62 protein-coding genes (1 of these 62 cut by a window edge) are annotated in these 81,464 nt (G+C 48.7%); 31 read left to right on the forward strand and 31 right to left on the reverse strand.

Annotated elements, in window-relative coordinates:
• The 3 genes from AWU77_RS10450 to AWU77_RS10460 form a co-directional block, all read right to left on the reverse strand.
• A protein-coding gene (locus AWU77_RS10450; RefSeq protein ID WP_062062954.1) for a hypothetical protein crosses the window boundary here: on the reverse strand, positions 1 to 2,319 show its 5' portion. The gene continues 6 nt to the left of window position 1, outside the view; only the first 2,319 of its 2,325 coding nucleotides appear in the window; its start codon is at positions 2,317 to 2,319; its stop codon lies beyond the left edge, outside the window.
• An 83-nt stretch (positions 2,320 to 2,402) separates the two neighbouring features.
• The gene (locus AWU77_RS10455) at positions 2,403 to 3,887 is read right to left on the reverse strand and encodes a right-handed parallel beta-helix repeat-containing protein (RefSeq protein ID WP_062062957.1); all 1,485 of its coding nucleotides are present in this window, start codon (positions 3,885 to 3,887) and stop codon (positions 2,403 to 2,405) included.
• 304 nt (positions 3,888 to 4,191) lie between these two features.
• A complete protein-coding gene (locus AWU77_RS10460; protein ID WP_062062961.1) occupies positions 4,192 to 4,887 on the reverse strand; it encodes a FadR/GntR family transcriptional regulator in 696 nt (231 codons plus the stop codon).
• 247 nt (positions 4,888 to 5,134) lie between these two features.
• Between AWU77_RS10460 and AWU77_RS10465 the strand changes: the two genes are divergently transcribed.
• Entirely contained in the window at positions 5,135 to 6,001 is an 867-nt protein-coding gene (locus AWU77_RS10465) for a hypothetical protein (RefSeq protein ID WP_062062970.1), read from the forward strand.
• A 21-nt stretch (positions 6,002 to 6,022) separates the two neighbouring features.
• Here the strand turns inward: AWU77_RS10465 and AWU77_RS10470 are convergent, their stop codons facing one another.
• Complete coding sequence (locus AWU77_RS10470; RefSeq protein ID WP_062062974.1) at positions 6,023 to 7,144, reverse strand: pectinesterase family protein; 1,122 nt, start codon at positions 7,142 to 7,144, stop codon at positions 6,023 to 6,025.
• 105 nt (positions 7,145 to 7,249) lie between these two features.
• Entirely contained in the window at positions 7,250 to 8,737 is a 1,488-nt protein-coding gene (locus tag AWU77_RS10475; RefSeq protein ID WP_084618270.1) for a mannitol dehydrogenase family protein, read from the reverse strand.
• A 246-nt stretch (positions 8,738 to 8,983) separates the two neighbouring features.
• Between AWU77_RS10475 and AWU77_RS10480 the strand changes: the two genes are divergently transcribed.
• Positions 8,984 to 9,925 carry a sugar kinase gene (locus AWU77_RS10480; RefSeq protein ID WP_084618272.1) on the forward strand — a complete coding sequence of 314 codons (942 nt, stop codon included), beginning with the start codon at positions 8,984 to 8,986 and terminating at the stop codon, positions 9,923 to 9,925.
• A gap of 44 nt (positions 9,926 to 9,969) precedes the next feature.
• Here AWU77_RS10480 and AWU77_RS10485 read toward each other — a convergent pair whose 3' ends face one another.
• The 5 genes from AWU77_RS10485 to AWU77_RS10505 form a co-directional block, all read right to left on the reverse strand.
• Positions 9,970 to 10,365 (reverse strand): VOC family protein, encoded by a 396-nt coding sequence (locus AWU77_RS10485; protein WP_062062978.1) that lies wholly within the window; start codon positions 10,363 to 10,365, stop codon positions 9,970 to 9,972.
• A 122-nt stretch (positions 10,366 to 10,487) separates the two neighbouring features.
• Entirely contained in the window at positions 10,488 to 11,894 is a 1,407-nt protein-coding gene (locus AWU77_RS10490; RefSeq protein WP_062062987.1) for an NAD(P)(+) transhydrogenase (Re/Si-specific) subunit beta, read from the reverse strand.
• A 2-nt stretch (positions 11,895 to 11,896) separates the two neighbouring features.
• A complete protein-coding gene (locus tag AWU77_RS10495; RefSeq protein WP_062062993.1) occupies positions 11,897 to 12,196 on the reverse strand; it encodes an NAD(P) transhydrogenase subunit alpha in 300 nt (99 codons plus the stop codon).
• A 12-nt stretch (positions 12,197 to 12,208) separates the two neighbouring features.
• A complete protein-coding gene (locus tag AWU77_RS10500) occupies positions 12,209 to 13,366 on the reverse strand; it encodes a Re/Si-specific NAD(P)(+) transhydrogenase subunit alpha (RefSeq protein WP_062062996.1) in 1,158 nt (385 codons plus the stop codon).
• A gap of 227 nt (positions 13,367 to 13,593) precedes the next feature.
• The gene (locus AWU77_RS10505) at positions 13,594 to 15,114 is read right to left on the reverse strand and encodes a UxaA family hydrolase (RefSeq protein WP_062062998.1); all 1,521 of its coding nucleotides are present in this window, start codon (positions 15,112 to 15,114) and stop codon (positions 13,594 to 13,596) included.
• 776 nt (positions 15,115 to 15,890) lie between these two features.
• On the opposite strand from AWU77_RS10505, the gene AWU77_RS10510 reads away from it, so the two are divergent.
• The 8 genes from AWU77_RS10510 (at position 15,891) to gshA (ending at position 29,628) form a co-directional block, all read left to right on the forward strand.
• On the forward strand, positions 15,891 to 17,282 hold the full coding sequence (locus AWU77_RS10510; protein ID WP_062063002.1) for a glycoside hydrolase family 28 protein: 1,392 nt from the start codon (positions 15,891 to 15,893) through the stop codon (positions 17,280 to 17,282).
• 302 nt (positions 17,283 to 17,584) lie between these two features.
• Positions 17,585 to 20,422 (forward strand): TonB-dependent receptor, encoded by a 2,838-nt coding sequence (locus tag AWU77_RS10515; protein WP_062063010.1) that lies wholly within the window; start codon positions 17,585 to 17,587, stop codon positions 20,420 to 20,422.
• Positions 20,423 to 20,539: 117 nt separating this feature from the next.
• Positions 20,540 to 23,041 (forward strand): glycoside hydrolase family 88 protein, encoded by a 2,502-nt coding sequence (locus AWU77_RS10520; RefSeq protein ID WP_062063014.1) that lies wholly within the window; start codon positions 20,540 to 20,542, stop codon positions 23,039 to 23,041.
• A 138-nt stretch (positions 23,042 to 23,179) separates the two neighbouring features.
• Positions 23,180 to 24,019 (forward strand): 5-dehydro-4-deoxy-D-glucuronate isomerase, encoded by an 840-nt coding sequence (gene kduI, locus AWU77_RS10525; protein WP_062063020.1) that lies wholly within the window; start codon positions 23,180 to 23,182, stop codon positions 24,017 to 24,019.
• Between the two features lie 102 nt (positions 24,020 to 24,121).
• Entirely contained in the window at positions 24,122 to 24,916 is a 795-nt protein-coding gene (locus tag AWU77_RS10530; RefSeq protein ID WP_062063028.1) for a gluconate 5-dehydrogenase, read from the forward strand.
• Between the two features lie 321 nt (positions 24,917 to 25,237).
• A complete protein-coding gene (locus AWU77_RS10535) occupies positions 25,238 to 27,433 on the forward strand; it encodes a sugar-binding protein (RefSeq protein WP_062063034.1) in 2,196 nt (731 codons plus the stop codon).
• 160 nt (positions 27,434 to 27,593) lie between these two features.
• Positions 27,594 to 27,923 carry a hypothetical protein gene (locus AWU77_RS10540; RefSeq protein ID WP_062063041.1) on the forward strand — a complete coding sequence of 110 codons (330 nt, stop codon included), beginning with the start codon at positions 27,594 to 27,596 and terminating at the stop codon, positions 27,921 to 27,923.
• Positions 27,924 to 28,002: 79 nt separating this feature from the next.
• Entirely contained in the window at positions 28,003 to 29,628 is a 1,626-nt protein-coding gene (gene gshA / locus AWU77_RS10545) for a glutamate--cysteine ligase (RefSeq protein WP_238582378.1), read from the forward strand.
• A 73-nt stretch (positions 29,629 to 29,701) separates the two neighbouring features.
• Here gshA and AWU77_RS10550 read toward each other — a convergent pair whose 3' ends face one another.
• Positions 29,702 to 30,262 carry a flagellar basal body-associated FliL family protein gene (locus tag AWU77_RS10550; protein ID WP_062063047.1) on the reverse strand — a complete coding sequence of 187 codons (561 nt, stop codon included), beginning with the start codon at positions 30,260 to 30,262 and terminating at the stop codon, positions 29,702 to 29,704.
• 241 nt (positions 30,263 to 30,503) lie between these two features.
• Here AWU77_RS10550 and AWU77_RS10555 point away from each other — a divergent pair, with 241 nt between their 5' ends.
• Positions 30,504 to 31,001, forward strand: a complete 498-nt coding sequence (locus AWU77_RS10555) for a disulfide bond formation protein B (RefSeq protein ID WP_062063052.1) — start codon at positions 30,504 to 30,506, stop codon at positions 30,999 to 31,001.
• A 133-nt stretch (positions 31,002 to 31,134) separates the two neighbouring features.
• Positions 31,135 to 31,599 carry an Rsd/AlgQ family anti-sigma factor gene (locus AWU77_RS10560; RefSeq protein WP_062063056.1) on the forward strand — a complete coding sequence of 155 codons (465 nt, stop codon included), beginning with the start codon at positions 31,135 to 31,137 and terminating at the stop codon, positions 31,597 to 31,599.
• Between the two features lie 81 nt (positions 31,600 to 31,680).
• Here the strand turns inward: AWU77_RS10560 and AWU77_RS10565 are convergent, their stop codons facing one another.
• Entirely contained in the window at positions 31,681 to 32,421 is a 741-nt protein-coding gene (locus AWU77_RS10565) for an FKBP-type peptidyl-prolyl cis-trans isomerase (RefSeq protein WP_062063060.1), read from the reverse strand.
• A 456-nt stretch (positions 32,422 to 32,877) separates the two neighbouring features.
• Here AWU77_RS10565 and AWU77_RS10570 point away from each other — a divergent pair, with 456 nt between their 5' ends.
• Both AWU77_RS10570 and AWU77_RS10575 read left to right on the forward strand, forming a co-directional pair.
• Positions 32,878 to 33,648, forward strand: coding sequence for a hypothetical protein (locus tag AWU77_RS10570; RefSeq protein WP_062063063.1), 771 nt, complete (start codon positions 32,878 to 32,880; stop codon positions 33,646 to 33,648).
• Between the two features lie 143 nt (positions 33,649 to 33,791).
• On the forward strand, positions 33,792 to 34,022 hold the full coding sequence (locus AWU77_RS10575) for a DUF2789 domain-containing protein (protein ID WP_062063067.1): 231 nt from the start codon (positions 33,792 to 33,794) through the stop codon (positions 34,020 to 34,022).
• Here the strand turns inward: AWU77_RS10575 and AWU77_RS10580 are convergent.
• Positions 34,011 to 34,520, reverse strand: a complete 510-nt coding sequence (locus AWU77_RS10580) for a TIGR02444 family protein (protein ID WP_084618278.1) — start codon at positions 34,518 to 34,520, stop codon at positions 34,011 to 34,013. The genes AWU77_RS10575 and AWU77_RS10580 overlap by 12 nt on opposite strands.
• A 47-nt stretch (positions 34,521 to 34,567) precedes the next feature.
• Here AWU77_RS10580 and AWU77_RS10585 point away from each other — a divergent pair, with 47 nt between their 5' ends.
• Entirely contained in the window at positions 34,568 to 36,493 is a 1,926-nt protein-coding gene (locus tag AWU77_RS10585) for an ATP-binding cassette domain-containing protein (protein WP_062063193.1), read from the forward strand.
• 72 nt (positions 36,494 to 36,565) lie between these two features.
• On the opposite strand, the gene AWU77_RS10590 is transcribed toward AWU77_RS10585, so the two are convergent.
• Both AWU77_RS10590 and AWU77_RS10595 read right to left on the reverse strand, forming a co-directional pair.
• The gene (locus AWU77_RS10590; protein ID WP_238582380.1) at positions 36,566 to 37,114 is read right to left on the reverse strand and encodes a porin family protein; all 549 of its coding nucleotides are present in this window, start codon (positions 37,112 to 37,114) and stop codon (positions 36,566 to 36,568) included.
• A gap of 147 nt (positions 37,115 to 37,261) precedes the next feature.
• Positions 37,262 to 38,827: a TerC family protein gene (locus AWU77_RS10595; RefSeq protein WP_238582388.1), complete on the reverse strand. Its 1,566-nt coding sequence runs from the start codon at positions 38,825 to 38,827 to the stop codon at positions 37,262 to 37,264.
• A 373-nt stretch (positions 38,828 to 39,200) separates the two neighbouring features.
• On the opposite strand from AWU77_RS10595, the gene AWU77_RS10600 reads away from it, so the two are divergent.
• Positions 39,201 to 40,361, forward strand: a complete 1,161-nt coding sequence (locus tag AWU77_RS10600; RefSeq protein WP_084618280.1) for a GNAT family N-acetyltransferase — start codon at positions 39,201 to 39,203, stop codon at positions 40,359 to 40,361.
• 49 nt (positions 40,362 to 40,410) lie between these two features.
• Here AWU77_RS10600 and AWU77_RS10605 read toward each other — a convergent pair whose 3' ends face one another.
• From AWU77_RS10605 to glnA, 5 genes are all read right to left on the reverse strand, one after another.
• Positions 40,411 to 41,901: a methyl-accepting chemotaxis protein gene (locus tag AWU77_RS10605; protein ID WP_062063079.1), complete on the reverse strand. Its 1,491-nt coding sequence runs from the start codon at positions 41,899 to 41,901 to the stop codon at positions 40,411 to 40,413.
• 334 nt (positions 41,902 to 42,235) lie between these two features.
• Complete coding sequence (glnG, locus tag AWU77_RS10610; protein WP_062063083.1) at positions 42,236 to 43,666, reverse strand: nitrogen regulation protein NR(I); 1,431 nt, start codon at positions 43,664 to 43,666, stop codon at positions 42,236 to 42,238.
• Complete coding sequence (gene glnL, locus AWU77_RS10615; protein WP_062063087.1) at positions 43,653 to 44,726, reverse strand: nitrogen regulation protein NR(II); 1,074 nt, start codon at positions 44,724 to 44,726, stop codon at positions 43,653 to 43,655. Before glnL ends, glnG begins: the two co-directional genes overlap by 14 nt.
• A gap of 153 nt (positions 44,727 to 44,879) precedes the next feature.
• Entirely contained in the window at positions 44,880 to 45,416 is a 537-nt protein-coding gene (locus AWU77_RS10620; RefSeq protein ID WP_062063089.1) for a DUF4124 domain-containing protein, read from the reverse strand.
• Positions 45,417 to 45,561: 145 nt separating this feature from the next.
• Complete coding sequence (glnA, locus tag AWU77_RS10625) at positions 45,562 to 46,962, reverse strand: type I glutamate--ammonia ligase (RefSeq protein WP_062063093.1); 1,401 nt, start codon at positions 46,960 to 46,962, stop codon at positions 45,562 to 45,564.
• A gap of 579 nt (positions 46,963 to 47,541) precedes the next feature.
• Between glnA and AWU77_RS10635 the strand changes: the two genes are divergently transcribed.
• From AWU77_RS10635 to AWU77_RS10645, 3 genes are all read left to right on the forward strand, one after another.
• The gene (locus AWU77_RS10635; RefSeq protein WP_062063101.1) at positions 47,542 to 48,750 is read left to right on the forward strand and encodes a cation:proton antiporter; all 1,209 of its coding nucleotides are present in this window, start codon (positions 47,542 to 47,544) and stop codon (positions 48,748 to 48,750) included.
• A gap of 102 nt (positions 48,751 to 48,852) precedes the next feature.
• On the forward strand, positions 48,853 to 50,328 hold the full coding sequence (gene thiI, locus AWU77_RS10640) for a tRNA uracil 4-sulfurtransferase ThiI (protein ID WP_062063195.1): 1,476 nt from the start codon (positions 48,853 to 48,855) through the stop codon (positions 50,326 to 50,328).
• On the forward strand, positions 50,328 to 51,389 hold the full coding sequence (locus tag AWU77_RS10645; RefSeq protein WP_062063105.1) for an acyltransferase: 1,062 nt from the start codon (positions 50,328 to 50,330) through the stop codon (positions 51,387 to 51,389). Before thiI ends, AWU77_RS10645 begins: the two co-directional genes overlap by 1 nt.
• A 4-nt stretch (positions 51,390 to 51,393) precedes the next feature.
• Here the strand turns inward: AWU77_RS10645 and AWU77_RS10650 are convergent, their stop codons facing one another.
• A complete protein-coding gene (locus AWU77_RS10650) occupies positions 51,394 to 51,798 on the reverse strand; it encodes a type II toxin-antitoxin system VapC family toxin (RefSeq protein WP_062063109.1) in 405 nt (134 codons plus the stop codon).
• A gap of 11 nt (positions 51,799 to 51,809) precedes the next feature.
• Positions 51,810 to 52,040 carry an antitoxin gene (locus tag AWU77_RS10655; protein WP_062063113.1) on the reverse strand — a complete coding sequence of 77 codons (231 nt, stop codon included), beginning with the start codon at positions 52,038 to 52,040 and terminating at the stop codon, positions 51,810 to 51,812.
• Between the two features lie 184 nt (positions 52,041 to 52,224).
• Between AWU77_RS10655 and typA the strand changes: the two genes are divergently transcribed.
• From typA to AWU77_RS10670, 3 genes are all read left to right on the forward strand, one after another.
• Positions 52,225 to 54,051: a translational GTPase TypA gene (typA, locus tag AWU77_RS10660; protein WP_062063117.1), complete on the forward strand. Its 1,827-nt coding sequence runs from the start codon at positions 52,225 to 52,227 to the stop codon at positions 54,049 to 54,051.
• Positions 54,052 to 54,222: 171 nt separating this feature from the next.
• Positions 54,223 to 55,074 (forward strand): sulfite exporter TauE/SafE family protein, encoded by an 852-nt coding sequence (locus tag AWU77_RS10665; protein WP_238582382.1) that lies wholly within the window; start codon positions 54,223 to 54,225, stop codon positions 55,072 to 55,074.
• A 14-nt stretch (positions 55,075 to 55,088) separates the two neighbouring features.
• The gene (locus AWU77_RS10670; protein WP_062063119.1) at positions 55,089 to 55,748 is read left to right on the forward strand and encodes a hypothetical protein; all 660 of its coding nucleotides are present in this window, start codon (positions 55,089 to 55,091) and stop codon (positions 55,746 to 55,748) included.
• 12 nt (positions 55,749 to 55,760) lie between these two features.
• On the opposite strand, the gene hemH is transcribed toward AWU77_RS10670, so the two are convergent.
• A complete protein-coding gene (hemH, locus tag AWU77_RS10675) occupies positions 55,761 to 56,801 on the reverse strand; it encodes a ferrochelatase (RefSeq protein ID WP_062063123.1) in 1,041 nt (346 codons plus the stop codon).
• A gap of 155 nt (positions 56,802 to 56,956) precedes the next feature.
• Here hemH and AWU77_RS10680 point away from each other — a divergent pair, with 155 nt between their 5' ends.
• Entirely contained in the window at positions 56,957 to 57,334 is a 378-nt protein-coding gene (locus AWU77_RS10680; protein WP_062063127.1) for a thiol-disulfide oxidoreductase DCC family protein, read from the forward strand.
• Entirely contained in the window at positions 57,334 to 57,618 is a 285-nt protein-coding gene (locus tag AWU77_RS10685; RefSeq protein ID WP_062063131.1) for a DUF6482 family protein, read from the forward strand. Before AWU77_RS10680 ends, AWU77_RS10685 begins: the two co-directional genes overlap by 1 nt.
• A gap of 6 nt (positions 57,619 to 57,624) precedes the next feature.
• Here the strand turns inward: AWU77_RS10685 and AWU77_RS10690 are convergent, their stop codons facing one another.
• From AWU77_RS10690 to AWU77_RS10700, 3 genes are all read right to left on the reverse strand, one after another.
• Positions 57,625 to 58,014: a gamma-glutamylcyclotransferase gene (locus AWU77_RS10690; protein WP_062063134.1), complete on the reverse strand. Its 390-nt coding sequence runs from the start codon at positions 58,012 to 58,014 to the stop codon at positions 57,625 to 57,627.
• A 37-nt stretch (positions 58,015 to 58,051) separates the two neighbouring features.
• Positions 58,052 to 59,176: a PQQ-dependent sugar dehydrogenase gene (locus tag AWU77_RS10695; protein WP_062063137.1), complete on the reverse strand. Its 1,125-nt coding sequence runs from the start codon at positions 59,174 to 59,176 to the stop codon at positions 58,052 to 58,054.
• Positions 59,177 to 59,258: 82 nt separating this feature from the next.
• Positions 59,259 to 59,975: a YafY family protein gene (locus AWU77_RS10700; RefSeq protein ID WP_062063141.1), complete on the reverse strand. Its 717-nt coding sequence runs from the start codon at positions 59,973 to 59,975 to the stop codon at positions 59,259 to 59,261.
• Between the two features lie 262 nt (positions 59,976 to 60,237).
• On the opposite strand from AWU77_RS10700, the gene pip reads away from it, so the two are divergent.
• The 3 genes from pip (at position 60,238) to dtd (ending at position 63,064) form a co-directional block, all read left to right on the forward strand.
• On the forward strand, positions 60,238 to 61,212 hold the full coding sequence (gene pip / locus AWU77_RS10705) for a prolyl aminopeptidase (RefSeq protein ID WP_062063143.1): 975 nt from the start codon (positions 60,238 to 60,240) through the stop codon (positions 61,210 to 61,212).
• Positions 61,213 to 61,408: 196 nt separating this feature from the next.
• Positions 61,409 to 62,602, forward strand: a complete 1,194-nt coding sequence (locus tag AWU77_RS10710; protein ID WP_062063145.1) for an AraC family transcriptional regulator — start codon at positions 61,409 to 61,411, stop codon at positions 62,600 to 62,602.
• 21 nt (positions 62,603 to 62,623) lie between these two features.
• The gene (gene dtd, locus AWU77_RS10715; RefSeq protein WP_062063147.1) at positions 62,624 to 63,064 is read left to right on the forward strand and encodes a D-aminoacyl-tRNA deacylase; all 441 of its coding nucleotides are present in this window, start codon (positions 62,624 to 62,626) and stop codon (positions 63,062 to 63,064) included.
• A 17-nt stretch (positions 63,065 to 63,081) separates the two neighbouring features.
• Here the strand turns inward: dtd and AWU77_RS10720 are convergent, their stop codons facing one another.
• The 5 genes from AWU77_RS10720 to ubiE form a co-directional block, all read right to left on the reverse strand.
• Positions 63,082 to 65,850, reverse strand: a complete 2,769-nt coding sequence (locus AWU77_RS10720; RefSeq protein ID WP_062063149.1) for an ATP-binding protein — start codon at positions 65,848 to 65,850, stop codon at positions 63,082 to 63,084.
• Positions 65,851 to 65,871: 21 nt separating this feature from the next.
• A complete protein-coding gene (locus tag AWU77_RS10725) occupies positions 65,872 to 67,689 on the reverse strand; it encodes a bifunctional diguanylate cyclase/phosphodiesterase (protein ID WP_062063151.1) in 1,818 nt (605 codons plus the stop codon).
• A 160-nt stretch (positions 67,690 to 67,849) separates the two neighbouring features.
• Positions 67,850 to 69,508, reverse strand: coding sequence for a ubiquinone biosynthesis regulatory protein kinase UbiB (ubiB, locus tag AWU77_RS10730; RefSeq protein ID WP_062063153.1), 1,659 nt, complete (start codon positions 69,506 to 69,508; stop codon positions 67,850 to 67,852).
• 180 nt (positions 69,509 to 69,688) lie between these two features.
• Positions 69,689 to 70,303, reverse strand: a complete 615-nt coding sequence (locus AWU77_RS10735; protein WP_062063155.1) for an SCP2 domain-containing protein — start codon at positions 70,301 to 70,303, stop codon at positions 69,689 to 69,691.
• Complete coding sequence (ubiE, locus tag AWU77_RS10740) at positions 70,303 to 71,052, reverse strand: bifunctional demethylmenaquinone methyltransferase/2-methoxy-6-polyprenyl-1,4-benzoquinol methylase UbiE (RefSeq protein WP_062063157.1); 750 nt, start codon at positions 71,050 to 71,052, stop codon at positions 70,303 to 70,305. The genes AWU77_RS10735 and ubiE overlap by 1 nt, the downstream gene beginning before the upstream one ends.
• A gap of 205 nt (positions 71,053 to 71,257) precedes the next feature.
• On the opposite strand from ubiE, the gene AWU77_RS10745 reads away from it, so the two are divergent.
• The 4 genes from AWU77_RS10745 (at position 71,258) to AWU77_RS10760 (ending at position 81,312) form a co-directional block, all read left to right on the forward strand.
• Positions 71,258 to 71,749: a hypothetical protein gene (locus tag AWU77_RS10745; protein WP_062063159.1), complete on the forward strand. Its 492-nt coding sequence runs from the start codon at positions 71,258 to 71,260 to the stop codon at positions 71,747 to 71,749.
• 294 nt (positions 71,750 to 72,043) lie between these two features.
• Positions 72,044 to 74,296: an arginine/lysine/ornithine decarboxylase gene (locus AWU77_RS10750; RefSeq protein WP_062063161.1), complete on the forward strand. Its 2,253-nt coding sequence runs from the start codon at positions 72,044 to 72,046 to the stop codon at positions 74,294 to 74,296.
• Positions 74,297 to 74,466: 170 nt separating this feature from the next.
• The gene (locus AWU77_RS10755) at positions 74,467 to 75,507 is read left to right on the forward strand and encodes a YhcG family protein (RefSeq protein ID WP_062063163.1); all 1,041 of its coding nucleotides are present in this window, start codon (positions 74,467 to 74,469) and stop codon (positions 75,505 to 75,507) included.
• Positions 75,508 to 75,621: 114 nt separating this feature from the next.
• Entirely contained in the window at positions 75,622 to 81,312 is a 5,691-nt protein-coding gene (locus tag AWU77_RS10760; RefSeq protein WP_062063165.1) for an alpha-2-macroglobulin, read from the forward strand.
• Positions 81,313 to 81,464 lie beyond the last annotated feature (152 nt).

Here is an 81,464-nt window from a genome sequence, read left to right on the forward strand (position 1 = left end):
GGCTCTAATTTTTAAATAGTTACAGTTAGATCCCGCTGCTGCGGTTAATTTAAAAATGCTGCCAGACAAATTATTGGCAGTAGCGTAGTTGCTAGTGATGCTCAGATTGCCGCTGCCATTGACTGACGTCATGGTGCCGCGATAATCGCAAGATGTATTAATCGCACTATCCCACACCTGCACATTGGCTCCGGCGAGACTGCGATCAAAGCGAATACAGCTTGATGGTGTTAGCGTAATTTCTGCCCGTGTATTCCATGGCACATCGATATAACTTGCGCACCCACTCACCACACTGGATGCAGCAGAAGACACCGAGCTAGAAGACCGACTTGAAGAACTAGTCGCTGGAACAGAAGAAGGCACAACTGAAGATGCGGCAACTGATGAAGGTGCAATCGATGATGCAGCAACTGATGAAGGCGCAACCGATGATGCAGCAACTGATGAAGGCGCAACCGATGATGCAGCAATTGAAGAACTGGCAATGCTACAACTTATACTGGCGCCACCAGGCAATAGACTGGTGCCAGCGTAATTACAATTTGCATTAATACCTACATTTGGATTCGCAATATAATTTTGTGTTTCCTGGTGAGTCCAGGTTGATAGCGGAATCCCATTCAGCGCCAAATGCTCCCAACCATTACCAGCGCTAGTCGCACGATTCCAGCCGAATTGATAAATCGTATTGTTATTTGCACCATAGGGCGCGTAAGTAGTAAAGGCAGCACCAGCTGTTAATTGTTTTTTCATGGTATTGCGAAAGAAAACATTTTGCGGACCGGTTGCACCAGACCAACCACCAGCGTGCTCACCAGCAGCCCACCAAATTGGATACCAGGTGCCTGAATCATCACCCACCACGCAATTTGGATTGCAATCGCGATGATAAAAAGAAATATTGGAAATATTATTTTCTATCAGGTTGTGACGTTCCCAACCACCGTGCAAATTAATATCCGCATCGACATTATTACCGGTTACCACATTGCCCGATGCCGACCATTGCAGGGTCAAATGACGCAAACTGCGCAGCGTATTATTTTTAATGGTTGAATCCCACAACTTACTATTGCGGAAATAGCCATTGCCGCCCTTGCCCTTATTCCATGAACCTTCGAGATAATTATTTTCAAATTGTAGATTTTTCGCCATTTCGGTCACAATCGGGTGCGAGCCAGTCATATAGGTGCGAATATTGCGCGCATAGCTATTCAACGCCCATTTAAAAACAAGCCCATTGATCGCGCCGTTATAATCGAGATTGTTGTAATTATTTAACGCATCAGCCGCGGTGAGATTGCCCGGCGCTACTTGTGTTAGATAGAAATTTTCAAAGCCTACCCCCTCTACCATAGTCAACACCGCCACCCGGCTATTGTAAGTACCGGAAATAGGCGCCGAACCGTCGGCTGTACTATTCATTGGCAAATCAAATTCGAGCGGCTTATCGATAGTGATGGTTTTATTAGTTGTATCCACCGCAACAATTTTAAAAATTTGTTGCCGCATATGCATATTTAAACGATCAGCAGACAATACGCCTTGTTGATCGTACATCTTGTTAGTGTTGGCTGCGCCAACCCATGCATACTTACCTGCGCTAAAACCTGCAACAGAATTGATTTTTATTTTTGTATCACCTTGCGCCGCGTTTTGCGTTACGTTCTGATGCTTCCAGTGAACATTCACTGTGCCCTCGTAAATATCTTTACGATTTTCAGGCGCGTTGGCGTAAGCGGTGGCATAGCTTGAGTGGACATCGCGCGTTTGCACACGAAATGCGCCACGCCCTGGCCATATCCAACCGCCGTTGCCACCGCCTGCATCGGTCATTCCCGCAAGATCAAAATCGATAATATTGTCATAGCGAGTATTACTGTCAGGGTTAAAAATTATTTTGGTTGCGGTACTCGATGCAGGATCACTGCCCTTGCCGCGAATGACTAAATAGTTGGCATCTACGTGAATCTCTTTGGAAATATTCAGACTACCTGAAGGCAACTCAATGAGGGATAAGTTGTTGTAGCTGCCCGCACAGTTAGCGCGAACAAAATCAATCGCCTGCTGCAGACCTTGGCTGTCATCCACATTGTCATTAGCATACACAGCAAACTGTTGCCCTAATTCAGCAGAAGTAATTACACAGTTTGTATTAGTGGTAATTTCACTTGTAGCAGGTAAGGGCAGACCTTCTCGGTAGCCAGCCTTACTCCAATCCGGTAAAAAATTGGCTTGCACGGGAACAGCGAACACGCAGAATGCGGCCGCCACTAGAGGCAGCCATTGGCCGCCTCTAAGGTGGATATTACTCATAGAAACCTCGTTATTAATTATTGGTGTGGTAAAAAATACTACTGAGCGGTTATCAATAACTCTATTTACAGAGTTATAGAAAATTAATAAGCGCGCACTTTAATGTAATTACAACTGCTTCCAGCAGCATTGCTAAATTTCAAAATAGTTCCGCTTAACGAACTGGCTGCTAAATAGTTGCTATTAATTAGCACACTGCCTGAGCCATTAACCGATGCGGCAGTACCGCGATAATCGCAAGAGCTATTGGTGTCGCTATCCCAAAACTGCACAGTCGCGCCGCTGAGATTGCGATTAAAACGCACGCAGCTGGAGGAGGTTAAGGTTAATTCTGTACGTTGATCCCAGGCTACGTCGATGTAACTGGAGCATCCAGTTGTAGCAACTGATGAAGCAGCTGACGATTTTATTGAAGACTGCACAGAGGATTTTATCGATGACGCAGTGGATGATTTTGGTGAAGACGCAACACTGGATGCTGTTGAAGACGTAGTTGCATTAGTAACGTAAACACCCGGCGCAGGAATGTTGGCAGGAATATTATTGTCGATAGATGCTGCCGACCAATTACCGGCTATGCGATCACTGCGGCCATCTAAACGTATATTATTGTTGGCAACATGATTGACACCTTCAGACGCAAACAATAAATAATCGTTGCTGCCATCCAAATCAACCTGATTGCCGATAAATGTATTTTGATCCGCATCGCTGTGTGTCTCAAACGCATTTTTAACATTGCTTTCGCCATTGCGATACGCTTTGTTGCCGCGAATAACTGCGTATTGGCCTTTGATATCGACAAAACTATCGGCAGAATTTTGACCGGTGATACCAATACCATTCATCACATTGTATTCAAAAATAGTACCGCGAGTTCCCTCTTTAATATCGATGTGTTCAGCCGCAATACCTGGGCCAATAGTATTGCCACCGATAACATTATTATGGCAAGCCGCACCATAGACATAACCCTTGCCATCGGAAGACCCCGGATGTGAACCGACATAAAATGCTTCGCCAGTACCTGGGCTAACCAAACCCGTGTTATAAACCCGTGAATTTTTTACCAGATTATTCGAGCTGTTATCGCGCAGGTGAATCGCTTCTTCGCCTATATCGTGCACGACCACATTATCAATTACTGAATAATTGGAGTTATCCAACACTATGCCTTTGGCAGAGTTAGTGATTTCAATATCTTTTACAATCCAATAATCACCGGTGATATACAAACCGATTTTTTTGCTGGTGGTGGTGCCGCGTAATATTTGACGATTAGTGCTGCTATAGCTGCGCAAGGTGATCGGTTTTTGCGCTGTGCCATTGGCGCTGCCAAAATAATGCGCGTTAGAAAAGCCGCTCAGTGTCGACGTAGCTTCACTTTCATAACCGCCGGGCTGCAGCACAATTTCATCACCGGCGACGGCCGCTTGAATTGCCTGCTGCAATTCTTGCCCGCTGTATACATCAATGCGTGCCGCCTGCGACTGGGCAGCAGTTAGCAACAAAATAAAGGAGGCGCCCAGACCCAAAGTCCGGGATGAAAACGATAGGTTTGATTTCATGGTTGATTACCTGGCTATTATTGTCATTGGCTAGGCCGTAATGGCTAAATAACAATACACCCCGATAATTGGTAAGGCAACCTTGCCGCAAGACCAGAAATGAGTTTATTGCACAAAAAAAGCCCAGCAATAGCTCAAAAGGCCAAGCGCATCACGCTTTTAGCTTTATGGGTAAAAGCTGTTTTTTATATGAAGTCTGCCCGACAGTGTTAGCTATCAAGGCAAGAGAGCCAGGAAGGGGATAAAGGAACGAGCAACATGGAGGAGGATAGCGGCCCGCTAGAGAGACCGCTATCTGGGAGGACTATATTTCTTTGCCGAAATGAGCGGCAGCGGCAGCGGTGGCATTTTCAATATGAACTTTCATTGCCATACGCGCCTTTTCTGGATTGCGCTTTTCCAAAGCTTCCACAATACGGCGATGGTCATTAATAGACGGGTGAATACCCTCTTTGCGAATGCGCTCCAGGAACGCGGTGCTCAATGCCGATTGATTGCGCAACTCCCAGAGCCAGTTAACTACCGAATAGATGGCGCTATTTTGCGCCGCTTCGGCAATAATCGTATGAAATTTCCAATCGGCTTTTTCGGAGGCGTCTTCCTGCTTTTCCTCTTCTTCCATCTCGCGCAGCACTTCTTTGAGCTGGGCAATCTGCTCATCAGTTATACGTGTAGCGGCCAAGGCACAGGCTTCTGATTCGAGAATATAGCGAATTTCCAATATTTCGAATGGACCAACGCCTTTGTCGGCGCTGTCCAGTGTGGGCTTCTTTTTGGTGACATAAATGCCAGAGCCGGTGCGGATTTCAATAATGCCCGACAACTCAAGCGCAATCATTGCCTCGCGAATGGTTGGGCGACTAACACCCAATTTTTCGGCCAAATCACGCTCTGCCGGGAAGCGCTCACCTGGTTTGATGGTGCCATCGTGAACCAGCTTGGATAGCTGCTCTGCCACCTTGATATAAAGCCTATCGGTTTTAACGGCTTGTAATTCCACGCTCTACGCCCTCACCAAGAATTATTCATTGAATAGTAACCATTGTGCTTGGCAGCCTACTGGCTATTTGACCACTTGGATATGTACACCTTGTGCTTATCCGGATGCGGCATTGTATCCGAATTACTAGAGCGCTTCGAATGATTAACGCTATGAGCGGCATAGTCTAAACTTGAATCTCAATCAGAAAAAACATTAATATGGCAAGGTGGCTTTACCACAAAACACTATCACGGCGGGCATCTATATGCACAGATCAAAATGGTTGGCGATTGGACTCATCTCCTTTATTGCGTCAGCTTATGCCGCTCAACTAGCCGCGCAAGAGAAGACCGTCAGGCTGAATGCCGCCAGCGGTGCCAAAGCTGACTATGTGATTGATTTGCTCAACCTTGCATTTACCCACGTAGATACACCCTACCGCATTGAAAAAGACCTAACCCCATCCACCCAGTCGCGCCTTACTGAAGAAGTGCAAGCAGGCAATTTGGATCTGATGTGGGTGTCAACCAGCCAAGCCTATGAGACTGATTTTTTACCGATTCGCATTCCCTTACTGAAAGGTTTACTGGGTTATAGAATTTTATTAATTCGCGCCGGAGAACAACAAAAGTTTGATGCGATTTACACCAAAGATGATTTAGCCAAAATCACTTTCGGGCAGGGCAGAACCTGGGCAGATGCGGGAATATTAGAGGCCAATGGTTTAAAGGTTATTAAAACCACCAAATCGCCAGGGCTATTTCACATGCTGGATGGCGGGCGCTTTGATGCATTCCCGCGCGGTGCCAGCGAGCCTTTTGCAGAAATAAAAAAATACCCGGAATTAAACTTGGCAGTAGAAAAAAATCTTCTACTTGCCTACAAGATGCCGTTTTATATTTTTGTAAATAAAAACAATCCCGGCTTGGCAAAGGATATTGAACTCGGTTTAAACCGGGCAATTGCAGCGGGTGGATTCGATAAAGTATTTTTACAAAATCCAACTGTTAAAGATGTACAGGAATTAGCAGCGTTATCACAGCGCCGAATTATTTATTTGGATAACCCAACTCTACCACCACAAACACCAATTGATCGGGCAGAGTTATGGATAGACCCGCAGACATTTTAAGGTAGATTCCACTCAGGAAAGTTATGGTGTTGGCCGCCAATCGCCAAGAATTTTTTCCTGTGTGTAAGCTTGCACCTCTACCTCCGTCAATTGCCGACGCTTCACATTCACCTGTGCACCTGGGCCGGTATTTTGATATTCAAAAAAACGCGCATCCTCTGGCATGAATGGAACTTTGGTGCCGTCTTTAGCTGTGCCATTCATTGCATACCAACCATCGCGAGTGATGTGCGCATCCATCCAACTACCAATAAACACTGCCTTGCCTATTGCATTCGAGTCGGCGTAACGGCCATCGGCAAACTGGGTAGTGGGGTGCCAGGGGCGACCAAGCGGTACAGAATTATCCGGCACCGACTCTGCACGGGTGAGCCTGCAATTGATAAACGTCAATCCATACTCATCCACAATTTGTGTGGATGGGGCAACCAGATATCCGTGTGGATAATTGGGTTTTCCGCGCCCTAGCGTATGAATCTCAGATTCGGTAAAGAGTGCATTGCCTTTACCGAAAATAAAATCCACATTGCCGGCAATAAAACTTCTATCGAACCAGCTGCGCCCCGCGTTAACAAACAAGGTATCTTGATAACCTAATAAACGAACATCGCGCGCTAAAAACCGGTCGCTACCATTATCCAGAAACAGCGCAACCGCCTGACTATTGGCGATGCGTTGATGATCGTCATTTGCCAGTGCATCGTTAGTTAAAAAATCAAAACTATTTTCGATAGTGAGCTGATGTAATTGCACATTCGCAGCGCGAACAATTACGGTCGCAGAACCGGGCGTTCCCCATATTTGTCCTTTACTGGCGGCGGTGTCAGTGGACTGCTGCCCAGCATAAGCGTCGTAATAAATTCGCGTGTTCTGTTTATTTTCGCCGATCAAATAAATATTCGGTTTGGCGATAATGATTTTCTCATAATAGTTGCCCGCGGCGATCAATATCCTGTATGGCTCTATGGCATTAGTCGGCGCAGCGTCGAGTGCGGACTGAATATTGGGGAATATCTTATCTGTAGATTCTGCAGCGGGGTCTACCCGCGCGTCATAATGAACTCCAGACTGACTAATGCAGCCAGAGATAATAAATGCGTAGAGGACAATACAAAGTATTCTAAATAGCTGACGAGCAATCATTACTATCTCCACTCAGTAAACCATTAGGTCGTCATCCTCGCTAAGCGGGGATCCATGTTTTAAAAGCTGGATACCCGCAAGCGGGCATGACGACGGCAGGTATTTTTAGAATGTTTCTTGTATCGATGCCAAAACACCTTTTGCATAAAAGCGCTCGAGCCATTCAGTCGTGGTCGCAATAAATTTCGTTTCGTTAATTAAATCTGCACCAAATACTTTTTGAATGCCCACTACCGCACTCACCATACCTGCTGGATTACCTTGATTCGCATCGCACGCAGCGCGCAACTCTTTCGCCAATGGATCTGACACTTCAATGGGCGCGCCTTTTTCATCCACACCCGACACATAGCGAATCCAGGCTGCAACACCCAAACACAAAATATCGATATGGCCATTGCCTGCCAATTGTTCGCGCAAGGTTTCCAATAGACGCTGCGGTAATTTTTGTGAGCCATCCATCGCGATTTGCCAGGTTCGATGCTTCAACGCCTTGTTGGAAAAACGTTCGCGCAATTGCTGCTTATAAGCTTCTATATCAAAACCCGCAGGCGCAACCACGGTTTCACCAGCTTCGCGCGCCATATAGGTTTTCACCAAATTGACAAACGCGGGCTGCTCCATCACTTCACTGATGTATTCAAAACCGGAAAGATAACCGGTATAAGCCATGGTGGAGTGGGCACCATTTAATAGACGCAATTTAATTTTTTCAAAAACATGAACATCGTCAACTAACAGCGCACCCACTTTTTCCCATTCGGGGCGGCCATTAGCAAACTTATCTTCTACCACCCATTGCGAGAAGGGTTCACACACCACCATACCTTCGTCGCGCAGACTTTCACCGTTTGCGCCCAACCGCGCTTCAATATCCTGCCGGTCTGCATCGGTGGTTGCAGGCACAATACGGTCGATCATAGTGCAGGGAAAGGTCGCGTTGGCTTTAATCCAATCGGCCAAGACTGGAGAGATTTTTTGCGCAAATTGCACAACAACTTTTTCCAATACTTCGCCATTGTTGGGCAGGTTGTCGCAACTTAGTGCGGTAAAAGCTTTTTGTTGATTGTCGCAACGCTGTTTTAATGCAGCCACCAGAAAACCAATGGCTGAAACGGGTTTATCGAGATGTTGCAGATCATGAATAATATCGGGATGGGCTTCGTTTAAATTTCCGGTTGCGGGGTCGTGACAATAACCTTTTTCGGTAATAGTTAATGACACAATTTTAACATTGTCTGCCGCCATCTGTGCGACCAATGCCGCCGGATTTTCTGGCCCGACCAAGGTATCCAACACAGCGCCAATAATTTGTAATTTTTCGCCTTCGCCTGAACGTTCTACCAAGGTATATAAACCATCTTGCGGAACCAGTTGGTCGCGCACACTGGCGGAGCGCAAGCTACAACCAATAATGCCCCAGTCACCACCAAATTTATTGAGCACCGCCTCAGTATAAAACGCCTGATGCGCACGATGAAACGCACCAATACCCAAATGTACAATACCGGCTTTAAGCTGTGTGCGATCATATGCAGGAAGAAGAATATCTTTTGGCAGATCACTTAATAATTTTTGATTTAAACGATTCATTAGAAAAATCCCGCAAAGTTAATATAACAACACATTTACAATGACCAGCATTGTAAACCTGCCTATAAATTCATGACATCTTATTCACAAGAAAAAGACAATTTTTAATGGATCAAATTCTTCTATAACTTATTTATTTCTACTTTTAACCTTGTAAGAGTGATATATTTTGCGCTGATTTTACTCATGCAAAATATTCAATCCCTAGATTAAACACATCGAACATTTTAATTCCGGAATACTCAAATGGCACACATAGCAGCAATTGGCGAAGTTATGGTGGAGCTTGCTCCCTTTCCTACTGCCGACAACAATGGCCGCGAAATTATGGCCTTATCTTTTGCAGGCGACACCTATAACACTTCGGTGTATATGGCGCGACTGGGTTTAACAACTGACTACGTTACTCAACTGGGTGAAGACCCTTATAGCGAACAAATTATGCAGCGCATGGCTAATGAAAATATTGGCACCGGCATGATTAAACAACTGCTAGGAAGATCACCTGGCTTATACATTATTCGCAACACCCCCGATGGCGAGCGCGAATTTTTCTATTGGCGCAAAGAGGCGCCTGCACGTGAACTATTTGCCTCGCAAGAAGCTGCCGATCAACTCTGCCAACAGTTAGTAAACTGCAACTGTGTTTATTTAAGCGGTATCACGCTCGCGATTATCGGTGAGCAGTCGCGCGAATTTTTGTATAACAGTTTGCGCAAGCTGCGCGAACAAAAGGTGCTGGTGGCTTTCGATAGCAACTATCGCCCACGCCTATGGCGCGATAAGGACGAAGCGCAACAGGCGATGCTGGCAATTATGCAACACACGGATATCGCATTGCTGACACTGGATGACGAGCAACTCTTATGGGGCGACGATAGCGTTGCAGGCTGCAAACAGCGCTACGCAAAATATAACCTGAGCGAACTGGTATTAAAACGCGGCGCTGAAGATGCAATTATCATTACCCCTGCCACAGAAATTCGCGTCCCCGTTCCACCAGTACAAGGCGTTATTGATACCACGGGCGCAGGCGATACCTTTAATGCCGGTTATTTAGCAGGACGCCTGATGGGGAAATCATTAGAAGATTCCGCCAAACAAGGTATTCGCTGCGCGGGCATTATCATTCGTCATCGCGGTGCAATTATTGATAAGGCTATTTTTGATAAAGAACTTGGCGCATAGGCCGTTTGGAATTGCGCGAGCAGGCTCGCGCAATTCACTTTAATTTACTGCTGACACTTCAACATTTTGTTGCCGCGCTTGCACAACTGAATCGCCAAGCCCCATGGATCGCGCATCATCACCAGATGTGAACCATCTTTAATGTGCACCTCTTCCGCAAAACTCGCTCCCACCGCTTCTAATTCCGCACGTTTTCCTATCGGGTTCTCACACACAAATGCCAAATGCACCAGCAGCGGATTCATATTCGCGTAATCGGGCACTTGATCGGGTGGATTATTGTAAATTTCCAACATCACATCGCCGCTTTCATCAGCGAGAAAATGGGTGTTGGCGCCGCCGTCTTGTTTACGCACAATCGTTAACCCCATATGCGCCACATACCACGCGGCCATAGCAATAGGGTCTTTTACATTAATAGCAAAATGTTCAATTTTCATAATTGCATCTAGGTTAGTAAATTATTTCTACTGCCTTAAAAACTAAAAAAGGAGTGTCTTTTCTTACACTTAAGAAAAGACACTCAGTAGGAGCCTCCACAGCTTTATTTCAAAACGTTAAATCAGACAATATTTTTTACGATGGTTTCTACCATTTTTTTCGCGTCGCCAAATAGCATCATGGTGTTATCGCGATGAAACAATTCGTTTTCAACACCTGAATAACCCGATGCCATTGAACGCTTCACAAACAATACAGTACGTGCCTTTTCAACTTCCAAAATTGGCATACCAAAAATGGGGCTCTGCGGATTAGTTTTAGCCGCCGGGTTGGTAACATCATTCGCGCCTATCACAAAGGCCACATCAGCCGTTTGGAATTCGTTGTTAATGTCTTCCAACTCGAACACTTCGTCATAGGGCACATTTGCTTCAGCGAGCAATACATTCATATGCCCCGGCATACGGCCCGCAACCGGATGAATTGCATAGCTAATTTTCACACCGGCTTTTTTCAACTCTTCGCACATTTCACGCAGCGCATGCTGGGCTTGCGCAACCGCCATACCGTAGCCAGGAACAATAATGACTGAGCCCGCATTTTTCATAATAAACGCCGCGTCTTCTGCACTGCCGCGTTTTACCGGACGATCTTCTTCAGCACCACCGGCTGCAGCTGCAGAGGTATCCGCACCAAAACCACCGAGAATCACATTAAAGAAAGAACGGTTCATGCCTTTACACATGATGTAAGAGAGAATCGCACCCGAAGAACCTACCAGTGCACCGGTGACGATAAGCGCATCGTTATGCAGAGTAAATCCAATACCTGCCGCAGCCCAACCCGAATAGGAATTCAACATGGAGACTACGACCGGCATATCTGCACCACCAATCGGAATAATCAGCAATACACCAATTACAAATGCCAGCGCCGTCATGCCCCAGAAAACCCAGGGTGATTGATCAATACAGAAATAACCGATTAACCCGAGAATTGCCGCACCCAAAATGGCATTAATAAAATGTTGCCCGGCAAACACTATCGGTTTACCCGAAACCAAACCTTGCAGTTTGGTAAACGCAATTACCGAACCAGAAAAAGTAATTGCGCCAATCACCACACCCAAGCCCATTTCAATTTTACTGGCGACATAAATATCGCCCGCTGCATTTAAAATGCCGAATGCGGCCGGATTACTAAACGCGGCACCTGCCACCAATACTGCTGCCATACCCACCAGACTGTGAAATGCAGCCACCAATTGCGGCATAGCGGTCATCGCAATATTGCGCGCGATAAAAATACCAATCACCGCACCAATCGCCAGGGCTGCAACAATCCAACCATAGGAAGTAACTGCAGGGCTGAGCACAGTCGTGACTACCGCAATCAACATACCCAACATGCCGAACAAGTTACCCTTGCGCGATGATTCGGGTGAAGACAAACCGCGCAGCGCCATAATAAACAGCACCGCTGCAACCAAATAAGCAAACGAGGTAAAACTTTCATTGAGTGACGACATAATTATTTCTCCCCCACTTTATTTTTCTTTTTATACATAGCGAGCATGCGATGGGTGACGGTAAAACCACCAAAAATATTGATCGCTGCCAGTACCATAGCGCAAAAGCCAAGCACTTTGGACAAGCTCATACCTTCCGGGCCAACGGCAATGATTGCACCGACAATAATCACACTCGAAATTGCATTAGTCACCGCCATCAGCGGGGTATGCAATGCAGGGGTTACACTCCAGACTACGTAATAGCCAACAAAAATGGCCAATACAAATATCGATAATTGCGAAACAAAATTGGCTTCCATAACAACCTCCGATTAAGCGGCACTGGCCGGTTTGAAATTAGGATGAACAACGGCACCATCGCGCGTCAGTACCGTGGCGGAAATAATTTCATCTTGCCAATTCACTGCAAATTGTTTCTCAGCATTCATCATCGGGGTTAAAAAATTCAATACATTTTTTGCGTAGAGCGCGCTGGCATCGGCAGACAAACGGCTCGGAATATTAAATAAACCAATAATCGTCACGCCATTAACCTCAACCACCTCACCCGGCTTAGTGAGCGTGCAGTTGCCACCTTGTTCTGCCGCCAAATCGACAATTACCGAACCCGGGCGCATGCTGTGCACCATGTCGTCGTTAATCAGTGTTGGCGCTTTGCGGCCGGGAATTAATGCGGTGCAAATGGCGATATCTTGTTTCTTTAAAGTTTCAGCAACCAATTCCGCCTGACGACGTTTGTAGTCATCGCTCATTTCTTTGGCGTAACCACCGGCGGTCTCTGCGTTTTTCACTTCGTCACTTTCAACCATGACAAATTTTCCGCCGAGACTTTCGACTTGCTCTTTGGATGCGGCACGCACATCGGTAGCCGAGACAATTGCACCCAAACGTTTTGCGGTAGCGATAGCCTGTAAACCAGCAACGCCTGCACCTAACACCATCACGCGCGCGGGCGCAATAGTTCCTGCCGCCGTCATCATCATCGGCATCGCGCGGTCGTAGACATTAATTGCCTCCAATACGGCGCGATAGCCGGCGAGGTTAGATTGCGAGCTCAATACATCCATCGATTGTGCGCGGGTTATACGCGGCACAAATTCGAGGGTCATCGCAGTGATACCTGCTTCGGCATATTGTTGAATTGCTGCAGGCTCAGCGTAGGGTGACAGCATCGCAATTAGGAGTGCACCGCGTTTAATTAACGCCAGCTCATTGATATCGCCTTCGCCCTCCAGAAGGGGGCGCTGCACTTTTAAAACAATATCAGCCGAGCCTAATAGACCGGCGAGATCACCGCTAATGGTTGCGCCTGCGGCTTGATAGGATTCATTGGAAATTCTGCTGGCGATACCGGCATCTTTTTCAATCGCCACTTCAAATCCCAGTGCGATAAATTTTTTGACGGTATCGGGAGTTGCGGCCACGCGACGTTCATGTGCGCGCCGTTCTTTGGTGATGACTATTTTCATTGTTTTGTCGCCCTCTGTAATAGTGGCAAATTTTTGGTAATAGTAAGCCGCATTAATAACGGGATTAATGTGACGTTTGGAGCAACCGTAATTTGCTTTCTAGTAGATACCAACTTTTTATACTGTTGGTTTTTTTGTCGAGCCAATTTTTTTAATTGATCTCGTATTGTTTTTTATTCATTTAATAACGTGTGGCTTATGGACTCCATGACGCGGAGAGACTGAAGTTAAACTACCGCACCAATTTTCCACGGGATAAATTCATTATCGCCGTAGCCGAGCAATTCACTTTTGGTTTTTTTGCCTGATGCTACCGCGAGAATTTCTTCAAAAATCTCCTGACCGGATTCTTCCAAACTGATTTCACCATCAGAAACCTTACCGCAGTTTAAATCCATATCCTCTTGCATATGGCTATAGATTTTACTGTTGGTCGCCAATTTAATACTCGGCGCTGGTTTGCAACCAAAGGCCGAACCGCGCCCAGTGGTAAAGCATAGAACCTGCGCGCCCGAGGCAACTTGACCCGTGGCAGATACCGGGTCGTAACCAGGGCTATCCATAAACACAAAACCTTTGGTGGTAATGTCTTCACCGTAGAGAAAAACATCGGTCAAATTGGTTGAGCCGCTTTTGGCTTGCGCGCCGAGAGATTTTTCAATAATGGTGGTAAGCCCACCCGCTTTGTTGCCGGGCGATGGATTGTTGTTTAATTCAAAATCATTGCGCGCAGTGTAGTCTTCCCACCAGGTGATGCGATCCAATAATTTTTGCGCGATTTCCGGCGATTGCGCGCGACGCGTCAACAAATGCTCAGCACCAAAAATTTCCGGTGTCTCGGACAAAATCACCGTACCGCCGTGGCGCACCAGAATATCGCCCGCAATACCCAGCGCGGGATTAGCGGTGATGCCAGAGAGCGCATCGGAACCGCCGCACTGCAAACCAATAATCAATTCACTCGCTGGCACGGTTTCGCGCTGGCATTGATTCACCAGCGGCAACATAGCACGCAGGGTTTCGATGCCTTTTTCAATCGCAAGGCGCGTGCCGCCGACATCCTGAATGGTATAGGCGGTGAAGGTTTTGGAGTCGGCTAGACCGCACTCTTGCATCACACGCTGGATCTGCATGGTTTCGCAGCCGAGGCCGACCATCATCACCCCGCCAAAATTCGGGTGGCGCGCGTAGCCATTAAAGGTGCGACGCAATGTCTCGTAGCCGTCGCCATCGGAGCGCATACCGCAACCGCTGTCGTGGGCCATGGCGACCACACCATCAATATTTGGGAATTGTTCCAGCTCGCCGGAATAGGTGAAATGCTGGGCAATCGCCTTGGCAACAGTCGCAGAGCAATTCACTGTAGTGAGAATGCCCACATAATTGCGCGTGCCCACTTTGCCATTAATCCGCTTATAGCCTTGAAAGGTAGCGCGCTGATCGGCAGGGACAAATTCAGTGGGCCTGGCCTCTTCACAAAAGCCGTAATCCTTTTCCAATTCGCCCATTACACAGTTGTGCACATGAACATGCTCACCGGCGGGAATATCCTGACTGGCAAATCCGATCGTCTGACCGTACTTAAGTATGGCTTCGCCTTTGACGATATCGCGCAAGGCGACTTTGTGCATAGCAGGTATGTCACGCAGGAGAGTGACATCTTTTTCTGCAAACAAAACACCAGCGGGTAGTGACACCTTACAAATTCCAACGTTATCACTGTCCTGCAAAACAATAATGCTGCTCACGCTGATCTCTCTCTCGATTCGTTAACCGACTGATAAATTTATGCCGCCACTACACGTTTATTAGAGTGTAGTCCGCTACGCCAATTACTCCTCATAGAAGTAATCATTTCGGCGCATTTCTCCACCTCTAAAAACCGCCCCGAAAAAAAAGGCGCCTTGCGGCGCCTCAAAATCGGCAATGGTATTCGGTCAATACCGGGATCAAATCTACCCCTGAAAATGCGGGTCAGCAACAGGCCAAAACCCACCCAAAAGGCCAATGTAACCGTTTTCATTTGTGTTATGAGGCAGACCTAGCCTGTTACACAAAATACGCCCTCTGCATAAGTGATAAAAAATCCAATATTCTTATAAAAATAGGACACACATCTTTTTCATAAAAACGAATATTTTTAAATTAATTTCTATCGATACAGCAGTGCAAACGTTTACAAATCAATGATTGATTTAATGTAAACGTTTGCATGCTGTAAATTGGGAAAAAAATACTCAAATTTGATTTTTGGTAGCGATTTTTTTGGCCATGGGTTGATTTTATTCAACATGACACCCAGAATGATTTTCATGCGATATGAGGATGAGTATCTTCCACTGTGCAGGGGTGAGAGTTGCGTAGTGACAAGCCGCCCACACCAAGACCCAAGTGCGCACCCCAAGATCAAACGATTGAAAAACCATATCAATAGCAGCCAATACGAGAGCAACTACCGGTGACAGATTTTTGCCTATCTCATCCAAGCCGCCGCGCCTTTATTACTCACTCGCTCAGCAGTGTGATGAGCTGCTGTGCACTGGGCGCACTCGCAGGCTGTACCAGCACCACCGCTACATCACCTACTCTAGCAACTGACACCTGGCTTGCCGCAGAAAAAATTCGCCAGCAGGTAACGCCACCGCAATTTGCTGATCGCACCTTTGATATTCGCGACTTTGGCGCCAAAGCCAATAGCCAACAGGACAACACCAAAGCAGTTGCCGCCGCTATAGAGGCTTGCCATAAGGCAGGCGGGGGCAAAGTGTTGGTTACGCAAGGCAAATACCTCTGCGGTGCCATTCACCTAATGTCCAATGTGAATCTACATATCACCAAAGACGCAACTATCGCCTTCAGTACCGACCCCAATTCCTATTTGCCAGCGGTATTCACTCGCTGGGAGGGCATGGAGATGATGGGCTACTCGCCACTTATCTATGCTTATGGCCAAACCAATATCGCCATTACCGGTGAAGGCACAGTGGATGGCCAAGCCAACCGCACCACCTGGTGGCCGTGGAAAGGCAGCAATTTCAGTACGGTTGATTGGGGTATTGCAGGTGTCCCGACCCAAACCGAAGCGCGAAATAAGCTGATGCAAGACATGGAAAACAATGTGCCAGTTGCCGAGCGCATTTATGCCGATGGCTCTTATTTGCGCCCGGTATTTATCCAACCGTATCTGTGTACCAACGTATTAATTGAAGGCATCACCATTACCAATGCGCCATTCTGGCTGATGAATCCAGTGCGCTGCGAAAACGTCACCATTGATGCAGTGACCTTTGCCAGCCTAGGCCCTAACTCTGATGGCTGCGACCCTGAGTCTTGCAAAAATGTGGTGATCAAAAACTGTTTATTTGATACGGGCGACGATTGCATCGCCATTAAATCCGGCCGCAATGCCGATGGCCGCCGCTTGAATATACCCTCAGAAAATATCTTGATCAGCAATTGCAAAATGCGCAATGGCCACGGCGGCGTGGTGATTGGCAGTGAAATTTCTGGCGGCGTGCGCAATGTGTTTGTTGAAAATTGCGCTATGAGCAGCCCTGAGCTGGAGCGAGGCATTCGCGTTAAAACCAATTCAGTACGCGGCGGCCTGATTGAAAATATTTTTGTGCGCGATGTCACCATCGGCGAAGTGCAAACTGCCATCGTTATCGACTTTGATTATGAAGAAGGCGATGCCGGAAAATTTACTCCAACGGTGCGCAATATCGATATCCGCAACCTCACCTGCCAAAACGCCAAGCAGGTGTTTCAAGTGCGCGGCTACCAACGCTCACCGATTCAAAACTTGCACCTCACTAACTGTCACTTTAAAGAGGCAGCCAAAATTGGTGTGCTGGAGCAATTAGATAATTTTTCTGCCTCCAACGTAACCATTAAAGGTGTTGAATTGAGTGTTTGATGCAAGGTAATTCCTTACATCAAATACAGCGATATTTTTTCATTAATACAGCAAATTGAAATAAAAAGTTTTATGTGGCGGCTAAATCATGCGGTCAACATGACAGCAGCCATAAATCAACTAAGCTCAAAAAGTTGATTTGTACCAGTTACAAATGACAGCAGGTTAGTCGCCAACATCAGGCGAAAAACCTGTGATATTTGTTAAAACGTGTTTGTCACCGCCGCGCAGTAATTGCGGTGAATAGCACCGGCTCCGTTAGCTCGAATGTAATCAAACAAAATAAAAGATGGGGAATAGCTATGAGAATGTTTAGACTCAATCCACTCGTATTAGCCATGGCAGCCTGCACACTGCCAATGAGTGTTTATGCACAAGACACACAAGATTCAGGTGATGGCACTGTAGAAGAAGTGATTGTCACCGGTAGCTTCCGCGATAGTTTGGCGAATGCTATGAACATCAAAAAGAACTCATCCGGTTTTGTTGATGCAATTGTCGCATCAGATATTGCCGAATTCCCGGATAACAACTTGGCAGAATCCCTGCAACGTATTCCAGGTGTTGCAATTCAACGCTCAGGCGGTGAAGGACGCGGGATTACCGTTCGCGGTTTAGGCCCTGCATTTACTACCGTTCGCCTGAATGGCATGGAAACCATGTCCACTACTGGTGGCACCGACTCAGGTGTAGGTAACAACCGTGGTCGCGGTTTTGACTTCAACACTTTCTCATCAGATTTGTTTAGCTCTTTGACCGTCCATAAAACCAACTCTGCAGAAATTCAAGAGGGCTCACTCGGCGCGACTGTTGATTTAAAAGCCGCTCAGCCATTTGATTACGATGGTTTTGTGTTTACCGCTTCGGGACAATTAGGCTACAACGATCTTTCAGAAGAAACTGATCCTGGTGCATCATTTTTAATCAGCAACACTTTTGGCGATGGCATATTCGGCGCACTTTTATCTGTCGCAGTAACTGAGCGCAGCGTAAAGGATGAAGGTTACAGTACAGTTCGCTGGAGCAACCAAGTATCAAACCGCTTCAAAACAGTAAAAGGTCAAACGGCAGGATCGAATGGCTCAGCAGGTTACGCTCAAGGCGTTACCCCTACCAATCCAAATGATTTTGATCTAGTAAATGGTTTGTGTTTAGACGCCGACAAAAATCCGGCGACAGCTTGCGTTTGGAATCAGCCCACGATTCAGGATCCGAGCCGTCCCTTTGCACCGCGTATCCCGCGTTATGATTCATATCAACACACTATGGAACGCACCGGCGCCAGCTTATCCTTACAATTCAGACCAACAGATTCAACTGAAATTAGTTTGGACGGATTATTTGCCAAGTTCGATGCGACACGTAACGAAGTTTTCTTACAAGGCTCACTTAATCCTGGTACCAACCTAACTACAGGCAATGTGCTGGATTACGAAATCAGAGACAATACGTTGATCTATGCCAACATGAGCGGCATTCGTCTTATTTCAGAAAATCGCTACGATGAAATGAGCACCGATTTTTCGCAGGGCACATTGACACTGAAGCAAGACTTTTCAGATTCTTTCCGCTTAAAAGCCATGTACGGCCAAACAAAATCTGATTTTGAAAACCCCATTCAAAACACGCTGATGATGCAGGCCGAAAATCAAAATTTCGCTTACGATTATCGTAACCGGAACAAACCAGTGTTAACTTTCGGTGAGGGCGCATATGCTGCCGCCTCATGGAAAGCTGGTGCCGTACGTCAGCGCCCACAAGGCACACTGAATGAAAGCGAAGCCATAACCGTAGCTTTTGAATATGATCTTAGTGATAACTTCAAATTAAAGTTTGGCGCTGACAGTAAAGATTTCGATTTCTCCACCTATCAATTTTTGCTGGGTAGTGGTGAAGGCGCAAATGGTGTTGTACTCGCGTCGAATCCTGCCTTTATTCAAGAATATGATTCAGGCCTCGGTGAGGATCGCCCATGGTTAATTCCGAATCGCGGATTAATTATGGACGAATACAACTTCTTCGATGCGGCGATGGTGCCAAATTACGGCAACACTTACGAAGTCAGCGAAGAAACCCTGGGCGCTTATGTCCAATTGGATTTCAATTTTGAATTGGGTTCAATTCCAGTACGTGGTGATATTGGTGTACGTGATTTTGAAACCGATCAAACTTCTAGCGGCTGGCTTAACGGCAACTTGGCATCGCGTGAATATCTCACCTTTGAGCATTCTTATTCAGACACTTTGCCATCATTCAACTTAGCCATCGAACCGGTAAGCGATTTCTTTATTAAAGCAAGTTATTCCGAAGGCATCTCCAGAGCTGCGCCAGGCTCAATCGTACCGACCACTACAGTAGCGGCGACAGGTACAACACGTACAATTTCTACCGGAAATCCAAAACTGGAGCCAACCAAAGCAAAAAGTTATGACTTGGGTGCGGAATGGTATTTCTCGGAAGAAGGCTTACTCGCCATCACTTTATTCAAGAAAGAAATTGCTAGTTTTGTATCCAATTCAAGAAGCAGTGTGATCTATACTGACACTGGCTTGCCGATTCAAGCCGCAATCAACGCTTGTGCCGGCGCAGGTCAACCCGTAACGAGCTGTAATCAAAACGTAGATTGGACTGTTACTGTTCCTGCCAACACACCCGGCGGAGACTTGGATGGTTATGAAATCAGTTATCAGCAACCGTTCACTTTCCTGCCTGGCGCATTTAGTAATTTTGGTGCGATCCTTTCCTACACCAGTGTGGAATCTGATATCGACTACTTAAGCATCACCGGCGAATATGTGAAAACCAGACCATTAGTAGGTTTGTCTGATGAAACCTCATCGGCTACGCTTTACTACGAAACCGAAACTTTTGGCGGCCGCGTTTCGGTAGTTGAACGCAGTGGTTATATCACTGCTGCTGTCGGTACAGAAGGTAGTCCGGAAAATGGTACTAATGGCACTGTAAACGTAGACGCGGCTTTCAGTTATAACCTTAACGATAATGTTAAGTTCACCTTCGAAGCTCTTAACCTAACTGATGAAGTAGATGATCAATGGGTTGGCTCAGAAGATAATCAACGCTTGTCGTACTATCACAATACCGGAATTCAATACAATCTCGGTGTTCAATATAAATACTAATAGGTATTTGATTGTCATTTTGTAATAAGTGAGTGAGACAAAAAGGGATGCCAGCTTGCTGGCATCCCTATTTGATTATTAGTGTGCGAAATTTTGAAGCGACAAGAGGTAATACGCGTGAGTCTATTGTTTAACAGCAAAGTAATTTATGGCGGGATTTTTCTGGCAACACTAAGCGGTTGCTCGCCAGACAAAACCAATGAACAAACAACCACTGCTACGCCACCTGTTGCGCAATCAACCGCAATTAATTACCAGCTGGCAACTGCAGAAATCACCAATGCCAATGATTTTGCATTGCAGCAAGAGGCAATTTATTTTCCGTTTTATGATTTAGGCATTACAGCTGAAGCTGTTAAAAATTTAAATGTATTGGCCGATGGTGTCGCACAAGCATCACAATCTGTCGATAGCGACGGCGACGGCACGCTCGATGGCCTGTTGTTAGCCGCGGATTTTAACCCTGCTGAAATTAAATCTTTTACTATCTCCAGCGATCCAACCATTGCTAAACCTGCACTGAAAAAACAAACCCAGGCAGAAATTTCTGTTAAAGAAGGCGGCGAGTGGAAGGGCAAAGAATATGTGGGCGGCACATTTAAAAATGTGCAAAGTGTAACGCCGCCACCGCAATACACCGATCACTCATTTTGGATTCGCTATGAAGGCCCGGGCATAGAGTCCGATAAAGTGGCATATCGTGTCTATCTCGACTGGCGCAACGGTTTTGATATTTTTGGTAAAAAAACCAAGGATATGGTTTTACAAAATGTCGGTTTGGATGGCTACGACTCCTATCACTTGAACTCTGATTGGGGTGTAGATGTTTTAAAAGTGGGCAAATCACTCGGTATGGGTGGTTTTGGTTTCTGGAATGGCAAAAGCGTTGATTTGGTTTCGCTGGTCGATACCCGCGATGCAATCATCACCAATAACGGTGATATTTATTCCGGCTTCAAAATTAATTACAACGGCTGGCAAATTAACAACCAAAAAGTGGATCTTGCTGCGCACTTTACCATGAACGCAGGTAGCCGTTTGGTTAATGTCCAACTAAAAGCGAGTCAACAATTGCCAAACCTTGCGATAGGTCTGGTCAAACACCAAGGCACAACACTGCTTGAGGGGAACCAGAATGTCAGTGGTTACGCATGGACTTATGTAGCAAGCTGGGGCAAACAAAGTTTAAGTGGTGAAGATGATCATTTGGGCATGGCCGTTATTTTCCGCCGCGATGATCGCGCCGAACAAACCACCGATGAAAACTCGTATGTTTCGGTAATGAAAGATAAGGGTGGCGAACTGGAATATTATTTCCTTGCTGCCTGGGAGCATGAATTAGATGGGATCAAAACCGAAGCAGATTTTAAAGCCTATCTCGATCGCGAAGTGGAGCGTTTAACTAAAACTCCGCGTGTGCGTTTTGAATCTACACTCAGCGCCAATGCCAAGAAAAATCCGCTTGATGCGGATACCGCTTTAGCCTGGGCAAAAAAATTAGCTGATTCAGAATTAGAGCGCAAAACTCTGAATTACCACTATCAAGGTTGGGACGAGTACCGCAAGCGCCCCGGCAAATTTGAGTACGATGTAGTGGGCATGCAAATAGCCGCACTGCAGGAATTAAATGCCGTCAGCCCCAACCCTGCTTACACCAAGGCACTCGAAACGGTCACCGGAAGCTATATTCGCGACGACGGTCATATCCACACCTTTGAACCGGATTTATTCAGTATCGATTTAACCAAACCAGGACAAATGGTTATTCTATTGGAGCAACAAACTGGTGCAGAAAAATATCGCAAAGCAGTGGATTTTTTGCGCGAGAATTTGAAACGCCATCCACGCACTAGCGGCGGTGCATTTTGGCATCGCGCCACATACCCGAACCAGCTTTGGCTCGATGGTGTCTATATGGGCATTCCGTTCCTTGCTCAATACGCATCCATTTATGAAACAGGCGAACAGCAACACGCCAGCTTCAAAGAAGCGGTACACGAATTTGTTATCGCCCGCGAACAACTGCGCGATCCGGAAACCGGCCTGTATTACCATGCATGGGATGAATCTAAACAAGCGCCTTGGGCACATAACGAACATGGGCGCGCGTCGCAATTCTGGTCGCGCGGCATAGGTTGGTATGCAATGGCCTTAGTCGATGTACTGGATTTTATTCCCGAATCAGAAACTGAATTGCGCAAAACATTAATTGATAACACTCAGGAATTAGCCGCGGATATTTTGCGTTATCAAGATGAAGCGACCGGCACATGGTGGCAGATCATGAATAAACCGGGCGCGATTGCGAATTACCGCGAATCGACCGCCAGTGCTATGTTTACTTATTTTTATACTAAAGCCGTTAACAAAGGTTATCTGCCTGAGCCCTATCGCGAAGTTGCGATGAAAAGTTACCAAGGTATGATTAACGAATTTGTCACTGTACATGCTGATGGAAAAATCAGCATGAATGATCAGTGTCTGGTTGCCGGTTTAGGTTTTGGCCGCGACGGCAGCTACGATTACTACATGACGGAACGCATTGTTTCCAACGATGCCAAAGGCAATACCCCGTTTATTTTAGCGGGTGTCGAAATGTATAAATTACTCAAACAATAACAATGGTTCGCAGCGTCAGCTTGATAGAAAACAGCCGCTGCCGAACTATTATTTAGCGGGAACATAACGCTAACAACCGGTTAGTTATCCACCCTAAAGCCCATAACTCATGGGCTAGTAGACACAAAAGGTTTTATTATGAAAGTTCTTGAAGAGCGTTTTGCCGTCCATCTTGACGACTACAAACATTACGATACCGAAAAACTGCGCAAACATTTTTTAGTGGAAAGCATTTTTGTTGCCGATGAGGTGCAATTCACTTACACCCATTATGAGCGTTTGATGGTGGGCGGCGTTATGCCGGTCAATAAAGCCGTGCAACTGGTCACTTACGATCAACTCAAAATGGAATTCTTTTTGGATCGCCGCGAGTTGGGTGCCATTAATATTGGTGGCAGTGGCAAAGTATCGGTTGATGGCCAAGTCTATGAAATCGGCACCAAAGAGGCGCTCTACATTGGGCGCGGCGCCAAAGAGGTTTTTTTCAGCAGCGATGATGCCGCAAACCCCGCCAAATTTTATTTGAACTCCACACCAGCGCACACCACACATCCAACCAAAAAGGTGAACAAAGAAAACAGCAAAGTACTGCACATGGGTGCAGGCGATACCTGTAACGAGCGCGATATTTATCAGCTGATGATTAGCACTGTACTAGATACTTGCCAATTACAAATGGGCATGACCGAATTAAAACCCGGTAGCATTTGGAACACCATGCCAATGCACACTCACAGCCGCCGTATGGAAGCCTATTTTTATTTCAACATTCCAGACACTCACGCTGTATGTCACTTTATGGGGCCAGCGGAAGAAACTCGCCACATTTGGGTTGGCAATGAACAAGCGGTAGTTTCTCCACCTTGGTCAATGCACTCAGGTGTCGGCACTGCGAACTACACCTTTATTTGGGGTATGGCCGGTGAAAATATGGATTACACCGATATGGACTTCCATAAACCAAGCGAATTGAAATAATTTCTGTTCTGTCATACCCGCGTGCGGGTATCCATTGATAGCGTTTCAAAATCTGGATCCCCGCTGGGATGACGAACCCTTACTAAATTGAGAGAGAAAAACATGAATCATCCACTCTTTGATTTAACCGGAAAAGTTGCACTCGTCACCGGCGCAACCCACGGCCTTGGTATGGCTATGGCAAGCGGCCTCGCCAGTGCTGGCGCCACCTTAATTATCAACGGCAATTCATCGCAAGAAAAAATCGACAACGCAGTCAGTGAATATCGCGCAAAAGGCTTTAACGCTTTTGGTTACAAATTTAACGTAACCGATGAAACGCAAGTGATCGCTGCCGTTGATCAAATCGAAGCCGACCACGGTCCGATTGATATTCTGGTGAACAATGCCGGCATCATCAAACGCACGCCCTTATTGGAAATGACACTGGAAGATTTTGAAGAAGTGATCAAAATCGATTTGACCGGTGTCTTTACTATGACTCGCCCTATCGCACGCAAAATGGTTGAGCGCCGCCAGGGCAAAATTATTAATATCTGCTCCATGATGAGTGAACTTGGCCGCAATTCAGTAGGCGCTTATGCCGCTGCAAAAGGCGGCTTAAAAATGCTGACCAAAAACATGGCGACCGAGTGGGCCAAGTACAATGTGCAGGTTAACGGCATTGGCCCGGGCTATTTCGCTACTAGCCAAACTGAACCCATTCGTGTTGACGGCCATCCCTTCAACGATTTTATTATCAACCGCACTCCCGCCGGAAAATGGGGCGATCCGGACGACCTCCAAGGCGCAACCATTTTCCTCGCCTCCAAAGCAAGTGATTTTGTCACCGGTCAAATCGTTTATGTTGATGGCGGGATTCTGGCAACCATTGGCAAACCGAGTAATGAAGCCTAACCAATTTAAATAAGATTCATGCGTAACCCCACACTAACAATGTGGGGTTTTGTTTTTTTGGATCAGCAAATAATGATACCTATTGATAAAAACTGATATAAAAACAAACAAAATGATTGAATTTGCTGTGAAAAAAATCCAATCATAAATAATCAAATAATTTGCACGACATTTACATAAACATATTTCAATTAATTGACCTGCTACTATTTTTTATTTTCATTGTGCACCGATAATCCAGCGCGCATGTATGCCATGCACTTGCCATTATCGGACACCGGCTTGTCCGTTCACTTCATTTATTTTTTTATCGAGGGAACAATGAAAATTTCAACAATAGTCAATCGGCAATCCGCAGCGATTACGGCGCTGGGTTTGCTGGTACTTCAGTCCTCTTCAAGTTATGCCGCACGTTGCGAATATATTATTCAGACCGAATGGAACACCGGTTTTGTCGCTGCAGTGCGCATTACCAATGACACTAACACCGCGATTAATGGATGGTCAGTGAATTGGAATTACACCGATGGCTCGCGCCGCACCGGCGGCTGGAATGCCAACTTCTCTGGCAGCAATCCTTACACAGCCACCGGCGTAGGCTGGAATGACCGGATTAACCCGGGGCAATCAATCGAGTTTGGCTTGCAGGGAAACAAAGGTGTTGCAAACAGCCCCGCGCAACGTCCAGGCTTAGGTGGCGCTACCTGTGCCAATTTGCCAACCAGCATGAGCAGCTCATCCAAAAGCTCCGCCAGTAGTTCATCGCTACCACCACTGAGTAGCTCATCTCTGCCGCCATCCAGCAGATCATCGAGCAGCCTTTCAAGCCACTCAATTGTTTCAGTCAGTTCATCGAGTATTTATTGGCCCCCATCCAGCTCGAGCATGTCGAGCACATCCAGTTCGCTCGGCCCCAATACCTTGCCAGTCGCCGATCTGCAGGTGACCACTACCGCATCAACTGTCTATGTCGATGGCCGTAATTCTACGGATGCAGACGGGAATCCGCTGACTTACAGCATTGATTTTGGCGACGGCAAAACGATTAATTATCCGCATGCGTGGCACACCTATTTGGTGCCCGGCGACTACACCATCACCCTGAAAGTGTCAGATGGCCGCGATGTGGTGAGTACCAGCCAAGTGATCAACGCCCAGTCAACAACGGGCAATCAGCCCCCAATTGCCATGCTCACCGCACCGCGCGAGTATTCGTCGATTATTGCGCATGCCACTGCATCGTTTGACCCAGAGGGAATTCCCCTGACCTATGAGTGGGATTTTGGCGATGGCGCCTTTATGGGCTCCGCCCGCGCCAGCATTAGGGATTGCGCACCGGGTGAAACCACTTACCGCTCCCGCACAGTGACACTCACCGTGGGTGATGGTGAACTCAAGGATACTCGCCAAATTCAGGCTGGCGGCACCTGCGGTTATGTATTTGATGTGTTGCCTACACCGAAATTCACTTATCGCGTTGAAGGCAATCGAGTATTTGTTGATGGCCGCGATTCATTGGGCGCTACTGGATTGTCGTGGAATTTTGGCGATTCCAGCCCAAGCGCAACAGGTGTGCTGGCGTCTCATGTTTATGCGGCCAGCGGCACCTATAACATCGAACTGAATGTGAGTGGCCCGAGTTTGTTTAGCAATCGGCTTACTCAGGCAGTAGTGGTCGATTTTGCCTCGAGCAGCCAATCCTCCCGCAGCCTTAGTAGCTCCAGCGTGCCACCCTCATCATCATCTTCACGCTCGTCCACATCAAGCCTCGGCTTGCCATCCTCCAGCTCGGTGCGCTCAAGTTCATCGTCGCTAATTCCCTCATCCAGCTCAGCCAGCAGTACCAGCAGCAACCGCAATCACTACGATGCCCATCGTGCAGTTACTGCACCGGTGATCGACGGGATTGCCGATGCCGTGTGGGAAGCTGCAACTTGGGCGCCGATTGATGTGTTTTGGCTGGGCACCCAACCCAATCCAACTGCGCAGGATTACTCCGGCCGCTACAAAGCGCTGTGGGATCAGGATTATTTGTACCTTTTGTTCGATATCACCGACGACCGTATTTTTGATGGCACACGCAATGCGCTGGATCGCTATTGGGAAGACGACACGGTAGAGCTGTTTATCGATGAAAATAAAAACGGTGGTCAGCACAGCTACAACACCAGCGCATGGGCATATCACCTCAGCACTTACGGCGATGTAGTGGACTACACCACCTCGGGACCGAAGCTGTTAAATGACCATATCGACATGCGTTTGGTTAGTCTAGGCGATAAACATGTATGGGAAATGCGTGTGCGCATTTACGGCGAAGACTATGCCGATTGGAAAACCAATGCGCCGCTCAAACTAGCCGCTGGCAAACTCATGGGCTTTTCGGCAGCTTACATCGACAATGATGGCAGTTCGCAGCGGGAAAGCATGATGGGTTCGGTCGATACCCAAGGCCACAAAAACAATCAGGGCTATTTAGATGCGAGTGTATTTGGCTCCATGAGACTGGTTGAATAACGCCTCAACCTGCACCAGCCGCCCGGAATTCGGGCGGCATTTTTCCAATTCTGCCCTGCATTATTCCCCCGCTCAGATCCTCCTGCCCCCTTGAAGTTAAGTGCCATCACCCCCACATCCGCGCCTAGACTATGTTAGGCAATCAGGAACTGATCGGGTTATGAGCGAACTTTTTATCCTGCAAAACCAAGACAAACTTTTTCTCGGCCGCCAAAACAATTGGCTGGATGGGCGCGATCTGGCGGCGCTGTTCAAAACTGCGCACAAAGACGAAGCTATCAATCAGATGGTGGAGGCCAGCTCTAAAGATTATCGGCAGCGCATTAAGGTGATTAGCTGCAGCGCCAATGAGAAAGGCCTGCCGCTGATCGACCCGGACATCATGCCCGAGCCACTGCCCAAAGCCGGCAAAGATTTGTTTGAAACACTGGAGCAGGGCGCGGCAGCGGATGAATCTACTATCGCCGCCCCCCGAGCTGACTTGCCATAAAGCCTGCGCAGGCTATATTTTCTGACTATTGTCGCCCTTGCGGCCTACCTGATTGCTCTTGCAGCTAAAGGAACCTTAAGTGTCTGTACCCCAAGGCTCGCGCCAACACCTGAATAGCGAGTTGCTCGCTACCTTTGCCGAACCGGCGAACAATGCCAGCCTGCGCGGAATTTTACGCGGCCTGGAAAAGGAAAGCCTTCGAGTAACGCCAGAGGGTACGCTGGCGCAGACCGATCACCCCCACTCGCTCGGCTCGGCGCTTACCCACCCGCATATCACCACCGACTACAGCGAAGCGCTGCTCGAATTTATTACCGAGCCGTTTGCCGATGTCGAGCCACTGCTGGAGCAACTCGATAACATCCATCGGTTCACCTACCAACAACTGGCCAGCAACCGCGAGCGGCTCTGGCCGGCGAGCATGCCCTGCATTCTCGGCAGCGACGCCGACATTCCAGTAGCGCGCTACGGCAATTCCAACAGCGGCCAGATGAAAACCGTATACCGCATTGGGCTTGGCCATCGCTATGGTCGCTCGATGCAGACCATCGCGGGGATTCATTACAACTTCAGCCTGCCCGATGATTTTTGGCAGGTGCTGCAAACCCAATCCGGCAACCAACAGAGTCTGCAGGATTTCAAAACCGAGCGCTATTTTGGTTTGATCCGCAATTTCCGCCGCAACTTTTGGCTGCTGATTTATTTGTTTGGTGCGTCACCGGCGGTGTGCTCCAGCTTTGTTAAGCAGCGGGAACACAAATTACAGCCGTTCCCTGCGGCCGAAAAAACCCTGTATCTACCTTATGCTACATCGCTGCGCATGGGCGATTTGGGCTATCAAAGTGATGCACAGCAAACCCTGGTGGTGAATTACAACAATCTCGGTGATTATTTAAAAACCCTGTGCGGCGCCATCACCCAAAGCCATCCGGCTTATGCGCAAATCGGGGTAAAAGATAGCGCGGGACATTACCAACAACTCAACACCAGCTTGCTGCAAATCGAAAACGAGTTTTATTCCAGTATCCGCCCCAAACGCACCACCGGGCGCGGCGAAACCGCACTGCAAGGTCTGCGCTTACGCGGCGTGGAATATGTTGAAGTGCGCTGCGTAGATTTAAACCCATACGAACCACTGGGTATTAGCATTGAGCAAATGCAGGTGATGGATGCGTTTTTACTCTACTGCTTATTAAGCGACAGCCCGGCAACAGATGAACGTGAGTTTCATCAAGTCCAGGAAAACCAGGCGCGTATTGTCAGCAATGGGCGCGACCCGGCACTGGAATTGCTGCGCGGTGATCAGAGTCTCTGCATGCGCACCTGGGCAGAGGAAATTCTGCACGGCAGTAGCGCCTGTGCCGAACTACTCGATCAAGCCAAAGGGGGCGATGCCTACCGCCAGGCAGTCACGCGGCAATTCGCCAAAATCGATAATGCAGACCTAACCCCATCAGCCCGTGTGTTGCGCGATATGACTGAGGCACAGCAGAGTTTTTACGCGCACACTCTCGCCCAAGCAGAACAGCATCGCGCCTATTTTGCGACGCGGCCGCTTGGCGATGAAAAGCTGGCTGAATTTGCCCAGATGAGCGAGCGCTCACTGCAAAGCCAAACGAGCCTGGAAGATGCACAACAAATCAGTTTTGACGAGTATTTGGACAACTACTACGCCCAGTATCGCGGCTGTAGTTGTGAATCGTAATGCGGAGATCTAGCGGCAAATAAGTGGGGTTCGAGTTAAACCAGTCGCCACAATTATGGCGACTGGCAGCAGATTATTTTTGCACCACAAAATTATTAAAATACAAATCCGATGCGGGACCTTTAACGGGTTTGATATCAGCAATTGAAGGCACCGCTGGTGCGGCCTCCGCATGATGTTCCGGCTGTTTCGCATCCTCATGTGTTGGTTTGGCACCCACATTCTTTTCATTTGCGCCGTGTTTTGCATCATGCTCAGCAACATCATGCCCTTCTACCTTAAGCAGCGCCTTATTAATTTCGGCCAGCGCATAGACACGCAAATATTCCTTACCTTCTACCGAGTTGATCGCCTCTTCAGTTTGCGCACTCAGAATACTCACCAAGCGATCGCGGATTAGCGGCAAATGATGGGTGACTTCAATGGCATCTTCTCCGGTTTCAGTGCGAATCGAGATCTCGGCCTTAATAAAGCGCGCCTTACCCGGCCCGCCGTAATTCACCACTAGGGCAGGCTCCAGCGGAATATAATTTACCCCCTCCGCCACTTTGGGCCCACTGCCACCGCTCGCCAGTACCGACGATGCCAGGGTCAAACCTAATGCTGCCACACAATATTTCACTAACAGATTCATACCCGCTCCACAGCTCTGAACTTGCGCCCTATTTTGCGCTCCAACTGACGCGATAATCGCGCTCGCTTCAAAGCATAGACTATTCCCTCCAGTCTACGCAGTGGTTTTGCCATACACCCATAAGCAGCCGCTTAGGAAAAGCTAGCCCTGCTATGTGCTAATTGCTTACCATAAGCTCAACCAATAATAAGTTCAGCCATACCTACAAAACTAAAACACTATCCACTTTTAAGGATTTACTATGATCCCCAGTGTTCGCCCAACCAACTTCCTCATCTTTATTACCTGTACATTGATGATACTCGCCGCTGCCTACATGGAGCACGTCATGAAAATGATCCCTTGCTCACTTTGCATCACCCAGCGCGGTTTTGTCGTTCTCACAGGTCTTTTGGCACTCGCTGCTGCGCTGCACAACCCAGGCATCACCGGGCGCCGCACCTACGCAGTATTGGGAATTGCCAGTGCGATCCTCGGCGCGTGTTTTGCAGGTCGCCAACTTTGGCTACAAAGTTTGCCCGCCGATCAGGTGCCCGCATGCGGCCCCGGCCTCGCCTATATGTTTGAGGTTTTTCCGTTTATGGAAGCGCTAAAACTGCTGTTACAAGGCGATGGCAACTGTGCCCATGTGGATAAGATTCTCGGCCTGAGCCTCGCCGCCTGGACATTTATGGCCTTTATCGGCTTGGCTGGCGCGAATTTATACCAACTGATTCGCAAGCAGAGCAAACTGGCCTAGATATCTTGCCCTCACAGAAAAGATGGCCTATTGTGGCAAACTCAAACCAATTATGGTTTGTTTGCATCTTCCTGAAGCCAGCATGCGGCCTCATTAAAAACAAACTACGTCGAACAACCCATAGGATTACCTGATGTTAGAAAATTGCAAAAGTGCCAAAGAACGCTGGGGCGGTGTGAGTGAAATTATTGATCGCTGGCTTGAAGAGCGTCAGGCAATGCTGGTGCAATACTGCGCACTCAGTGAAAGGGAGCAAAAATTAAGTGATCTGCAGCGCGGTGAAAAACTGCGTAGCTTTTGCCAAATTCTGGTGGACTATGTGTCAGCGGGTCACTTTGAAGTTTACGATCAATTGATCAAAGAAGGGCGCGAGTTTGATGACGCAGAAGCCCTGCAAGAAGCCAGCAAACTCTACGACACCATCGATACCACCACTGAACGCCTATTGGATTTCAACGATAAGTATCTTGAAACTGACGATATCACCTCACTCACTGCCGATTTATCGCAATTAGGCGAGACACTTGAAGTGCGTTTTAGCGCTGAAGACCGCTTGATCTCGGTATTGCATACCTCGCACAAAGATCTGGTAAGTTAAGTACTGATTTACCAAATCGCAGCCATAAAAAAACCCGCTCGCAAGCGGGTTTTTTTATAGTTTATAAGCCGGTATTCAGGCTTATTTCGCTTCTGGAGCTGCTTCAGCCGCTTTGATTTCCAACAATTCAACTTCGAAAATCAAGGTAGATGAAGGAGGGATTGGGCCCTGACCGCCAGCGCCGTATGCCAATTCTGATGGGATTACGATTTCCCACTTGGAACCTTGTGGCATCAATTGCAGAGCTTCAGTCCAACCTGGGATTACACCGTCCAGTGGGAAAGTAGCTGGCTGGCCGCTTTTGATAGAGCTGTCGAATTCAGTACCGTCGATCAACTTACCTACATAGTTAACAGTCACTGTGTCTGTCGCTTTTGGCTTGGCGCCTTTACCTTCGGTAATTACTTTGTATTGCAGGCCGCTTTCAGTGGTCATTACACCTTCTTTAGCCTTGTTTTCTTCGAGGAATTTTTTGCCTTCAGCAATGTTAGCTTCGCTCTTTGCCTTTTGCTCTTCTTCTTGTTTAGCCATCGCTTTTTGCTGAACTTCTTGCATGATCTTTTGCATATCTTCTTCACTGATACGCGACTCTTTACCGTCACGCACATCGGTCAGTGCCAATGCCAATGAATCAGGCTCAATCGCCAAGCCACCATTTTGCAGGTTCTTGCCCAGATTTTGACCAATGATGTAGTTTGCTTTTTGCTCCAGAGTCGTCAGCTTGGCGCTGTCATCAACTGGTTTTGCTTCTTCTTTATTGCAGCCAATCAAGCCCGCAGTAGCAGCCATCAGGCCAACAACCAATAAACGTTTGTTAAACATAATGCACCTTATTAGTAATCATTGATTTGTAATCATTGTCTGTGTGAAGCAAGCCTGTCGCTCACCTGATCCTAGCCGACACCTTATACTGCGGCGCCAAAGCAGGCGGCAATGGTATACCAACTCCAGCCAAATGTGCGCGTTTTTAGCGACCACCTAAGTTAAACAGTCGGGCAAAGTGTGTGCTGCGCCCCATTTACTGCAAGGTATCTGGATCTACCGCTAGCAGAACCGTGTCTGACTTCGAGCTTTTAACAAAGTTCAAGCTCGCCAGTCACCGCGACCACGTAAGATTGCAAGCGCAAGTAATAAGTCATTGCAAAAGATACGCGACTATCGCATTGGGAGGCATACACTTTTTACTGGCGCAGGGCTACAATTCGCCCGAATTGCACTCGCAAATTACCGTTTTTTAAATGACACATTCCCAACGCTTTTTTCACACAGGTATTTTTTATGGCCGCCGCTAAAACTCCAAAAAATTCTATTGCTGTCTCCCAAGATGCAATCGGGCAACTGGAACAAGAAATTGCCAAGCTCAGTGCCGCGCTGGATAAAGCTCGCGCACAAGAACTCGCAGCCGCCGAAAAAGCGGTTATCACCGGGAAAAAAGCGTTGCAGAGCGCAAAGAAAAAAGTTGCTGATCTGACCGCAAAAGAAAACAAAACGCCCGCCGCAAAAGCGCGCTTAAGCCAAGCCAAAAAAGATCTTGCTGAACAGTCAAAAGTTGTAGCCGGCGCACAAGCGACCTTGGATGACTTAAAGTCAGCGCAGGCATCACACAAAGAAGTGGCTCAAGAACTCGCAAAGCAAATAAAGGGCAAGACTAAAAAAGTAAAAGCCACTAAAGCAGTAGCGACCAAAAAACCAAGCGGCAAAATTAAAACTGCCGCAAAAACAGAAGAGGCTCAACCAGCTGTTGCTGCGGAGCAACCGACAGCCAAAAAACCAGCCGCAAAAAAAGCCGCAACTAAAACTGCGACCGCTAAAAAAGCACCGGCAAAAAAAGCACCTACAAAAAAACTAGCGGTTACACCAGCGACTGCAACAACAGCTGAAGCAGCACCCGCAGTAGAAACACCTGTGGCAGACATACCTGCAGCTGAGCCAGTGATTATTGCTGCACCGTCGGCAGTAGAAGTAGCACCCGCCATTGAACCCAGCGCAGAGTCATCACCAGCAACAACTACACTGCCATTTGATGATGATCAGGGCGCATTAAATTAATGCTGTGAAAAGCTGTCGCAAAGTTACAAATAAAGGGCGCATCGGCGCCCTTTTTTAATAACAAAAGGATCAATCAGATCCGCACAATCTCCTTCATACTTAGGTAAAGCCGCACCAATGCAATACCAGAGGAGACCATTATCATGTATACATCTACCACTGCCATGCCCCAGCTATTTGAACAATTGGGGTTAAAATCCAGCAACTTGGCGATAGCGCGTTTTATCAAACTTCACCCTTTAGCGGAAAATGTCACGCTGCAATCGGCAACATTTTGGAACCCGTCCCAGCGCCAATTTATTAACGATAGTTTGCAACAAGATTCCGATTGGGCCGAAGTAGTCGATCAGCTAGATGCGCTGTTACACCACTGATGCAAACAATTGTAATAACCGCGCAATAGCCGCTTCGGTTACATTGAGTTGCAGTAAATAAAGACGCAGATTGTCACCCGCGACCGGTGGCGATGCACTATCTGCAGCTCCGTCACTCCATGTTTGCACTTCCGCTTCCAGCCAGATTTGTAATTGTTTTTCCGCCAGCAATTCCGCTTGTTTAATTTGGCTGCGCAGCGCTTCAATGCCTGCATCGGCGCTGCCAAATTCCACCTTCATGCGCCGCCGCAAGTGGCGCAGTGGAATCACGTAATGTTCATCCCAGGCATGAATACGTTTTTGCGCTTTGCGCAGACGCACTTTATCCAATACCAGACCGCGTCGCTCCAACCAGACACACCAGAGCAACAGATTGACGTTGACGCCATGGCCATCCTGCAACTGCAAACAGGCATCGGCCACACCGGGGCGCGCGTAGTAGTCGAGGGAAAAATTCCAGAGGCTGGAGCAGTCATCGGAAGAGGCAGAAGGCATCATAAAATCCGCTAGCAGAGGGTTGGGGCAAGTCTGCTAGAATGCGCGCCATGATTCAATTACAAAACATCTCCGTACAGCGCGGCACCAAATTTTTATTGGATGCTGCCGATCTCACTATTTACCCTGGCCAAAAAGTCGGTTTGATCGGCGCCAATGGCACCGGCAAATCCACCTTGTTTCAATTGTTGCTGGGCAAATTGCACAGCGATACCGGCTCGCTCGATATTCCCAAGCAGTGGCGCATCGCCCACATGGCGCAAGAGGTTGGCCATACCAGCCGCAGCGCACTGGATTATGTGCTTGATGGCGATAACGAATTGCGTCGTTTGGAATTGGAAATTGCCACCGCCCTGCAAGATCCGGAACACAATGGCGAACAGCTCGCGCACCTGTATAGCGATATGGAAAACATCCACGCCTACACCGCACCTTCGCGCGCGCAACAATTGTTAAATGGTTTGGGTTTTGCACCGGGGGATGACCAACGCCCGGTATCGGATTTTTCCGGCGGCTGGCGCATTCGTCTGAACCTTGCACAGGCATTGATGTGCCCATCGGATTTATTGCTGCTCGATGAACCGACCAACCACTTGGACTTGGATGCAACCCTGTGGCTGGAAGAATGGCTCAAACGCTATCCCGGCACCTTGATAATTATTTCGCACGACCGCGACTTTCTCGACAACATTGTCGATCGCATTGTTAATATCGAAAAACAAAAACTCGATAATTACAGCGGTAACTACTCTGCGTTTGAACGCCAGCGCGCCGAAAAATTAGCGCAGCAACAGGCGAGTTTTGAGAAGCAGCAAGAGCGCATTGCTCACGTTGAAAATTATATTCGCCGCTTCCGCGCGCAAGCGACCAAAGCCCGTCAGGCTCAGAGCCGGATTAAAGAGTTGGAGCGCATGGAAAAAATTGCGCCCGCCCATATAGATTCGCCGTTTACCTTTACTTTTAAATGCAACGACAAAATGTCGGTACCGCTGGTGCACATAGCCCGCGCCGACATTGGCTATAACACTGGCGCTGGCAACAAAATAATTCTGAATAAAGTTGAACTGGCGATTCGCGCCGAAACCCGTATTGGTTTACTCGGCCCCAATGGCGCGGGTAAATCCAGCTTGGTAAAAACCCTCGCTGGTTCACTGCCGCTGCTGGCCGGTGATCGCACTAATGGCGAACATTTTAAACTCGGTTATTTTGCCCAACATCAATTAGAAGCCTTGGATATCAATGCCTCTGCAGCGCTGCATATCCAGCGTTTATCACCGCAAGCACGCGAGCAGGAAATTCGCGACTTTCTCGGCAGTTTTGATTTCCACGGCGACCGCGCCTTTGAACCTATCACTCACTTTTCCGGTGGAGAAAAAGCGCGACTGGCGCTGGCGATTATCGCCTGGGAAAAACCCAACGTATTACTGCTCGACGAACCCACCAACCATTTGGATTTGGAAATGCGCCACGCGCTCACCATGGCGCTGCAAGAATTTGAAGGCGCTGTGATTGTGGTGTCGCATGATCGCCATTTACTGCGCAATACAGTGAATGAATTTTTACTGGTTGCCGATGGCAAGGTGGAAGAGTTTGACGGCGATCTGGAAGATTATTACAAATGGATGCAACAGCAAAAAACCAATATAGCTGTCGCCGAAAAAGAAACTGCGGTTAACAGCGAGAGCGATTCAAAAGTTGATAAAAAGGCCCAGCGCCAACAATCGGCAGCGGCGCGCGCGCAACTCAAGCCGCTCACCAACAAATTAAAATCCCTCGAAACCCAGATGGAAAAACTGCAGACGCGGCTGAGTGAAATTGAAACCCAGTTAGGCGACCCCAGTATTTACGATGAAAAAAATAAAACCATTTTGCAACCACTGCTGCAAGAGCAAGTGAAATTGCAAAATCAATTAGACGAGACAGAAGAAAACTGGTTGATGGTCAGTGAAGAGTTGGAAGCAGCACAGCTGGGATAACCGGTGAATCGTTTTTATAAATAAAAAAGCCAGCGCTAAAAAACGCTGGCTTTTTACATTAACGCCGGGGGTTTAGAAATTCATCCGCAATCCCAGTGCAAGTTCTGATGACTCAGAACCCAAACCTACATCACCCGTTACCGAAAAAGTAGGGGCAAACCAATAAGCAATACCACCGCTCAATACGGTATTACCATCGAAGGCGGTATGGTGTGCCAACTCTACTTTCAGTTCGACATTATTTTCGATAAAACCGCGCAAACCTGCTGCAACGATTAAACCTGAATCGCTATTGCCATAGTCAACTGAGATATTTTCTGCACTCAGGGCACCGTATAGGCTCGAATCTGCCCCAAATAATGTATGGTAACCAATACCCATCTTTAGGTTTTCTGAGCCACAGCCATTGCCACTCACATCGCTATAAGAGCCAAGCGCAAAAAAATCGCTGTTTAATTCAAGGCTGCCGCCCAAACGCACACCATCTTGGTTACAGCCACCATCAAGATCCTGATTAATAAATTGAACGCCCGCATAAGTGTAACTAACCGCACTGCGCGCCATCACACTTGCGCTGGCAAACAAACTCACTGCCGCTATTGCCAAGCTTATTTTTTTCATTGAATTTTTCATTTTAGAGAATCTCCAGTAAGGTCTTCCGGGGTGATACTAGTGAACGAGCATGAACAAATCCTGAATACCCATAGGGGAAGAATTTCGCGCGCATTATCGGTGGAAGTTATCGCGAAGAGGGTGAGGCAGTTCTCGTTAATAACCAATCTGTGTAATGCCGGGGTCTTCGGGTAAGTGCGTGGCTCGCACTTGTAAAATACGGCGGCCTTCCATATCGATAATTTGGAATTGATAACCCACCAAGGTAATTTCTTCGCCCACAACGGGAACATGCTGCAGTTGCTCTAGCAGCAATCCGGCAAGGGTAAAATAATCACCGTCGCCACGCATCAGCTTGATATGCAATAACTCTTCGACTTGCTCCAATGAAATACTGCCATCCAGCAGCCAGCCTTCATCGGTCTGTGTTGCAAGTGGCTCGTCGTAGGTGTCGGCCAACTCGCCGGCAATCGCCGCAAGCAAGTCGCCGGTGGTCACCACACCTTTAATACTGCCGTATTCGTCGATCACTATTGCCAGCGGCAGGGTTTCCTGGCGCAGCATCTCCAGCACTTTAAGCGCGCTGGTACCCTCAGGCACGGCGAGCGGTGAAAGCGCTAATTTGGCCAGATCTAGCGGTTGGTTATCGAGTGCCGCAGTGAGTAAATCGCGGCTTTGCACTACACCGAGCAAGTTGTCCAATTCATCCCGCGCGACCAGCAAGCGGGTTTGTGGTGTGGTCTTGAGGATTTCCAGCAACCGCTCGGGGGTGGCATTGGCATCGACCCAAATAATATCCGGGCGCGGAGTCATTAAGGATTGAATAGGGCGATTCGACAACTGCAACACACTGCGAATCATATGGCGTTCGCTGTGCTCAAATGCCATTTCTTCATCTTCCGGCGATGCGGTCATACCGGCGATATCGGCGCCGACTTCATCGGCATCGCTGCGGCCACCCAACAGCTTCAATACTGCTTCTGCCGTGCGGTCGCGCAGCGGGCGTTCGCCAATCAGATGGCGGGTGCGATTAGAGCGCGCCAGTTGATTAAATATTTCGATCAGTACCGAGAAGGCAATTGCGCCATAGAGATAGCCTTTGGGGATTTCAAAACCGGCGCCTTCGGCCACCAAACTGAAGCCAATCATCAACAAAAAGCCGAGACAGAGCATGACTACAGTGGGGTGACGATTCACAAAGTCAGTCAGCGCTTTACTGGCGACAATCATCACCATCATCGCAATCACCACTGCAATCATCATCACCTCAAGGTGATCAACCATACCCACTGCAGTGATTACCGCATCTAATGAAAAGACTGCATCGAGTACAATAATCTGCGCAACCACGCCCCAAAAAGCGGCGTGAACCTGAGTATTGCGTGGCACCTCGAGTTTGCCCTCCAGCCGCTCATGCACTTCAACAGTGGCTTTAAACAGCAGAAACAGGCCGCCGAGCAACAAAATCAGATCGCGCCCAGAGAGGCTTTTATCAAATACACTAAACAGCGGCTCGGTTAAGGTCACCAGCCAAGAGATTCCTGCCAAAAGCAGCAAGCGCATCAGCAGCGCCAGACTTAAACCTAGAATGCGCGCCTTATCCCGTTGATGGGGCGGCAGTTTATTGGCCAGAATAGCGATGAAGATCAGGTTGTCGATCCCCAACACAATTTCAAGCACTATCAGGGTTAACAGACCCAGCCAAGCGCTGGGATCAGCCATCCATTCCACAGTTATTTCCTCAGGATTAAATCGAACAATCGATCAACAATAAAAGAGATCGATAGCGAGCTTAGAGCAGCCAGGCACTGTTTATTTAGCGACACCGCCGAAAAGGACTGGGCAATAGCCGACAGCAAGAAAGGTAAACTGATACAGGGGCGATCCAAGGCAATGGGCCTTGGGTCAGGTTCTGACGATGGCATTGAGAAACCAGAGTGTTATCAAGATGGCGGAATTCTACTGCAGTAGGGAGGATAATGCCTAGCGCCGGTTTTCCCTCACCACGAAACTTTACGCGGATACAACGCAAAAACCGGCTCAGCGATTAATCTAACCGCCGACTTTTCTCGCTTTAATCAAGGGGCAGCTCAGGGTGCATATTTGTTTTATCGACTCAATTCATCAGATTGCCGCTGCGCATTGGAATCAGCTGTGCCCAACGGATTACCCTTTTGTGCGCCACGAATTTATTGCCGCCTTGGAAGACCACCACTGCACCAGCGCAACCACTGGCTGGACACCGCACCACCTCTTGGTGTGGGCAGGTGAGCAATTAGTCGCTGCTTTGCCTGGCTTTATCAAAACCCACTCCTATGGCGAATATGTCTTTGATTGGAGTTGGGCAGATGCCTACCGCCGCCATGGATTTCAGTACTACCCTAAATGGATTAACGCCATTCCGTTTACGCCCTGTGTTGGCCCGCGTTTACTCGCTAGCCCCGCCACACTAACAGCGGAATTCATAGCTAAACTGCTGCAAGTTCTGGCCAGCGAATGCACTGCAAAAAACTTTTCCAGTTGGCACTGCCTATTCCCGGATGCCGACATGAGTACACAATTGCGCCGACACAACATTCCGCAACGTTTGGGCTGCCAATTTCATTGGTTTAATCGCGACTATAAAAGTTTTGATGACTTTCTCGCGCAGATGACATCGCGCAAACGCAAAAACATTACCAAAGAACGCAGACAAGTTTTAGCCCAAGGGTTTGCATTTGAGGTGAAAACTGGACATGAATTGACACCACAAGACTGTGAAGCTTTTTATTCGCTTTATCGCAACACCTACTTAAAGCGCAGCGGCCACCAAGGCTATTTGAATGCGGGCTTTTTTCAGCAACTCGGCACCACCATGAGCAACAATTTGGTACTGATCAATGCGATTAAAACAACGGAGTCCGGTGCGAAAAATGTTATCGCTGCATCACTCTTTCTGCGTGATAACACTACCTTATATGGACGCTATTGGGGCTGTTTTGAAGAGTATCAATTTCTGCATTTTGAAACTTGTTACTATCAGGGCATTGATTATGCTATCGCTCATCAATTAACCCGCTTTGATGGCGGCGCACAAGGCGAACATAAAATTGCGCGGGGCTTTGAACCAGTGATCACCTATTCCAATCACTGGATTACGGAACCGGGATTTCGCACCGCAATCGAACAGTTTGTAACAGAGGAAGCTGAGGCTATTCGAACTTATGCCGAGGATGCCAAGGCGCACTTACCGTTTAAGCAAGAGGATGCAGAATAAAAAATGGCGCTATCAAAGCGCCACTTTTAACATTACAGCAAAAACAAACCTATACCTTAAATGTGTCGATTTGCTTTTTCAGTTCGCTGGTTTCATTGATTAATTGACTGCCGCTGTGGTTCACCACCTGCGCATTTTCAACCACGTTTTCCGACAGACTGTGAATCGCAGTAATATTTTTACTCACCTCATTCGCCACAGAACTCTGCTGATGTGATGCAGTGGCAATTTGATGATTCATATCATTGATAACCCCAATATTTGCCCGAATTTTATCGAGTGCACCGCCAACTTTTGAGGCAGTGTCGATAGTCTCGCGCGCGGACGCGGTACTGGTGCTCATCGCTTGATGTGCCTCATCGGCAGCGCGCTGCAACTGTACAATGATTGATTCAATTTCCTCTGTCGATGAGCGAGTTTTTTGTGCCAGTGAGCGCACTTCATCGGCCACCACCGCAAAACCTCGCCCTTGCTCACCTGCGCGAGCCGCTTCAATTGCAGCATTCAATGCCAGTAAATTGGTCTGCTCGGCAATCGTACGGATAACTTCCATCACCGAACCAATGTTGACCGAGTTGTTTTTAAGCACCTGAATTTTTTGTGCGGTCGATTCAATCTGACTAGTAAGACGATTAACGTTTTCCAGCGAGAGATTAACAATAGTATTGCCTTCTTCCGCAAGCACGCTGGTGGCAGTTGTGCGCTCAGCAGTATCACCCGCGTGGCGAGCAATTTCATTAGCCGATGCCGATAATTCTTCTACCGCCGTGGCCACTAATTCAATTTCACGCAATTGCTGTGAAGTCGAATTAACGGTGTTTTCAGTGGCGCCGCTCATTTTGTTGACGTTGACACGCACCTTATCGTTAACCTGCACCACATTGCGAATGATGGCAGCGATATGCTCCATTACCAGATTAAAGTTATGGGCAAGTGCAGCGATTTCATTTTGGCTATCGGTTGGTAACCGGCGGGTTAAATCACCACCCCCACCGGCAATTGTGGCCAGCGAGCGAGTTACCTCATCAACCGGCGCCAAAACCAGGCTGCGAATCAAGATGTATACCGTAATCAAACTGGCAGCAAGCAAGGCAATTACGGTAAAAATCGTCGTCTTTCTCTGATTGCTCAGGGTTTCCTGCAGCTCTTGGGTAGAGAAACTGATGTTATAGCTGCCTATTGTGCTGCCGTTGTAGACAATCGGAATCGCATCGCGAGACAACTGATTTTTGCTTTCGTCACCATCGGCCGCCTTTGCTAACGACTGGCCGCGATGATCAACCACACTCACCGAGGTCACTAGTGAAGTATTAACCAACGATTTAGCAATCGCCTCAATTTGCTGGAAGTCGTAGGCAAACACTGCCTCAAGAATGGAGCTGTTGGTCAACTCAATCATCGCCGACGTTTCAGCCTCCAATTTTTTCTCCAGATTGTCGGAGGCAATTTGGTCGTTGACCAGAGCGACGATAACCGCAATCGCCAGCATGGCGATTGTCAGCACCATCATCAATTTGGTGAGCAAGGATTTTTTTACCATGTTTCCCCCGAAACTATTCGGCTATTAGACTTATTAAGTTACCCAGTATTATTGACGGCAAGAACGCACCAATCTTGAGCGCTAACTTCCAATCAAAGTGAGTAATTGCTTTTAATCGGTATACAGATGTTCTTAGCGAGCCGTAGTAGTGAGCCAAGATGGCAACGGCTGTTGCATACCAGTTAGGGAAGTATAGACACAGCTTTGCAATGCTGCGCGAGGAAGAAAAGAAGATCTGAAAAGATGTTTTTAATAGCAGGGCAGATACGGGAGAACAACAGGGCGATGAGCCGGCTTACCAGCTCGGATCGGCTCATCGCCAAAGACTCAAAAATTAATCATCACCATCTGGGTCATTACCGCCCGCCATACCCAATTCCTTGAGCTTGCGAGTGAGGGTATTGCGCCCCCAGCCCAGTAAATTAGCGGCATCTCGCTTGCGCCCAGCGGTGTATTTCAGTGCTGTTTCAATCAATGCCCGCTCAAAGGTGGGCACCGCTTCACTCAACAATTGATGCTGCCCGCGGGTCAGTGCTTGATCTGCCCAGTGGCGCAGGGCTTTTTCCCAATCGTCGGCCGGGGTACTGGTCTCTTTGTTTTCCAGCAGCTCGGGCGGCAAATCTTCTATATGCACTTCGCGCCCTGACGCCATAACAGTGATCCAGCGACAGGTGTTCTCCAACTGGCGAACATTGCCCGGCCACTGCAGAGAGCAAAAATACTCTTCCGTCTCTGGCAGCAATACTTTCGGGTCAACATTTAACTCAGTTGCCGCTTTGTGCAGGAAGAAGCGCGCCAACTTGGGAATATCCTCACGGCGATTAGCCAATTTCGGGATATGAATACGAATCACATTGAGGCGATGGAACAAGTCTTCACGGAAACGGTTGTCCGCTACAAGTGTTTCCAGGTTCTGGTGAGTCGCGGCGATGATACGCACATCCACCTTAACCGGGGTGTGACCACCAACGCGATAAAATTCACCGTCAGCCAATACCCGCAAGAGACGGGTTTGGGTCTCGGCAGGCATATCGCCGATTTCATCGAGGAATAGGGAGCCGCCGTTAGCCTGCTCAAAACGCCCCTGACGCTGGGCGGCAGCACCGGTAAAAGCACCTTTTTCGTGGCCAAATAACTCGGACTCCATCAAATCTTTGGGAATTGCCGCCATGTTCAGCGCAATAAAAGGCTCGTTGCGGCGCGGACTGTGGCGATGTAGCGCACGTGCCACCAATTCCTTACCGGTACCTGACTGACCGTTGATAAGCACCGTAATGTTGGATTGCGACAAGCGGCCAATCGCGCGAAACACCTCTTGCATCGCCGGTGCTTCACCGATGATTTCCGTATTGGTTTCCAGCGCGGCCTCGGCGCCGTGTTCAGTTTTTTGTTCTTGCGCATGGGCGAGAGCACGCTGGGTAACAGCGACCGCGTCATCCACATCAAAGGGCTTGGGCAGGTACTCAAATGCACCGCCCTGATAGGCAGCTACGGCGCTGTCCAGATCCGAGTGGGCGGTCATGATGATAATTGGAATCTGCGGATGGGTATTGTGCAGATTGCCCAGCAAGGTCAAACCATCAGTACCCGGCATGCGGATATCACTGATAATCGCATCGGGAATATCGCGGTTGAGCTGACTCATGGCGCTATCGCCCGAGTCAAACACGCGAGTTTCAATGTTCGCCCCCTGCAGGGCCTTTTCCAGCACCCAGCGAATCGAGCGATCATCATCAATAATCCAGACTTTATTAGACTTCTGCATGTTGCGCTTCCATTGGTAAGTAGAGTGAGAAACGGGTTTTGCCCGGCTCACTTTGGCACTCGATAAGGCCATGATGTTGATGGATAAGATGTTGCGAAATGGTCAAGCCAAGCCCCGTGCCTTCGGCGCGGCCGGAGATCATCGGGTAAAAAATATTTTCGATCATATCGGTGGGAATACCGGGACCATTGTCGATGATATCGATCCGACACACTAACGAGTGATGTTTACGACCAATGGTGTACTGGCGATGGATGCGAGAGCGCAGCTGAATGACACCGTTGAGCACATTGGCCTCCACCAAGGCCTGCATGGCATTGCGCACAATATTGAGCAACGCCTGAATCAGCATTTCCTTGTCACCTTGCATGGCGGGAATACTTGGGTCGTAATCGCGCACGATTTTGATTGCGTCGCTACTTTCCGCTTTGATGATATTGGCGACGCGTTCGATTGCCTCGTGAATATTGAGCGATTGCCATTTAGGCAGCTGATTGGGCCCAAGCATACGATCAACCAGATTGCGCAGACGATCCGCTTCATCAATGATGATATTGGTGTACTCGGTCAGACTGGTATCAGGCAGCTCACGCGCCAGCAATTGCGCGGCACCGCGAATACCACCGAGGGGGTTTTTAATCTCGTGTGCCATACCGCGCACCAGATTGCGCGTGGTTTCGTGCGAGCTGGTTAACATCTCTTCACGGCTGATGCGCAGCAATCGATCAATCGGCTGGATTTCAATAATCAAACCATCATGGTCGCCAAAAGGGGTCACTGTGTAATCAACCGTAATGGAACCGCCGCTGAGCAGGCGCCACTCGGCATGGCGCTTGGTGTAATGATTAGCCTGCGCCGCCGCCAGCTTTAACTGGCGATCAGTTTCATCGGACTCATAAAAAAAGTAGGTGATTGGCTCGCCGGTATTGCTCTCACAGCTCATTGCGAGCAGGGCTTCAGCGGCAGGGTTCATATGGCACAGCAGCAGGTCAGTATCCACCAAAATAATGGCGGTACTTAAGCTATCCAATATAGGTTTGTAGATATCGCGCGGACTCACCAGCTACTGCTCTCCTGAACGCCTCGACAATGGGCATGGAGGCTACTGCAAAAAACAAACCAAGTAAGAAAAAGGCGTTATTCAGCAAGTTTAGCCGCTGAATTTGTCCATAATGGGGATTTTCAAGAGAATGATAGCACCAAAAAGGTGCAATCATTTTGGCGTGGGCTTTGAAAGGGCATTAGTGTGAATGTTTGGGCGAATAACGTTCACGATAACCGGAGGTGACGTGCCCAATGATTGACCATCGGCATCAATCGCCTCTACCACCAATGTATGAGTGCCACGCGGAACATCCTTGACGATGATGTTGTTCATTGTTGTCTCCTCCAGCAACTCACCATTCATAAAATACACCAGTAAATGCCCTTGCTGGAGCCCCGGAGTAAGATTGATGGCTATCGCCAAATCGCGCTGTCCAACGGGGATAGTGACATCCGAGCGGGGGCTGATAATGCCAATTTGGTACTGCAACTCTGCCGTGCGCGACTCATAAGAAGCTACAGGTGTTGACTGCGGCAAGGGCTGCGCCCCTGGCACCGTATTGATCTCGCGCAACTTCAGCTTTTCTGCATTTTCGGTGCTCGGCTTATCGGTGTATTTGATCTTGCCATCCTTATCGACCGTCTTATACACATCCGCTGCGCTCAACTGCGCCAGAAAAAACATCACCATCAATAAACTACGCATTATTTACCTCTGCTGGCCAATCGTTTTCCCTAGGGTACTCCCGCGCCCCACAAAGAAAAAGCCCGCACCGTTTCCGGTGCGGGCTTTTTCACAGATTAACCGAGCTTAAGCCTGATTAGCCTGCAGCAAGACTTACACGCTGCTCTTAAACACTGTAATAGAGTTCAAACTCTACTGGGTGCGGAGTCATGTTGATGCGTTGGATTTCTTGTTTCTTCAGGTCGATGTAAGCATCGATGAAGTCTTTAGAGAATACACCGCCAGCCAACAAGAACTCGTGGTCAGCTTCAAGCGAAGCCAAAGCTTCTTCCAAAGATGAACACACTTGTGGGATTTCTGCTTCTTCTTCCGGCTCCAGATCGTACAGATCTTTGGTCGCTGCTTCGCCCGGATGAATCTTGTTCAGAACACCGTCGATACCCGCCATCAGCAATGACGCGAAGCACAGGTATGGGTTAGCAGTTGGATCAGGGAAACGAGTTTCGATACGCTTGGCTTTTTCACCAACAGTGTAAGGAATACGGATAGAAGCTGAACGGTTACGAGCAGAGTAAGCCAACATTACTGGCGCTTCGAAGCCTGGAACCAAACGCTTGTACGAGTTGGTAGAAGCATTACAGAAAGCATTCAATGCTTTAGCGTGCTTGATGATACCGCCAACGTAGTACAGAGCAGTTTCGCTCAAGCCAGCGTAAGCATCGCCAGCGAATTGGTTTTTGCCGTTCTTAGAGAAAGATTGGTGAACGTGCATACCTGAACCGTTATCACCGATCAAAGGCTTCGGCATAAAGGTGGCGGTTTTACCGTATTGGTGAGCAACGTTATGTACGCAGTACTTGAGGATCTGTACTTCGTCCGCTTTCTTAACCAGAGTGTTAGCGCCTACGCCGATTTCACATTGGCCAGCGTTAGCAACTTCGTGGTGGTGAATTTCAATTTCCAGGCCCATTGCTTCCATCGCGTTACACATAGCGCCGCGAATGTCGTGCAGTGAGTCAACTGGAGCAACTGGGAAGTAGCCGCCTTTTACGCGTGGAGCGTGGCCGTGCTTGCCTTCAACGTCATCACCTGATGACCAAGCGGCCTCTTCAGATTTGATTTTGTAGAAAGCGCCGCCCATTGAGCTGTGGAAGTGAACGCTGTCGAAAATGAAGAATTCTGGCTCTGGACCAAACAGGGCAACATCACCCAAACCAGTAGACTTCAGGTACTCTTCAGCGCGCAGACCGATAGAGCGTGGGTCGCGGTCGTAGCCTTGCATGGTTGCAGGCTCAACGATGTTACAACGAACATTAATAGTGGCTTCGTCGTAGAAAGGATCCAATACCGCGGTAGAATCATCCGGCATCAGGATCATGTCTGAGTCGTTAATACCTTTCCAACCAGCAATTGAAGAGCCGTCGAACATTTTGCCATCAACGAAGAAGCTGTCGTTTACCACGCTTGATGGGAAAGTAACATGCTGCTCTTTGCCTCTAAAGTCGGTAAAGCGCAAGTCGATCCAGCGAGCTTCGTGTTCTTTGATCAGGTCTAAAGTCTTAGACATTGAATGCCTCCAAGTTGTAATAGCCCGAAGGCTACGGATTGTGAAAGTTGTTATTGCGGCCAGTAAACAACCCCAAAGGGCGGATTACCTGAAAATTTTCCCACTTCATCCGGGCTCGCGACTCATTTCGGTGAGCGGGGCAAGACTAGGGTGTCAGAAAAGGGGCAAAATATATGCCATTTAGGGAAAATAGCAATAAGCGTTTAAAAATAAGGCTTTCCAGCAATAAGGCAAAGTCGCAGAAAAAGGCCGTGCACCAAAATAAGTCAAAATATTCCCGGCATGCACCAAAAAATGCCAATAAATATCAACTTATGGCAATCACTTTTTCTCCCCAGTGAAACGAGCGCTAGTGTGCCAGTAGCCTGCGCCAAATTGCATCACTTTTATGGCGATCCGACGACAAAATCTGACGAAAAGAATAGTTTTTGAGTGGTTTAGCTTTTGACTAAATGGGTCATAGGGATTATCTATAAGCCAGATGTCGAATGGCGCCCAAAATCCCTGTACCTTGCGCCATCCGTCAAACTGACGACAAGGCAATTTACAAAACCTAATAAGAATTAAAGGCTTAGCAAGATGCATATGACCACAACCGAAATTTTCCTGATCGCGATGGTAATTATTTTTACGGTCCCTTTCCTGATTTGGCGCTTGGGCAGAACCGATTACTGGGCGCCGCTGGTGGTGGTGCAGATCATCATGGGCATTGTGCTTGGCCCCGGGGTACTGGGTAAGGCATTCCCCGAGTATTACAGTTTTGTCTTTAACCCCGACGTCATCAAATCGCTCAACGGCATCGCCTGGTGGGCGGTGATGATTTTTGTCTGGATCGCCGGCATTGAGTTGGATCTGAAAAAAGCTTGGCAATACAAACGCGAAAGCGGTATCACCGCTGGCCTCGCACTGGGCACACCGCTGCTATTTGGCTGCGGCGCCGCCGTGTTGATGATGAGTTTTAGCGATGGTTGGATTGGCGCAAATGGTCTGACCTGGCAGTTTATTCTCGGTGTCGGCATGGCCTGCGCGGTAACTGCACTGCCCATCCTGATTCTGTTTATGGAAAAGATGGAGATTCTGCGCCAGCCCATCGGCCAGCGGATTTTGCGTTACGCCAGTTTGGATGACATCGCCATTTGGGGCGTGCTCGCCCTGATCCTGCTGGACTGGGAGCGTGTTGGCCGTCAGGGTATGTTCCTCGCCGGCTTTGCCCTCGCCGCCTACTTGTTCCGCAAATTGATGGTGGCGATTGCAGAGAAAGACCGCTGGTACTCCGGTTTTATCTGGCTGGCGATCTGTGGCCTCGCCGCCGATTGGGCAGGGTTACACTATATGGTCGGCGCCTTCCTCGCCGGTGCGGTGATGGATGCCGATTGGTTTAATCAGGAGGATATGGACAAACTGCGCCATTTTGTCTTGATGATCATCATGCCGGTATTCTTCCTGAGCACTGGCCTGCGCACCAATTGGGATGTCGGCGGCACCGCAGTATTTGTCGCGGCGGCGATTTTGTTAGTCGCTTCAGTTACCGGCAAGCTGGTCGGCATACACGCCGCAGGCAAGATTCTCAACTGGCAAAAAGGCGAAGCCTCAATCATCGGCTGGCTGCTGCAAACCAAGGCGTTGATTATGATCATCTTCGCCAATGTGCTGCTCGATAAACAGATCATCACCAGTGAGACCTTCACCGCGCTTCTGGTTATGGCGGTTGCCAGCACCATGCTGACCATTCCGCTGGTGACGCCCAAGCTGCAAAAAATGAAACAGCTCATTTCCCGCTCGCAGTAGTTGCTGTGTCGAACAGAGGCGCCGAACATGGCGCCGCTGTTGTATAATCGCCGCCTTTTTATTCAGCCAGCACTCGCTGCATCCTGTCAGGCGCAATTCCACATGCATATTGTTGTTAAAGTATTTTCCGAAATCATCATTAAAAGCCCCCCTGTACGGAAGCGCTTTATCAAACAGTTGCGCGATAACTTACGCCTGCTGCTGAGCAATTTAGGTGTCGATATCGATGTGCAACGCGACTGGGAAAAAATCGAAATTCGCTGCCCTCATGCCGATGCCAATACCGCCGCACAAATTGCGGAAGTTCTGGCACACACCCCCGGCATCGCTAACTTTGCGGTATTGCACGACTACCCACTGGGCGATCTCGACTCGATTTTCCAACACACATTGACTCACTGGCGCGATGCACTTGCGGGCAAAACCTTTTGTGTGCGCGTGAAGCGCGTGGGCAAGCACCCCTATAGTTCAGTTGAAGTAGAACAATATGTCGGTGGCGGACTGCTGCAGCACTCCGAAGCGAAAGGAGTCAATCTGCACAAGCCTGATGTTGTAGTGCACCTTGAAGTTAAAGGCGATCGCCTATGGGTACTTACCAGCAAAACCCAGGGCATGTGCGGCTACCCACTCGGCGCACAAGACCCAGTGCTGTCGTTAATTTCGGGCGGTTTTGACTCCACTGTCTCCACCTACTTGTGTATCAAACGCGGCCTGCGCGCGCACTACTGCTTTTTTAATCTGGGCGGACGGGCGCATGAAATTGGCGTAAAAGAAGTGGCCTATTACTTGTGGAATAAATACGGCGCATCCCACCGCGTTAAATTTGTCACAGTGCCGTTTGAAGATGTAGTGCGCGAAATTTTAGAAAAGGTGGATAACCCCTACATGGGTGTTACGCTCAAACGCATGATGCTGCGCGCCGCGGAAAAAGTGGCGGAGTCGCTAGAGATTCCTGCACTGGTCACCGGTGAAAGTGTCGCCCAGGTATCCAGCCAAACACTGGTGAATTTAAATGCGATTGATCGCGCCATCGACATGCTGGTACTGCGCCCGCTCGCCACTATGGACAAGGGCGATATCATCGACCTCTCGCGCAAAATCGGCACCGAAAGTTTTGCTGCGAGCATGCCGGAATACTGCGGAGTAATCTCGGTGAACCCGACCACCCGCGCAAAAATGCACAAGGTGGAACACGAAGAAAGCAAGTTCGATATGGCGGTATTGGAGCGCGCGATTGCCGAGCGCCGCGCGCAAAATATCGATGAAATCGTCGATGAGTTGGATGCGGATTTATCGGTGCCAGTAGTGGGCGAAGTCAATGCGCCCGATGTAATTATCGATATTCGCCACCCGGATGAGCAGGAAGCCAATCCGCTAAAAGTGAGCGGTGTCGAAGTGCGCACCATTCCGTTCTATTCGCTCAACCACAACTTCGCCAATCTGGATATGAGCCGCCAGTATTATCTCTACTGCCAAAAAGGGGTGATGAGCCAATTGCATGCGGCCAATTTGAAAGATGCGGGCAAATTGAATGTCGGCGTTTATCGCCCAGAGCCCAAAAGCGCCTGCGCTATTTGATGAGCGGTTCACTACTGGATTCAGAAAAGGGACGGCTAGTAGAGTTTGATTACCTGCGCGGTCTGGCAATTGCCCTGATCGTGCTGGGGCATTCGATTTTTTTGTCGGAACAAGGCTTTCCTTTACTGCTAGAGAATGTGCTGCGCGGCGGCACCGGCCTGTTTGTGTTTATCTCCGGTTTTTTCTTTCATCGCGTGTTTTATCAAGGCTTTGAGTACCGCCACTTCATGGGCAAAAAACTGCGCTTGGTATTGGTGCCGTTTCTTGCTATCTCATTGATTGGCTTGGGCTTTCGCATTATTGGTTGGGCACAGGACGGCCACGGCATAGACACATTACTGCTCAATAGTTGGTACACAGTGCGCAACGGATTTGTGCTCTATCCCCACTGGTATGTGCCGTTTATCCTGCTGACCTTTGCCTGTTCGCCACTGCACCTGCGCTATATTCACGCTGGCTTCCCGTGGCAAATCTTTTGGTTGCTGCTGTTTACGCTGATCGCGCTGTTTATCCACCGCCCCGATTCCAATATTAACCAACTGCAATCACTGGTGTATTTCACGCCCTACTATTTATTAGGCATTCTATGTTCGCGTTACAGCCAGTGTCTTTTAACCTGGCAGATGCCTGTATTGATACTGGGCTTATTGCTATGGCTCGCGACTGCATTCACCCAAACTTATGTGGATGTGCATGTGGGCAACTACCACAAGCACGCATTGGTCTGGACGGGAATTGATTGGCAGCTGCTGCAAACCTTAGGCTTTTGTTTGTGGTTATTAGTAGTGTGCCGCTATTTACCGTCAGGGCGAGGCTCACAGCATTTGCGCCTGCTGGCAGACAATAGCTTCCCCATCTTTTTTGTCCATCCACTGCTATCGATTCTGGTGGAAAATGTTATTCGTATTTCGGTGCAGTCTGGTTGGTCGATTCCACAGGGTGCATGGCCCGCCCTCTGGATCAGCGCATTGATTTTCATCTTCCAACTCTACGGCAGCCTGCTGGTAGTTTTGCTTCTGCGCCGCGGTTGGGGCGAAAAAAGTCGCTGGGTGATTGGTTAGGGCGCTACACCCAATTTTCTACTCGCAATCCCTCCACCCTGACAAACTCTTTTTCGTTATTGGTTACCAAAATCCAATCGCGTGCGCGGGCATGGGCGGCAAGCCATAAATCATTGTTGCCAATCATCTGCCCTGATTTTTGTAAACTCGCGCGAATTTCCCCGTAATGTTCGGCGACACTATCTGAAAGTACCTCAATATTCATCAAGTTGGCCAGCTCATCGATTACTGCCATGGCTCGCGCTTTCGACTGACTTTTCTCAGCGCCAAAACGCAGCTCACCCAGAGTAATCACCGACATAGCCAATTCATTGGCAGCATGTTGTGCGAAGCGCTCGCGCACCGAGAGGGGGTTATATTTGGCGATGTAAATACAGATATTGGTATCGAGCAAATAACGTGTAGCCATAAAAAATCCTGTTAAAAGTCTTCCCGTTCCTGAGGCGGCAGATCATCCCGCTCTTGCGCCATAACATCGCTTGGCAGGCGGGTAAGCGCATCAAAAATCGCCCCGGCATTGGGGGTAACCGCACGCAGGATAATTTCATCGCCACGGCGAAAGATTTCAACCTGATCTACATCAAACCGATATTCTTTAGGCAGTCTTACAGCTTGGCTATTACCGGATTGAAAAACACGAGCAAGCGTCATAGCTATATCCTCCATAGCGTAGTTACATCAAGTATATACGCGAAGTATTTACACTAACAGCTTAAATTTTCACCAATTGAATCGCCACAAGCATATCCGTGTAACCCCTTCATAGGTATAATGCGCGCCTTTTTACGCTTCCCCATTTGCCTGACACAGGCGCACACCCAAGAGAAATCCCACAGTGACAGATCAATCAGCAATCGAAAAACTGCGCAATATCGCCATTATCGCCCACGTTGACCACGGTAAAACCTCTATGGTTGACCAGTTGTTGCGTCAATCAGGCACCCTCGACCGTCGCGAAGACAGCGGCGACCTGATCATGGACAGCAACGATCAGGAACGTGAACGCGGCATTACCATTCTGGCCAAGAACACCGCGATCAAGTGGAACGATTACCGCATCAACATCGTGGACACCCCCGGCCACGCCGACTTCGGCGGTGAAGTAGAGCGCGTTCTGTCGATGGTTGACTCTGTATTGCTGATCGTTGACGCCGTTGGCGGCCCTATGCCCCAAACCCGTTTCGTAACCTCAAAAGCGTTTGAACAAGGCTTGAACCCCATTGTTGTTATCAACAAGATTGACCGCCCGGGCGCGCGCCCTGAGTGGGTAATGGATCAGGTGTTTGACCTGTTCGACCGTTTGGGCGCCACCGACGAGCAACTCGACTTCCCGGTGATTTACGCCTCGGCACTGAACGGTGTTGCCGGTTTGGACCCAGACAATATCGCTGAAGATATGACCCCGCTGTTCCAAATGATCGTCGACAAGGTGAAGCCACCAAAAGTTGATTTGGATGGCCCTTTCCAAATGCAAATTTCTGCTCTGGATTACAGCAGCTACGTTGGTGTAATCGGCATCGGCCGTATCACGCGCGGCAGCCTGTCACCCAACCAACAAGTGGTTGTAGTTGACCACGAAGGCAACCAGCGCAAAGCGAAAGTGTTGCAAGTCATGGGCTACCACGGATTGCAACGTATCGAAACCGACAAAGCATACGCGGGCGATATCGTCTGTATCACTGGTGTCGATAAACTCGGCATCTCCGATACCCTGTGCAGCCCGGATTGCATCGAAGCCTTGCCAGCGCTCTCTATCGATGAGCCAACCGTAAGCATGACCTTCCAGGTAAACGACTCGCCCTTCGCCGGTAAAGAAGGCAAGTACGTAACCAGCCGTAATATCAAAGACCGCTTGGATCAAGAGCTGATCGCCAACGTTGCGCTGCGTGTACAACAGGGCGATTCACCGGATAAATTTATCGTCTCTGGTCGCGGTGAATTGCACTTGTCGGTACTGATCGAAAATATGCGCCGCGAAGGCTACGAGATGGGGGTTTCGCGCCCGGAAGTAGTTCAAAAAATCGTTGATGGCGAAATTCACGAGCCGTTCGAGCAAGTAGTAATCGACGTTGAAGAGGAACACCAGGGTAAAGTGATGGAAGAACTCGGCCTGCGTAAAGGCGAGTTGACCAATATGGAGCCGGATGGCAAAGGCCGCATCAAGCTGGAATTCCTCTGCCCATCGCGCGGTTTGATTGGTTTCCGTGGCCAGTTCCTGACCATGACCTCTGGCTCCGGCATCATGACCAGTATTTTTGATCACTACGGCCCGGTAAAAGAAGGCGAAGTGGCCAAACGTCAAAACGGTGTATTGGTTTCTATGGTGAAAGGTAAAACCCTCGCCTATGGTTTGCACCCGCTGCAAGACCGTGGCCGTTTGTTCCTCGGCGCTGGTGTAGAAGTGTACGAAGGTCAGATCGTGGGTATTCACTCACGCAATAATGACTTGGTAGTAAACCCAACCAAAGCCAAACAATTAACCAACGTTCGTGCTTCCGGTACTGACGATGCGCTGACCCTGTCACCGCCTATCCGTCATACACTGGAGCAAGCCTTGGAATTTATTGAAGATGACGAGTTGGTAGAAGTAACGCCACTCAGCATCCGCGTGCGTAAAAAACTGCTCACCGAAAACGAGCGTAAGCGCGGCAAAAAAGCCTAACGATCATTAACCGCAAGGTGCAATCGTTAAGCCAAAATCCCCAAAGTGAAAACGATGGGGATTTTTTTCGACTGGTGTATTCACGCTCAAGGTGTTTCGGTGGAAGTTTTCACGACTGTCTGAGACATGGATGTCGAAGATAAGCCTCCATGGATGGATTCACGGCGTGTCGTGAAAGCTTCCGCTGAAACACCCATGCAACAAAGTAGTTTTGCCATGGATATCTATTTTATTGTTGCTCTACTAACACTCGGCGCCTTTACCGGATTTTTTGCCGGGCTATTGGGCATTGGCGGCGGCGGCATTATGGTGCCCGCACTCACCATGTTATTTGTGCAGCAGCAATTTCCCGCTGAGCATATTGTGCATATGGCATTAGCAACCTCGATGACGGCGATTGTGCCTACAGCGATTGCAAGCTTGCGCGCGCATCACCAACATCAGGCCGTAATTTGGCCGGTAGTGATAAAAATTGCGCCGGGTATTTTGCTCGGCACCTTTGCCGGTACTTTTTTGGCGAGTTATTTAGCGGCCAAACCGCTGGCGATTTTCTTCTCCTGTTTTATGGCGCTGGTTGCACTGCAAATGGTGCTCAACCGCAAACCGAAACCATCACACCAATTACCCGGCGCTCTGGGTATGAGTACGGTTGGCACGGGAATAGGGGGCATATCGGCACTGGTAGCGATTGGTGGCGGGACATTAACGGTGCCTTTTTTGGTCTGGTGCAATATTCGTTTACCAATTGCGATTGGCACATCGGCAGCGGTGGGTTTACCTATCGCCCTCGCTGGCGCAGCGGGTTATGCCGTGAATGGTTGGGGTATTAGCAATTTACCCAATTACACACTCGGTTATATTTTCTGGCCAGCAGTTTTGGCAATGGCGGCAATGAGTTTTATAACTGCGCCGCTAGGCGCAAAACTCGCGCACCGTTTACCCATCACACTACTGAAAAAAATATTTGCGCTACTGTTAATTGGGCTTTCCGTGCACATGCTTGTAACCGTATTTGGCAACTAATTGGATAAACTTGCATGAGCATCACCCAGTCCATAGTTGCAGCACTCAAAAAAAATCTTGTGCCCGGTTTGGTACTGCAATTGTTTGCTCTAAGTATTTTAGTTATTTATTTTTTTGTGCCCGCCGCCAAACCTGTATTTAGTTGGTTTGGTGTATTAAAACAACACTATGGCTTTGCCTACTCATTTATCGCCACCGCTTTGTTTGGTGGACTTTTGCCTTTTTTATATTTGTGGCTAAGCAACAATCTTGCGCCCAATCGCAACATGCCAGGCCTGCTGATTTTTTATATTCTCTTTTGGGGATTAAAGGGCATGGAGGTCGATTTATTTTATCGCCTGCAAGCAGACTGGTTTGGCACTGGCAACGATGCAAAAACCATCATCACCAAAATGGCCGCGGATCAATTTATTTACAGCGCACTCTGGGCTGCACCGGGCATCACCATTATTTATCTATGGATGGAGTCCAACTGGAATATTGCTGAATGCAGAAGGGCGATGGACAAAAGATTTTTCTGCGTAAAAATTCCAACCGTTGTGTTATCTAACTGGCTGGTTTGGATTCCAGCGGTATCTGTGGTGTATGCAATGCCAGCAGAATTGCAGATACCGCTATTTAATTTAGTGTTATGTTTTTGGGTGTTGTTGTTGGCGATACTAAACAAACGCTAACGACCAAACCTCTTATACAGAAGCTTGGGAGCAGACTTTACTCTTCACCAATTGCACTAGCGCCTCGATATGATCGGCACGATCATTCAGTGCGGGAATATAATCGTACTTTTCACCGCCCGCCTCAATAAATGTATGGCGATTTTCCACCGCCAACTCTTCTAGTGTCTCCAAACAATCTGCGCTAAATGCAGGCGATAAAATCGCAATGTTTTTAATGCCCTCTGCGGGTAAACTTTTTAGCGTTTCATCGGTATAAGGTTTTAACCATTCCGCATAACCAAAACGGGATTGGAAACAGGCCATGTAATCATCTTTATTTAAACCCAACTTCTCCGCCACAAGGCGAGTAGTTTTAATGCACAAACAATAATAGGGATCGCCCAAGTCCAGATTGCGCTTGGGCATTCCGTGATAAGAGAAAAGTATTTTCTGCGGCTTACCATTTTTCTCGATATGTTCGCGCACTGAATTGGCGAGCGCATCGATATACAAAGGCTGATCGCAATAGTTATTGATAAAATGCAATTCCGGAACCCAGCGCCATATCGATAATTCTTTTGCCACTGCATCAAAACTGGAGCCAGTTGTCGGCGCGGCATATTGCGGGTAGAGCGGCAGGACAATAATTTTGCGCACACCTTCACTTTGCAATTCACGCAGCGCACTCGCAATGGACGGATTGCCGTAGCGCATGCCGAGTTTTACGCTAAAACCATCGCCTAACTGCACCTGTATAGCCTGCTGCTGTTGTTTACTGATCACCAGTAACGGCGAGCCTTCACTGGTCCACACGGATTGATATAGTTTGGCCGATTTTTTCGGGCGCACGCGCAAAATAATGCAGTGCAAAATAAACATCCAAGCCAAGCGCGGAATTTCAATCACGCGCGGATCGGATAAAAATTCACGCAGATAACGACGCAGTGCCGATGCATTAGGTGCGTCCGGAGTACCAAGATTAGTGAGCAGCAAACCGACTTTTGCAGCGGGCCTGTTAGCAGAATGAAACACCGGATCAACATCATAATTAAGCGCGCGAAATTGATTCATCTAATGGCTCCGGGGGAAATACAATCAATAGTAAGCGGGCACAACATACTCGCTCAAGCGATGAAAATCCAGCAGCGAAAAAAAATGATCGCAATCAGGATCGCCTGCGTAAATATTGCTCGAATCTGGTTATCCCGTATATTGAGAATAGCACCATGGCATTACCCCAACCCACGCATCGCGCCCAGCTCTATTACGATGGCCGCTGCCCACTCTGCAGTCGGGAGATGGCTTTTTTACGCCGATACAAAAATGCAGGATTAACGCTGGTTGATATTCATCAGTTACTGCAGCTAAGTGACGCAGAGCAAGCGCAAATGCTGCGCAACCTGCACCTTCAAATGCCAGACGGGAGTTGGCACCTTGGCGTTGACGCTAACGTAATGGCTTGGTCGTTTACGCCCATAGGTTTTTTATGGAAGCCGCTGCGCTGGAAGATTTGGTCTAACTTTGTTGATCGCATCTACCAACGCTGGGCAGAGCGCCGCTATTGTCGTACTTACGCCTGCCATTTGTTGCAAGGAGTTAAATAATGAATGTAAATAGCCGCGCACTGATTTTCAGTTACAGCGATTGTGTGCACTATCTGGCTGGAATTACTCATGAGCCGGAGGGACAGAGCGATCTTGCACAGCTGCTTAAAGATTCTGCAGGAAAACTGCGTAAGTTTCCCAGCCTCTATCGCGCCCAACTTGCATTAAAAGAAATTGGGTTTAATCAATGCTGGCTGGTAATGCAATCACCTTATGATGAAATGATCGGCGGTGGCGCAGCGCAAAAAACCGAACTGCCCATGCCGCTAGCTGCAATTGATTGATACTCGCTATGCTTTTAAAAAATCGCCACTGGTAATTAATTCAAATCCTTGAACTGGGTGCTGATAAACATAAACCCAAGCCGACATGACCGCGCCAGCATCCGTGCTTAGGTCTATTTTTTTGCGCTGGTATTCCTGCGTAGGTAATGATGGGTAAGTACACTCTTCATAAACATCCAGATTCACCAGCTGCTCTGCTGATACCCGATATATTTCACCCACAACTGTACCGGCTGCATTGTCCAGCACTAATGCGGGATAATAGCTAACGCGATACAAATTGCCCCTTACTTTTGCATTACCAATAAATTCAGCACCCGCCAAATAAGTTTGATGCGCGCCCGTCGCACAAGCGCGGCGCAAAGTGCCGTAGACAAAAATATAATCGTTCTGCATAAAGTATTGGAGGCAGCAAACGGTGCCCCTGAGGTTTTTATTGCGGTGATAATTGATAAATTTTGGCTTTGCTTTCGTCGGTCACTAAATAGACCAAACCATCCGGCCCCTGCACCACATGGCGCAAACGCTGATCCAGCTCTTTGCTCAGCAATCGTTCTTCTTTGGTGATTTTTTCACCTTCCACAACCAAGCGCACAAACGTTTTATCTTTCAAACTGGCAAGTAGAATATTATTTTTCCACTGTGGAAATTTATCACCGGTATAAAAAATAAATCCGGCTGTGGCAATCGATGGTACCCATTTGTAATTGGGTTGCTCCATGCCTTCTTTGTGTGTGCCTTCACCAATTTTTCCGCCGCCATAGTTTTCGCCATAGGTAATCACTGGCCAGCCATAATTTTTTGCCGCGCGATCAATATTTAATTCATCGCCACCCTGCGGTCCGTGCTCACCGGTCCACAATTCTTTAGTGGTGGGATTAATCGCAGCGCCTTGCATATTGCGGTGCCCATATGACCAAATCTCTGGCAGCGCGCCCGGTGTTTTTACGAAGGGGTTATCCTTAGGGATTGAACCATCGGCATTAATGCGCACCACTTTACCTTGATGGTTATCGAGCGTTTGCGCCTTGTCTTTTTCACTATAGCGATCACCCAATGTAATAAACAGCGTGCCGTCTGGCGCCCATACCAAACGCGAACCAAAATGCGCGCTCGAATTTATTTTCGGTTGCTGACTAAATACACGGGTTACATGTTCCAGCTGGTTGCCATTCAGCGTGGCAAAACTGACTGCCGTACTATTGCCGCCTTTACCCGGCTCAGAGTAACTGAAATAGATTTTTTTGCTGGAAGCAAAATCCGGTGCGAGCACTACATCAAGCAAGCCCCCCTGACCCTGCGCATAAATATCGGGCAAGCCGGTAAGTGGTTTCCCCACTTTTCCGTCTGCACTTACTATACGCATGCGCCCGCGGCGCTCAGTCACCAGCATGCTGCCATCGGGCAAAAAGGCCATACCCCAAATATTTTCCAAACCTTCGACGATGGTTTTCACCTGAATGCTGCCAGTTTCCGTGGTGACCGAAAGTGTTTTGGCACTTACAAAAGGCGTGATTGCAGCCATGCACAAGGCGAGGCTAAGCGTGCGAAGTTTCATAAAATTCTCCTGAGAAGTGCACTCAGGTTAACAAGGTGATGATGCAAGGGCAATTTAAGGTTTGTTAAGCGAATTAACAGTGTTATTGCTCGGTTGCATCGGGTTCCTGCGCACATTTTTCTTTCATCAACTGCAAAAAATGTTTAAGACTTTTCGTTTCACTGGTTTCGAATTTTTCATCGGTCACGACTATCGCTTGGATACGATCCAACCTGAAGGTGCGATAGTCATCGCGCAGATGGCACCAGGCCACCAACGTCCACACCTTGCCCCAAAAAATCATGCCAAGCGGTTCAATAATACGCGAGCTGTGCTGCTCATCGGCGCGCACATAATCAATCGCCACCCGCTGACGCAAACGTATTGCCTCGCGCATCGGCTGGCTGTGTGCGGTGTAATACTTTTGCACCTCTTCCATATTGGGTACCAGCAACGGCAGGCTCTCATCGCTGTGGCGCAAATGGTCGGGCAGCACAGCAAGAATTTTCTGAATCGCCTGATTGGCGTGGATCGCCATATCCGTATCGCCCCAGCTGCTGACCATGCGTGCGCCCAGCAACAACGCTTCCACTTCCTCCCGATCAAACATCAGCGGCGGCAACTGATAGCGGTGGGAGAGGCGATAACCCACACCCGCTTCACCTTCAATCGGCACACCAGACAAACTGAGTGATTGGATATCGCGGTAGATGGTGCGCTCGGAGACACGCAGGTGTTCGCTCATTTGTTTCGCGGTAAGCACAGTGCGGCGATTGCGCAGCAGGGTGGTGAGCTGAAAAAGGCGTTCGGCGCGATGCATAAAAGTCTCGGGATGGGCTATTGGCTTACAAAACGAATGCGCTATGCTAGTGAGCACCACTGACAGTTTATGTCAGCAAGTGTCCAGATGTTAGCCGGGATGAGGATGAATGCCTTATTTGAGCCCAATCCCAGTGCTGATTTGTGCCGCAGATTCGGTTTTAGCCGTGAAATTCGACCGCACCCACAAGCGGCTGTGCTACCTTTAGTGGGCGCGACTCCTGTGCACATCTTTTAGTGATTGACCCGAACAAGGCGAGTTTATGCAGATTTTTTATCCCGAGATAAAACCCTATCAGCGTCACCAAATTGCCGTAGAGCCTCCCCACGAATTGTATGTCGATGAATCCGGCAACCCCGATGGCATCCCCGTATTGTTTGTACACGGCGGCCCCGGCGCGGGTTGTGGCAAGTATGATCGCCGTTTTTTCGACCCTGAAGTCTATCGCATTGTTCTGTTCGACCAACGCGGTGCCGGTCGCTCGCGCCCCCACGCAGAATTGCAAAACAACAGTACGCAAAAATTGGTGGAAGATATAGAAGTTATCCGCACCAGCCTCGGTATCGATAAATGGGTACTGTTTGGCGGCTCCTGGGGCTCTACCCTCAGCCTGGTCTATGCACAGACCTATCCCGAGCGGGTACTGGGTTTGATTTTGCGCGGCATTTTTTTATGTCGCCGCGAAGACTTGCTGTGGTTTTATCAGGAAGGTGCCAGCCGCTTGTTTCCCGACTACTGGGATGACTTTAAAGCACAGATTCCCGAAGCAGAACGCGGCGATATGATCGCAGCCTACTATCGCCAGCTCACCGGCGAAAACCAAATTCAGCAAATGACTGCCGCTAAAACCTGGTCGGGCTGGGAAGGGCGCACCGCAACGCTCAAGCATTGTCAGGATGTCGTCGATTCTTTCACCGAACCGCACCGCGCCCTGTCACTCGCGCGTATTGAAGCGCACTATTTTATGAATAATGCATTTTTGGAACCCAACCAAATTTTGCGCGACGCCCATAAACTTGCCGATATTCCCGGCACCATAGTGCATGGCCGTTACGATGTGATCTGCCCGCTCGATAACGCCTACGCGCTGCACAAAGCTTGGCCGGGCTCCAAATTGCAGATTATCCGCGAGGCGGGTCACGCCTCTCGCGAGCCAGGCATAGTGGATGCACTGATCCGCGCAACCGACGAGTTAGCGCAAAAATTACTGCATACCAGTGGCGATCAATTAGCCTGAGGCCAGCGAATAAGCAGTCAATAACGGAGCCAAATGGCTCCGTTTTATTTTGCAGTAAAGAGTTCGATGCTATGATTCAACTCGCAGGCGCAAGATCTGCCGCTGTGTAAACCAGCGAGAATAACCACATTACTGACGATCAGGCTGATCACAACAATTAATAGAATGCCGTACAGCCGCAGCGGAGCAGTGAACTATGTATGACGTTATTTTTAACACTCACGATGTAGTCTTATTAATGACTGCCTATCAGTGCATCCTGTTTGCACTTCTGCTGCTCACCATTAAACGCGACAAATATATTCGCAATGTGTTTCTCGCTTTTTTCTTGCTGCAACAAGCTGCCATCCCGCTCGATATTTTAATCAGCTTCGGTGCTGCATTTCGTCACATCGCTATTGAATGGTCACCCGATTTATTTTATGTGTTTGGCTTTGGCTATTGGCTGGAAGGGCCATTATTACTTTGGTATACCCGCTCGCTGATTTACAAAGATTATCACCTGCGGATAAAAGACATTATTTATTTACTGCCGTTTATTGCCTATGCAGGCTATCAGCTGATTTTTTATTACAGCCTCGATGTGGGCGACAAAAAAACAATTCAGGAACAATACGATTTAGCTGTTGCGCCGCAAATTATGAATTATGTCACCCTGTTGCGTGAATTGTTTCGCGTGGCCTTAGGTGTTATTTGCTTGATCGAAATCAAACGCTACACCCAACATATACGCACCAATTTTTCTGATATCGACAAAATCGATTTAACCTGGTTAAAAATTCTGGTACTTGGATTCTTGGCAATTCGCTTTTGGGCCGTATTAGTTGCGGTGATGATTATATTGTCCATCAGTTTTGGCATAAGCACTAATTTTGAAATTATGGGCTTGGCGGGCAATTACATTACTTTCTTGCTGGTTAGCATTCTGATCTTTTTTGGCCTTGGTCACTCCAGTGTTTTTGAAGGGTTGGAGTTGCGCCCACCACAAGAGCCTGAACCCTCCAAAGATGAGCAGGAACCTGAAGAACAAAAAGATAAAATAAAACCGGAAATGATCGAGCAACTCTCGCGCCATATGGAGACAGAAAAACCTTATCTAACACCAGCATTAACTCTGGATAAACTTGCCAGCCAACTGCGCTTGCAACCGCGCCTGCTCTCCAACATTATCAACCGCCATTTTGAATGTAATTTTTTCGAATTTATTAATTCCTATCGTGTTGAAGAAGCCAAGCGCATGCTCGCGGACCAACAATACGCCGATAAAAATATGCTCGATATAATGCTCGATGTCGGTTTTAACAGCAAAGCTACGTTCAACACCTTATTCAAGAAAAAAGCAGGCATGACCCCGAGCGAATACCGCAAATCAGTCAAACCGGTTAACTAACTACTAATATCAGGCTTATTTATGTTGGGTTTAATTCAGCGCGTCAAACAGGCATCCGTTAAGGTCGAGGAAAAAGTTACCGGAGAGATAGAGCAAGGCATTTTATTACTGCTCGGCATTCAAAAAAATGACAGCGAAGAAACCGCCAACAAACTGATCGACAAAATCCTCGCTTATCGGATCTTTTCGGATGAACACAACAAGATGAATTGCAATGTGCAACAGATCGACGGTGGTATTCTAATCGTATCCCAATTCACCCTCGCCGCCGACACCAAAAAAGGCCTACGCCCCAGCTTCTCTTCCGCCGCACCACCCGCCCAAGCCGAAGCTCTATACAATTATTTTGTGGCGCAGATGCGCAGCAAACACCCTCAGATCGCAACCGGAATTTTTGCGGCAGATATGCAGGTGAGTTTAATCAATGATGGGCCGGTGACGTTTATGTTGGAGATGGAATAATTAAACGGAACACAATTTTAATCGGTAGACGCGACGTTTTGCTCCAACCAGCCTTTACTCAATGCCTCCACCTTTTCCAAATCATATACGCGTAGGGCGTGGGTTAATTGTAAATGGCGTTGTTTTCCTAGTTGGGCAGCATTTAATTCAGCGATGATTTTTTTACTGGCAGTCATATCGCCGCTTGCGGCTGTTGCCGCCAACTCCTGTAATAATGGTTTGATCTGTGTTAAATCGACATAGGTATCATCCGGCGGTTGGTCTTCTGTTGCAGGTTCAGCTTCGCCCTCAAAACTAATCTGCGCATGATGCTGCAAGGCTTTGAATACATCGTCAAAAGCGTAGGGCTTACCGATAAATTCCTGAAATCCCTGTGCAAGATAATAACTACGCTCATGCTCCAGACTGGACGCAGATACCGCCACTATCGGTGTATTGTTGTAATTAGGCAGCGCGCGCAAGCGGCGAAACATTTCCAAGCCATTTAAATAGGGCATGCGAATATCGGTAAACACTATATCGAACTGTTGCGCTTGGCACATAGCGAGCCCTTCGCGGCCATCGTGTGCGGCGTAAGTTTCGCAGCCAATTTGTTGTAATAGATCGACTAAAATTTCGCAGCTCGATTGATCGTCTTCTACTACTAATACTTTGCACTGGGTACCCAGTTGTAAGCGCTGATTTTGGTATTGTGTATCGCGCGAATCCAAGGTGACATTTTCACTGACCAAGGGCAAACGCAAATGTGCGAGAGTTCCCTGGCCGAGAATACTTGAGAGTTGCAAACTGCCACCCATGCCTTCCGCCAAGTGACGGGAAAGCGTGAGGCCAAGACCGGTTCCGCCGGCATCTTCACCTGCTTGCCCCTGTTTAAACGCGGCAAATAGTTGCGCCAGCTCTTCTTCGGAAATACCCGGGCCAGTATCGCCAATCACAAATTCCACTTCACCGGCAAGATACGCCACATACAAACTCACACTGCCTTGCGGAGTAAATTTAATCGCGTTGCCCAATAGGTTTAATAAAATCTGACCGATTTTTTGGCGGTCGCCTTTCACGATATAGGGGTCAGGCATATCGACTTGGGTGATTAAATTTAACCCTTTATTCTGCGCGCGCTCCGCCATTATCGCTTGAATATCGGCAACTTCCTGATGCAAATCAAAGTACTCTTTGCGCAGATTGAGCACACCCGATTCAATTTTAGACAGATCCAATACATCGTTAATCAAACCTAACAAACGCTGGCTTGCACTTAAAATTAATTGCAAACGCTCGCGCTGATTGCCGGTAAATTTTTCGTCGCGCATCAGCAATTGGGTATAACCCAATACTGCATTAAGTGGGGTGCGGATCTCATGGCTCATATTGGCGAGAAAGCGGCTTTTGGCACGGGTTGCTTCTTCAGCCGCTTCTTTTGCCAGCGACAATTGTTTTTCAGCATCTTTTTGTGCCGAAATATCGCGCCCGATTCCAAGAATTCCCACCGCATCGCCCTGCTCATCACGCACGGCAACTTTTAAGGTGTCGAGTAAATATTGCGTTTGATTATTGACACTGATTAATTGTTCGTAGCGATGCAACTCAGTTGTTTTTAATGCTTGTTGATCGTTATGACGAAAAAAATCCGCCAGCTCGCGTGCGACTAATTGATCTTCGGTTTTGCCAATAATATTTTCTTCTGTCTGCCCCAGCATATTGGCAAACGCTTTATTGCAACTGATATACACACCGTCAAGATTTTTAAACCAAACCGGGTCGGGAATATTATCGAGCAGGCTTCGCAGATGTTGCTCGCGCGCGCGCAATACGGTTTGCGACGATTGCAATTGCTCCTGCGCTTGCTGGCGCTGCACCACCTCATTGAGCAGCCAGTCATTCGCTTTGCGCAGCGCTTGGGTGTGCGATAAAACTTCATCTTCCAAGCGTTTTTGATTTTCGCGCAGCAATTCATCGTGCTGCTGGCGCGTGCGAATATAAGCGGTTAATAATCCAATCAAAGTCAATCCCAACGCCAAGGCTGACACTTGAATCCAACTGGGTTGATACCAAAGGCGTGGATCCAGTTGCGCGCCGAGTGTCATTTCATGGGCAGCCTTGGCCAGCCGCTGTGCTTCATTATGTTCGATATAACCCAGTGCCGAGACCAGAAAAAATACCAATCCAATGCCAGCACTCAACAAGAGGAACGCTTGTGCATGGGTGTTTTGACGTATGCGTGGAATTAACAACCAGGCCAGCAGTGAATTAAATACCAGCATGCCAATGCTGTCGCCCATCCACCAAAAGGCCCAGCTTTTTCCCAACTCAGCGGCAGACACTATGCCTACATAATGCAGCGTATAAATACCAACACCGGAAGAAATTACTGCGCAACAAAAAATACTAGCGATAAAAATTAATGTGCGGCGCAAATTAACCAGTAAATTGCTGCTCAACACCCCGCGATTAATACGTGCAATCAGCAGTGCCTGCAATACTGCAGCGCCGCCGATAACAGCAGCTGCGCCCCATGAGGTGTAACTGCGCCCGATAGTTTCATCAAAGTGCAGCCATTGGGTCGCCAGAAACGCGCCAATAAATACACCCGGCAATACACGCAAACCAAATAACAAAAAGCCAAATAATGCCAAACCAGCCGCAGGCCAAACCAGTGACACTTGCGAGGTCAGCGAACTCCAGGCCATGCCAAATTCGACCAATAAAAAATATGCCACTGCAAAACCCAGGTTCAGCAGTGGCAATTTAATTAAAAGATGCAGAGATTTACGAGAGAGTAGCGGCACGGATAATTTACCTTGTGCAGATTAGCTCAGGCATTTTTCCAGCGCCTGATAATTCATTTCTTCCGGGCGATGATGGTAATAACCCTGCCCCCAACTGACGCCAAGCTTATGCAATTGCGCGGCCACTTCTTCCGTTTCAACAAACTCGGCAATGACTTCTTTACCCAGTGACGTCGCCATTTCTGCAATGGATTTCACCATCGCAAAATGCGCCGGATCAGTATCCATATCGCGCACAAAAATACCGTCGATTTTTATCTTGTCGAATGCGAGTTGATGTAAATAAGCATAGGAAGCAAAACCGCTGCCAAAATCATCCAGCGCAAAATGGCAACCCAGTTCACGCAGGGTTTGCATAAATTGCCGTGCCGAATCGATATTAACAATGGCTTGGGTCTCGGTGATTTCAAAGCAGAATTTATGTGCGGGCAAATTCAGATTGCTAACTGTATTGATAATAAATTGTGCAAACTGCGGTTCACGAATCGAAATGGCTGACAAATTAATCGAAATCAAATCCAAGCGTTCTAACAAAGCGGGATGTTGGGCAAATAAATTCAGCGTGTGACCAATAATCCATTTGTCCAACTCAGGAATTAAATGCAGCCGCTCAGCTGGGCCGATAAACTCACCGGGCGAAATCATTCGCTGGTTGGGTGCATCCCACAAACGAATCAACACTTCCAGACGATACTGCGGCTGGGCAACACCGATACTCGCCGGTAGGAACTCAATCATCTGGAAATAAGCGCGGAACAACTGACTGTGTATCGCGTCCACCAAGCGTGAAGCCCAGTTAATATTGTCTTTGTGCAAATTGCTGCGTTTGGCCGCATCTTCATAACTGAAAATGCCGCCGCGTGCGTCGCGCTTGGCAACAAAAATTACCTCATCAGCGGCCAGCATCACCTGATCGTAACTCACCATAACGCGGGTGAGTGGCACTGTGGCAATCGATGCCGCCAATTTGAATTGGCGATCTTCCCACTGGAAATTAAATTGTTCCAAATGCTTCAAGATGGATTGCGCCAGTGCCAAACCTTTATCGCTTTCATCGCAAAAAGTGACTACCGCAAAACGGTCGCCGCCGAGCCGCGCAAAAAAATCATTGCGAGTTAAAAGCCCGGCGATGCTATCGGCAAACTGACGCAAGAGTTCATCACCCGCGATACAGCCACAGCTTTCATTAATCAAACGGAAACGGTCGATATCAATTAATAAAAATGAGGCGTTGATATCCTGTACTTGAATGCGTGCCAGCAGTTCTGAGACGTGAGCTTCAAGGGCGTTGCGGTTGTGTAGGCGGGTGACAAAATCGTGGGTGGCGAGGTAGTTGAGGCGGTCTTGCATATAGCGCCGCTCGTTAATTTCCTCGCGCAATTGGCGGTTGGCGATGGTCAGCTCCGCAGTGCGTTCGCGTACCTTACCTTCCAGTTCGCGGTTAAACGACTTCAGCTCCGCCAGCATCATTTGCCGCTCCAGCTGATGGCGCACCCGCGAGCGCACCTCGTCGGCATTGATCGGTTTGGTGATGTAGTCGGCGCCGCCGACACGAAAGCCCTGGCTGATATCGTCGGCGCGGGCGGTAACAAAAATAATCGGAATTTCGGTGGTGGCCAGTTCGGCCTTAAGGCGGGTGCAAACTTCAAAGCCGTTCATATCCGGCATCATTACATCGAGCAGGATTAAATCCGGCAGGCGCCGCGCCGCCAGCTCCAGCGCGCGTTCGCCCGATGTAGCCACAATCAATTGGCAATCCAAATCTTCCAGAATGCCACTGAGAACATCCAGATTTTCCGGAGTATCATCAACCAGCAGGATACGCGTCGAACTCGACATGACAATAAGGTCCTTAACTATTGTTGTCATCGGATAATAGCAGACCGGAAAAGAATAGCTACGCGCCGCTTATGAAGATTTGTTAGGGCAAATCAGAATGGAAGATATTAATGATTTAAGTGCCACAATACCCTTTGTAGCGGTGCCTAGAGATACCCTGCTATTTTCTAAACCAAAGCGCCACCATACCAATCGCGGCCAATACAATGGTCGAAGGCGATACATCGGTGATAAGCCAATCGCGCAATACCGCTGAGCCTTGGGTGTCTTGATAAAAGAAATAACCAGCTGCCGCAAAGGCGGCCAGTGCGATCAATTTACGCCGGCCGCGATGCTGCTGCAGATTGCGCTGCGCCATATCGGATTCCAACGCATCGAGTTTTTGTGCAATCAGTGGTAATTGCTGCAAGCTGTTGAAAATCAGATCCGGCACCTGCGGGAATTTTTCCATCCACTCGGGCGCGTAGCGTTTGAGTTCACCCCACAAGGATTTGGGGTGGAAACGATTTTTCAGCCAGCGCTCCAAAAACGGGTGGGCGGTCGCCCACAAATCCAAGTCGGGGTACAACTGGCGGCCAAGGCCTTCAATATTGAGCAAAGTTTTTTGCAGCAATACTAATTGCGGCTGCACTTCCATATCAAACCGGCGCGCGGTGCGGAATAAACTCAGCAGCACATTGGCGAAGGAAATTTCTTTCAACGGTTTTTCAAAAATCGGTTCGCATACGGTGCGAATCGCCGCTTCTAATTCCTCTACGCGAACAGTGTTCGGCACCCAACCACTTTGCACATGCAACTCGGCCACCTGGCGATAATCGCGGCGGAACATGGCGAGCAGGTTGCGCGCTAAATAGTATTGGTCTTCGCGGGTGAGTGAACCAACAATCGCCATATCCACCGCAATGTACTGCGGCAATTGCGGATTTTTAGTCGCGACAAAAATATTGCCCGGGTGCATATCGGCGTGGAAAAAATTGTGCTCAAACACTTGGGTGAAAAAAATCTCTACCCCGCGCTCGGCCAGTTTTTTCAAATCAGTATTTTGCGCATTAAGTGCGGCCATATTGGTGACGGGAATACCGTAGATACGCTCCATCACCAATACATTGCTGCGAGTGTAATCCCAATGAATTTCCGGCACATAGAGCAGTGACGAATTTAAGAAGTTGCGGCGCAATTGTGATGCGTTGGCAGCTTCGCGCTGCAGATCTAACTCATCAAAAATGGTCGTGCGATAATCCTCAACTATTTCGACCGGATGCAAGCGCTTGCCATCGAGCGTATTGTTTTCCACCCAGCGCGCCACCAACAACAAGAGCTCAACATCCTGCGCGATAATTTTTTCGATGCCGGGGCGAATGACTTTAATGACTACGTCGCGGCCATCTTTTAATACGGCGGTGTGAACTTGCGCTACTGAGGCCGACGCCAGCGGCGCATGTTCGTAGCTTGCAAAAATATCGCCGACCTTGGCGCCCAGTGAGCTTTCCACAATAGCCAGGAATTCTTCATTGGCAAAAGGCGCCACCTTATCTTGCAGGTAGTTCAACTCCTGCACTATATCCTCGGGGATTAAATCCGGGCGGGTGGACAGCAGCTGACCAAATTTTACAAAGATGGGACCGAGATCTTCACAGGCGCGGCGCAGGCATTCACCGCGCGACATTTTTTCACCCGTGGCTGTACGGGGCTGCGGAAACAACTTAAAGAAAAACAACAATGCGCGCGCCGCAAAAGGAATATTGGCAGGCAGCAATTGATCCAAGCGATAACGGGCAAAGACCCGCAGGATTTTTAATAAACGGAAGAACACGATCACAAATAATATTCTCTTTTTTTGCTCTATCGTAGGTTGGCGGTGAGGAACGAACCCCAACATGACTTATTCGCACACTACGACAAATTCCTTTCGTGACGCGAATGGGATTGGATATTTAAAGTGATTAATCGGCGTTGCTTTGTTGGGGTTCGTTCCCCAGCCTACGCGGCCCGCCCAAACCTAGGGTTTCCGCTCCGCGATGAGTTTTTCAACACGCGCGGCGGCGCGATCTACTGCCAAACGCACGTCATCCACTTGGCGATAAAAATCTTCCAACTCGGGTTTGCCCGGCAGGGTTTTTAATTCTTCGGTCAGGAATTCGCTGGTGAGCCGCTGGGCGCTTTGGGCGCGATCTTTCATCCAGCCGAATTTGGCGCGAATCACTTGTGCCGCCTGGTGGCCGATAATATCGCCGGTGAATTGGCTGAGCATTTCTTCCCAGTCGATATCGAGATTTTTCAGCAAGCGCTGCAAATCGGCGAGCAGAGTTAAATCGCCCATCACCGTTACACCGCTGTCTTTTAAGTTATGCACTTCTTTTTGCCCAAGCTGCGCCAAGGCCAACAGCGAGCCGGTGATGCGGGTATCCACATCGCCCTCCCAATTACCCATCAAACGCAGCTCATCGTCCATCGGCATCACAAATACAGTGATGGCGGGCGCAGTGATCTGCAGCGCGAGAATTTTGCCTTCCAACTGCGCAAGACCTATGCGCGTGGCTGGGTCATAGCGCAGCGCGGTGTTGAGCATTTTTTCCGCGCTGGCAAGGGCGGCAAGGGCGAAAGTGTTGGCCATTAAGGTTTGATGCCTTTGTGCAGCGCGACTATGCCGCCGGTCATATTGTGGAACTCGGTGCGCACAAAACCGGCGTTGTCCATCATGTCTTTTAAGGTTTGCTGATCGGGGTGCATGCGAATCGATTCGGCGAGGTAGCGGTAGCTCTCGGCATCGTTAGTCACCAGCTTGCCCATAAACGGCAGCACTTTAAAGGAATAGGTGTCGTAAATTTTGCTTAGGATTTCGCTCTGCGGTTTGGAGAACTCCAGCACCAACAAACGCCCGCCCGGTTTTAATACGCGCTGCATGGAGCGCAGGGCGAGATCTTTGTCGGTCACATTGCGCAGGCCAAAGGCGATGGTGATGCAATCGAAGGTATTGTCGGGAAACGGCAGAAATTGCGCATCGCACTGGGCGAAATTGATATTGCCGGCAATGCCGCGATCAGTCAGGCGGTCGCGACCTACACCGAGCATGGAGGCGTTGATATCGGCCAACACCACTTGTCCGTTGGCGCCAACCAGCTTGGCGAACTGATAACTTAAGTCGCCGGTGCCGCCGGCTATATCCAGCACCTTGTGCCCGGCGCGCACACCAGAGGCTTCAATAGTGAAACGCTTCCACAGGCGATGTACGCCCCCCGACATCAAATCATTCATCACATCGTATTTGGCGGCGACTGAGTGAAAGACCTCGGCCACACGTTCGGCTTTTTCTTCAACCGGAACTTCTTGAAAGCCAAAGTGGGTGGTTTTTTTATCGTTCATAGTGGAATCCAAAGGCTGGCAACCCAAGCGGGCGGGGTGGCCGCATTGTACTGACATTGAGCAGCTATTGCACCGCTGCACAGACACTGAAAGCCTGTCTGCAGGCCAACGGAAAATTTTGGTAGTTTTTCGAACCTCATTGCGTAAAATCCCCACCGCTACAGATAACCCTCATTTTCAACTGTGCGGAAGGAAGAACACACTTATGCGCGGCATTGGTTTTATTATCGCGTGCCTTTTTTTAACAACGGCCTGCCAAGCAAACAGCCTTAAACCTTTTACCACCGATGGCTGTTCGCTGTGGATTGACGGCACGCCAGAGCAGCCTAACCTCTGGCGCCACTGCTGTGTTGCCCACGATCTGGACTATTGGAAAGGCGGCAGCGAAGCTCAGCGCAAAGCGTCCGATGAGCGCATTCAAGCCTGTGTCAAAGAAGCACAAGGTTCCGGCATGGCCAATTACATTTATACCAATGTGCGCTGGGGCGGCAGCCCTTATTGGATGAACAATTACCGCTGGGGTTATGGTTGGGATTATTTCGATGGTGTTTGGCCGCGCGGCTATAAAGTGCCCACAGCGCAAGAACAGCAGCTGATCGATAAAGCCATGCCCGCCGCACTCAAGGTGATAGCCGAGGATGCGATTCTAAATCCAGCCAAGCCTGCACCCGATAAGAACGCACCTGCAACAGAGTAATCTGCACCAATTGACTTCTGATTGTCATAAATGGGTGTTTGAATCTGCCCAAGTGGATTACAATCGCCGCCTCAGTTGCACTGGTTTGGAGCTAAGCTAACTACCGGTGAGTGTACGGCCAAATGGCTCCAAATCGCGTCCGGTTTTCCTCGGCTTGCCCCTCAGGTAGGCTGGCCGGACGATGCGCCACGCAACCAGCCCAGCAATACCTTACAAGTAATACCTAACAAGCAGCACCCAGAGGCGTCACGCCAGCAAGTGAAACTCCAGCACTACACCTTTTATGGAGACTCCATGAAATTTCGCTTTCCCATCGTCATCATCGACGAAGACTTTCGCTCCGAGAACACCTCGGGTTTAGGCATACGCGCCCTTGCGGACGCTATCGAAAAAGAAAGCTGGGAGGTAGTTGGTGTTACCAGCTACGGTGACCTGTCGCAATTCGCGCAGCAGCAATCGCGCGCCTCTGCGTTTATTTTGTCGATTGACGATGAAGAGTTCGGCAGCGGTTCGCTTGAAGAGACCGACCACGCACTCAAATCTCTGCGCGCCTTTGTGGAAGAGATTCGCTACAAAAACGCCGACATCCCGATTTATTTGTACGGTGAAACCCGCACCTCGCGCCATATTCCCAACAATATTTTGCGCGAGCTGCACGGTTTCATTCACATGTTCGAGGATACGCCCGAATTCGTGGCGCGCCATATTATCCGCGAAGCCAAATCTTACCTCGATGGCTTGGCACCGCCGTTTTTCCGCGCCCTGGTGCACTACGCGCAGGACGGCTCCTACTCCTGGCACTGCCCCGGTCACTCCGGTGGCGTGGCCTTTTTGAAATCGCCTATCGGCCAGATGTTCCACCAATTCTTTGGCGAGAATATGCTGCGCGCCGACGTGTGTAACGCGGTGGAAGAACTCGGCCAGTTGCTCGACCACACCGGCCCTATCGCCGCGTCTGAACGCAATGCCGCGCGTATTTTCAACGCCGACCACTGCTACTTTGTGACCAACGGTACTTCCACATCCAACAAAATGGTGTGGCACTCCACCGTGGCGCCGGGCGATATCGTTGTGGTTGACCGCAACTGCCATAAATCGATTCTGCACTCGATCATCATGACCGGTGCGATTCCCGTGTTCCTCATGCCAACGCGCAACAACCTCGGCATTATCGGGCCGATTCCGCTGGAAGAGTTCACCCCGGAGAGCATCGCCCGCAAGATCGAAGCTAACCCCTTCGCGCGCGAAGCCAAAAACAAAAAGCCACGTATCCTCACCATCACCCAATCCACCTACGATGGTGTGGTGTACAACGTTGAGACCTTGAAAAATATGCTCGACGGCAAAATCGATACGCTCCATTTCGATGAGGCCTGGCTGCCGCACGCCACTTTCCACGAGTTCTATAAAGACATGCACGCGATTGGCAAAGATCGCCCGCGCGCGAAAGAGTCGATGATTTTCTCTACCCAGTCCACACACAAACTGCTCGCGGGTTTATCGCAAGCATCACAAGTCTTGGTGCGTGAATCGGAGAAAGTGAAGCTGGATCAGGATGCGTTCAACGAAGCCTATCTGATGCACACCTCCACTTCGCCGCAGTACTCAATTATCGCGTCTTGCGATATAGCCGCGGCCATGATGGAAGCACCCGGTGGTCATGCGCTGGTAGAAGAATCCATTTTTGAAGCGCTGGATTTCCGCCGCGCGATGAAAAAAGTCGACGAAGAGTGGGGTCAAGATTGGTGGTTCCAGGTTTGGGGGCCAGATGAGTTTGCCGAAGAAGGCATTGGCACCCGCGACGACTGGATACTGCGCAGCGACGACAACTGGCATGGCTTCGGCAAACTTGCGCCGAACTTCAACATGCTCGACCCGATCAAAGCCACCATCGTCAACCCCGGCCTGCGCGTAAATGGCCAGTTCGATGAAACCGGTATTCCGGCGTCGATTGTGACCAAATACCTCGCCGAAAACGGCGTAATCATCGAGAAGTGCGGCCTCTATTCTTTCTTCATCATGTTCACCATCGGCATCACCAAAGGCCGCTGGAATACCTTGGTAGCAGCGTTGCAACAATTTAAAGATGACTACGACAAAAACCAGCCGATGTGGCGCATCATGCCGGAATTCGCACAAGCGAATCCGCGCTACGAGCGTATGGGTCTGCGCGATTTGTGCCAGCAAATTCATGATTTCTACAAAGCTTACGATGTTGCACGCCTAACAACCGAAATGTATTTGTCCGATATGCAACCGGCGATGAAGCCGTCTGATGCCTTTGCCAAAATGGCGCACCGCGAAATCGAGCGTGTACCTATCGATCAACTCGAAGGCCGCATCACCTCGATTTTGTTAACACCTTATCCGCCAGGTATTCCACTGTTGATTCCAGGTGAGCGCTTTAACAAAACCATCGTCGATTATTTGAAATTCGCGCGCGACTTCAACGAGAAGTTCCCCGGCTTTGAAACCGACGTACACGGCTTGGTAAAACGGGAAGTGAATGGCAAAAAAGATTATTACGTTGACTGTGTAAAGCAATAAAACCGCAAATTTCTTGCTGACTCGATGGCGAATGTGTGAAAAACACCTTCGCCATTTTTTCATAAAAACGCCAAACTCTAGCAAGGCACAAGCACACATAGATTAAGAGGAAGGCTGGATGATAAACGCGAGAAAAAACACTATCGCCAAGCGCTCAAGGATGCACTGAAATGACCGATCAACCCATCTCCCTAACCCCCGCACCTACCGGCTACACCGATTGGCTGATTGAGCTGAAATCCCGTATCCACAGCGCCCAGCAGGGCGCTGCGCTGGCAGTCAATCGCGAATTGGTTTTACTGTACTGGCAGATCGGGCGTGATATTTTGGTGCGGCAGGCAGAACAGGGCTGGGGAGCCAAGGTGATTGAGCGTTTGGCGCATGATTTACGCGCGGCCTTTCCAGAGATGAAAGGGTTTTCGCCGCGCAATCTCAAATACATGCGTGCCTTTGCCGAAGCTTGGCCGGAAGCTGAATTTGTGCAAGCGGTGCTTGCACAATTGCCTTGGTACCACCAGTTGGCTCTGCTGGACAAATTATCCAGCTCAACTGAGCGGGGTTGGTATGCCGCTAAAGCCATAGAACACAACTGGTCGCGCAATGTGTTAGTAATGCAAATCGAAACCCGCTTGCACGAGCGGAACGGCACAGCCGTAACAAACTTCGAAACCAGCTTACCCAAACCTCAGTCTGATCTCGCGCTTGAATCCCTAAAAGACCCCTACCGCTTCGATTTTTTGGGGCTGACCGAGGAAGCGCAAGAACGGGATGTCGAGCAGAGACTGGTGAAACACGTCACCGAATTTTTATTGGAACTGGGCGCAGGTTTTGCGTTTGTCGGACGACAAGTGCTGCTGGATGTGGGCGGCGATGAGTTTTTCATCGACTTACTGTTTTATCACCTCAAGCTGCGCTGCTATGTGGTGATTGAACTCAAGGGCGGCAAGTTCAAACCCGAACATCTGGGTCAACTTGGGTTTTACCTCACTGCTGTGGATCGCCAGATCAAAAGTGAACAGGACAACCCGACGATTGGCCTGTTGCTGTGCAAGAGCAAAAATAAAATTGTGGCTGAATATGCATTGAGCGACAAAACTCAGCCCATGGGCATTGCCGAGTACAAATTGCTTGAATCACTGCCCGCCGAATTACAAACCAGCCTGCCCAGTATTGAACAGATCGAAAACGAACTAGGTGGTATCGAATTATGAGTAAAGCTGTTCGCTATCGACCAGCATTTGAAGCACCTGGCGACAAAGAAACTCATTAAAGCCACTCCGGCTGAAACAATTTCAAAACCAATCACAACCAAACAGGGAAATAATATGCGTGTTCATTGGTCTTCATGGTGTGCCATTGCATTGTTGAGTTTATTGCTCGGCGGCTGCGACAAATCCACCCCCGAGCAAGAAACCACACCCGCTACCGAGGCGGTAGAAAAAGCGGATGTTATTGCACCCAGCTGGGAGGCGCATATTGCGGATTACCCCAAGCGCTGGATTGCCGCTGAAGCACCTATGTACATTCGTTTTACCCACCCGGTCATTAGCGCCGCCGAAGTGAATACCGCGTTTGACCCCAAACAGATTTCACTCGATACCAAAACACCAGTAAACCTCACTTTTACCTCCACCACTGAATTGCGCATAGCGCCGATTGAGCGGTTACCCAACGATACAAAAATTCGTATTCGTCTGCGCGCCAAAGGCCTGGAGGGAATAGAAGACTCGCTCGACGATTTTGAATTTACCGTGCGCACCATCAAACAGGATTTTGATTTGCGCGTGAACAGCTTGAGCGTGCAGGAAGATGATGAAGACCTGATGCAACTCAGCGGCGCCATCACAACAGCTGACACAGTCAATTTGGATGCGGTAAAAAAAGTGTTAAGCATTCAAGTCAATGGCGATGCCACCAATGCAGTTTGGACACAAGAGCTGGACGGCAAAACCCATTCGTTTTTAGTTACCGATATTCAGCGCGGTGATACAACCGGCAATATTCATTTGCAGTGGGATGGCGCTGCGCTGGGTTCAACCGATAAAGGCGCGCGGGATTTGGAAATTCCCGCGCAAAAAGCGTTTCAAATTACCGGCGTGCAAGTCATTCGCAAACCCAATACCGCGATTGAAATTCAATTTTCCGATGAGCTCGACAGTACCCAAAATCTCAGCGGCTTGGTGACCCTCGCCGGTAAAACCGTCAATGCGGTGGTAGACGGCAGCGTGCTGCGCTACACCCCGGAAGAATTGGATTCCGGCGAATTGGAATTAGTAGTCAGCGGCAGTGTCAACAGCAAAAAATACAAAAGCCTCGGCAATGATTACCAACAAAAAATCGTGCTGAATTTAGTAAAACCATTAGTACGTTTTGTCGGCAACACATCAATTCTGCCACCGGCCAGCCAAATTTCTGTGCCCTTTGAAGCAGCAGGGGTGGATTCAGTACAAGTCATCGCCTTTAAAGTATTTGCCAATAATGTCGGCCAATATTTACAGGATTATCAACTCACCGCCGCAACCGCTGCAGAAGATACCGGGCGTTATTTGTGGCGCAAAACCTATCGCCTACCGGAAATTCCTCGCGGCGGTGTTGAGCGTTTTAATTTGGATTTGTCGGAATTAATGGCGCAGCATCCCGACGGATTGATTCGTTTGGAATTGCGTATCGACCGCAGCAATTCTATTTACACTTGTGAGCAGCCGCGCCCCACTGAACCTGTCGCAAAAATGCCCGAAAGTTCCGACGGCGAAAATTATTACGACCGTGTTGAAGAACCGGCTTGGTATCAACAATATTATCAATCGCGCGGTTATTACAACTACAGCGAGCGCAATAATCCCTGCGACGATACCTATTATTACTACGGCGATGAAGTTGCCTCGGCGCGCAATTTTCTGGTGTCCAATATTGGTTTAATGGCCAAACGTGGCGATGGCAATCAGCTGCATGTGATCAGCACCGAACTCAGCAGCGCCCAACCCATGAGCGGAACTGAGATCACCGCGTACAATTATCAACGCCAACCGATTGGCCAAGGCACCACTGATAATTACGGCATGGTACAAATCACTACCGACGGTGTGCCGTTTTATGTGGAGGCGCGCAAGGGCAAACAAATTGGTTACTTGCGTGTGCGCACCAGCGAAGCCTTGCCTACTAATCAATTTGATGTGAGCGGTGAACATATCAAAGGTGGCTTAAAAGGTTTTCTCTACGGCGAGCGCGATGTGTGGCGCCCGGGCGACGATATTTTTCTCACCTTTATCTTGGAAGATAAAACCCAACAGCTACCGGCGAATCACCCGGTCACTTTGGATTTGTTTGACCCGAGCGGCAAAAAAGTTGTCAGCCAAACCAATGTGCAACCGGTTAATGATTTTTATACGTTTAACTTAAAAACCGAAGAAACTGCGCCGACCGGAAATTATCGCGCCGTGGTACATGTGGGCAATCGCTACTTCGATCAACTATTAAAAATCGAAATGGTGGTGCCCAATCGCATCAAGGTAGATTTAACTCCCGCCGAAACACCGCTGCGCATTGGCAATATGCCAACGCAAGTCACGCTCTTTGCACAATGGTTGCAGGGCGCAACGGCCAAAAATTTAAAAGCCGATTCCGAATTAAAATTGAGTTCACGCAAATCCGTGTTTGCCGGTTTTGAACAATTTAATTTTGACGACCCGGTGCGCAGTTTTTCTGGCAGCACACAAAAAGTATTTGATGGAAAATTAGATGAAACCGGCAACGCCAGTTTCCCCGTCAATGTGAGTTTGTCATCGCCCCCGCCGGGCAAACTGACTGCATCTTTTATGACCCGCGTGTTTGAAGAGAGCGGCAACTTCAGCACAATTTTGCGCCCATACGAATTGCTGCCGTTTGACAGTTGGGTCGGCATTAATATTCCCAAGGGCAGTGGCTATATGGATGCGATTAGCCGCGACGAAGATCACCCGGTACTTATTCAAACTTTAAATAACCAAGGTAAAGCCGAAGCGCAACGCACCGTTGAAGTGAGTGTGTATGCAATCGGCTGGCGCTGGTGGTGGGATGAAGAGAGTGAAAACCTCGCGGAATATTTTAGTAACTCATCGCATCGCGCAGTAACCACCGAAACTTTGGTGAGCGATAACAATGGCCGCATCAATTGGAAACTGGAAAAAAATCAATACGATTGGGGTCGCCATATTATTCGTGTGTGTGATCTGGATGCGGGTGAAGAGGGTCACTGCGCTGGCGAAGTGGTTTATTTAGGCTGGAGTTATAACTCATCGGCCAATGCCGATTCCGCCACCCAATTAATGCTCTCCACCGACAAAGAAAAATACAGCGTTGGCGATATTGCCAAAGTACGTTTACCCAAGGCGCGTGAAGGTCGCATTTTATTAAGTATTGAAAATGGCAGCCAGGTATTGGAATCGCGCTGGTTGGATTTGCAACCGGGTCAAACTGAAATAGATATTCCCGTCACCCAAGCCATGGCACCGAATGTTTATGCAAACGTCGCCTTGTTATTGCCGCATCAAGAACGTGTTGCCGATGCACCGATGCGTTTGTACGGCATAGTGCCACTGCTGGTAGAAGACCCTGCCACACGTTTAATTCCACAATTAGATGTGCCGGAAAAAGTGCGCCCCGAATCTGAATTTGTAATTAAAGTCAGCGAACAAAATCAACGCGCGATGACTTATACCTTGGCGATGGTGGATGAAGGTCTGCTCGGCCTCACCAATTTCCATGCGCCGGATGCACACGATTATTTTTACAAACGCGAAGCACTCGGTGTGCGCACCTGGGATTTATTTGACCAAGTAGTTGGTGGTTACGGTGCGTCACTCGAACGCGTATTGGCCATCGGTGGTTCCGATGCCGCGCTGGAAGCAGAGCGCAAACGCCGCGAGCGCCGTTTTCCACCAGTAGTAAAATTCCTCGGTGCCTTTGAATTAAAAGCCGGTGAAACTCGCGAACATAAAATTACCTTGCCGCCTTATATGGGCGCGGTGCGGGTTATGCTGGTCAGTGGCGATACCGCCTCCCTTTCGCAACAGCAAGCGAGTAAAAAGAAAACCGAAGCGATTAGTGCCTACGGCAGCATTGAAAAAACTGTCACGGTCACACAACCAGTCACACTCTTTGCCACCTTGCCCCGTGTACTCGGCCCGGGTGAATCAGTGAATTTACCGGTGAATGTATTTGTCAGCGAAGCCAATATTCGCGATGTGGAAATTTCTGTTGAAGCCAATGACATTTTCACCGTAGAAAAAGGCAGTGCCACACTGAGTTTTAATGAGCCGGGTGATGCCATCGCGAGTTTACAACTCAAAGTGAATGATCGCATCGGCAAAGGCCATGTAAAAATTACTGCGCGCTCTGGCAACGAGTCTGCCACGCAAGAAATTTACATCGACTCACGCGCTGCAAACCCACCAACTACGGTTTGGGAATCCAAATTATTGCAACCGGGCGAGACCTGGAAATCAACGCTGCAACAAAACGGCATGATCGGCACCAACCAAGCGAGCCTTGAAGTCAGCACACTACCGCCGCTCAACCTTGAACAGCGTTTGGAATATTTAATCGGTTATCCGCACGGTTGTATTGAGCAAACAACTTCCGCTGTTTTCCCGCAATTGCGTTTGGCAAAACTGGTGAATTTAACTGAATCACAACAGGTGGAAATTGAAAACAATATTAAAGCCGGCATTAAACGCCTGAGCAGTTTCCAACACGCCAGCGGTGGTTTTTCTTACTGGCCGGGTGATGGTTATGTGAATGAGTGGGCATCGAGTTACGCCGGACATTTTTTATTGGAAGCAAAACGCGCTGGTTATTCCGTGCCAAAAACCTTGCTCAATAATTGGATCAAGTATCAGGCAAGCGCAGCGCGAAATCCGCAAATTAACGGCAACTATTACGACGAAGTGGTATTGGCCTATCGCCTCTATACACTTGCACTGGCAGATAAAGCCGAGTTACCTGCGATGAACCGTTTGCGCGAAACCATGAAAAACAATGCCAATAACAAATGGCAAGATTACCGCATGCCCGCGCGCTGGTTACTCGCTATGGCCTATCAACATGTGGGTTTAAAGGATGCCGCGCAAGATGTGCTGGGTGAAATCTCCAACAGCGTGCCGGTTTATGCCGATGCCGGTTATACCTACGGCTCGGATATGCGCGACCGAGGTTTGTTGCTTGCAACATTAGTTAGCGTCAATGCCGATAAAGATTTGACCTGGCAAGTAGCGGAACAAGTTGCCAAAGATTTATCCGGCGAAGGTTGGTATTCCACCCAAAGTATCGCGTGGGCGCTATTGGCCATGAGTGAATTTTCGGCAGCAAATGTGAGCAGCAACGGAGTGAAATTCGCCTACTCGCAATCAGGCGGACAAGCCGGTGAAAATACTTGGCTGACACAATCCAGCAACAACGCATTTTTCCGCACTGCGATTAATAATCCGCAAGTTAGTGTGCGTAACGATCACGACAAACCTATCCGCGTATTAGTAAGCAATCGCGGCATTCCTGCCAACTTATTGGAAGAGCCAAGCAATGATGGTTTAACGATGCAAGTGGATTTTTTAACGCTGGATAACAAACGAATCAGCGTTGAACAATTACCCCAAGGGCAAGATTTTGTTGCAGAAGTCACCATCACCGGCGAGTTCGATAAATTGCTCACCCGCAATATCGAAAACATCGCACTCACTGCCGTAGTGCCGAGCGGTTGGCAAATCCGCAACGAACGCCTCGAAGGCGCCCAAATGCCCAAAGGTATCGACTACATGGACATCCGCGACGACCGCGTACTCGCCTACTTCAGTTTGTGGCGCGATTACTATTGGAACTACCGCTACCAAGACCGCAACCAAACCAGCGTCACGCTACGCATAATTTTAAATGCGAGTTATGCCGGTAAATTTTATTTACCCGGCTGGCATACCAGTGCTATGTACAATGAAAAAATACATGCGAAGACTAAGGGGTATTGGGTTGAGGTTGTAACAAAATAGATCGTTATTAATTTAAAAAACATGTTGCGGTTCGTTCCTCACCAGCAACCTACAAGGTGCTTCGTAGGTTGCTGGTGAGGAACGAACCGCAACACATTTTACCCATCATCAATCCACTTGTGGCAAAAATTCAAAGCTTGGCAGATATCCAC

The organism is Cellvibrio sp. OA-2007, from assembly GCF_000953825.1.
In the GTDB taxonomy this organism is placed as follows: Bacteria; Pseudomonadota; Gammaproteobacteria; order Pseudomonadales; family Cellvibrionaceae; genus Cellvibrio.

Excerpts from the sequence above, each read along its gene's own strand:
- AWU77_RS10455 (WP_062062957.1), bottom strand. The coding sequence starts at position 3,887 with ATGAAATCAAACCTATCGTTTTCATCCCGGACTTTGGGTCTGGGCGCC.
- AWU77_RS10465 (WP_062062970.1), top strand. The coding sequence starts at position 5,135 with ATGCACAGATCAAAATGGTTGGCGATTGGACTCATCTCCTTTATTGCG.
- AWU77_RS10470 (WP_062062974.1), bottom strand. The coding sequence starts at position 7,144 with ATGATTGCTCGTCAGCTATTTAGAATACTTTGTATTGTCCTCTACGCA.
- AWU77_RS10475 (WP_084618270.1), bottom strand. The coding sequence starts at position 8,737 with ATGAATCGTTTAAATCAAAAATTATTAAGTGATCTGCCAAAAGATATT.
- AWU77_RS10480 (WP_084618272.1), top strand. The coding sequence starts at position 8,984 with ATGGCACACATAGCAGCAATTGGCGAAGTTATGGTGGAGCTTGCTCCC.
- AWU77_RS10485 (WP_062062978.1), bottom strand. The coding sequence starts at position 10,365 with ATGAAAATTGAACATTTTGCTATTAATGTAAAAGACCCTATTGCTATG.
- AWU77_RS10490 (WP_062062987.1), bottom strand. The coding sequence starts at position 11,894 with ATGTCGTCACTCAATGAAAGTTTTACCTCGTTTGCTTATTTGGTTGCA.
- AWU77_RS10495 (WP_062062993.1), bottom strand. The coding sequence starts at position 12,196 with ATGGAAGCCAATTTTGTTTCGCAATTATCGATATTTGTATTGGCCATT.
- AWU77_RS10500 (WP_062062996.1), bottom strand. The coding sequence starts at position 13,366 with ATGAAAATAGTCATCACCAAAGAACGGCGCGCACATGAACGTCGCGTG.
- AWU77_RS10510 (WP_062063002.1), top strand. The coding sequence starts at position 15,891 with ATGAGCTGCTGTGCACTGGGCGCACTCGCAGGCTGTACCAGCACCACC.
- AWU77_RS10515 (WP_062063010.1), top strand. The coding sequence starts at position 17,585 with ATGAGAATGTTTAGACTCAATCCACTCGTATTAGCCATGGCAGCCTGC.
- kduI (WP_062063020.1), top strand. The coding sequence starts at position 23,180 with ATGAAAGTTCTTGAAGAGCGTTTTGCCGTCCATCTTGACGACTACAAA.
- AWU77_RS10530 (WP_062063028.1), top strand. The coding sequence starts at position 24,122 with ATGAATCATCCACTCTTTGATTTAACCGGAAAAGTTGCACTCGTCACC.
- AWU77_RS10535 (WP_062063034.1), top strand. The coding sequence starts at position 25,238 with ATGAAAATTTCAACAATAGTCAATCGGCAATCCGCAGCGATTACGGCG.
- AWU77_RS10540 (WP_062063041.1), top strand. The coding sequence starts at position 27,594 with ATGAGCGAACTTTTTATCCTGCAAAACCAAGACAAACTTTTTCTCGGC.
- AWU77_RS10550 (WP_062063047.1), bottom strand. The coding sequence starts at position 30,262 with ATGAATCTGTTAGTGAAATATTGTGTGGCAGCATTAGGTTTGACCCTG.
- AWU77_RS10555 (WP_062063052.1), top strand. The coding sequence starts at position 30,504 with ATGATCCCCAGTGTTCGCCCAACCAACTTCCTCATCTTTATTACCTGT.
- AWU77_RS10560 (WP_062063056.1), top strand. The coding sequence starts at position 31,135 with ATGTTAGAAAATTGCAAAAGTGCCAAAGAACGCTGGGGCGGTGTGAGT.
- AWU77_RS10565 (WP_062063060.1), bottom strand. The coding sequence starts at position 32,421 with ATGTTTAACAAACGTTTATTGGTTGTTGGCCTGATGGCTGCTACTGCG.
- AWU77_RS10570 (WP_062063063.1), top strand. The coding sequence starts at position 32,878 with ATGGCCGCCGCTAAAACTCCAAAAAATTCTATTGCTGTCTCCCAAGAT.
- AWU77_RS10575 (WP_062063067.1), top strand. The coding sequence starts at position 33,792 with ATGTATACATCTACCACTGCCATGCCCCAGCTATTTGAACAATTGGGG.
- AWU77_RS10580 (WP_084618278.1), bottom strand. The coding sequence starts at position 34,520 with ATGATGCCTTCTGCCTCTTCCGATGACTGCTCCAGCCTCTGGAATTTT.
- AWU77_RS10585 (WP_062063193.1), top strand. The coding sequence starts at position 34,568 with ATGATTCAATTACAAAACATCTCCGTACAGCGCGGCACCAAATTTTTA.
- AWU77_RS10590 (WP_238582380.1), bottom strand. The coding sequence starts at position 37,114 with ATGAAAAAAATAAGCTTGGCAATAGCGGCAGTGAGTTTGTTTGCCAGC.
- AWU77_RS10595 (WP_238582388.1), bottom strand. The coding sequence starts at position 38,827 with ATGGCTGATCCCAGCGCTTGGCTGGGTCTGTTAACCCTGATAGTGCTT.
- AWU77_RS10605 (WP_062063079.1), bottom strand. The coding sequence starts at position 41,901 with ATGGTAAAAAAATCCTTGCTCACCAAATTGATGATGGTGCTGACAATC.
- glnG (WP_062063083.1), bottom strand. The coding sequence starts at position 43,666 with ATGCAGAAGTCTAATAAAGTCTGGATTATTGATGATGATCGCTCGATT.
- AWU77_RS10620 (WP_062063089.1), bottom strand. The coding sequence starts at position 45,416 with ATGCGTAGTTTATTGATGGTGATGTTTTTTCTGGCGCAGTTGAGCGCA.
- glnA (WP_062063093.1), bottom strand. The coding sequence starts at position 46,962 with ATGTCTAAGACTTTAGACCTGATCAAAGAACACGAAGCTCGCTGGATC.
- AWU77_RS10635 (WP_062063101.1), top strand. The coding sequence starts at position 47,542 with ATGCATATGACCACAACCGAAATTTTCCTGATCGCGATGGTAATTATT.
- thiI (WP_062063195.1), top strand. The coding sequence starts at position 48,853 with ATGCATATTGTTGTTAAAGTATTTTCCGAAATCATCATTAAAAGCCCC.
- AWU77_RS10645 (WP_062063105.1), top strand. The coding sequence starts at position 50,328 with ATGAGCGGTTCACTACTGGATTCAGAAAAGGGACGGCTAGTAGAGTTT.
- AWU77_RS10650 (WP_062063109.1), bottom strand. The coding sequence starts at position 51,798 with ATGGCTACACGTTATTTGCTCGATACCAATATCTGTATTTACATCGCC.
- AWU77_RS10655 (WP_062063113.1), bottom strand. The coding sequence starts at position 52,040 with ATGACGCTTGCTCGTGTTTTTCAATCCGGTAATAGCCAAGCTGTAAGA.
- AWU77_RS10670 (WP_062063119.1), top strand. The coding sequence starts at position 55,089 with ATGAGCATCACCCAGTCCATAGTTGCAGCACTCAAAAAAAATCTTGTG.
- hemH (WP_062063123.1), bottom strand. The coding sequence starts at position 56,801 with ATGAATCAATTTCGCGCGCTTAATTATGATGTTGATCCGGTGTTTCAT.
- AWU77_RS10680 (WP_062063127.1), top strand. The coding sequence starts at position 56,957 with ATGGCATTACCCCAACCCACGCATCGCGCCCAGCTCTATTACGATGGC.
- AWU77_RS10685 (WP_062063131.1), top strand. The coding sequence starts at position 57,334 with ATGAATGTAAATAGCCGCGCACTGATTTTCAGTTACAGCGATTGTGTG.
- AWU77_RS10690 (WP_062063134.1), bottom strand. The coding sequence starts at position 58,014 with ATGCAGAACGATTATATTTTTGTCTACGGCACTTTGCGCCGCGCTTGT.
- AWU77_RS10695 (WP_062063137.1), bottom strand. The coding sequence starts at position 59,176 with ATGAAACTTCGCACGCTTAGCCTCGCCTTGTGCATGGCTGCAATCACG.
- AWU77_RS10700 (WP_062063141.1), bottom strand. The coding sequence starts at position 59,975 with ATGCATCGCGCCGAACGCCTTTTTCAGCTCACCACCCTGCTGCGCAAT.
- pip (WP_062063143.1), top strand. The coding sequence starts at position 60,238 with ATGCAGATTTTTTATCCCGAGATAAAACCCTATCAGCGTCACCAAATT.
- AWU77_RS10710 (WP_062063145.1), top strand. The coding sequence starts at position 61,409 with ATGTATGACGTTATTTTTAACACTCACGATGTAGTCTTATTAATGACT.
- dtd (WP_062063147.1), top strand. The coding sequence starts at position 62,624 with ATGTTGGGTTTAATTCAGCGCGTCAAACAGGCATCCGTTAAGGTCGAG.
- AWU77_RS10725 (WP_062063151.1), bottom strand. The coding sequence starts at position 67,689 with ATGTCGAGTTCGACGCGTATCCTGCTGGTTGATGATACTCCGGAAAAT.
- AWU77_RS10735 (WP_062063155.1), bottom strand. The coding sequence starts at position 70,303 with ATGGCCAACACTTTCGCCCTTGCCGCCCTTGCCAGCGCGGAAAAAATG.
- ubiE (WP_062063157.1), bottom strand. The coding sequence starts at position 71,052 with ATGAACGATAAAAAAACCACCCACTTTGGCTTTCAAGAAGTTCCGGTT.
- AWU77_RS10745 (WP_062063159.1), top strand. The coding sequence starts at position 71,258 with ATGCGCGGCATTGGTTTTATTATCGCGTGCCTTTTTTTAACAACGGCC.
- AWU77_RS10750 (WP_062063161.1), top strand. The coding sequence starts at position 72,044 with ATGAAATTTCGCTTTCCCATCGTCATCATCGACGAAGACTTTCGCTCC.
- AWU77_RS10755 (WP_062063163.1), top strand. The coding sequence starts at position 74,467 with ATGACCGATCAACCCATCTCCCTAACCCCCGCACCTACCGGCTACACC.
- AWU77_RS10760 (WP_062063165.1), top strand. The coding sequence starts at position 75,622 with ATGCGTGTTCATTGGTCTTCATGGTGTGCCATTGCATTGTTGAGTTTA.